Raw genomic sequence first — 111,578 nt, 5'->3', positions numbered from 1 at the left:
TGCCCAGCCTGCGCCGCGAATGCGCGCGCTTGGCGGTGCGCCCCTGGGACCTGGCGATGATCACCTGGCTGCCGCTGCTGGCCTGCCTGCTGATGGGCTGGATCTTCTCGGCGGGCCTGCCCCAGCGCCTGGCCATCGGTGTGCTCGACCAGGACCACTCCGCGCTGTCGCGCCAGGTAGTGCGCTTTCTGGACGCTTCGCCCGGACTGCACGTGATCGAGCGCTATGCCGACCCGCTGCAGATGGACCGCGCCCTGACCAACGGGCGCATCCATGCCGCCGTGCAGCTGCCGCCCGGGTTGGCCGCCCAGGTCAAGCGCGGCGGCGCGGCCACCGTGGTCTTGCTGCACAACGCCCAGCTGGGCACGCACTCCGGGTTGATCCAGCGCGACGTGCGCACCGCCGTCGGCACTGTCTCGGCCGGCATCGAGCTGGCGGCGCGCAACAAGCGGGGCGAACCCATGGCCCAGGCACGCGCCCGCATGGAACCGCTGCGCACGGCGCTGCTGACGCTGTTCAACACCGCCAGCAACTACGAGCAGTTCCTCACCCTGGCGCTCATTCCCGCGCTGCTGCACATCATGGCCATGGCCGCCGGCGCCTGGGCCGTGGGCAGCGAGCTGCGCGAGCGCAGCCTGGGCGACTGGTTGGGGCCACGCCCCAGCGTCCGCCAAGTCGCCGGCGCGCTGTTGGGCAAGCTGGTGCCGGCCTTCGTCGGCCTGGGTGCGGTCGGCACGGTGGCCCTGCTGTGGCTGGCCCTGGGGCGCGGCTGGCGCCCCGCCGGCTCGCTGACGCTGACGCTGGCGGCCAACCTGGTCTTCCTGGCCCTGTCGCTGGCCATGGGCGCCGCGGCCGCCGCGATCACCCGCTCGCTGCGTACCGCGCTGTCGGCCACCGGCTTCATCACCGCACCGGCCTTTGCCTTTGGCGGCATGGGCTTTCCGTTGCTGTCCATGCCCGCGCTGGCGCGCGCCTGGGCGCTGGCCCTGCCCTACACCCACTATGCCCGTGTGCAGACCGAGCAGCTGCTGATGGGCGCGCCCGTGGCCGAGTCGCTGGGCCCGTCCGCTGGCATGGCGCTGGCCGCCGCCCTGCTGCTGGCCGTCAGCGCCGCCCTGCTGGCGCGCACGGCCACCCAGCCCGGCACCTGGGGCGCGCGATGAGCGGACCGCCCCGAGCCGCCGAATCGCACCGGGCCCGCCGGCGGTTTCTGGCCGCCTGGCTCGCCACCTTGGGCGACGTGCTGCGCGACCGCGGGGTGCTGCTGGTGCTGCTGGCCGCGCCGCTGGTGTATGGGTTTTTCTATCCCTGGCCGTACAGCAGCCAGGCCGTCACGCGCGTTCCGGTGGCGCTGGTCGACCAGGACGGCAGCAGCCTGTCGCGCCAGATCGCGCGCTTTGCGGCAGCCAGCCCGCGCCTGCAGCTGGTGCTGGTCACACCCGATGAGCGCCAGGCCCGGCAGCTGCTGTGGCGCGGCCAGATCGAGGGCTATGCGCTGCTGCCGGCCGACCTGAAGCGCCACGTGCTGAGGGGCGACCCGGTGGTGGTGCCGGTGGCCGGCAACGGGGCCTACGCCCTGCTCAACAAGGCCGTGCTCTCGGGCTTTGGCGAAGCCGTGGGCACCGTGTCGGCCGGCATCGAGATCCGCACGCTGCAAGCGCACGGCATGGCGCCCGGGCAGGCCGCCGCGGCCCGCAGCCCGCTGAACCTGCAGGCGGTGGCGCTGTTCAACCCCACCGAGGGCTACGGCAGTTACGTGGTACCGGCGGTGGCGCTATTGATCCTGCAGCAGACGCTGCTGATGGGCGCCGCCATGCTGGTGGGCGGCTGGGCCGAAGCGCACCGGCTGCGCGCCACCCCCGCGGCCTGGCTGGGCCGGGTGGCGGGGCTGTCGTGCATCGGCCTGGCCAGTGGGGCGTTCTATTTCGGCTGGGTGTTCTTTCTGCAGGACTATCCGCGGGGCGGCAACCCGGCCGCCGCCGCGCTGCTCCTGCTGGTGTACGTGCCGGCGGTGTGCGCGCTGGGCCTGGTCATCGGCCTGCTGGTGCGCGACCGCGAGCGTGCCCTGCAGGTGCTGCTGTTCACCGCCCTGCCGATGTTCTTTCTCTCGGGCGTGCCCTGGCCCGACGAAGCTCTGCCCACCCTGCTGCAGGCCCTGCGCTGGCTGATCCCCAGCACCCTGGGCATCCAGGCCTCGCTGCGCGTCAACCAGATGGGCGCGCCGCTGGCCGACGTCTGGATGTATCTGGCCGCACTGGTGCTGCAGTGCGCCGTCAGCGTGGGGGTGCTCGTCGTCCTGGCACGGCGCACCGCACCCAGGCCACCAGGCCCAGCAGCGCCAGCGCGCTGAAGGCGGCGCCCGCGCCAAAGGTCCATGCCGGGCCCAGCCACTCCCACAGCAGGCCCGCGACCACGCTGGCGGCCAGCATGGCGCCGCCGCTCAGCAGGTTGAAAAAGCCGAAGGCCGTGCCGCGCAGGTCCCCCGGCGCGCTGGCTGCCACCATCGCCGCCAGCACGCCCTGCGTCATGCCCATGTGCAGGCCCCACAGCGCCACGCCCAGCAGCAGGCCGCTCCAATGCGTACTGGTTGCCAGCGCCACGTCGGCGGCGATCAGCACCGCCAGGCCGCCCGCCAACAGCGCGCGCGGCGGCACGCGATCGGCCAGCTTGCCGAAGGGGTAGGCCGCCGCGGCATACACCGCGTTCATCGCCACCATCACCAGCGGCACCAGGGCCAGCGCTCCCCCCACCTGCTGCGCACGCAGCACCAGAAAGGCCTCGGAAAAGCGCGCCAGCGTGAACACCGCGCCCACGCCCACCACCCACCAGTAGGTCGCGGGCAGGCGCCGCAGGCTGGCCCTGGAAATCGGGTTGACGCGGCGTGCGCCGCGCGGTAACTCGGGCTCCTGCACGCCCAGCGCCAGCAGCAGCACGCACAGCAGCGCCGGGACGAGCGCCACCACGAACACGGCGCGAAAGTTGTCGGCCCACAGCAGCATCAGCGCGGTGGCCAGCAGGGGGCCCAGGAACGCGCCCACCGTGTCCAGCGCCTGGCGCAAGCCAAAGGCAGCCCCACGCTGCGCCGGTGGCGCCAGGTCGGCCACCAGGGCGTCGCGCGGCGCACCGCGAATGCCCTTGCCCACCCGGTCCAGCAGCCGCGCCGTGAACACCAGCGCCGGCCCGGTGGCCAGGGCAAACAGCGGCTTGCACGCCGCGCTCAGGCCGTAGCCCAGCAGCGCCAGTGGTTTGCGTCGGCCGAACCAGTCGCTGATGACGCCGGAGAACACCTTCAGCAGCAGTGCGGTGGCCTCGGCCAGGCCTTCCAGCAACCCGACCAGCGCCACGCTCATGCCCAGCGCATCGACCATGAACAGCGGCAGCAGCGCATGGATCATCTCGGACGACACGTCCATCAGCAGGCTGACAAAGCCCAGCGCCCAGATGGCGGTGGGCAGTCGGGCGATGGGCGGCTTGGACATGGCGAGCGGCGGGAGCAGCAGCGCCTCATTCTGGCGCGACGGCCCCATGGCGTGCGCGGCTGGCAGCGCACCAACGCCAGTGCCGCGTGCCGCACAATGCCGGCATGCAACTGAACTTCATCGCCAACCGCCCGGTCGCGTCCGCCACCGGTCAGACCCTGCCGGTGCTCGACCCCTCGGACGGCCAGCCCTTCGACGCCATCCAGCGCAGCGACGCGCGCGACATCGACGCCGCCGTGCAAGCGGCGCGCGCCTGCTTCGACGGCCCCTGGAGCGCCCTGGGCGCCGCCGAGCGCGGGCGCCTGCTGATGAAGCTGTCCAACGCCGTGACCGCGCACGCGGGCGAGCTGGCCGCGCTGGAGCAGCGCGACTGCGGCAAGCCCACCAAGCAGGCCGCCGCCGACGCTGCGGCGCTGGCGCGCTACTTCGAGTTCTACGCCGGCGCCTGTGACAAGCTGCACGGCGAGACCCTGCCCTACCAAAGCGGCTACAGCGTGCTGACCTGGCGCGAACCGCACGGCGTGACGGGCCACATCATTCCCTGGAACTACCCGATGCAGATCTTCGGGCGCAGCGTGGGCGGCGCGCTGGCGGCGGGCAATTGCTGCGTGGTCAAGCCGGCCGAGGACGCCTGCCTGTCGCTGATCCGCGTGGCCGAGCTGGCGGCCGAGGCGGGCTTTCCGCCCGGCGCCATCAACATCGTCACCGGCTATGGGCACGAGGTGGGCGACGCGCTGGCGCGCCACCCCGGCGTGGACCACATCAGCTTCACCGGCAGCCCCAGGGTGGGCACTCTCATCCATCAGGTGGCCGCCGAGCGCCACTGTCCGGTCACGCTGGAGCTGGGCGGCAAGAGCCCGCAAATCATCTTTGCCGACGCCGACCTGGATGCCGCCATCCCGGTGGTCATCAACGCCATCGTGCAGAACGCCGGGCAAACCTGCTCGGCCGGCTCGCGCGTGCTGATCGAGCAGGCCATTTACCCCGCAATGCTGGAGCGCCTGGGCGCCGCCTTCGAGGCCTTGCGCGTGGGCCCGGCGGCGCTGGATCTGGACGTGGGCCCGCTAATCCGCGCCAGCCAGCAGCAGCGCGTGTGGGACTTCCTGAGCGACGCGCAGGCCGCCGGCATCGCCACGGTGGCCCAGGGCCGCGTGGTCGATGAGGCGCCTGAGACCGGCTTTTACCAGGCACCCGTGCTGCTGGCCGACGTGCCGGTGGCGCACCGCGTGGCGCAGGAGGAGGTCTTTGGCCCCGTGCTGTCGGCCATGCCGTTCCGGGACGAAGACCATGCGGTCGAGCTGGCCAATGCCACCGCCTTCGGCCTGGTGGCTGGCGTGTGGACGCGCGATGGCGCGCGGCAGTTCCGCATGGCCCGGCGCGTGAAAAGCGGCCAGGTCTTCATCAACAACTACGGCGCCGGTGGGGGCGTGGAGCTGCCCTTTGGCGGCTACAAGGCCAGCGGCTACGGGCGCGAGAAGGGCTTTGAGGCGCTGTACGGCTTTACCGTGCTGAAGACGGTGGCGGTGCGGCACGGATAGGCGTTTCCATGGGCGGGAGAGTTGGCCCGCAAAAAGATTGCAATGAGATTCATTCTCATTTAAGATTGGGGCTCGCTGATTGATTTTGTGAACCCCGCCATGATCGTCTGTGTCTGCAACCGCGTCTCCGACCGCGAGATCACCCGCCATGTCCGTGCCGGCATGAGCTTTGACGACATCCAGCTCGAGCTGGGCGTGGCCACCTGCTGCGGCTCGTGCGAAAGCTGCGCCCGCGAACTGGTTGACCAGTGCAATGCCGCCCAGCCGGTGGCGGCGCTGACCCAGGCCCAGAGCCAGGACGGTACGGCCTGGGTGCGTCCCTGAGCTTCTTGATCCAGAGCAAGCCGCCAGCATGTCCCTCTCGGCCATCATGCCCACCCTGGGCGCCCTGATCCTCGTGGTGGGTGCGCTGGCTTGGGTACTGCGCCGCTGACCCTTTCCCCCGCAGCCCAAGCGACCTCCCGGCCCAGCCAGGCCGGGCCTCGACGATTTCTTTCTCACCTTGACTGCCCTCGCCGCTCCCGCCATGCCCACTCTGCCCGCCCTCGGCCGCAACGCCGTGATCGTGGGGGCCGTGATTGCCTTGCACGGCGCGGCGCTGTGGGCCCTGCAGGCCGGCCTGCTGCAGCGCCCCCCCGAGGAAGTGGTGGTGCCCGCACAGTTGCTGGCCGAATTCGTGGCGCCTGCGCCTGCGCCGGCTCCAGCGCCCGAGCCCGTCGTCGCGCCGCCGCCCACACCCGTGCCCCCGCCGCCCAAGCCGCGCCCGGTGGTCAAGCCCGCGCCGCGCCAGGTGCAGCGCGCGCCCACCCCCGCACCCCAGCCACTGGCCGTGGCCGAGGCCGCGCCCACCGCACCGGTGGTGGCCGTGGCGCCCGCCCCCGCCCCGGTGGCCGAACCGGCGCCCGCCCCGCCCCCGTCCGCGGCCCCCGTGGCCGCACCGGCGCCCCCGGTAGTGGTGCAGCCCTCGTCCAGGGCGGCCTATCTGAACAACCCGGCCCCGGCCTACCCCGCCATGAGTCGCCGCCTGGGCGAATCGGGCCGCGTGGTGGTGCGCGTGCTGATCGGCACCAACGGGCGCGCGCAAGAGGCGCGCATCCAGCAGTCCAGTGGCTATGACCGGCTGGACCAGGTGGCGCTGGAGACCGCACGCGACCGCTGGCGCTACGTGCCCGGCACGCGCGGCGGCGTGCCCGAGGCCATGTGGTTCAACGTCCCCATCAATTTCGTTCTGGAGTAAGTTGCAATGGATTCCCAATTCGGTCTGATTCACGTCTGGAGCCAGGGCGACACGGTCACGCGCGCCGTGTTCGCGGTGCTGGTGTTCATGTCGCTGGCCTCGTGGGTGGTCATCCTCATCAAGGCGCTCGACGTGGTGCGTGCCAAGCGCCAGGCGGCGCGGGTGGAGGGTTTCTGGCACTCCAGCGACATGGCCGAGGGCCTGTCCAAGCTGGGCCTGGGCGAGGCCAATCCGTTTCGCCAGCTCGCGCTGGAAGGACGCGAGGCGGCGGCGCACCACCGCGCCACGGCCGCACAGCTGCACGATTCGCTGGACGCCAGCGACTGGATTTCGCGCGCGCTGCGCAACAGCATCGACAGCACCACGGCCAAGCTGCAGGCCGGCCTGGCCGTCCTGGCCTCGGTCGGCTCGACCGCGCCCTTCGTCGGCCTGTTCGGCACCGTGTGGGGCATCTATCACGCGCTGATGCGCATCAGCGGCGCCGGCCAGGCCAGCATCGACCAGGTGGCCGGCCCCATTGGCGAGGCGCTGATCATGACCGCGCTGGGCCTGGCCGTCGCCATCCCGGCCGTGCTGGGCTACAACGCGCTGGTGCGCGGCAACAAGCACATCCAGGTCAAGCTGGGGCGCTTTGCGCACGACCTGCACGCCTACTACGTGACGGGCGCGCGCGTGACGGTGGGCGCCGGCGAAAGCAACATCGTCCCGATGAAGAAGGCTTGAGGAGCGCGTCATGGCCGGATTCATCGCCGACGACAACGAAGAGGTGATGAGCGAGATCAACATGATCCCGTTCATCGACGTGATGCTGGTGCTGCTGATCGTCTTCATCATCACCGTGCCGGTGATGAAGCACGCGGTGAACATCGAGCTGCCGCGCGCCAGCAGCGAGCCCGAGCTGATCCAGCCGCAGACTCTGCGGCTGACGGTGAAGGCCGACGGCAGCTACTGGCTGGACGATGAGCGCCTGAGCGACGAGCAGCTGGCCGCGCGCCTGCAGGCCGCGGGCCAGCAGCAGCCGCAGCCCGAGCTGCACCTGCGCGGCGACCGCGACGTGCGCTACGAGCGCGTGGCCCAGGCCATGGCCGCGGCGCAGCAGGCCGGCATCCAGAAAATCGGCTTCATCACCGAGCCACCCCGGCCTTGAGACGCTGCGCGTGACCAGCCCTCCAGCGCCACCTCCACCTCCGCCCGCATCACCGCCGGTGGCCGCGCGCCGCGCCGACGGCAGCACGCCGCTGCCCAGCGAGGCCTTGCTGCAGGGCCGGCGCACGATCGAGATCAGCCACAACGGCGCGGTGTACCGCCTGCAGGCCACCAAGCTGGGCAAGCTGATCCTGACCAAGTGAATCCGGGCATGCAAGATACGGCTCGGCCTCAGCCGACCTCGTCCCTGCGATTCAAATGAAATTGGCTTGTAGCGCCTACCAATCAAGCGCAACCAGCTATCATTTGAATAGCATTTGACCGCCCGGAGATCAGTAGGTCTCCAGGTGCAGCCGCCCTTCCTTCTTCAGGCGCTCGCTCAGCTCGGCCCAGTCCAGGCCGGCGTCCTGCGCCACCTCGCGCAGCGCCTGCATGACGCCGTTTTCCATCGCCTTGAGGCCGCAGACGTAGAAGTAGCAGTTGGCGTCTTGCAGCAGCGGCGCCAGGTCGGCGGCGCGCTCGCGCAGGCGGTCCTGCACGTAGGTCTTGGGCTGGCCGGGCGTGCGGCTGAAGGCGAAGTTCAGGTCGATGAAGTCGCGCGGCAGGCTCAGCAAGGGGCCGAAGTAGGGCAGCTCCTCCTTGGAGCGTGCGCCGAAGAACAGCAGCAGGCGCCCGCCGTCGAACTTGCCGCTCTTGCGCAGGCGCCGGCGCCACTCGGTCATAGCGCGCATGGGCGCGCTGCCGGTGCCGGTGCAGATCATCACGATGTGGCTCTTCGGGTGATTGGGCATCAGGAAGGTGGAGCCGAAGGGGCCGATGACCTCGACCTTGTCGCCCACCTTCAGGTCGCACATGAAGTTGCTGGCCACGCCGCGCACCGGGTTGCCTTCGTAGTCCTCCAGCACGCGCTTGATGGTGAGCGAGACGTTGTTGTAGCCCGGCCGCTCGCCGTTGCGCGCGCTGGCCACCGAATATTGCCGCGCGAAGTGCGGCTGGCCACGCGCGTCCAGCCCCGGCGCGATGACGCCGATGGACTGACCCTCCAACACCGGGAAGGGCATGGCGCCGAAGTCCAGGATGATGTGGTGGGTGTCGTACTGCTTGCCGACCTCAGTGACGCGCACGTTGCCCACGCAGGTGGCGGTCACCGTCTTGTGCGCCGCGCGCGCGCCATACAGGTTGACGTAGGCGTGCGCGGCCGACCAGGGTGGCGTGCGGGCGGTGTAGCCGCCGGCGGGGCTGGCGGGGGCGGAGTCGCCCGACGCCGGCTCGACGGCCAGCGCGGCCTCGGCCTGGGCCAGCGTCTGCGGCGCCTCATCGGCCGCCGCGGCCTCGTCCGGCAGCTCGGCGCCGAACTCGGCCAGCTGCGCCGGCGTCAGCTCCTCGGGCAGCTCGAACCAGCCGAACTGCTCGTCCAGCGCATAGGCGCGCGCGGTGGGCACCATGCGCCAGTTGTCGATGGCGCCGGTGGGGCAGACCGGGATGCAGGCCAGGCACTTCTCGCAGATGGACGGATCGACGACGTAGTTGTTGGCGTCGTGCGAGATCGCCTGAATAGGGCACGCCGCCTCGCAGGCGCCGCAGCGGATGCAGATGGCCGGGTCGATCAGGTGCTGCTTGAGCAGCGTGGTGTTGGTTCGGGTGTCCATGGTTCTTCAACCCCTGCGGTTCAGGCGCGGGACGCGGGCCACAGCGCACCCGCGCCCTGCGCGTCCTCAATTAAAACGCACGTACTCGAAGTCCACCGGCTGGCGGTTGATGCCCATCACCGGCGGGGCGATCCAGCCGGCGAACTTGCCGGGCTCGACCACGCGGCCCATCAGGCTGGTGACGTAGGCACGGTCTTCGGCGGTGGGCAGCCAGTCCTTCACCTTGGCGTTCCACTCGGCCTCGCTCACCACCTGGCCCTCGGGGCTGACGCGCACGCCGGCCAGCGCGCCGATGCGGCGGTTGAAGGCCTTGTGCGGCACCGTCAGGCGGAACGGGATGCCGGCCTTCTCGATCACGCGGTTCCAGCGCGTCACGCCGCCCACCGAGTCCTTGATGTAGTCGTCGCGCAGCACCTCGTTCAGGGCGTTGAGCATGGGCACGTCTTTGTCGACCAGCTTGCCGTCCACCACGTTCAGCACCTTGTAGTGCTGGCCCTTCAGGATGTGGTCGTCGGCGCGCTTGCCTTCCTCGAAGCGGCCCTTCAGGCCCGTGCTGTAGAAAGTGGCGGCGTTGCTCGACTCGTCGGCGCCGAACAGGTCGATCGTGACGCTGAAGTGGAAGTTCAGGTAGCGCTGCAGCGTGGGCAGGTCGATCACGCCGGCGTTGCGCAGCTTCTGCACATCGTCGGTCTTGAGCTGGTTCATCATGTCCACCGTGCGCTGGATGACGCGGCTGACGCCCGACTCGCCGACGAACATGTGGTGCGCTTCTTCGGTCAGCATGAACTTGGTGGTGCGGGCCAGCGGATCGAAGCTGCTTTCGGCCAGCGCGCACAGCTGGAACTTGCCGTCGCGGTCGGTGAAGTAGGTGAACATGAAGAAGGACAGCCAGTCGGGCGTCTTCTCGTTGAAGGCCTGCAGGATGCGCGGGTTGTCCTCCTGGCCGCTGCGGCGCTCCAGCAGCGCCTCGCCCTCTTCGCGGCCGTCGCGGCCAAAATATTTGTGCAGCAGGTAGACCATGGCCCACAGGTGGCGGCCTTCCTCGACGTTGACCTGGAACAGGTTGCGCAGGTCGTACATGCTGGGCGCCGTCAGGCCCAGGTGGCGCTGCTGCTCGACGCTGGCCGGCTCGGTGTCGCCCTGGGTGACGATGATGCGGCGCAGGTTGGCGCGGTGCTCGCCGGGCACGTCCTGCCAGGCGGCCTCGCCCAGGTGGTCGCCGAAGTGGATCTTGCGGTCCTGCTCGGCCGGGTTGAGGAAGATGCCCCAGCGGTACTCGGGCATCTTGACGTAGTCGAAGTGCGCCCAGCCCTGCGGGTCGACGCTGGTGGCGGTGCGCAGGTAGACGTCGAAGCCGTGCGAGCCGTCGGGGCCCATGTCCTGCCACCACTTCAGGTAGTCGGGCTGCCAGCTTTCCAGCGCGCGCTGCAGCGTGCGGTCTTCGGACAGGTTGACGTTGTTGGGAATCTTCTGGCTGTAGTCGATGCTGCTCATGAGGGTCTCCTGATGGAATCGAAAGATGGACCGAAAACTATCAAATCAATAGCTGCTCGCGCTTGATTGGCGGTCGCTGCAGCCTCTTTTTGCTTGAAACCGGCGTGGCGCGCGCCGTCAGACGCGGTTCCAGTCGAACTGGGCCTTGTCGCCCTTGCCGTAGACCTTGAGCGCACCGTGCTCGCCGACGGCGTTGGGGCGCTGGAAGATCCAGTTTTGCCAGGCGGTCAGGCGGCCGAAGATGCGGGTCAGCATGTTCTCTTTCTGGGCGAAGCGCAAGTTGGCCTCCAGGCCCGTGAGGGCATCGGGGCTCATGGCGGCGCGCTCTTCCAGCGCGATGCGCACCTCGTCGTCCCAGTCGATGTCGTCGGGCGCGGCGGTGATCAGGCCCAGCTGGTCGGCCGCTTCGCCATCCAGCGGCTGGCCGATGGCGGCGCGGGCGGCGGCCAGCGGCGCTTCTTCTTCATAGAAGCGGCGCGCCAGGCGCGACTGGCCGTTGACCATGGGATAGGCGCCGAAGTTCAGCTCGTTCAACTGCAGCCGGGGCGCCTTGGCCGGCTCGTCGGGCAGCACCAGCATGTAGGCGCGGTCGGCGCAGAAGGCCAGCTCGGCCAGGGTGCCGGCAAAGCACGAGCCCGGCTCGACCAGCGCGAACAGGCTGCGCGAGGACACGTCCAGCCGCGCCAGGGTGCGGCGCAGCATGCCCAGCGTCTCGCGCACGAACCAGTGCTGTTGGTTGGCCTGCATCAGCGCGTCGTTGGCCAGCACGGCCGCCGCGTCGCCCTCGGTCTTGAGTAGCCAGGTGCCGATGTCCAGCTCGTTGGTGCGCAGGTGCAGGATGGCGTCATCCAACTCGCGCGCCATGGCCAGCGGCCACCAGGCGGCGCCGGCGGCCTCGATGCCGGCCACATCGCCCGGCTGCGCGCCCGTCGGCGCCTTGACCGTCAGCGTGGCCACGCGCCGCGCGCGGTCGATGGCGACGTTGACGTGCTGGTAGGCGATGCCGTCGGCCGTCTCGGTGCGCTGCACTTTCGGCAGCGGCACACCCTTGCCCGACGCCGGCCGGTCGCTCTTTTCACCCAGCTTGGCGGCGCGCTCGGCGACGAAACCCGCGAACTGCGCCGGCTTGGCGATGGCGTCGACCAGGCGCCAGTCGACCGCCTTCTGGCCGCGCACGCCTTCGCTGGTGGTGCAGAAGATGTCGGCCAGGTCGTGGCGCACATGGCGCTTGTCGGTCACGCGCGTCAGGCCGCCGGTGCCGGGCAGCACGCCCAGCAGCGGCACCTCGGGCAGGCTGACGCTGCTGCTGCGGTCGTCGACCAGCACGATGTCGTCGCAGGCCAGCGCCAGCTCGTAGCCGCCGCCGGCGCAGGCGCCGTTGAGCGCGGCGATGAACTTCAGCCCGCTGTGCCGGCTGCTGTCCTCGATGCCGTTGCGCGTCTCGTTGGTGAACTTGCAGAAGTTGACCTTCCAGGCGTGGCTGGACAGGCCCAGCATGAAGATGTTGGCGCCCGAGCAGAACACGCGGTCCTTGCCGCTGGTGACGACCACGCTGCGCACCTCGGGGTGCTCGAAGCGCACGCGCTGCAGCGCGTCGTGCAATTCGATGTCGACCCCCAAGTCGTAGCTGTTGAGCTTGAGCTTGTAGCCGGGGCGGATGCCCGCGTCCTCGTCGATGTCGATCGCCAGCGTGGCGACGGCGCCGTCGAAGGACAGCTTGACGTGGTGGTACTGGCTGGGGTCGGTGCGGTAGTCGACCTTGGGGTTGGGCAGGGGGGCGTTCACGGCGAGGGCTCCTGGATGAAGTGGGACTGCGGCCTTGGAAAACCCGGGCCTGGCCGATGGGCCCCTACCCGAGCAATACATGCATCATATTGCATGTTTTGGTTCGAGTCAATGCAATTTAATGCATCTTTTCAAACCGGCTGGCCAATGGCCTCGCGCGTCAGGCGGCGCAGGCGGGCAAAGGCCTCGTCCTCGCTGCCTTGGCTGGTGTCCAGGCGCAGGTCGGCCTTGGCGTAGAAGGCCGAGCGCCCGGCCAGGATGCGCTTGAGGTCTTCCATCGCCTCGGTGCTGGCCGCCATCGGGCGCAGGTCGCCCTGCGCCGCCACGCGCGCCATGTGGTCGGTCGGCGAGGCCTGCAGCCAAATCGTCAGGCAATGCTCCAGCAGCAGGTTGAAGTTGGCCGCGTCGGACACCAGGCCGCCCGGGGTGGCGATGACCACCTCGGGGTAGATCTGCAGGGCCTCTTCCAGCGCGCGGCGCTCGTAGCGGCGATAGGCGTGGGTGCCGTACAGGTTGTGGATCTCGTGGATGCCGCAGCCGGCGAACTGCTCGATCTCGCGGCTCAGCTCGATGAAGGCGTAGCCCAGGTCCTCGGCCAGGCGCCGCCCCAGCGTGGACTTGCCGGCCCCGCGCAGGCCGATCAGCGCGATGCGCGTGCCGCGCGCGCGCCGCGACGCGCCCGGGTCCTGGAACAGGTGGCCCAGCGCCTCGCGCGCCTGGCGCAGCTCGGCCTCGCCGCGGCCGGCCAGCAGCTCGCGGATCAGCAGCCACTCGGGCGAAGAGGTGGTGACGTCGCCCAGCAGCTCGCTCAGCTCGCACTGCAAGGCCCGCGCCACCTGCAGCAGAACCAGGATGGAGGCATTGCCCATGCCGTATTCGAGGTTGGCCAGGTGGCGCTCGGACACGTCGGCCGCCAGCGCCACCGCCTTGCGCGTCATGCCTCGGCGCGCGCGCTGCTCGCGCACGCGCTCGCCCAGCGCCAGCAGGAAGGGGTGGCGGGTCTCGGGCTCGGGCGCGGTGGCAACCGCGAGTTCGGTCGTCGTCGTGGTGTTCATGCGAGATTCCCGGGGCAGGTTGGCGGCAGGTCGAATCTTGACATGCATTTTATTGCATGTAAGATAATCAGCACAATAATTCATTGTGCACCGCGGGCCAGCCGTCGTCGGCCCCGCCCGGAGACCCTTTCATGACCACCCCCACCGTCGCCGCGCCGCCCGAGCGCTTCAATTTTGCCGCCCATCTGCTGGCCGCCAACACCCAGCGCCCCGACAAGGCCGCCTTCGTCGACGACAGCGGCAGCCTGAGCTACGGCCAGCTCGACGAGCGCGTGCGCGGCCTGGCCGCCGGCCTGCTGGGCCTGCTGCTGCGCCGCGAGGAGCGCGTGCTGCTGCTGATGCACGACGGGCTGGACTGGCCGGTGGCCTTTTTGGGCAGCCTGTACGCCGGGCTGGTGCCGGTGGCCGTCAACACCCTGCTCACGGCCGACGACTACGCCTACATGCTGGAGCATTCGCGCGCCCAGGCGGTGCTGGTGTCGGGCGCGCTGCTGCCCACGCTGACAGCCGCCATGGTCAAGAGCGACCACGAGGTGCAGCGCGTGATCGTCTCGCACCCGCTGGCGCCGCTGCAGCCCGGGCAGATCGATTTTTCGGCCTTTGTCGCCGCGCACGCACCGCTGGCCAAGCCGGCCGCCACCCAGGCCGACGACCCGGGCTTCTGGCTGTATTCCAGCGGCTCCACCGGCCGGCCCAAGGGCACGGTGCACTCGCACGCCAACCCCTACTGGACCTGCGAGTTGTACGGCAAGGGCGTGCTGCGGCTGCGCGAGGACGACGTCGGCTTTTCGGCCGCCAAGCTGTTCTTTGCCTACGGCCTGGGCAACGGCCTGAGCTTTCCGATGAGCGTGGGCGCCACCACCCTGCTGATGGCCGAGCGCGCCACGCCCGCGGCCACCTTCAAGCGCCTGACCGGCGGCGTGTGCGGCCTCAAGCCGACGGTGTTCTACGGCGCCCCCACCGGCTTTGCCGGCATGCTGGCCGACCCCGCCCTGCCGGCGCGCGATCGGGTGGCGCTGCGCCTGGTGTCGTCCGCCGGCGAGGCGCTGCCAGCCGAGCTGGGCGAGCGCTTCAAGGCGCATTTCGGCGTCGACATCGTCGACGGCATCGGCTCCACCGAGATGCTGCACATCTTCCTGTCCAACCGGCCCGATCGGGTGCGCTACGGCAGCACCGGCTGGCCGGTGCCAGGCTACACGGTCGAGCTGCGCGACGACCACGGCCAGCCGGTGCCCGACGGCGAGCCGGGCGACTTGTACATCCAGGGTCCCAGCGCGGCCATGATGTACTGGGGCAACCGCGCCAAGACGCGCGAAACCTTCCAGGGCGGCTGGACCAAGAGCGGCGACAAGTACGTGCGCAACGAAGACGGCAGCTACACCTACGGCGGGCGCAGCGACGACATGCTGAAGGTGAGCGGCGTGTACGTCAGCCCGTTCGAGGTCGAGGCCACGCTGGTGCAGCACCCGGCCGTGCTGGAGGCCGCCGTGATCGGCGTGGCCGACGCCGAGGGCCTGATCAAGACCAAGGCCTTCGTCACGCTCAAGCCCGGCGCGACGGCGACCGAGGAGGAACTGAAGGCCTTCGTCAAGACGCGGCTGGCGCCCTACAAGTACCCGCGCCAGATCGAGTTCGTCAGCGAATTGCCCAAGACCGCCACCGGCAAGATCCAGCGCTTTCGGCTGCGCGAGCGCGAGCAGGCCGCGCACTGAGCGCGCAGATAGCTACAAAATCAAGAGCGCTTGCGCACCGTCTGCCACGGGTCTTCCTGGTTGGCGGGCGCCAGGCCCGCCAGGTCGGTCAGGCTCATCACGCCCGAGGGCACACCGGCCGCACGTGGCGGCTGCGAGCCCTCGAAGCCCGAAGGCGTGAAGCCCGACGGGGCAAAGCCCGAGGCGTCGCCGCCGCGTGAAAAGCCGGAGCTGGCATAGCCGCTGGCGCCAAAGCCCGACGACGGCGTGGGCCGCGCCGCGGCCAGCACGCGCTCGCGCAGCACCTCGGGCAGCGGCCAGCTCGACAGCGCCCCCTTGAAGCGGATCAGGCGGATGCCGGCCGTGCGCAGCGCGTGGTTTTTTTCGGCCAGGCGGCGCTGGGCCAGCGGGTCGTCGCGCGTGCGCAGCAGGTCGACCTCGAAGGCGTATTGCGGCCGGCCCTCTTCGTCGCACAACAAAAAATCCACCTGCGCGTGGTCCAGCCAGCGGCGCACCGACTGGCGATCACGGCCGCTGCGCACCGTCAGGAAGCGCCCCAGCGGCGGGCGAAACAGCACCGCCCCCTCGGGAAAGGCATCGTGCAGATAGCGCAGCAGCGCCACCTGTTCCTCGTCGATGGGCGCCATGGCGGCAAAGCGCGCCGACGAGCTGACGCTCTGCTCGGCAGCGGGCCGGCTCTTGCGCGGCCACCACAGCCAAGCCAGCGCCAGCAGCAGGACCGCCAGCGCGGCCGCCACGACGGCGCCGTTCACCATCACCGGGCCGGTCCAGTCCGCAAGCGATCGGAGGTCGAGCGAGTTCATGGCGCGAGGCTTTTGTGCAAGGCATCTACCCTACGACAAAACACCCACGCAAACAATTACACTTTGGCACTAATCCTGACGACCGACGGCGGCCCATCGCCTGCGTTTTCCCGGTGCCCTGGCCGCCCGTCACACGAAATGCATGGCCGAGAACGATCAGGTGTCGCGCGAAAGCGTGATCGTGGGCAGCTTGCCCGTCGCGTTGCGCGTGCGCCGCGCCAGTTCGATGGCCATCTGGCGCGCCATCTGCCGGTAGGTGGCGGCGACCTCGCCATCGGGCTCGGCCGCCACGGTGGGCGTGCCCGAATCGGCCTGCTCGCGGATGGACAGCGCCAGCGGCAGCGCGCCCAGGTAGTCCAGCCCCTTCTCGGCGGCGTAGCGCTTGCCGCCATCGGCGCCGAAGATGTGCTCGGCGTGACCGCAGTGGGAACACACGTGCACGGCCATGTTCTCGACCAGGCCCAGGATGGGCACGCCCACCTTCTCGAACATGGTCACCGCCTTGCGCGCGTCGGCCAGCGCGATGTCCTGCGGCGTGGTGACGATGACCGCACCCGACAGCGGCACGCGCTGGCTCAGGCTGAGCTGAATGTCGCCCGTGCCCGGCGGCATGTCGACCATCAGGTAGTCCAGGTCGTGCCAGTGGGTCTGGCGCAGCAGCTGGTCGAGCGCCTGCGTGGCCATGGGCCCGCGCCAGACCATGGCCTGGTCGGGGTCGACCAGAAAGCCGATCGAGATCACCTGCAGGCCGTGGCCGTTCATGGGCTCCATGCTCTTGCCGTCGCGGCTTTCGGGCCGGCCGTGGATGCCCAGCATGATGGGCTGGCTGGGGCCGTAGATGTCGGCGTCCAGCACACCGACGCGCGCGCCCTCGGCGGCCAGCGCCAGCGCCAGGTTGGCGGTGGTGGTGCTCTTGCCCACGCCGCCCTTGCCCGAGGCCACGGCCACGATGTTCTTGACCTGCGGCAGCAGCGGCAGCCCGCGCTGCGCGGCGTGCGCGTCCACCCGGGTGGCGATGTGCACCGACACGTTGCCCGCGCCCGGCAGCGCGCGCACGGCGGCCACCAGCGCCTGGCGCAGCGCCGCGTGCCGGCTTTGCGCCGGATAGGCCAGCTCGATGTCGAACGACACGTCGGCGCCGTCGACCCGCAGGTTCTTCATCTGCGCCAGCTCCAGCAGGCCCTGTCCGGTGGTCGGATCGATCACGGCCTGCACCGCCTGCTGCACGTCTTGTTGCTGAATGCTCATGGATTGACCTTTTTTGAAAGCCGTAGTCTATTTGCCGGCACGCCCCGATCGTTCGGTCCGCGCCCTTGACCCCATGCCCACCATGAATATGCCCCAGCCCGCCGCCCGGCCCTGCACCGCCCTGTTGCTGACCGGCGGCGGCGCGCGCGCGGCCTACCAGGTGGGGGTGCTGCAAGCCATCGCGGCGCTGCGCCGGCGCAGCCATCCCGGCCAGCACGGCCTGCCCTTCGACATCGTGGTCGGCACCTCGGCGGGCGCCATCAACGCCATGGCGCTGGCCTGCGCGGCCGACCGCTTTCATCACGGCGTGGCGCAGCTGGCGCGGGTGTGGGGCCACATGGGCTCGCACCAAGTCTACCGGGTGGACGCGCGCGACGCCTTGCGCGGCGGCCTGCACTGGCTGGGCCTGTTCCTGGCGGGCTGGTGGTCGGGCCGGCAGGGGCGAACACTGCAGCCGCGCTCGCTGCTGGACAACGCCCCGCTGCGCGAGCTGCTGCACGAGCAGCTGCCGCTGCAGCGCCTGCCCGGCCTGCTGGCGGGCGGCCACCTGCGCGCCGTGGCGCTCACCAGCTCGTGCTACAGCAGCGACGAGCACATCACCTTCTACGATGCCGCCGAGACCCAGCGGGACTGGAGCCGCGTGCGCCGGCGCGCGCTGCGCACCGCCATCACGGTGGACCACGTGATGGCCTCGGCCGCCATCCCCTTCCTGTTTCCGGCCGCGCGGGTGGAAGTCGAGGGGCGCACCGGCTACTACGGCGACGGCTCGATGCGCCAGCTGATGCCCATTGCGCCGGCGATCCATCTGGGCGCGCAGCGCGTGCTGGCCATCGGCGTGGGCGGCGCGCGCGAGGCCGAGGGCAACGGCGCGGCAAGCGACCCGGGCTACCCCTCGCTGGCCCAGGTCGCCAGCCACGCGCTGTCCAGCGTGTTTCTGGACACCCTGGCCGGCGACGCCGAACACCTTGCGCGGCTCAACCACGTGCTGTCGCTGGTCGAGCCCGAGCGCCGCGCCCGGACCGGGCTGCAGCCGATCGACCTGCTGGTCATCACGCCCTCGCGCCGGCTGGACGATCTGGCCACGCAGCACCTGGACGAGCTGCCGCGCTCGGCGCGCGCGCTGCTGGCCATGCTGGGCATGCACCGCGGCGCGGGCGGCGCGCACGGCGCGGGCCTGGCCACCTACCTGCTGTTCGAGGCCGCCTTCACGCAGGAGCTGATGCGCCTGGGCCGCGCCGACGCGATGGCGCAGAGCCAGGCGATCTGCCGCTTCTTCGACTGGCCCGAGCGGCGCCGCTGAGCCCCGCACCGCGCAACACCGGGCGCGGCGGCCCGCACCCTAAAATGCCCGGTTTTGCCGCGCACTCCTTGCCCGCCGCCATGTCCGCTCCCCGCCAGCTCTTCGTCACCACCGCCCTGCCGTACGCCAACGGCAAGTTCCACATCGGCCACATCATGGAATACATCCAGGCCGACATCTGGGTGCGGCACCAGAGAATGCAGGGCAATGCGGTCAACTTCGTGGGCGCCGACGACGCCCACGGCGCGCCGATCATGATCGCGGCCGAGAAGGCGGGCCTGACGCCCGAGCAGTTCGTGGCCGGCATCGCCGCCGGGCGCAAGCAGTACCTGGACGGCTTTCTGATCGGCTTCGACAACTGGCACAGCACGCACAGCCGCGAGAACGCCGAGATCTCGCAGGCCATCTACCGCGACCTGAAGGCCGCCGGCCTGATCGAGACGCGCACCATCGAGCAGTTCTACGACCCGCAAAAGGGCATGTTCCTGCCCGACCGCTTCATCAAGGGCGAGTGCCCCAACTGCCACGCCAAGGACCAGTACGGCGACAACTGCGAGGTGTGCGGCGCGGTGTACGCGCCCACCGAGCTGATCGAGCCCTACTCGGCCCTGACCGGCGCGCGGCCCGAGCTGAAGACCAGCGAGCACTTCTTCTTCAAGCTGTCGGACGCGCGCTGCATCGCCTTTTTGCAGCAGTGGACGCAGCGCCTGCAGCCCGAGGTGGCCAACAAGGTGCGCGAGTGGATCGAGCCGGGCGAGGACGGCGCCTTCAAGATGGGCGACTGGGACATCTCGCGCGACGCGCCCTACTTCGGCATCGAGATCCCCGACGCGCCGGGCAAGTATTTCTACGTCTGGCTGGACGCCCCCATCGGCTACCTGGCCAGCCTGAAAAACCTGCTGGGCAAGCGCGGCCAGGACTACGACGCCTATCTGGCGCAGCCCGGCCTGGAGCAGTACCACTTCATCGGCAAGGACATCATCACCTTCCACACGCTGTTCTGGCCGGCCATGCTCAAGTTCAGCGGCCGCAAGGTGCCCGACAACGTGTTCGTGCACGGCTTTCTCACCGTCAACAACGGCGAGAAGATGAGCAAGAGCCGCGGCACCGGGCTGGATCCGCTCAAGTACCTGGAGCTGGGCATGAACCCCGAGTGGCTGCGCTACTACCTGGCGGCCAAGCTGTCGGGGCGCAACGAGGACATCGACTTCAACGCCGACGACTTCATGGCGCGCGTCAACGCCGACCTGATCGGCAAGTACGTCAACATCGCCAGCCGTGCCGCCGGCTTCATCGGCAAGCGCTTCGGCGGCCGGCTGGGCACGGTGTCCGGCGACGGCCAGGCGCTGCTGCAGGCGCTGCAGGGCGCGCGGGACGACATCGCCAGCCTGTACGAGCAGCGCGACTACGGCAAGGCCGTGCGCGAGGTGATGGCGCTGTGCGACCGCGTCAACGCCTACGTGGACGCCAACAAGCCCTGGGAGCTGGCCAAGAAGCCCGAGCAGGCCGAGCGCCTGCACGACGTGTGCAGCACCTGCATCGAGGCCTTCCGCGTGCTCACGATCTACCTGGCGCCCATCCTGCCGCGCCTGGCCGCCGAGGTGGCGCAGTTCTTGATGGAGCCGCCCGCGCGCCTGGCCGACGCGACCAAGCCGCTGGGCGCCGGCTGGCAGATCGGCGAGTACAAGCACCTGATGCAGCGCGTGGACATCAAGCAGCTCGATGCCTTGTTCGAGCCTCCAGCGCCCGCACAGCAAGCGCCGGCAGCTACGAATTCAGAAGCAACGACGCCCGGTGGCGAAGCACTGGCGCCCACCATCAGCATCGACGACTTCGCCAAAATCGACCTGCGCATCGCCCGCATCGTCGACTGCCAGGCGGTCGAAGGCTCGACCAAGCTGCTGCGCCTGACCCTGGACGCCGGCGAAGGCCGCATGCGCAACGTGTTCAGCGGCATCGCCAGCGCCTACAAACCCGAAGACCTGAAAGGCAAGCTCACGGTGTTGGTGGCCAACCTGGCGCCGCGCAAGATGAAGTTCGGCGTCAGCGAAGGCATGGTGCTGGCCGCCAGCCACGGTGATGAAAAGGCGCAGCCGGGCATTTACGTGCTGGAGCCGACTGCTGGGGCGCAGCCGGGGATGCGGGTGCGCTGACGCGCGGCCCGTTCGTCCTCGCCCCGGTTTTGCTCCCTCGCCCCTTTGGGGCGAGGGAGCAAAAACGCCTACCTCGGAACGGATCGGCGGCTACCCGGCGCCTGCTGGGGCAGACTTTGATCGGCCTGCGGTATCAAAGGCGCCGGCAAGCTCGCCACCTCTTGGCGTGCGCGCTGCAGCAGCGGCGCGGCATCGGGCAGCGCGGGCCAGCCGAGACTGGACTCGCGAAAGCGGAACGCCGACGTGAGGTCGCCAAAGGTGCGGCGGCGCCAGTCCGTGATGTTGGGTTCGCGCACGCCGGTGACGCGCTCCAGAAACTGCAGCACCGAGGTGTGGTCGAAGGGCTGGCTGCACACCCAGCCGCCCGCCGTCCAGGGCGAGATCAGGATGCAGGGCACGCGAAAGCCGCCGCCAATCGGCAGGCCGCCGACGAACTCGCCCGGCGTGCCGGCCGGCGGCACGGGCGGCGGCACGTGGTCGAACAGGCCGTCGTTCTCGTCGTAGTTCAGGATGAGGGCAGTCCTGGCCCAGACCCGCGGGTTGGCCGCCAGCGCATCGAGCTTGCGGGCGATGAAGTTGGCGCCGGCGGCCGGCATGGCGTCGGGGTGCTCGGAGGCGGCAAACGGCGGCAACAGCCAGGACACGGCGGGCAGCCGGTCGTGGCGCACGTCCCACTCGAATTCGTCCTCGCTGGGTGCGGGCAGGCCCCGGGCGCGCAGCGGCGCGCCGGCGGGCGCATCGCGAAAGCGCGCGAACAGCTTGAGCATGTTGAAGGGCCGGCCCTTGGGCGAGTGCTCGTACACGCGCCAGGGCACGCCGGCCTGCTGCAGCCGCTCGGCGTAGGTGCCCCAGCGCAGGCCATCGGCGGGCGCCTGGTTGCGGATCATCGGGCCGCCGTCCATGCCCTCGGCGTCGATCGTGCCGGTCATGGCATAGAGCCGGTTGGGCCAGGTGGGGCCCATGACCGAGGCGTGATAGGCGTCGCACAGGGTGAAGGCCTCGGCCAGCGCGTGGTGAAACGGGATGTCGGCGCGCTCGAAGTAGCCCATGGTGTAGGGCCCGCGCGCGCCGTCGGCCTGGCGGTGGGCGCTCACCCACTGGTCCATGCGCCCACCGTTCCAGGCCTGGTGCTGCACCGCCCAGGCATGGCTGGTCGAAGGCAGTTTTTGCGCGCTGCTGGTCGCGGTGTCCAGGTGAAAGGGCAGCAGGTAGCCCAGCGGATTGACCGCGTCGGGCTGATGAAACACGCTGCGCCCTTCGGCCAGCCGCAGCGCGTTCGGATCGCCGAAGCCGCGCACGCCGGCCAAGGTGCCGAAGTAATGGTCGAAGGAGCGGTTTTCCTGCATCAGCAGCACCACGTGCCGGATGTCGGCCAGCGTGCCCGCACGCGTCGGCGCCTGCGCCAGCGCCCGCTGCAGGTGGGGCGGCAGCAGCGCCATGGTGCTGGCGCGCAGGGCGCCGCGCAGCAGACGGCGGCGGGTGAACCAGGCGGATGAAGGCATGGGGCGGCGCGCGACACTGGCCGCGCCACCGAAGAATACCGAATCGGTCCGTCGCGCTCCGCCACCCGCACCGAACGCACGCCAATCCCTGGGCATACACTGCGGGCGAACACCGCCTTCCGCGTCCATGCTCATCGCACCGCCACTGACACGCCGCCGCCGCTTCATCACGCGGCTGCGGCACTGTGGGCCTCCGGCGCAGCGGCACCTTCCGTGTGTCCGTCGTTCTCGTCCCATCGTCCGGAGCAGTGGCCGTGTTCTTCAGCTTTCACCCTCGAATCATCGACGCCCTTGCGGGCTATAACCGTGCGCGCCTGATGGCCGACATCGGGGCCGGCCTGACGGTGGCCGTGGTGGCGCTGCCGCTGGCCATGGCCTTCGCCATCGCCTCGGGCCTGCCGCCGCAGGCGGGCATCTTCACGGCCATCATCGCGGGCTTTCTGATCTCGGCGCTGGGCGGCTGCCGGGTGCAGATCGGTGGGCCGGCCGGGGCCTTCATCGTCATCGTCTACGGCATCGTGCAGCGCTACGGCGTGGCCAACCTGATCATCGCCACCCTGCTGTCGGGCGTGCTGCTGTTTCTGATGGGCCTGTTCAGGCTGGGCACGCTGGTGCGCTTCATCCCAATCGCGGTGATCATCGGCTTCACCAACGGCATCGCGGTGCTGATCGGGCTGTCGCAGGTGAAGGACTTCCTGGGCCTCGCCATTCCCAAGATGCCGGGCGACTTCTTCGGCATCCTGGGCGCGCTGTGGGGGCATGTGCACACCCTCAACCCGTGGGCGCTGGGCGTGGCGGCGCTGTCGCTGGTGATCATCGTCGCCTGGCAGCACGCCATGCCGGCGCTGGCGCCGCGCGTGCCCTTCAGCGGCAAGCTGAGCCGGGTGCCGGGCTCGATCGTGGCGCTGGTCGTGGCCACGGCGGCGGTGGGGCTGCTCAAGCTGCCGGTGGAGACCATCGGCTCGCGCTTCGGCGGCATCCCGGCGGCGCTGCCGGCGTTCGCGCTGCCCGAGTTCAGCTGGGAGACGGCGCGCTTTCTGCTGCTGCCGGCCATCACGCTGGCGCTGCTGGGCGCCATCGAATCGCTGCTGTGCGCGCGCGTGACCGACGGCATGATCGGCGAGCGGCACGACCCCAACCAGGAGTTGATGGCGCAGGGTATCGCCAACGTGGCGGCGCCACTGTTCGGCGGCATGCCGGCCACCGGCACCATCGCGCGCACCGTCACCAACGTCAAGAGCGGCGCCACCAGCCCCATTGCCGGCATCGTGCATGCGCTGGTGCTGCTGGCGGTCATTCTGGTGGCGGCGCCGCTGGCGGCCTCGATCCCGCTGGCCACGCTGGCGGCCATCCTGATGTTCGTGGCCTGGAACATGGGCGAATGGCGCGCCTTCGCGCACCTGCGCGCGCTCACGCTGCCCTATCGCATCACGCTGCTGTCGGTGTTCTTGCTGACGGTGATCTTCGATCTGACGGTGGCGGTGCAACTGGGCATCCTGGCCGCCTGCGTGACCTTCATCGTGCGCATCGCCCGGCTGTCGCGCGCCGACGTGCTGGCGCCGCCCGAGCTGGCGGCGGAAGCCGGGCAGGTGCAGGTGCGGCGCCTGTCGGGCGCGCTGTTCTTCGGCTCGGCCCCGCTGGTGGAAGACCTGCAGGATGAGTTGCCCGCGCGGGTGCTGGTGCTGGACTTCGAGCGCGTGATGTACCTGGACTCGACCGGCGCCGACGCCCTGCTGAGCCTGGCGCGCAGCTGCCAGGCCCGGGGCGTGCGGCTGATCGCCAGCGGCCTGGCCGCCCAGCCGCTGGACATGGCACGCCGCTGCGGCCTGCTGCCCCTGATCCAGGCCGACCTGCAACCCGACCTGGCGCACGCGGTGGCGGCGGCCGACGCCATCGCGGCATCGCCGCGCGGCGCCACGACGCCCGCCCGCGCCGAGCCGCATCCATGAAAGCACGGTGGCGCCGGCCAGCGAGCTTGCTAGACTGGCCCCGCCACCGCCCACGCCCCGGCGTGCGCCGACGTGGCCACGGCGCGCCGCCCCCGGCGTGCGCGCCGACATCAACGCACACACAAGGAGCCAGCATGTCCCCCATGGATCGACGTCGCGTTCTTCAACTGGCGGGCGCCGCCGGCCTGGCCGGCGCCCTGCCCGCCGCGCAGGCGCAGGGCGGCGCCGACCTGGCCAAGGCCAAGGCCGAAGGCACGGCCGTGTTCTACGCCAACATCACGGCGGTCAAGCCGATCATGGAGGCGTTCGACCAGGACACCGGCATCAAGGGCGAGTACACGCGCATCTCCAGCTCCAAGTTCGTCTCCACCGTGGCCACCGAGGCGCGCGCCGGCAAGCTGCTGGCCGACGTGGTGCAGGCGCCGCAGCCGGTGCTGGAACTGCTCAAGGCCAACGGCATGCTGGCCCCCTACCGCTCGCCGGCGGCGGCCGACTACCCCGATTGGACGCGGCCCGACGACACCATCCAGCTGTTCGGCGTCGAATACGTCTCCTACCTCTACAACACCCAGCACGTGCAGGCGGCCGACGCGCCCAAGCGCTACGAGGACCTGGCCGACCCCAAGTGGGCCAACCGCATCGTCATGGCCAACCCGGCCAGCCACTCATCGACCATCTCCTGGCTGATCGGCCTGAAGGAAAAGGTGTTCGCGTCCGAAGGTGCGTGGATGGACTTCGTCAAGGGCTTGGCGGCCAACCGGCCGATGTTCGTGGCCAGCTTCGGGCCGACGCCGGCGCCGGTGGAAAGCGGCGAGAAGGCCATCGCCATCTCGATGCCCAAGTACATCGTCACCAAGGCCCCCGCGCCGCTGGCCTGGGGGCCGCGCGGCGGCCAGCCGCTGCTGGGCACGCCGCGCGCCATGGCGCTCACGGCCAAGGCACCGCACCCGGCGGCCGGGCGCGCCTTCATGGATTACTGGCTGTCCAAGAAGGCCGCCGGCATGCTGGCCAAGGACGTGGGCGAATACGTGGCGGCGCCGGGCGTGTACCCGCCGATCGAAGGCATCGCCCAGGTCAAGGTGCTGGCGATCCGCGACCTGCCCGACGCCGAGATCCAGAAGTGGGGCGCGCAGTTCAAGCAGATCTTCAAGGGTTGACGCAGCCGACCGACTCAGCACCATGGAAATCCGCGTCGAAGGCCTGAGCAAGCACTACGTCTCCGAAGGCCGCAGCGTCAAGGCACTGGACCAGGTCGATCTGGTGATTCCGGCCAACCAGATCTTCACCCTGCTGGGCCCCAGCGGCTGCGGCAAGACCACCCTGCTGCGCTGCATCGTCGGGCTGGAGACACCCGACGAGGGCGAAATCCGCATCGGCGATCAGGTCGTGTGGTCGCGCCGCCAGGGCATCGCCGTGCCGACCGAAAAGCGCGGTCTGGGCATGGTGTTCCAGACCTACGCCATCTGGCCGCACATGAGCGTGTTCGACAACGTGGCCTACCCGCTGCAGGTGCGGGGCATGGGGCGCGATGCGGTCCAGGCCAGGGTGGGCGAGGCGCTGCGCTTCGTGCAGCTAGAGGGGCTGGAGCGGCGCTCGGCCACGCGCCTGTCGGGCGGGCAGCAGCAGCGCGTGGCGCTGGCGCGCGCGCTGGTGGCCGAGCCCAAGGTGATCCTGTTCGACGAGCCGCTGTCCAACCTGGACGCCAAGCTGCGCGAGGAAACGCGCAAGGAGCTACGGCGCTTTCTGGGCCAGCTCGACATCACCGCCCTCTACGTCACGCACGACCGCGTCGAGGCGCTGGCGCTGTCCGACTCGATCGCCGTCATGCGCGCCGGGCGCATCGTGGAGATCGGCTCGCCGCGCAAGATCTACTTTCAGGCCGACCACCGCTTCGTGGCCGACTTCATCGGCCGCGCCAACCTGATCGACGCCACCGTGCGCGACGATGCCAATGGCCTCACGCAGGTCGACTGCGCGCTGGGCCCGATCGACTGCGCGCCGGCCGCCCACGCCGCCGGCAGCGCCGTGACCCTGTGCCTGCGCCCCGAGTTCCTGCACGTGCAGCCCGGCACCCTGCCCGATGGCCGCAACGTGCTGCACGGTCGCATCGAGTCGCTGGAGTTCGTGGGCGAGGTGCTGGACACCGAGGTGCGCGTGGGCAACACCGTGCTGCTGGCGCGCTCCGAGCCCGACAGCCGCCTGGCGGTGGGCGACACCGTGAGCCTGGCGGTGCGGCCCGAGCACTGCCTGCTGGTCAGCGCCTAGCCGCGATGAACGCGCAACGCCGCGGGCTGACGCTGGCCCTGGTCCTCATCGTCGGCGTGCTGACCGTCGCGCCGGTGGCCATGCTGGCGCTGGGCAGCGTCACCCAGGGGCTGGACGCCTTCGGCCACTTCACGCTCGGCAAGTACGCCGCCGCCTACACCGACCCGGCGCTGTGGGGCGTGCTGTGGGACACGGTGGTCTTCGTCGTCGGCTCGACCGCGCTGGCCACGCTGCTGGCGCTGTTGCTGGCCTATCTGAACACTCGCACCGACATTCCGTTCAAGTTCCTGTTCGGCGTGCTGGCCATCGTGCCGATGATGATTCCGCACGTGCTGTTCTCGGTCAGCTGGGCGCTGCTGGCCAACCCGTCCAACGGCCTGATCAACCTGGCGCTGATGGACGCGCTGGGGCTGAAGTCGGCGCCGTTCAACATCTATTCGCTGCCCGGCATGATCCTGGTCGAGGGGCTCTTGAACATGCCCATCGCCTACCTGATCATCGCGCCGGCCATGGCCTCGTTCGACGTTTCGCTGGAGGAGTCCTCGCGCGTATTCGGCGCCGGCAGCTGGCGCACCCTGCTGCGCATCACGCTGCCGGTGCTGCGCCCGGCCATCCTGGCCGCCTTCGTGCTGGGCATCGTGCGCAGCCTGGCCTCGTACGCCGTGCCGCGCGTGCTGGGCACGCCGGGCCAGGTGGACGTGCTGGCCACCTACCTGTACGAGATGATCTCGGTCGGCTTTGCGCCCGACTACGGCCGCGCGGCGGCGCTGGGCATGAGCGCGCTGCTGGTGGCCATCGGGCTGATCTGGGTGTACCGGCGCCTGACGGGCGAGGGCAGCCGCTTCGTCACCATCTCCAGCCGCGGTTGGCGGCCGAGCGTGGTGCCGCTGGGGCGCTGGCGCTGGCCGCTGTTCGCCGGGGTGGCGCTGCTGTCCTTCGTCGTCATCGTGCTGCCGGTGGCGGTGCTGCTGTACACCTCCTTCGTGCCCTACGTCATGGTGCCTGGCCGCGCCGCCTTCGCGCAGATGAGCTGGCAGCACTGGGCCGAGGTGCTGAGCGACGCCACCGCCCTGCTGGCCTTGCGCAACAGCCTGTTCCTGGCCGTGGTCGGCGCCAGCATCGGGGTGCTGCTGTCGATCTTCATCGCCTACGTCATCGTCAAGCTGCGCACCCCGGGCGCGGCGCTGCTGGAGACGCTCACCTACCTGTCGTTCTCGTTTCCGGGCATCGTCATCGGCATCGGCTTCATGTGGTTCTTCGTGCAGACGCCGCTGTACGCCACCGTGACCGCGCTGCTGATCGGCTACATCGCCACCTACCTGCCCTATGGCGTGCGGCCGCTGGCCAGCGCCTTCGTGCAGGTGCACAGCCACCTGGAAGAATCCTCGCTGGTGTGCGGCGCCAGCCAGCTGACCACGCTGCGCCGCATCATCGCGCCGCTGCTGGTGCCGGGCATCGTGTTGGCGTGGATCCTGATGGCCACCATGTTCCTGCGCGAACTGACCCTGTCGGTGGTGCTCTCGCGCCCTGGGAGCGAGGTGCTGGCGGTCAAGGTGCTGGCCTTTGCCGACGACGGCCTATGGGGCCAGCTGTTGGCGCTGGGCATCGTGATGATCGCGATCTCGACCCTGCTGGTGGTCGCCGCGTACGCGGTGGGCGCGCGCTGGAGCGCCAGCCGGGTGCAGGCCTAGCGTTGGCGCGCCGGCGCGCAACCCAGGCGCTGCGCCAGCTTGTGCAGGTTGCTCGGGTCCAGGCCCAGCTCGCGCGCGGCGCCGGCCCAGCGCCCCCGGTGCGCGGCCAGGGCCTGCTCGATGGCGGCGCGCTGGCAGGCTTCGACGCGCTCGCGCAGGGTGCCCGCGCCGTCGGCCGCCGTGCCGGCCGCCGCGTGGCCGGCCGACGGGGCGGGAGCGGCCGCCGGCGCGGCGTCCAGGTCCAGCAGCTCGGCGCCGAGGGTGACGATCTCGGTGCGGGTAGCGCCGCGGCTCACGGCCTTGAGCGCGGCGCGGCCGATCACCTGCTCCAGCTCGCGCACGTTGCCCGGCCAGGCATAGCGGCGCAGCGCCTGCTTGGCCTCGGGTGACAGGCGCAGGCTGCGCAGGCCCAGGCGCGCGCGGTTGACTTCGAGCAGGCGCCCGGCCAGCAGCAGCACGTCGCGGCCGCGCTCGCGCAGCGGCGGAATGGTGATGGGGTAGACCGACAGGCGGTGGTACAGGTCGGCGCGAAACGCCCCGCCCTGCACCTGCTCGCGCAGGCTGCGGTTGGTGGTGGCGATCACCCGCACGTCGACCGCGCGCGCCTTTGCCGCGCCCTGGCGCCGCACGGTGCCGCCTTGCAGCGTGCGCAGCAGCTGGGCCTGCACGGCCAGCGGCAGCGCGCCCACCTCCTCCAGCAGCAGGGTGCCGCCGTCGGCGGCCTCGAAGCGACCGGCGCGGTCTTCCACCGCGCCGGCAAAGGCGCCGCGCACGTGGCCGAACAGCTCGCTCTCGGCCAGCGCCTCGGGCAGCGCGGCGCAGTTGATGTGCACCAACGGCTGCGCGCGCCGGCGCGACAGCGCGTGCAGCCGATGCGCGAACAGCTCCTTGCCGACCCCGGTCTCGCCCAGCAGCAGCACCGGCAGCTCGGTGTCGGCGACGATGCCCAGCTCGTGCAGCAGTTGCTGCATGGGCGGGCTGTCGCCCAGCAGGCCGCGGTCTTCGTCCACCGGCGGCACGCCCGTCACCGGCACGCCCGCCGACTGGCTGGCCACGCGCAGCGCGCCCTCCAGCCGGCCCACCCGCACCACGGCCTCGATCAGCGGCAGCAGTTGCGCCAGCCGATGCTGGGCCGGCTCGTCGAAGGTGCCGACGTCCAGCGCATCCAGCGTCAGCACGCCCCAGGGCCGGCCCTCGACGGCCAGGGCGATGCCCATGCAGTCGTGCACGTGCAGCGGCTCGCCCGGCCGCTCGATGACCAGGCCGTCGTACGGGTCGGGCAGGCCGCTGTCGTGATGAAAGCGCGTGACCCCAGTGCGCCGCAGGATGGCCGCCAGGCGCGGGTGCTCCATCAGCGCAAAGCGGCGCCCCAGGGCGTCGGGCGTGAGGCCGTCCACCGCCTCGGGCCGCAGGCTGTCGCCGCCGGCATCCAGCGCCAGCAGGGCCACGGCGCCGCAGCGAAAGTGCGTGCGCAGCAACTCCGCCAGCCGCTGCTGGCGCACGGCGGCAGGCAGCTCGACCGCCAGGTCGGACAGCAGTTCGGCGTAGACGGTCGATACGGTCATATTTACCTCGATCAGGTTATTTTAACCGTTGATGGATCGGGTATTTTGAACCGTTGCTTTCCCGCTTTTTTGAACATGGATCAATTTTTCTCCGGTGCGGCGCAGGCATAAACAAAGGGTAAACCCTAGGCACCAAGCAAGACAGGAAATGACCCATGACAAAACCCGAGGCCCCTCCCATCGCGCGCCACGCGCCGCCGCGCGCCCGCATGCCCGACCTTGACCGCCAACCCGGCGTCCGCCCCTGGCGCGCCGGACCCCGCGCCTGACCCCGACAACCCTCTCGAAAGACCCGACCATCATGGGACGCTACAAGAAACACTGGTTCAGCCTGATCGGCCTTTGCATCGTGATGTTTTCACTGCTGGGCTATTTCGGCGCCGACATCTACCGCTCGGCGCCGCCCGTTCCCACCCAGGTGGTGACGGACAGCGGCAAGCCGCTGTTCACCGGCGAGGACATCCTCGACGGCCAGACCGCCTGGCAGTCGGTGGGCGGCATGCAGCTGGGCTCCATCTGGGGCCACGGCGCCTACCAGGCGCCCGACTGGACGGCCGACTGGCTGCACCGCGAGCTGACCGCGTGGCTCGACCTGGCCGCCAAGTCGCAGTTCGGCAAGCCCTATGCCGAGCTGGGCGCCGGCCCGCAGGGCGCGCTGCGCGCCGAGCTGAAGGCCGAATACCGCGGCGACGGCGTGGACGCGCAAAACCGGCTGGTGGTGAGCGAGCGCCGCGCCGAGGCCATGGCGCAGACGGCCGATTACTACCAGCGCCTGTTCTCGGCCGACCCCTCGCTGCAAAAAAGCCGCGAGCACTTCGCCATGAAGGAAGACACGCTGCCCTCCGCCCAGCGCCGCCAGCAGCTATCGCACTTCTTCTTCTGGACCGCCTGGGCCGCATCGGCCGAGCGCCCGGACAGCCACATCACCTACACCAACAATTGGCCGCACGAGCCGCTGATCGACAACGTGCCGAGCAGCGAGAACGTGGTGTGGTCGGTGGTCAGCCTGGTGGTGCTGCTGGCCGGCGTGGGCTTTCTGGTGTGGGGCTGGTCCTTTTTGGGCAAGCACGACGAGTCCGACCCCGTCGCCCCGGCGCGCGACCCCCTGACGCGCTTTGCACTCACGCCCTCGCAGCGCGCGCTGGGCAAGTACCTGTTCCTGGTGGTGGGCCTGTTCGTCTTCCAGGTGTTCATCGGCGGCTTCACCGCGCACTACACGGTGGAAGGCCAGCGTTTCTACGGCATCGACGTGTCGCAGTGGTTCCCCTACGCGCTCACGCGCACCTGGCACATCCAGGCGGCGCTGTTCTGGATCGCCACCGGCTTTCTGGCCGTCGGCCTGTTCCTGGCGCCCATCATCAACGGCGGCCAGGACCCCAAGTATCAGAAGCTGGGCGTGGATGTCCTGTTCTGGGCGCTGGTCGTCGTCTGCGTCGGCTCCTTCATCGGCAACTACCTGGCCATCGCGCACAAGCTGCCGGCCGAGTGGAGCTTCTGGCTGGGCCACCAGGGCTATGAGTTCGTCGACCTGGGCCGCCTGTGGCAAATCCTCAAGTGGGTCGGCATCCTGTTCTGGCTGGTGCTGATGCTGCGCGGCGTGACGCCCGCGCTGTTCAAGAAGTCCGGCGAGGACAAGAACCTGCTGGCGCTGCTCACGGCCTCGGTGGGCGCCATCGGCCTGTTCTACGGCGCCGGCCTGTTCTACGGCGAGCGCACCAACCTGTCGATCATGGAGTACTGGCGCTGGTGGGTGGTGCACCTGTGGGTCGAGGGCTTCTTCGAGGTGTTCGCCACCACGGCGCTGGCCTTCGTCTTCAGCAGCATGGGCCTGGTCTCGCGCTCCATGGCCACCTCGGCGAGTCTCGCCTCGGCGTCGCTGTTCATGCTGGGCGGCATCCCCGGCACCTTCCACCACCTGTACTTCGCCGGCACCACCACGCCCGTGATGGCCGTCGGCGCCGCCTTCAGCGCGCTCGAAGTGGTGCCGCTGATCGTGCTGGGCCACGAGGCCTGGTCGCAGTGGCGCCTGAAGAGCCGCGCGCCCTGGATGGAAAACCTCAAGTGGCCGCTGGTGGCGTTTGTCACCGTCGCGTTCTGGAACATGCTGGGCGCCGGCGTGTTCGGCTTCATGATCAACCCGCCGATCTCGCTGTATTACATCCAGGGCCTCAACACCACGCCGGTGCACGCCCATGCCGCGCTGTTTGGCGTCTACGGCTTCCTGGCGCTGGGCTTCACCCTGCTGGTGCTGCGCTACATCCGCCCGAACCTGGTGTTCAGCGAACGGCTGATGAAGACCGCCTTCTGTGGCCTGAACGGTGGCCTGGTGCTGATGATTGTCACCAGCCTGCTGCCCATCGGCCTGATCCAGTTCGGCGCCAGCGTGAGCGAGGGCCTGTGGTGGGCGCGCAGCGAGGAGTTCATGCAGCAGCCCCTGCTGCAAACCCTGCGCTGGGTGCGCACCTACGGCGACGTGGTGTTCATCGTCGGCGCCCTGGCTATGGCGGGGCAGGTGGTGCTGGGCGTGTTCCAGCGCGACGCGTTGGATGCGCCGCAGGGCCGGCTGCAGGGCGCGACGTCCTGACCCGCCTACCGTGGCGCGCCCAAACGGCGTGCCGCTGACCTCACCGGCCCGCCCGGCGCCCGGCCCCGATCTTCGAAGCCGTGGCGCCGGGCCTTTTTTTGCTCTTGAATCCGCGCCATTTGCCCTTATGATTAGCACTCGTTGGAGTTGAGTGCTAACAAACCGGCATCTTCCCCATCCGATCGTTGCGGCCTGCCGCGCACGCGCCGGGCCGAGCAAGCGAAATTTCCTTTCATACCATCCACTTAGGAGCATCCATGAAACTGCGTCCCCTCGCCGATCGCGTGATCGTCAAGCGCCTGGAGAACGAAACCAAGACCGCTTCGGGCATCGTCATTCCCGACAACGCCGCCGAAAAGCCCGACCAGGGCGAAGTGCTGGCCGTGGGCCCGGGCCGCATGGACGAAGACGGCGACCGCATCAAGATGGATGTGAAGGTCGGCGACCGCGTGCTGTTCGGCAAGTACAGCGGCCAGACCGTCAAGGTCGACGGCGACGAGCTGCTGGTGATGAAGGAAGACGACCTGTTCGCCGTCGTCGAAGCCAAGTGATTTGCGGGACAGACCAGACGTTCGCGCAGCGAGCGGCTGCTCTGTCCCCAACCGATCAGATTCTCATATTTTCATAGCTGCTCGCGCTTGATCCACCTGCGTTAGAGCCTTTATTCATTCATATTTTTTCGGAGCCAACAACATGGCAGCAAAAGACGTAGTTTTCGGCGGTGAAGCCCGCGCCCGCATGGTCGAAGGCGTGAACATCCTGGCCAATGCGGTCAAGACCACCCTGGGCCCCAAGGGCCGCAACGTGGTGCTGGAGCGCAGCTTCGGCGCCCCCACGGTGACCAAGGACGGCGTGTCGGTCGCCAAGGAAATCGAGCTGAAGGACAAGCTGCAGAACATGGGCGCGCAGATGGTCAAGGAAGTCGCTTCCAAGACCAGCGACAACGCCGGTGACGGCACCACCACCGCCACCGTGCTGGCCCAGGCCATCGTGCGCGAAGGCATGAAGTACGTGGCCGCCGGCATGAACCCGATGGACCTGAAGCGCGGCATCGACAAGGCCGTGGCGGCCCTGATCGAGCAGCTGAAGAAGGCCAGCAAGGCCACCACCACCAGCAAGGAAATCGCCCAGGTCGGCTCGATTTCGGCCAACAGCGACGAGTCGATCGGCAAGATCATCGCCGACGCCATGGACAAGGTCGGCAAGGAAGGCGTGATCACCGTCGAGGACGGCAAGAGCCTGGACAACGAGCTGGACGTGGTCGAAGGCATGCAGTTCGACCGCGGCTACCTGTCGCCCTACTTCATCAACAACCCCGAGAAGCAGGCCGCGCTGCTGGACAACCCCTACGTGCTGCTGTTCGACAAGAAGATCAGCAACATCCGTGACCTGCTGCCCACGCTGGAAGCCGTGGCCAAGGCCGGCCGTCCGCTGCTGATCGTGGCCGAAGAGGTCGAGGGCGAAGCCCTGGCCACGCTGGTGGTCAACACCATCCGCGGCATCCTGAAGGTGGTGGCCGTCAAGGCGCCGGGCTTCGGCGACCGCCGCAAGGCCATGCTGGAAGACATCGCCATCCTGACCGGTGGCAAGGTGATCGCCGAGGAAGTCGGCCTGTCGCTGGAGAAGGTGACCCTGGCCGACCTGGGCCAGGCCAAGACCATCGAAGTGGGCAAGGAAAACACCACCATCATCGACGGCGCCGGCAAGGCCGCCGACATCGAGGCGCGCGTCAAGCAGATCCGCGTGCAGATCGAGGAAGCCACCAGCGACTACGACCGTGAGAAGCTGCAAGAACGCGTGGCCAAGCTGGCCGGCGGCGTGGCCGTGATCAAGGTCGGTGCCGCCACCGAGGTCGAGATGAAGGAAAAGAAGGCCCGCGTCGAAGACGCCCTGCACGCCACCCGCGCTGCGGTGGAAGAAGGCATCGTCGCCGGTGGCGGCGTGGCCCTGCTGCGTGCCCGCCAGGCCGCCGGCACCATCAAGGGTGCCAACGCCGACCAGGACGCCGGCGTCAAGCTGGTGCTGAAAGCCATCGAATCGCCCCTGCGCGAGATCGTCTACAACGCCGGCGACGAAGCCAGCGTGGTGGTCAACAAGGTGCTGGATGGCAAGGGCAACTTCGGCTACAACGCCGCCAACGGCGAGTACGGCGACATGATCGAGATGGGCATCCTGGATCCCACCAAGGTCACGCGCACCGCGCTGCAGAACGCCGCCTCCGTGGCCGGCCTGATGCTGACCACCGAAGCCATGGTGGCCGAGGCGCCGAAGGACGACGCTCCCGCCGCCGGCGGCATGCCGGGCGGCATGGGTGGCATGGGCGGCATGGACGGGATGATGTAATCCCCCCGCGCTGCACCGCGTGCGCTGCCGGCTGAAGCCGGCGGCCGCCGGCCCCAGCCCCACAACCCCCGCCGGCCTCAGGCCCGCGGGGGTTTTTCTTGCGCCGCGAACAGCACGCGCACGCGCAGGCCATGCGCCTCACCGGGGTGGGCCTGCAGCGTCACGGTGGCGCCGCAGCCGCGCGCCACCTCGCGCACAATGGCCAGGCCCAGGCCGGTGCCTTCGCTGCCTTCGGCCAGCCGATAGAAGCGGTCGAACACGCGCTCCAGCGCCTCGGCCGGGATGCCGGGGCCGTTGTCGTCCACCGTCAGCGCCACCTGCGCGCCGGCGCGGTGCACGCCCACCGTCACGCGCCCGCCCTCGGGCGTGTAGCGCAGCGCGTTGTCCAGCAGGTTGGCGATCAGGGCGTCGAGCAGCGCCGGCTCGGCCAGCACCCAGGCGGTGCCGGCTTCGGGCGCGTCCAGCCCCAGGTCGATGCGGCGGCGGTCGGCCAGCGCGGCCAGCTGCTCGGTGCAGTGCAGCGCCGCCGCGCCCAGGTCCACCGGCACCAGCCGCGTCTGGGCGTCGGCGTGCTCGGCCTGCGCCAGCAGCAGCAGCTGGTTGGTGACGGCGACCAGCCGCCGGTTGCTGGCCTGCATCTCGCGCCAGATCTCGTCCATGTCGGCGCGGCGGTTGTCCCAGTCGGTGCGGTGCTCGCGCGCATAGCGCACGAACTCGATCTGCGAGGCCTGCAGCGCCAGCGGCGTGCGCAGCTGGTGCGCGGCGTCGGCAATGAAGCGCCGCTGCGCCTGGGCGTGCGCCTTGAGCTCGCGCACGAACTGGTTGATGGTCTCGCCCACCGGCCGCAGCTCGCTGTGCAGGCTGCGCGCGTCGACGGCGAAGTCCAGGTGCAGCGGGTCGCGCCGCGCCAGCTGGCGCCCCAGGCGCATCACGGGGCGCAGCTCCCAAGTCAGCGCCAGCGGCGTCAGCACCAGCGCCAGCGCCAGCGCCGCCAGCAGGTATTCCAGCGTCGGCCACCACAGCGTGCGCACCATGGCGTCGCGGCTGCCGGTGGTCTTGGCCACGGAAATGGTGATGGCGCGCGCGCCAGCCACGTCGTACATGGCGCGCTCGGTGATGACGGCGCGCACCGCCCGGCCCTCGATTTGCGCGTCGTACCACTGCGCGCGATCGGGCCCCTGCAGTTGGCGGCGCGCGGGCAGCGGAAAGCCGGGCATGCCGGCCAGCGGCCGGCCGTCGGCGGCCGTCACGCTCAGGAACACCTGGTCGTGCGCGGGCGAGGCAAACAGGGCCAACGCCGCCGGCGGCACGCTGGCCTCGACCGCGTCGCCGTCCCAGATCAGGCGGTCGGACAGCACCTTGGCCGAGGCCAGCAGGTCGTGGTCTTGCACGTAGTCGGCCACGGCCGCCGCGTTGCGCCAGCTGAAGTACGCGCTGACGGCCACGAACAGCGACAGCGGCAGCAGCAGCCAAGCCGCCAGGCGAAGGCGCAGGCTGGAGAACATGCCCATCGTCCGGGCTCAGACGCCCTCGCGCAGGCGCAGCAGATAGCCCACGCCGCGCAGGGTGATGATGGTGGCCTGGCTGGCGTCCAGCTTCTTGCGCAGGCGGTGCACGTACAGCTCCAGCGCGTCCACGCCGGCCTCGTCATCCAGGTCGAACAGGCCGTCCAGCAGGGTCTGCTTGGACACCGTGCTGCCCTGCTTGAGCATCAGCGTCTCCAGCAGCGCGCGCTCGCGCGGCGGCAGCGGCAGCGGCGCGCCGGCCAGGCTGAACTGGCGCGTCTGCAGGTCGTAGCCCAGGTCGCCGCACAACAGGGTGTTGGCGCGCCCCGGCACCTGGCGGCGCACCAGCGCCTTGATGCGCGCCACCAGCTCGCGCCCCTCGATCGGCTTGACCATGTAGTCGTCGGCGCCGATCTCCAGACACAGCACCTTCTGGTCCAGCGAGGCGCTGGCCGTCAGGATCAGTACCGGCACGCCGTCGCCGCGCTCGCGCAGGCGCCGCAGCACGCCCTTGCCCGACAGCTGCGGCAGGTTCAGGTCCAGCAGCACCACGTCGTAGCGCTGCTGGCGCAGCAGCTGGTCGGCCGCCTCGCCGTCGGCCACGCAGTCGACCACGAAGTCCTGCTCGCGCAGCAGCTGGGCCAGCCAGTGCGCCAGCGATGCGTTGTCCTCGATCAGCAGCAGCTTCATGACGGAGAAATTCTAGAGATTCGGCGGCGGCGCGGTACAGGCGTCCGGGGCAGCCCGGTCACCGCGAGATCAGGGAAAACCCCAGTCATTGCGCACCTGCGGCGAAAGCTGGATGAAGGAAGGCGGTTTCTACAGTGGGCGATGTCCTCACTTGAACCGACAGGAGACCATGTCATGAAAACCCCGCTTCTTCGCCTCAGCCTGATCGCCGCCGCCCTGGCCCTGGGCGGCACCCTGCCCGCGCAGGCGGCCGACGCCAACACCGTCACCATCATGGTGGGCGGCATCAACAAGATCATCTACCTGCCCGCCAAGCTGACCGAGGCGCTGGGCTACTTCAAGGACGAAGGTTTGAATGTCGAGCTGCAGTCGCAGCCCGCCGGCGTCGATGCCGAGAACCAGCTCATTGCCGGCGCCGTGCAGGGCGTGGTGGGCTTTTACGACCACACCATCGACCTGCAGGCCAAGGGCAAGGAGGTGGAGGCCATCGCCGTGTTCGGCAAGGTGCCGGGCGAGGTGGAAATGGTGTCGACCAAGGCCGCGCCCACCTTCAAGAGCATGGCCGATGCCAAGGGCAAGACGCTGGGCGTGACCGGCCTGGGCTCGTCCACCGACTTTCTGACGCGCTACCTGGCGCTGCGCCAGGGGGTGGAGTCCAAGGAGTATTCGCTGCTGCCGGTGGGCGCGGGCAACAGCTTCATCGCCGCCATCAAGCAGGACCGCATCCAGGCCGGCATGACCACCGAGCCCACGGTGTCGCAGCTGCTCAAGACGGGTGATGCCCAGGTGCTGGTGGACATGCGCACCGAAGAGGGCACCAAGGCGGCGCTGGGCGGCCTGTACCCGGCGCCCAGCCTGTACGTGTCCAACGCCTGGGCCGAATCGCACAAGGAGCAGGCCACCAAGCTGGCCCACGCCTTTGCCAAGACCATGCAGTACCTCCACACGCACAGCGCCGAGGAGATCGCCGACAAGATGCCGCGCGACTACTACGGCAACGACAAGGCCATGTACGTGGCCGCCATCAAGTCCTCGCTGCCCATGTTCACCACCGACGGCCGCATGCCCGAGGGCGGGCCGGAGACGGTGCTGAAGGTGCTGTCCACCTTCAAGCCTCAGGTCAAGGCCAAGAACATCGACCTGTCCAAGACCTACACCAACGCCTATCTGCCGGCCGCCAAGTGACCATGAGCCCCACCGAAGTGTCCGCCGGCGCCGCGCCGGCCATCGAGTTCGACGACGTGTCGCTGCGCTTCATCTCGGGCGACGGCACCGCCACCGTGACGCTGCGCAACTTCACGATGGCGGTGGCGCGCGGCGAGTTCGTCGCCATCGTCGGGCCCACGGGCTGCGGCAAGTCGACCACGCTGAACATGATCACCGGCCTGCTGCAGCCCACCGTGGGCGCGGTGCAGGTGATGGGCCAGCCAGTGAGCGGAATCGACCCACGCATCGGCTTCGTGTTTCAGGCCGACGCGGTCTTTCCGTGGCGCAACGTGATGGACAACGTGTCGGCCGGCCCGCTGTTTCGCGGCATGCCGCGCGCGCAGGCGCACGAGCTGGCGTCGCAGTGGATCAACCGCGTGGGCCTGCAGGGGTTCGACCAGCACTACCCGCACCAGCTGTCGGGCGGCATGCGCAAGCGCGTGGCGCTGGCGCAGACCTTCATCAACCGCCCCGAGATCCTGCTGATGGACGAGCCCTTCTCGGCGCTGGACATGCAGACGCGCACCCTGATGCAGGACGAGCTGCTCAAGCTGTGGGGCGGCACCGGCGGCTCGGTGGTCTTCGTCACGCACGACATCGAGGAGGCCATCGCCCTGGCCGACCGCGTGTTCGTGCTGTCGGCGCGCCCGGCCACCCTGAAGCGCGTCTACACCATCGACCTGCCGCGCCCGCGCGTGATGGCCGAGGTGCGCTACCACCCCAACTTCATCGAGCTGTCCAAGCGCATCTGGGCCGACCTGCGCGAAGAAGTCTCCATCCACTGACCGAGCATTCGTCATGTCTACCGCTGTCCTAGCCCATCCGACCGGCGCGGCCGCCGTGCCCGCCTCGCTCAGCGACGAAGCGCTGGCGCGCGAATCGCTGCGCGCCCAGGCCGCCCTGCGCCGCCGCAAGTGGGTCATCATCGGCCTGCGCCTGCTGTTCCTGTTCGTCGTGCTGGGCGGCTGGGAGCTGGCCGCCAGCCGCAAATGGATCGACCCCTTCTTCTATTCGCAGCCCTCGCTGATCTGGCAGCAGATCGTCGAGTGGGTGCGCGACGGCACCTCGCAGGGCCCGCTGTGGGTGCAGATCGCCGTGACGCTGGAAGAAACCATCATCGGCTTTCTGATCGGCGGCATCGGCGGCATCGTGTTCGGCATCCTGCTGGGGCGCAACAAGCTGCTGGCCGACGTGTTCAGCATCTACATCAAGATCGCCAACTCGATCCCGCGCGTGGTGCTGGGCTCGGTGTTCGTCATCGCCCTGGGCCTGGGCATGGCCTCCAAGGTGGCGCTGGCCGTGGTCATGGTGTTTTTCGTCGTGTTCGGCAACGCCTTCCAGGGCGTGATCGAGGCCGACAAGTACCTGATCGCCAACGCGCGCATCCTGGGTGCCTCGCCGCGCCAGGTGACGGCCGCGGTCGTCATTCCGTCGGCGATGTCCTGGATCCTGGCCAGCCTGCACGTCAGCTTCGGCTTTGCCCTGGTCGGCGCGGTGGTCGGCGAATTTTTGGGCGCCAAGCAGGGCATGGGCCTGCTGATCTCCACCGCGCAGGGCGCCTTCAATGCCAGCGGCGTGTTTGCCGCCATGATCCTGCTGGCAGCCGTCGCCCTGGTGGCCGACTTCATTCTGACGCGGCTCGAAAAGCGCCTGCTCAAGTGGCGGCCCGCGGCGTTCTGATGCCGTTTCGCATTCGATACGATAAAACATGCCGGCCCCGCGGGGCGGGATCAGGCCGTCGGGGCGCCCGGCTCCGTTCATGTCCCCCACCGGCCTGCGGCCGGCTCCGCCTTGACTTCACTGCGCCGGGCGCCCCAACGGCCTGATCCGTGGCATCGCGCGCCGAGCGAGCCGCCTGATGCGTGACCGCCGCCTCCCGCCAAGGGGCTTGGGCGGGCAGCGCAGCGAGGTCAAGGTGGAGATGGCCGTCGCAGACGGACAGCGGGGGACAGGAGCGAAGCTGCCCACCCAAGCCCCTTGGCGCGCGTCACCACCCGCCCAGCGTTCTCAACGCGCTGATGGCAACTGGGTGTGAGTCGCGCCGATCAGGGCTGGCGCAGCCGCGCCAGGAGGCCCGCCGTCGAGGCATCGAGCGTGCTGCCTTCGGTGTGGGCCTGCAGCGCCGCCTCGATCGCGCCGGCGTGGCGCTTGCCCAGCTCCACGCCCCACTGGTCGAAGCTGTTGAGGCCCCACAGCGAGCCCAGCACGAAGGTGCGATGCTCATAAAGCGAGAGCAGCGCGCCCAGGCTGTGTGGCGACAGGTCGGGCAGCAGCAGCACGGTCGACGGCCGGTTGCCCGGAAAGTGGCGCTCCGGCGCGTCGCCCGCCTGGCCGCACATCAGCGCACGCGCCTGCGCCAGGGCGTTGGCCAGCAGCTTGTCGTGGTGGCCGGGCAGGCCGTGGGCATCGTCGCGCACCAGCACGAACTCGACCGGTATCACGTCGCTGCCCTGGTGCAGCATCTGAAAAAACGCATGCTGGCCGTTGCTGCCGGCCTGGCCCCAGGTGACGGGCGCGCTGGCAAAGCCCAGCGGCCGCCCGCGCGCGTCCACGCCCTTGCCGTTGCTTTCCATCTCCAGCTGCTGCAGCCAGGCCGGCAGGCCGCGCAGGCCGTGGTGGTACGGTGCCACGCAGCGGCTGGCCAGCCCGTGAAAGTTGCGATACCACAGGTCGAGCAGCGCCAGCTGCACCGGCAGGTTGCGCTCCAGGGGTGCGCCGGCGAAGTGTTCGTCCAGCGCGCGCGCGCCGGCCAGCAGCTGCTCGAAGCCGGCGCGGCCGATGGCGATGGCGATCGGCAGGCCGATGGGCGACCACAGCGAAAAGCGCCCGCCCACGCCTTCGTCGAAGCCCAGGCACCGGCCGGCGCCGAAGGCCGCCGCCGCCGCGCGGTTGGCGCTGACGGCGACGAAGTGGCGCGCCACCTCGCCCCCGCCCTGCGCCACGAACCAGTCGCGCGCGGACTGCGCGTTGCGCAGGGTCTCGGCCGTGCCGAAGGTCTTGGAGGCCACGATGAACAGGGTGCGCGCGGCCTGCAGCGGCGCCAGCACGGCGGCCAGCTCATGGCCGTCCATGTTGGCGACGAAGTGCAGGCGCGGCCCGCTGACGCAGCCGCTGGCGCGCAGCGCCTGCACCACCACGCGCGGCCCCAGGTCGGAGCCGCCGATGCCGATGTGCACCACGTCGCTGATGCCCGCGTCCGCGCGCACGGCCTCGGCCAGCTCCAGCATGGCGTGGCGGCTGGCTTGCACGTCCGGTGGCACGTCAACTATGCTTTTGATAGCTGATTGCGCTTGATCTGTACCGGTTACAGGCCGATTTGACTCAGAACGCCACTGCACATGGGTCACCGGGCGGTCTTCGCTGGTGTTGATGCGCTCGCCGCGCAGCATGGCGTCGCGGTGGGCCTCGACGCCGCACTCGCGCGCCAGCTCGGTCAGCAGGCGCTGCGCCGTGCGATCGATCAGGTTCTTGGACAGGTCGGCGAACAGCGACGGCGCGTCGAGGCCGAAGGCGGCAAAGCGCCCCGCGTCCTGCTCGAAGGCGCGCCGCAGGTCGAACGCTTGCGGCCCGGTAAAAGCCTGCTGGAAGTGCGATCTCAAAAGCGCCCACGCCGGCGCCTCGTCGCAGCGCGGGCGCTCATGCCAGACCCCCATGGCTTCAGCGCGCCTCGATCAGCGCCTCGAGCTTGCGGGCGTCGGCAATGAACACGCGGATGCCCTCGGCCAGCTTCTCGGTGGCCATGGCGTCCTGGTTGAGCGCCAGGCGAAAGCCCGCCTCGTCGTAGCGCACCGGCTCCAGATCGAGCGCGCGAGCGGTCTGCGGGTCGAGCGCGCGGGTGAGCGGCGCGCTGCTGGCCGCCAGCTGGGCCATCAGCTCGGGCGCGATGGTGAGCAGGTCGCAGCCGGCCAGCGCGGTGATCTGGCCGACATTGCGAAAGCTGGCGCCCATCACCTCGGTGGCGATGCCGAAGTGCTTGTAATGGTCATAAATGCGGCGCACCGACTGCACGCCCGGGTCGTTGGCGCCGGCCATCGCCGCCTCGTCCCACGCGGCGCCCGCGGCCTTCTTGTACCAGTCGTAGATGCGGCCGACAAAGGGCGAGATCAGCTGCGCCTTGGCCTGGCCACTGGCCACCGCCTGGCAAAACGAGAACAGCAGCGTCATGTTGCAGCGGATGCCGCGCTGCTGCAGCCGCTCGGCGGCGCGAATGCCCTCCCAGGTGCTGGCCACCTTGATCAGCACGCGCTCGGGCGGGATGCCTTCGGCCTTGTACAGGGCCAGGATGCGCTCGGCGCGCGCCACGCTGGCATCGGCGTCGAAGGACAGGCGGGCATCCACCTCGGTGGACACGCGCCCCGGAATGATGGACAGGATTTCGCACCCGAAGCGCACCAGCAGCCGGTCCATCTGCTCATCCACCGGCCGGCCGGCATGCGCGGACACGGTCTGCGCCAGCAGCGGCGCGTACTCGGGCTTTTGCACCGCCTTGAGGATCAGCGAGGGGTTGGTGGTGGCGTCGCGCGGCTGAAACTGGGCGAACTGCCGGAAGTCGCCGGTGTCGGCCACCACGGTGGTCCATTGCTTGAGGGCATCGAGCTGGTTCATGGCCCGATTATCCCCAGCCGGCGGCAGGCTCCGCCGGCCCAGGGCGCCGCGCTCAGCGCCCGTAGGTGGCCGTGAACGAGGCCTTGGCCAGCGTGTTGGCGTTGACCATGAAGCCCGCCAGCGCCGCCGGCGCGTCGTCGGGCACGTCGATGCGCGGCACCGACAGCGCGTGCACGGTGAAGATGTAGCGGTGCGGCTTGTCGCCCGGCGGCGGGCACATGCCGCCCCAGGCGTAGATGCCGTAGTCGTTGCGGATCTGCCGCGCCCCCTTGGGCAAATGGGCGCCGCCCTTGGCGCCGGCGTCGGCCGCCAGCTCGTGCACGCCGGCCGGCAGGTCGATCAGCACCCAGTGCCAGAAGCCCGAGCCCGTGGGCGCGTCGGGGTCGTACACATTGAGCGCGAAGCCCTGGGTGCCGGCGGGCTCGCCGCTCCAGCGCAGCACCGGCGACTGGTTGGCGCCCGAGCAGCCGAAGCTGTCGAACTCGAAACGCTGGGCGATGGTGCTGCCGGCGGCGATGTCAGGGCTGCTGAGGGTGAAGGGCATGGTGGTCTCCTTGAAGATGGCTCCCGTATGCCTCCTTTATATCCGCCCTTCCTCCACCGCGTGGCAAGCCACCTGAACCCCATCGACGCCGAGCAGCCTGGGCCGCTCGGTCTTGCAGCGCGCGTTGGCCAGCGGGCAGCGCGGGTGAAAGGTGCAGCCGGGCGGCGGGTTGAGCGGGTTGGGCACCTCGCCCTGCACCGGCGTGCGCGCGCGGCCGGTGTCGTGCATCTTGGGGATGGCGTCCAGCAGCATGCGCGTGTAGGGGTGGCGCGGCGTGCTGAACAGCGCCTTCTTGGGCGCCAGCTCGACGATGCGGCCCAGGTACATCACGCCGACGTGGTCGCTCACGTGGCGCACCACGGCCAGGTTGTGGCTGATGAAGAGGTAGGTCAGCTGCCGCTCGCGCTGCAGGTTCTTCATGATGTTGAGCACCTGCGCCTGCACGCTCACGTCCAGCGCGCTGGTGGGCTCGTCGCAGACCAGAAACTCGGGCTGGGTGGCCAGTGCGCGCGCGATCGAGATGCGCTGGCGCTGCCCGCCCGAGAACTGGTGCGGAAACTTGGCCATGTCCACCGCCGCCAGGCCCACCGACTGCAGCAGCGCGGCCACGCGCTCCTCGCCCTCGGCCTTGGTCTGCACCAGGCCGTGCTCGCGCAGCGGCTCGGCGATGATGTCGGCCACCTTCCAGCGCGGGTTGAGGCTGGCGTAGGGGTCCTGAAAGATCATCTGGATGCCGCGCCGCAGCTCGCGCCCGCCCTTGGCCAGGGTGGTGTGCACGTCCTGGTCCTTGAAGAAGAAGCGTCCGCGCGTGGGCTGGTACAGGCCCACCAGCACCCGCGCCACGGTGCTCTTGCCGCAGCCGGACTCGCCCACCAGCGCCAGGGTCTCGCCCTTGCGGATGGTGAAGCTGGCCTCGTCCACCGCGTGCAGCAGCTGGCGCGGCTTGCGCTCGAGCACGCGGTTGAGCCAGGGCGGCGAGACGTCGAAGGTCTTGGCCAGGCCCTCGGCGCGCACCAGCGGCTGACTGGCCCCCTCCCCCGCTGGGGGCGGGTTGGAGTGGGGAGCGGCGGCGCCTGCCTCGATCAGGGCGGCCCCCATCCCGGCCTGCCCCCAGCGGGGGAGGGAGAAAATTCCGCGACGCTCCTCGCTCATGCCGCCACCTCCTGCCGCGCATGCAGCCAGCACGCGGCCTGGGTGGCGCCGGCGGGCATCAGCTCGGGCCGCTCGACGCGGCAGCGCTCGAACACCCGCGGACAGCGCGGGTTGAAGGCGCAGCCGCGCGGAATGGCGTTCAGGCGCGGCATGGCGCCGTCGATCTGGTTGAGCTGCTCGCGGTCCTGCTCCATGTCGGGGATCGAGGCCATCAGGCCCGTGGTGTAGGGGTGCGCGGGCTGGTTGATGACGTGATGCACCGGGCCGATCTCGGCGATGCGCCCGGCGTACATCACGGCCACGCGGTCGCAGGTTTCGGCGATCACGCCCATGTCGTGCGTGATCAGCATCACCGCCGCGCCACGCTCGCGGCACACCTTTTTCAGCAGCTGGATGATCTGCGCCTGGATCGACACGTCCAGCGCGGTGGTGGGCTCGTCGGCGACGATCAGCTTGGGCTCGGCCGCCAGCGCCAGCGCGATGACGACGCGCTGGCGCATGCCGCCCGAGAACTGGTGCGGGTAGTGGTCGATGCGCTGCTCGGCCGCCGGAATGCCGGTGTCCTTCAGCAGCTGGATGGCCCGCTCGCGCGCCTGGGCGGCCGTGACGGGCAGGTGCGTCTGGATGGTCTCGACCAGCTGGCGGCCCACGCTGTACAGCGGGTTGAGCGAGGTCAGCGGGTCTTGAAAGATGGCGCCGATCTGCCGGCCGCGGACGTGGCGCATCTGCTCGGGCGGCAAGTTGTCGATGCGCCGGCCCTCCAGCAGGATCTGGCCGCTGGCCACGCGGCCCGGCGGCTCCAGCAGGCCGATGATGGACGCGCCGGTGAGCGACTTGCCGGCGCCCGACTCGCCCACCACGCCCAGGATTTCACCCGGCGCGATGTCGAACGAAATGCGGTCGAGCGCGCGCAGCGTGCCGCGCCGGTTGGGAAATTCGACCACGAGGTCCTGGACTTGCAGCAGGGACATGAAGGACGTTTACTATATTTTTAATAGCTATCGGCGCTTGTTGTACGGGCGCCAGGGGCATATTTCTTTCAAATTCAGGGATCAGCGCAACCTCGGGTTCAACGCGTCGCGCAGCCAGTCGCCCAGCAGGTTGACCGACAGCGCGATCAGCACCAGCATGGCGCCGGGGAAGATGGTGATCCACCACTCGCCCGAAAACAGGTAGTCGTTGCCGACGCGGATCAGGGTGCCCAGCGAGGGCGAGGTGGGCGGCACGCCCACGCCCAGAAAGGACAGCGTGGCCTCGGTGATGATGGCCGTGGCCACCTGGATGGTGGCCAGCACCAGCACCGGCCCCATCACGTTGGGCAGCACGTGGCGCGTCATGATGCGCCAGGACGACACGCCGGTGACGCGCGCGGCCTGCACGTATTCCTTGCCGCGCTCGACCATGGTGGAGCCGCGCACGGTGCGCGCGTACTGCACCCAGCCGGTGAGCGAGATGGCGATGATCAGCACGCCGAAGGCCACCGACTCGTGCGCGTTGGGAAACAGCGCGCGCCCGACGCCGGCGATCAAGAGCGCCACCAGGATGGCCGGAAACGACAGCATGACGTCGCACAGGCGCATCAAAAAGGTGTCGATCCAGCCGCCCTTGAAGCCCGCCAGCAGCCCCAGCGCCACGCCCGCCAGCACCGACAGGATGACCGACACGACGCCCACCACCAGCGAGATGCGTGCGCCGTAGATCAGCGCCGACAGGATGTCGCGGCCCTGATCGTCGGTGCCCAGCAGGTAGGTGGACTTGCCCGCCTCGTACCAGGCCGGCGGCAGGCGCGCGTCGCTCAGCTCCAGCGTGGTCAAGTCGAACGGGTTGTGCGGCGACACCCAGCCGGCAAACACCGAGCAGAAGATGCAGACGAAGGCGATCGCCGCCGCCACGATCGCCATCGGCGAGTGGCGAAAGCTGTAGCCGACGTCGCTGTCGAGCCAGCGGGCAAGGGTTTTGCTCATTTACTTATAGCTATCGGCGCTTGATCGGCGGGCGCCACAGGCCTATTTGGCTTGAAACCTGGCTTGCCATCAGCCCATGGCCCCGGCGCCCGCCGCATCATGGCTTGATGGTGATCCACTTGAAGGGCATGTAGTTGTCGGCCAGTTGCACCAGGTCGACCTTCTTGCTCACGCCCCAGGCCAGCATCTGCTGGTGCAACGGCAGGTGGCCCACGTCGTCGATGTGCATCTGGAACGCCTCCTTGATCATCGCGTTGCGCTTGGCCTGGTCGGTCTCGGCGCCGATCTTGGCGGTCAGCTCGTCCAGCTTGGGGTTGCAGTAGCTGCCCAGGTTGAACTGGCCGGCCCCGGTCTTGTCGTCCGGGCAGTGCATGATGGCGTTCAGCACGTTGTGCGCGTCGTAGGTCGAGGGCGTCCAGCCGAGCAGATAGAAGCTCGTGTCGCGGCGCAGGATCTTGGGAAAGTAGGTGCCCTTGGTCTCGGCCTGCAGGTTGATCTTGACCCCGATCTTGGACAGGTTGGCCGCCACCGTCTGGCAAATCTGCCCGTCGTTGACGTAGCGGTCGTTGGGGCAGTTCATGGTCACCTCGAAGCCATCGGGATAGCCGGCCTCGACCAGCAGCTTCTTGGCCGCCGCGACGTCGTACGGAAAGCGCTTGTCCTGCGCCTCGGTCCAGCCGTTGATGCCGGGGCCCACCATCAGCGCGGTGGGGCGCGACTGGCCGCGCATCACCGTCTTCTTGATGCCCTCGATGTCGATCGCCTGGTAGAAGGCCTTGCGCACGCGCACGTCCTTGAACGGGTTCTTGCCCTTGACGCTGGAGAACTGCAGCTCGTCACGCTTCTGGTCCATGCCCAGGAAGATGGTGCGCAGCTCGGGCCCGGCGATGACGCGCGTGCCGGCGTTGGCGTTGACGCGGGCGATGTCCTGCACCGGCACCGGCTCCATCACGTCGATCTCGCCCGACAGCAGCGCCGCCACGCGCGTGGCCGGGTTGGCGATGGGCGTGAAGATGACTTCCTGCGCGTTGCCTTCGATCTTGCCCCAGTAGCGCGGGTTGCGCACGAACACCGTGCGCACGCCCGGCTGGCGCTCGCGCACGTGGTAGGGGCCGGTGCCGTTGGTCTTGAACGAGGCGGTGTTCTCCACCCCCTTGCGCCGGTCCACCGGCTTGACGGCGTCGTTGGCCTCGCACCACTTCTTGCTCATGATGTAGACCTGCGAGAGGATCTGCGGCAGGATGGGCTGCGGCGACTTGGTCTCGATCTCGATCGTGTGATCGTCGATCTTGCGCGTTTCCTTCACGTCGGTGCCATAGCTTTTCATGTCCGAGCCGTCGGCCATGATGCGGCCCATGGTGAACACCACGTCGTCGGCCGTGAACGGCGTGCCGTCGTAGAACTGCACGCCCTTGCGCAGCTCGAAGCGCCACACCGTGGGCGAGGTCTGCTTCCACGACGTGGCCAGGCGCGGCTCCATCTCCAGCTTCTTGTTCCAGCCCACCAGCGCCTCGTAGGCATTGCTGTCGACCGACAGCTGCAGCGACTCGTTGAGCGAATGCGGGTCGAGCGACAGCGCGTCGCCCTGGTTGGCGATGCGCACCGTCTGCGCCGAGGCGGCGCCGGCCAGCGCCAGCAGGGCGGCGCCCACCAGCAGCGACAGGCCTTGGGTCTTCGGGTTCATGCGGGTCTCCTTGGTTTGGTTGGAATGTGAAGCGAAAAACTCAATGCCCGCCCGCCTGGCCCACGCTCAGGCGCGGGTCGACCACCACGTATAGCAGGTCGACGACCAGGTTGATGACGACGAAGATCAGCGCGATCAGGCACAGGTAGGCGGCCATCACCGGCACGTCGGCAAAGGTGACGGCCTGGATGAACAGCAGGCCCATGCCGGGCCACTGGAACACCGTCTCGGTGATGATGGCAAACGCGATCAGGCCACCCAGCTGCAGGCCGGTGATGGTCATCACCGGCACCAGCGTGTTCTTGAGCGCGTGGCCGAAGTGGATGGCGCGGTCGGTGAGGCCGCGCGCGCGCGCGAACTTGATGTAGTCGGTGCGCAGCACTTCCAGCATCTCGGCGCGCACCAGGCGCATGATCAGGGTCAGCTGGAAGATCGCCAGCGTGATGGCGGGCAGCACGATGTGCACCCAGCCATCCCGGGTCAAGAGGCCCGTGCTCCACCAGCCGAGCTGCACCGTGTCGCCGCGCCCGAAGCTGGGCATCCAGCCCAGCATGACCGAGAAGATCAGGATCAGCAGAATGCCGATCAGGAAGGTGGGCAGCGACACCCCCAGCAGGGACACCGTCATGAACACCTGGCTCATGAAGCTGCCGCGCCTAAGCGCCGCGTACACGCCCATGGGAATGCCCACCAGCAGCGCCAGCGCGGCGGCGACGATGGACAGCTCGAAGGTGGCCGGAAAGCGCTCGGCCAGCAGGCGCGAGACCTTTTGCCCCTGGCGCAGGCTGAGGCCGAACTCGCCCTGCACCGCGTTGACCAGGAAATGCCAGAACTGCACGAAGAAGGGCTGGTCCAGCCCCAGGTCGGCGCGCAGCTGGCGAATCTGCTCGGGCTTGGCGTCCTGCCCCAGCAGGAACACCACCGGATCGCCCACGTACTGAAACAGCAGGAAGGCCACGAACGCCACCGACACCATCACCACAACGGCCTGGATCAGGCGACGAAAAATGAATGCACCCATGCCTCGCTCGATAAGTCTGCGCGCATGCTAACAGAGGGGCCTGCGCAGGCGGCACAGGGATTGCGAGGATGGAACAGGCCTCGATTCGATGCTTCTCGTGCGCATCGAGCGCCCAACAAAAAACCGCCCGAAGGCGGCTTTTTGCTGATCGAAACTTGCCCCGAGGGGCAGGTCACGCGCCCAAAGGGCGCGGGCGATCAGAAGTTGTGGCGCAGACCAATACCGTAGTTGTTGGTGCTGTCCAGACGCAGGTAAGCGGCGTAGACGAAGGTGCGCTTGGACAGGGCGTACTTGCCTTCCAGAACGCCGTTGGTGTACTTCTTGCCACCGAAGTCGTTCTTGGTGTCGCGGGTCAGGTCCAGCGTCACGGCGAAGGCGCCCAGGTTGGCGGTGCCGCCCAGGCTGAAGCCACGACGCTTCAGGTCGGAACCGGCGGCGTACACGTTGTGGTACGAAGCCGCAACCTTGAAGTTGCCGAAGTTGTAGTTGCCACCCAGCGCGTAGTTGGTCTTGCTGTCCTTTTCCTTGTTGACACCCAGGCCGACGCCGATCGGGCCGTTGGCGTACATCACGCCCAAGTCCCACTTGGCCTTGCCAGCGTTGTCGTCCTTCAGGACGTAGCCCAGCTCGGCGCTGAAGCCGCCCAGGTTGGGGGTCTTGTAGCTGAACTGGTTGCTGGTACGAGAACCTTCGCCGGTGAAGCCGTAGGTGTTGTCGACTGCGGAGTAGTTGGCGGTGCTGGTCAGTTCCCAGGTGGCCAGGGCGTAGAACGACGGGTTCAGCGTGCGGCCCATCTTGAAGGTACCCCAGTTGCCACCGATCCACAGGTTGGCAGCACGGCTCCACATCTGGCCGCCGCTCAGGTTGCCGGCACCGTTGCCCAGGCTCAGGCCGTGCTCGAAGTTGAAGCCGACCTTCAGGCCACCGCCCAGGTCTTCGACGCCACGCACGCCCAGACGGCTGGTGCCGTTGTTCATGGTGCCCGAAGCGGCCATGCCAGTCTTGCTGGTCTTGTCGCCGGTGACCGGGTCACGGGTTTGCGTACGAGCGATACCCGCATCGGCCACGCCGTACAGGGTCACGGAAGATTGAGCCATCGCGGCACCGGTGAAGCCCAGCACGGCCAGGGCGATCAGAGATTTTTTCATTGCAAGTTCTCCAAGGTTAAACATAGGGCTCCGGTGCGAAGGGTCCGTCTGCGATTCCCGCCGGTTCCCCGGGCCAACCTCCCCGATTGGGAAGTTGTTGTTATTGCACCAGACCTGCCCGGAACATGCAAAGACTTCCGTGCCAAAACGGCCCCGGACCCCCGGATTTGTTGCGAATCGGCGACACCCCGCCACGTGGCGTTGGCTTGCTGCAACAGGCCGCGTCCGGCACGGCGAGCGCGGCCTGGCGTACCATGCCGGCATGTTGTCACTGACCGATCGCCTGCTGGGCGCCGCCGACAGTGCCCTGCGCACCCTGCTGGCCCAGCCCCAGCCCGCACGCCCCAGCCCGGCCGCCGGCCTGGCGGCCGCCGACGCCCTGGACGAATCCGACCGGCGCCTGTCGGGCGCCCTGATGCGGGTCAACCATGTGGGCGAGGTCTGCGCCCAGGCTTTGTATCAGGCCCAGGCGCTCACCAGCCGCAGCGAGGCCCTGCGCCAGCAGCTGGACGCTGCCGCGCGCGAGGAAACCGACCACCTGGCCTGGACGCGCGAACGCCTGCAGCAACTGGGCAGCCGGCCGTCCTGGCTCAACCCGCTGTGGTACGCCGGCGCCTTCGGCATCGGCGTGCTGGCCGGCAAGCTGGGCGGCGACCGGGTGAACCTGGGCTTCGTGGTCGAGACCGAGCGCCAGGTCGAGGCGCACCTGGCCCGGCACATGGAGCGCCTGCCCGCCGCCGACGCCGCCTCGCGCGCCGTGGTGGCGCAGATGAAGCAGGACGAGGCCCGCCACGCCGACGGGGCCCTGGCCGCCGGCGGCGCCGAGCTGCCCCTGCCCGTGCGCGCCCTGATGCGCGCCGCCGCGCGGGTGATGACGGGCACCGCGCACTACATCTGACTCACCGCACCCGACGGATCACGTCAGCTCGACAACGTCGAACGAGGTCGTGATCGCGGCCGTCTTGCCGAGCATGATCGAGGCCGAGCAGTATTTTTCATGACTCAGCGCAATGGCGCGCTCCACCGCGGCCACCGGCACCGCCTTGCCGGTGACGGTGAAATGCATGTGGATGCGCGTGAACACCTTGGGGTCTTGCGCCGCGCGCTCGCTGGTCAGGCGCACGCTGCAACCGCGCACGTCGTGGCGGCCGCGCTGCAGGATCAGCACCACGTCGTAGGCGGTGCAGCCGCCGGCGCCGGCCAGCACGGTTTCCATCGGGCGCGGCGCCAAGTTCTGGCCACCCTGCCCGGGGTGGGCCGCATCGGGCGCGCCGTCCATGGCGATGATGTGGCCCGAGCCGGTCTCGGCCACGAAGCCCATGCCCGAGCGCGCGCCCGCCGCGCCGGTCCAGGTGACTTGGCATTCCACGTTGATGCACCTTGTTGAAAGTCGGGCCCTCAGTGTAGCGGGATGGCCCCTCGGCCGCGTTTGATGCTGCAGCGCAACATGATTCGCGCACGATCGTGCTTTTCGTGTAGACTACGCCCATGCCAGCGCGAAATCGCTGGCGCCGATTGTCTCCTCCACCCCTTCAAACGGTGGATTAAGCCCTGAGCCTCGCGGTTCGGGGCTTTTTTTTGCCACCCGACCGCCGCAAGGCAAAACGCCCCTTGGGGGCAGCGCACCACGCGCAGCGGGGGCACACAGGGGAATATTTTGCTGCTATGCAGCATGAGCGGCGGGCGGGTTTGCGGCGCGCTCCTTATGATGGCGGGTTCGCTTTTTCGCCCGTCCGCACCATGCCTGCTGCCCCTTCCGCCGCCTCTGCCACCCCGCTGTCCCACACCGACTACCTCAAGCAGGTGCTGACGGCGCGCGTGTACGACGTGGCCATCGAGTCCGACCTGACGCCCGCCAAGGTGCTCAGCCGCCGGCTGCACAACAAGGTGCTGCTCAAGCGCGAGGACCAGCAGCCGGTGTTCAGCTTCAAGCTGCGCGGCGCCTACAACAAGATGGCGCACCTGACACCCGAGCAGCTCAAGGCCGGCGTGATCTGCGCCAGCGCCGGCAACCACGCCCAGGGCGTGGCGCTGGCGGCGCACAAGCTGGGCGCGCGCGCCGTAATCGTGATGCCCGTCACCACGCCGCAGGTCAAGGTCGACGCCGTGCGCGCGCTGGGCGGCGAGGTGGTGCTGGTGGGCGACAGCTATTCCGACGCCTATGAGCACTCGGTCAAGCTGCAGGCCGAGCAGGGCCTGACCTTCGTGCACCCCTTCGACGACCCGCTGGTGATTGCCGGCCAGGGCACCATCGGCATGGAGATCCTGCGCCAGCACCAGGGGCCGCTGGATGCCGTGTTCGTGGCCATCGGCGGCGGCGGGCTGATCAGCGGCGTGGCCGGCTACATCAAGGCGGTACGGCCCGAGGTCAGGATCATCGGCGTGCAGATGAGCGACTCGGACGCCATGGCGCAGTCGGTGGCCAGCGGCCAGCGCGTGGCGTTGCCCGACGTGGGGCTGTTTGCCGACGGCACCGCCGTCAAGCAGGTGGGCGCCGAGACCTTCCGCATCGCGCGCACGCTGGTGGACGAGTTCATCCGCGTCGACATCGACGCCGTGTGCGCGGCCATTCGCGATGTCTTCATCGACACGCGCAGCATCGTCGAGCCCTCGGGCGCCATGGCGGTGGCCGCCGTCAAGCAGTACGTGGCCACGCACAAGAGCAAGGGCGAGACCTACGCCGCCATCCTGTCGGGCGCCAACATGAACTTCGACCGCCTGCGCTTCGTCGCCGACCGCGCCGAGGTGGGCGAGGAGCGCGAGGCCCTGCTGGCCGTCACCATCCCGGAGGAGCGCGGCAGCTTTCGCCGCCTGTGCGAGCTGATCGGCCAGCTGCCCGGCGGGCCGCGCAACGTGACCGAGTTCAGCTACCGCATCACCAACGCCGCACAGGGCGGCAAGGCCCACGTGTTCGTCGGCCTGACCACGGTGGCCAAGGGCGAGTCGCCCAAGATCGCCAGCACGTTGCAGCGCGCGGGCTTCGACGCGCTCGACCTGACGCACGACGAGCTGGCCAAGGAGCACGTGCGCTACATGATCGGCGGGCGCTCGCCGCTGGCGCGCGACGAGCGGCTGCTGCGCTTTTTGTTTCCCGAGCGGCCGGGGGCGCTGTTCAAGTTCCTGAGCGGGATGAAGCCGAGCTGGAACATCTCGCTCTTTCACTACCGCCACCAGGGCGCCGACTACGGCCAGATCCTGGTCGGCCTGCAGGTGCCCGCCGCCAACAACGCGGCCTTCACGCGCTTCCTGGCCGAGCTGGGCTATCCGTGGGTGGAAGAAACGGCCAATCCGGCCTACCGCCTGTTCCTGCAGGCCTGACGCTTCGAGCCGATCAGCGCTGCGGCAGGTTCACGCCCATGCCCGGATAGGGCGTTGCAACGCTCGGCGCCACCACCGGCCGCGGCACGGGCGTCGCCACCGGGCGCGGCAAGGGTGCCGCCGTCGACCGCGGGCGCTCGTCGGGCAGCGGCAGCTCCAGCCGCAGCTCGCGCCCCTTGGCCGCCAGCACGGCGGCGGACGGCGTGACCGAGCGCAGCGTCCAGCCGCCTTCCAGCCCGTCCAGCGTGGCGCCCACGCGCAGCGGCCTGGCCGGCTGGCCGTCCAGCGCGATCAGGGCCGCGCCGCCCGCGCCGTGCGTCAGCACGCCGCGCAGCGCCAGCCGCCCGGCCAGGTCGGGGTCGGCCGGCGCGGCGGCGCTGGGCTGCGCGCCCAGCGCGCGCGCCACCGCCGCCACGTCCAGCGCCGGCGCGGCGGCGGGTGCGGTGCCGGCCACGGGCACGTCCACCGGCCGCTGCGCCCCGCCCCACTGCAGCGCCCACCCCGCGGCGCTGCCGGCGGCCAGCGCCCACAGCACCGTCGTGACCAGGGCCACCGGCAGGCGGGGTGCAAGGCGAGACGAGGACATGGCGGCGATTATCATTGAAGCCACCTTCGCCATTCGCGCTTGCGCCTGCCTTCCATGACCGTTGCCCCCCTCGCCACCCGCTGGCGCCGCGCCGCCGGCTTCACGCTGATCGAGCTGATGGTGGTGCTGGTCATCATCGGCGTGCTGGCGGCGCTGATCGTGCCCAACGTGCTGGACCGCACCGACGACGCGCGCGCCACCGCCGCGCGCACCGACGTCAACAACCTGATGCAGGCGCTCAAGCTGTACAAGCTGGACAACCACGCCTTTCCCACTGCCGAGCAGGGCCTGCAGGCGCTGGTGACCAAGCCGACCACGCCGCCGGTGCCGCCCAACTGGCGCCCCTACCTCGACAAACTGCCCAACGACCCCTGGGGCCGGCCCTACCAGTACCTCAACCCCGGCATCAAGGGCGAGGTCGACGTGATGAGCTTCGGCGCCGACGGCGTGAGCGGCGGCGAGGGCAAGAACGCCGACATCGGCAGCTGGCAGTAGGCGCCGCCGCTGCGCCCGCGCGTGCCAGGGCTTGAGCGGATTACTATGTTTTTGATAGCTGATCGCGCTTGTTCCATAAGCGCTACAGGCCGATTTTGCTTGCAATGCCGGCGCGGCTTTACCCTGATCGAGCTGATGGTGGTGCTCGCCATCGTCGCGCTCGGCACGGCCCTGGTCAGCCTGGCCCTGCCCGACGGCGACCGCAACGTCCTGGCACGCGACGGCGCGCGGCTGGCCGCGCTGCTCGAATCGGCCCGCGCCCAGTCGCGCGTAGCCGGCGTGCCGGTGCAGTGGCGCCCCACGGCCAGCGGCTTCGCCTTCGACGGCCTGCCCGCCACCGCGCCGCCCCTGCCCAGCGGCTGGCTGGACGCGCGCACCCGGGCCGTCGGCAACGCCCCGGTCACGCTGGGCCCCGACCCCATCATCCCCGCGCAGGCCATCGTGCTGCAGCTGACCGGCAGCGCCACGCCGCCGCTGCGCGTGGCCACGGACGGGCTGCGGCCGTTCGAGGTGGAGGACGTTCCACCATGAAGCTGCAGCTTGCACGTGGTTTTACCCTGGTCGAAGTGATGGTGGCCCTGGCCATCACCGCCATCGCCTTGGTGGCTGGCCTGAAGGCCACCGCCGCGCTGACCGACAACGCCCAGCGCCAGGACGCGCTGCTGCTGGCGCGCATCTGCGCCGACAACCAGCTCATCGCCCTGCGCCTGGCGCGCCAGCTGCCCGGCGTGGGCGACAGCGCCAGCGCCTGCCAGCAGGGCGGCCGCGCGTTCCAGGTGCAGCAGCAGGTGCGGCCCACGCCCAACCCGAACTTCCGGCGCGTGGAGGCGGCAGTCAGTGAAGGCAGCCTCGTGATCCTGCGCATCTCGACCATCGTGGGGCGGAATTGACTGGCCCCAACGCTCCCCCGCTGCACGTGGTGCGCTGGCCTTGCAGGCCGCGGAGCCGACAGAGCCGGCTCCTCTTCGGGCTGTCCAGGCCTGCGCAGGCAGGCCCGGAGCCGCAGCCCTTAGCCCCGAGGGGGCCTCGCCCGCCTTGGGGCGGCCCGGCGGCGGGCGGCTCCACTCTGCCCGCGTTGTTGAAGCGGCGCACGTTGCGTGGCTTTACCTTGGTCGAAGTGCTGGTCGCCCTGGCCATCCTGGCCGTGATGGCGGCGCTGACCTGGCGCGGCATCGACGGCATGGCGCGCGCGCAGCAGGCCACCGGGCGCCACACCGACGAGGTGCTGACGCTGCAGGCCGGCCTGGCGCAGTGGCGCGCCGACCTGGACGCCATGATGATCTGGCCCACCGCCACGCCCGCGCCCACCGTCACCCCCGGCGCCACGCCCGCCGCCGCCCCAACCGCGCCGCAGCGCAGCCTGGCCTGGGACGGGCGCGTGCTGCGCATCACCCGCACCGGCGCCGACGCCGCCGCCGGCCTGCGCGTGGTGGCCTGGGCGCGCCGCGCCGACGACGGCCAGTGGCTGCGCTGGCAGTCAGCGCCGGTGCAGTCGCTGCGCGCCTGGCAGGCGGCGTGGGACGCCGCCGCGCGCTGGGCCGAGGCCGGCGCCGCGGCCGACCCCGGCAACCCCAACGCCAGCGTCGCCGCCGTGGCGTCCACGCTGAACTGGCAGCTGCACTACTTTCGCGGCAACGCCTGGACCAACCCCCTGTCCAGCCCCGACCCCGGCGCCGCCCAGGCCCTGCCCGACGCCGTGCGCCTGCTGCTGGTGCTGGCGCCCGGCCAGGCGGTGACGGGTCCCGTCTCCTTGGACTGGGTGCGGCTCGATTTCGGAGGCAATTCATGAGGCCCCCACGCTCCCCTGCTGCGGGTGCGCCGCCCTCCGAGGAGGCCCGCATCGCCTGTCGCCAATCCGGGGCAGCTTTATTGATGGCCATGATCACCGTCGCCCTGGTCGCCACGCTGGCGGCCGGCGCGCTGTGGCGCCAGTGGCGCGGGGTGGAGGTGGAGCGCGCCGAGCGCGCGCGCGCGCAGTCCGACTGGATCCTGACCGGCGCGCTGGACTGGGGGCGCCTGATCCTGCAGGGCGACCTGAACGAGGACAGCCGCAAGAACCAGCTGGTCGACGACCTGACCGAGCCCTGGGCCGTGCCGCTGGCCGAGGCGCGCCTGTCCACCTTCCTGGCCGCCGGCGAGGCCAGCGCGGCGGTCGACCGCGAGGCCTTCGTCTCGGGCCAGATCAGCGACCTGCAGGCGCGCCTGAACGTGATGAACCTGGTGGCCGGCAATGGCGAGCAGCAGCTGGCCGCGCTGGCGCGCTTCACCCGCCTGTTCGAGCAACTGGGCCTGCCCAGCCAGGAGCTGGGCGGCCTGCAGCGCGCGCTGGCGCGGGCCCAGCAGGCAGCGGCCGGCACGCCGGCGGACGGCGCCGACGCACCCCTGCTGCCCGCGCGCTTCGAGCAGCTGGCCTGGCTGGGGCTCGCTCCCCGCACGCTGGCGCTGCTGCGCCCCTACGTCACGGTGCTGCCGCTGGCGGGCAACCAGGCCACGCCGGTCAACCTCAACACCGCCCCGGCCGAGGTGATCTACGCCGCCGTGCCCGAGCTCGACCGCGCGCAGGCCGAGCGCCTGGTCGCCCTGCGCACGCAAAACCGCCTGACCACGCCGGGCCAGGCCGCCACCGACCTGGGCGTGACCATGGGCCAGCTGAGCCTGGACTGGACCTCGGTCAACTCCAGCTTCTTCGAGATCCGCGGCCGCCTGCGGCTGGACGACGTGGCGCTGGAAGAAGTCGCCGTGGTGCAGCGCGCCACCGACGTGCGCGGCCGCCAGGTGCGCACGCTGTGGCGCGCGCGCAGCGCCCTGACGGTGCCGGCCGCCGGCCAGTGACTGCAAAAACAATAGCTGTCGGCGCTTGTCCATCCTGGCTTTCAAAGACAAACTGATTCAAACGCCAAGGATGATGCGCGCCAGCCGCTCCGATTTTTGCATCACCCAGACGGCCCATGGACGGGCTTCCAAGCCCACCCCCACCCTACAATCGACCATCCCGCCATGAGCCTGCTGATCCTCGCCCTGCCGCCCGGCCCCGCCTCGCCCTACGCCTGGGCGACGTCGGCCGACGGCCAGCAGCTGAGCGCGCACGGCACGGCGTCGGCCGAGCTGCTGCCCGCCGCCGGGCGCGGCGTCGAGGTGGTGGCGGTGCTGCCCGCCGCCCAGCTGTCCTGGCACCGCGTGCAGCTGCCGCGCGGCGTGGGCCCGCGCTCGCCGCGGCTGCGCGCCACCCTGGTCGGCCTGCTCGAAGACCAGCTGCTGGACGAGCCCGAGCAACTGCACTTCGCGCTCGGCCCCGACGCCGGCGCCGGCGGCCAAACCTGGGTCGCCGTGTGCCGGCGCGACGGTCTGCTCGCGCACCTGCGTGCGCTGGACGCCGCCGGCCGGCCGGTGGCGCGCATCGTGCCCGAGCGCAGCCCCGAGCCGGGCGCGCTGCAGCTCGACTTCATCGGCGAGCCCGAGCGCGCGCAACTGCTGGTCGCCGGTGGCCCCGACGGCGGCGCCCAGGCCCTGCCCTGGAGCGCCGGCACGCTGGCGCTGCTGCAGGCGCGCGGGGGCGACGCGCTGGCCACGGCCCAGGTGCAGGCCGAGCCGGCCGTGGCCGCCCTGGCCGAGCAGGTGGCGGGCCGCCCGCCCACGTTGCAAACCCCGGCCCAGCGCCTGCTGCAGGCCAGCGCCACGCGCTGGGATTTGGCGCAGGGCGAGCTGGCGCGCACCGGCGCCGCCCGCGCCTCGCGCCAGGCGGGGGCCGCCTGGCGCACGTTCTGGCACGCGAGCGCCTGGCGCGCGGCGCGCTGGGGCCTGGGGCTGCTGCTGCTGGTGCAGATCGTGGGCCTGAACGTCGCCGCCTGGCAGACCCGCGGCGAGCTGGCCGCGCGCCGCACGCAGATCGACGCCGCGCTGACGCAGAGCTTCCCGCAGGTCAAGGTGGTGGTCGACGCGCCGGTGCAGATGGCACGCGAGCTGGCCAGCCTGCGGCGCGACACCGGCGCCGCCTCGCCGCGCGACCTGGGCCCCATGCTGGGCGCTTGGGCGCAGCACGCGGGCGCCGACGCCGTGCCCACCGCCTTCGAATACGCGCCGGGCGAGCTGCGCGTGCGCGGCGTGCAGCTGTCGGCCAGCGCGCTGGAGCAGGCGCGCCGCCAGCTGCGCCCGCTGGGCTACCGGCTGGACACCGACGCGCAAGGCGCCGTGCTGCGCGAAGGGGCCGCGCCATGAGCGACACCACGAATCCCGACCAGCCCGCCGCCCGCCTGGCCGCCGCCTGGGCCGCCCTGCAGCCGCGCGAGCGCCGTGGCCTCGCGCTGGCCGCCGCCGTGCTCGGCCTGGCGCTGCTGTGGTGGCTGGCGCTGGCGCCGGCGCTGGCCACGCTGCGCGCCGCGCCCGCCCAGCGCGCCGAGCTGCAGGCCCAGGCCCAGCAGATGCAGCGCTGGCAGCGCGAGGCCGAGGCGCTGAAGGCGCAGCCGCGGCTGGCGCGCGACACCGCCGTCGCCGCGCTGGAGGCCGCCACGCACCAGCGCCTGGGCAACACGGCCCAGCTCAGCCTGGCCGGCGAGCGCGCGCAGGTCACGCTCACGCAGGCGCCGGCGCAAGACCTGGCCGACTGGCTGGCCGACGTGCGCGCCAGCGCCCGCGCCGTGCCGCTGGACGCCCGCTTGACGCGCAGCGGCGACGCCGCGCCGGGCGCCGCCGTGCACTGGAGCGGCACGCTGTCGCTCAGCCTGCCCTCATGAGCCCCCGCCCGCCCGCCCGCGCCGAAGGGGGCTCGCGCCGTCGTGCGAAGCACGGAGGTTCATCGGTGACGCCACGCCGCGCGCCGGCAGCCGCCACGGCTTGGCGCTGGGCCGCGCTGGGCGCCGTGCTGGGCCTGCTGCTGACGATCACCGTGGCTGCGCCGGCGCGCTGGCTGGCCGCCGCCGTGGCCCAGGCCAGCAGCGGCCATCTGCAGCTGCTGGAGCCCACCGGGCGCGTGTGGGCCGGCTCGGCCCGGCTGGCGCTGGCCGGCGGCGCCAACAGCCGCGACCGCGCCGCCCTGCCCGGCCAGCTGCACTGGCGCCTGGCGCCCACCTGGAGCGGCGCGCAGGCGCGCCTGACGCTGGACTGCTGCACGGCCCCCGACGGCCTGCTGCTGCGCGTCAGCCCGCGCTGGGGCGGCGTGCAACTGCAGGTGGCCGACGGCGCCTCGCACTGGCCGGCCGCCGTGCTGGCGGGCCTGGGCACGCCCTTCAACACCATCGCGCCCGAGGGCGAACTCGACCTGGTCACGCAGGGCCTGGTGGCCCGCTGGCTGGCCGGCCGGCTGCAGCTGGACGGCGGCGCCACGCTGACGGCGCGCGCGCTGTCCTCGCGCCTGTCCACGCTGCGGCCCATGGGCTCGTACCAGCTGGTGCTGCGCGGCGGCAGCGACATCGGCGTCAACCTGTCGACGCTGGACGGCGGCCTGCGCCTGTCCGGCAGCGGCCGCTGGGTCGGCCAGCGCCTGAGCTTTCAGGGCGAGGCCAGCGCCGCGCCCGGCCTGCAGGGGCAGCTGGCCAACCTGCTCAACATCCTGGGCCGGCGCGAAGGCGACCGCGCGATCCTCTCGTTCAGCTAGACCCCATTTGCTACAGTGCCCCCTGCTCACCGAACCGCCCCGCCCATGGCCCGCTCCACCGCTCGATTTTCGCTGCACCCGCTGCTGGCCGGCCTGCTGCTGGCGCTGGCCGCGGGCGCGCACGCCGCCGGCCCGGCGCCTGCCCGCGCGGCGGCCAGCACCGAGGGCGCCAAGGCCGCCGCGGGCGGCCGCGTCACGCTGGACTTCGTCGACGCCGAGATCGACGCCGTGGCGCGCACCATGGCCACGCTGACCGGGCGCAACGTGGTGGTGGACCCGCGCGTCAAGGGCACCATCACGCTCAGCAGCACGGTGCCGGTGACGGCCGCGCAGGCGCTGGAGCTGTTTGCCGCGCAGCTGCGCATCCAGGGCTTTGCGCTGGTGCAGCACGACGGCATGGCGCTGGTGCTGCCCGAGGCCGAGGCCAAGCTGCAGGCCGCCAGCGTGTCGGCCGGCACCGTCAAGGGCGGCGGGCAGATCCAGACGCAGATCTTTCGCCTGACGCACGAGAACGCCAACAACCTGGTGCCGGTGCTGCGCCCGCTGATCAGCCCCAACAACACCATCAACGTCAACCCCGGCACCAACGCGCTGGTGATCACCGACTACGGCGACAACCTGCAGCGCATCGCGCGCATCATCGCCGCGCTGGACGTGGCGCACGCCACCGGGGTGGAGGTGGTGCCCCTCAAGCACGCCGTGGCCTCCGACCTGGCGCCGCTGGTGGCGCGCCTGCTGGAGACCGGCGGCGGCGCGGCGCTGGCGCCCAGCGCCGCGCCCGGCCAGCCCGTCGCCGCCGTGCGCACCGCCGCCGGCGGCGGCGACGCCGGCGGCTACCCCACGGCGGTGCTGCCCGAACCACGCAGCAACGCCATCATCCTGCGCGCGGCCAACCCGGCGCGGCTGGCGCTGGCGCGCTCGCTGATCGAGCAGCTCGACCAGCCGCCCGCGCGCAGCGCCGCCGGCGACGGCAGCAACATCCACGTCGTCTACCTGAAGAACGCCGACGCCGCCAAGCTGGCCGTGACCCTGCGCGCCGCCCTGGCCGCGCTGCCGGGCCAAAACGCCAACGCCGGTGGTGGTGCGACCGCCAGCGGTGGCGGCGGCGGCGCCAGCGCGTCGCCGCGGCCCAGCGGCGGCAACAACCTGATGGCCACCGGCGCCAACGCCGGCAACGGCCTGGCCAGCGGCCCCAGCATCGACGCCGAGGGCAACAACCAGCCGTCCACCGGCGGGCAAATCCAGGCCGACCCGGCTACCAACTCGCTCATCATCAGCGCGCCCGAGCCGGTGTACCGCGAGCTGCGCGCCGTCATCGACAAGCTGGACCAGCGCCGCGCCCAGGTGTTCATCGAAAGCCTGATCGCCGAGGTGCGCACCGACAAGGCGGCCGAGTTCGGCTTTCAGTGGCAAGCGCTGCTGGGCCGGCGCGACGGCAGCAACGTCGGCATCATCGGCACCAACTATGGGCAGGGTGGCGACAACCTCGTCAACCTGATCGGCCAGTTCGCCAACGGCAAGCCGTCGACGCAGAACATGCTGCTGCCGCCGCAAGGCCTGAACCTGGGGCTGGGGCATCGCATCAACGGCCTGTTCACGCTGGGCGCGCTGGCCAACTTCCTGCAGAGCACGGGCACCGGCAACGTGCTGTCCACGCCCACCCTGCTGACGCTGGACAACGAGGAGGCCAAGATCATTGTCGGCCGCAACGTGCCCCTCGTCACCGGCAGCTTCACCAACACCGGCGCCAGTGGCGGCACCGTCAACCCGTTTCAGACCTTCGAGCGCAAGGACGTCGGCCTGACGCTGCGCGTGCGCCCGCAGATCAGCGAGAACGGCACCGTCAAGATGGTGATCTACCAGGAGGCCTCCGACGTCGACCCCACCTCGGTGGGCTCGCAACAGGGCATCATCACCAACAAGCGCGCCATCGAGTCCAGCGTGCTGGTGGACGACGGCGCCATCGTGGTGCTGGGCGGGCTGATGGAAGACCAATATACCGAGGGCGAGAACAAGGTGCCCGGCCTGGGCGACATCCCGGTGCTGGGCAACCTGTTCAAGAGCCGCAACCGCAGCATCACCAAGAGCAACCTGATGGTCTTCTTGCGCCCGGTGGTGGTGCGCGACGCGGTGGACAGCGAGGCGTTCTCGCTCAGCCGCTACGACCTGATGCGCGCCGCCCAGGGCCGCACCCAGCCCGAGCCCAGCAGCGTGCTGCAGATCAACCAGGCGCCGGTGCTGCCGGCCGTGGCGCCGACGCAGGCGGGCCAGGGCTGGAGCCGGCCCGCCCCGCCGCCGCCGCTGATCCAGATGCCCGCCAGCGGCGAAACCAGCGACCCCGGCGCCAGCCTGACGCGCACCACGCCGTAGCCATGCGCTACCCCCTGCCCTATGCCTTTGCCCGCACGGCGCGCCTGCTGCTGCAGGACGATGGCGGGCAGCTGACGCTGTGGCACGACGGCGCGCCCGAGCCCGCCCACCTGGGCGAGGTGCTGCGCCAGCACGGCGCCGACGCCGCCGCGCTGCAACTGCAGCAGCTCGACGCGCCGACGCTGGCGCAGCGCATCAGCAGCGCCTATTCGCAGGCCGAATCCAGCGCCGCCGCCGTGGTGAGCGAGGTCGAGAGCGATGCCGACCTCTCGCGCATCATGCAGGAGCTGCCGGCCGTCGAGGATTTGCTGGAAGCCGCCGACGACGCCCCCATCATCCGCATGCTGAACGCCCTGCTGACGCAGGCGGCACGCGACGGCGCCAGCGACATCCACATCGAGCCCTACGAGCGCCACAGCAGCGTGCGCTTTCGCGTCGACGGCGCGCTGCGCGAGGTGGTGCAGCCCAACCGCGCGCTGCACGCGGCGCTGATCAGCCGCCTGAAGATCATGGCCGACCTGGACATCGCCGAAAAGCGCCTGCCGCAGGACGGCCGCATCAGCCTGCGCCTGGGCACGCGCGCCATCGACGTGCGCGTGTCCACCCTCCCCAGCGCGCACGGCGAGCGCGCGGTGCTGCGCCTGCTCGACAAATCCGAGAGCCGGATCAGCCTGGAGTCGGTCGGCATGCAGGGCGACGTGCTACAAAAATTCGAGCACTTGATCGCCCAGCCGCACGGCATCATCCTGGTCACCGGCCCCACCGGCAGCGGCAAGACCACCACGCTGTACGCCAGCCTGGCGCGGCTGGACGCGGCGCACAACAACATCATGACGGTGGAAGACCCGATCGAGTACGAGCTGCCCGGCGTCGGCCAGACCCAGGTCAACCCGCGCATCGAGCTGAGCTTCGCCCGTGCGCTGCGCGCCATCCTGCGCCAGGACCCCGACATCGTGATGATCGGCGAGATCCGCGACATCGAGACCGCGCAAATCGCCATCCAGGCCAGCCTGACCGGCCACCTGGTGCTGGCCACCCTGCACACCAACGACGCCGCCAGCGCCGTCACGCGCCTGACCGACATGGGCGTCGAGCCCTTTTTGCTCTCGTCGTCCCTGCTGGGCGTGCTGGCGCAGCGGCTGGTGCGCAAATATTGCAGCGGCTGCGGCGGCAAAGGCTGCGACGCCTGCGGCCACACCGGCTACCAAGGCCGCACCGGCGTGTTCGAGCTGCTGGTGGTCGACGACGCCATCCGCGCCCAAATCCACGGCCAGGCCGCCGAGGCCGACATCCGCAGCGCCGCGCTGGCCAAGGGCATGCAGTTGATGCGCGAGGACGGCGAGCGCCTGATCGCGCAAGGCATCACCAGCCGCGAGGAAGTGCTGCGGGTGACGCGGGATTGAGGTTTTGAATCAGATCGGGCTCTGGCGCCCGTCCAGAAAGCGCTGTCAGCTATAAAAATCAAAGCGTCCACCTGTTTCAGGGCACGCCCTGGTTTATCCAGCTGCCCAAGCCGCCGCCTGCAACACCGCCGGCAACTCATGCGCCAGCGCCATCTCCTCGCGCTGGTGATGGTGCTCCAGCAGGTGACGCAAGGAGTGGGCGGCGTCCAGCAGGTCCAGCACGGCCTGCCGGCGGGCCTGCCTGCCTTGCGGTGCGCACGCGGCCGCAGCCTGCACGCGCGCGGCGTATTCATCGGCCAGCAGGGCGATGCGATCGTGCTCCAGCTGGTAGACGCGCGCATCCCAGCGCGCGCCTGCGGGCACGTGGGGCAGCAGGCGGGTTTGCTCGATCTCGATGTGGCCGTTCAGCGCCTGGCGCCAGCGGGCGAGCCGGCGGCGCGCGCCCTTGAAGTCGCCGCCGACCACGTCCAGCAGGTGGGCGTGCAGCAGGGCATCGATGCGCTGGTGCTCGCGCTCGAAGAGATTGGGCAGTGACGCATTCATGGCCCGAGTGTCGGGCAACTGGCGGCCCGCGCGATGCGCCCGGCGCGGATGGCCCCAGGGCGCACCGTGCCGCTGCGGCCGGCGCTGGCGACGATGGCCCGGCCCGACTTGTTCTTGGCGATGCGGGCGCGCGGCTGGACGACTGCTGCGCTGGACTTGAGCCCGCCGGCCTACTTCCTGAGTTGCGGCTGGTCGAGATAGCGCGCGTCCCGGACCGGCAGCGGCGCCGGATTGACGGACTGGTTGATGACTTGGTAGCCCTTGCCCATCCAGTAGACCAGCTCGGGAAAGCCGCCGGCCTCCGCCACCGTGACAAAGCCGTGCATGTCCTCGGCCTGAAAGCCGGCCGCCTTCATGGCGTTGCTGCACATCCTGAACTCCACGCCCTCCTTCGCCAGGCCGGCCATGCGGTCGACGATGTCCTGGTATTCGAGGTAGTTCTCCTTGGCGAAGGCGCGCAGCTCGGGGCCGCGGGTGAGCACCACCACCCTGCCCTTGGCGGCCTTCTGCATGTTCTTGACGTAGTTGTACAGGCCATGCAGCTGTTGCGGCTCGGCGTAGTTGACGTCGAACACCACGTCGGCCGTCAGTGTCTCGCGCCGATCGGCCTTGGCGGATCCATAGGGGGCGAATTCCTCGGCGAGCGCGGGGGGCGCGGCAGTCGCAACGACGACAACAGCGAGACCGATGCAGGACAGAGACCGTTTCATCCGTGTTCTCCTCACGTCACTTTCAGTGGGCGTAGGCTGGGTTAGCCGAAGGCGTAACCCAGCGTCGGCACCGGGTCGTGCGAAGCTGGGTTTCGCTGCGCTCTACCCAGCCTACGAGAATTCAAGCTGAATAGGGCTCAAGCGCTCGCCCATAAAGCGCTGGCAGCTATCGAATCAGAAGCATCGACTCTACCCCGCGTAGCCCGGATTGGGCAGCCCGCCCGTCAGCTTGGGCGCGTTGGCCTGGCGCGGCGAGACCTTGCCGCCGCGCGCCTTCAGCCACTGCTCGATCAAGTCCCACACCATGGGGTTGCCGGCCTTGGCGGCGTCTTCGGCCACGGGCGCCCAGCCGGCCACCTTGTAGGTCTTGGCGGGGTCGATCGGCTGGCCCTTCAGGCGCATGTCGCTGATGCGCCGGCCCATGTCGGCCAGCGGGTCGCAGGCGTAGCTGAGGCCGCCCACGCGCACCATGTCGCCGCCCTGCTGGTAGTAGGGGTCGGGGTTGAACAGGTTGTCGGCCACGTCTTCCAGCACGGTCTTGAGCATCTCGCCCTTCATGTCGGTGAGGGTGGCGTAGCTGTAGGTGGTGGCGGTCATGTCGAGCAGCCATTCGCGCGTGATGGGCTGGCCGGGCAGCAACGAGGTGCCCCAGCGAAAGCCGGGCGAGAACGCGATCTCGGCGCCCTGCACGTCCATCAGGGCATCGACGATCAGCTGGTCGCCGGTGCCGTTGAAGTTGCCGCGGCGGTACAGCAGGCCTTCGGTAACGGCCAGCTGCTCGGCCAGCTTGGCCTCGTAGGGCGCGCGGATCTGGGTGATCAGCGCGTCCATCGCCTTGTCGGCCGGCAGCATGTTGGCGAACACCGGCAGCAGCTTGTAGCGGAAGTCGCTCACCTTGCCGTTCTTGACGTCGAAGTCCAGCACGCCCAAGAACTTGCCGTTGCTGCCGGCGTTGGTGACGATGGTCTGGCCCGACTTGTTCTTGACGATGCTGGCCACCGGCATGCCGTCGTGCGTGTGGCCGCCGAGGATGGCGTCCACGCCCGTGACGCGGCTGGCCATCTTCAGGTCGACATCCATGCCGTTGTGGCTCAGCACCACGACCACCTGCGCGCCCTTGCCGCGCGCCTCGTCGACCATCTTCTGCAGGTTCTCGTCCTGGATGCCGAATTCCCAGTCGGCCACCATGTAGCGCGGGTTGGCGATGGGCGTGTACGGAAAGGCCTGGCCGATGATGGCCACGGGCACGCCATTGATGGGCTTGACGACGTAGGGCTTGAACACCGGGTCGCCGAAGTCGGTGGTCTTGACGTTTTGCGCCACGAAGTCGACCTTGCCGGCAAAGTCTTTCTCGATGATTTCCTTCACGCGCTCCATGCCCAGGGTGAACTCCCAGTGGCCGGTCATCACGTCCACGCCCAGCAGCTTGCAGGCGTCCACCATGTCCTGGCCCTTGGTCCACAGCGCCGTGCCCGAGCCCTGCCAGGTGTCGCCGCCGTCCAGCAGCAGCGCGCCGGGGCGGCTGGCGCGCAGGCGCTGCACCAGGGTGGCCAGGTGCGCAAAGCCGCCCACCTTGCCGTAGCGCTGCGCGGCCTGGTCGAAGTCGAGGTAGGTCAGCGCGTGCGCGGTGGGCGTGCCGGCCTTGACGCCGACGGCCTTCAGCAGGTCTTCACCCACCCGGTGCGGCAGGCGGCCCTTCATGTCGCCCACGCCCAGGTTCACGCTGGGTTCGCGAAAGTAGATGGGCCTCAGCTGAGCATGGCAGTCGGTCATGTGCAGCAGCGACACGTTGCCGAACTTCGGCAGGTCGTACAGCCCCTCGGCCGCCGTCTGCGCGCTGGCGTCGGCAAAGCGGCCCAGGCCCAGGCCGGCGGCGCTGGCGGCGCCCAGCACCTGCATGAATTCGCGTTTGGTGAGATTCATATATCAGCACTCACTGAAGTATCAAAATGAAAAAGACCCGGTGGGAAGCCGATCAAGCAAGGCCGCGGCCCGCTCGACAGGCCCGCACCGGGCCGTGTACTGACTTTACTGGTTGACGGGCGACTTGGGGTCCATCAGCAGCGCCACGATGTCGCGCACCTGCGCCTCGGTCAGGGTGCCCTTGGTGCCGGCGCGCGGCATGTTGGAGCAGGCGTTGTAGGCCTTGCTGTTCCAGATCTTGCCCCAGGTGTACTTGACCATTTCCTGGGCCTGCGGGCTGCCCGGGTCGGTCACGCCGTGCAGCTTGTTGTAGTGGTACAGGCTGGGGCCGATGGTGCCGAAGGAGATTTCTTCCTTGGTGATCTGGTGGCAGTTGTAGCAGTTGCCGCCGTTGACCGTGTCGGCCTTGTCGGTCCAGGTGCGGCCGCGACCGCTCTGGGCGATTTTCTCGCCCGACTTCCAGTCGCCAAGGTACTTGCCGTCGGCGGGCCACTGGATGGTCTTCATGTTGAGCGCTTCGATCTCCTTGGCGCGCTCGGGCGACAGCGGGTGGCCCGCCACGTCGGCGGCGTTGCAGGCGTCCAGCGTCGGGTCGCTGGCCAGCGCCTGGCTGACCTTGACGATGCCCTTGTCGTGAAAGGAGTTCTGCACGATCTGGTGCGTCAGCGCGTCCAGCTGCGCCGGGTTCATGTCGGCGCCCGAGGAGGCGCCGCCGGCGCACGCAGCCAGCAGGGTTGCGGCACCCGCCGCCACGGCGGCCAGCTTGATGGAGGTCTTGATGTTCATCGCTAGGGGCTCCCGATTCAGCGCTTGATGGTGGGCACGGCGGACTTGTCGCCCTTGGCGTTCACGCCCAGGTACACGCCCAGGGCCACGGTGGCGTCGCTGGCGTAGGTCGGCTCGGGAAAGCGCTGCTGGCGGTAGCAGTCGTTCAGGCGGTGCTGCATGGTCCACATCTGGCCGTTGGACACGCGGTAGGCCGGCCAGGCGGCAAAGCCCACGCCGTCGCCCGCCTTGCCGCTCAGGTGCGGCAAGTCCTGCAGGCGGATGCGCTTGCCCTCCTCGCCGTGGCAGGACGCGCAGGCGAAGTCATGCGAGCCGCCGCGCTGGAAGAACAGGCGCTTGCCCACCTGGTACATCTCGCGCTCCTGCGCGTGCGACTGCGGCAGGTTGAAGGGCATGCCCTTGGACTGCGCGCCGACCCAGGTGGCCAACGCCGTGACGTTGGCGCGCTCGCCCTTGCCCCACTGGCCGTTGATGACTTCCTTCGGGTCGATGCCCTGCAGCGTGCTCATGCACGTCACCAGGCGCGACTCCAGGTCCTGCACCTTGCCGGTGTCGGCAAAGTAGCGCGGCAGCTCGACGAACGCACCCTTGACCACGCCCGGCCCCTTGCCCAGATCGCACTGTTGCAGCGAGGCGTTCTTGGGGCCGCGCTTCTTGCTCCACAGTTCCTCGCCCTTCATCTCGAACAGCTCGGACGGGTTGCCGTCCTGCAGCATCTCGCGATATTCCTCGATGGCCTGGGTGGACGTCTTCTGGGCCAGGGCCGGGGCGCCGAGGGCCAGCGCCCCCAGCACGGCCAGCACGGCCAGGCAAAGCGATCGTGCGTGCATCGTCAAGTGTCTCCTGTGTGTCGATGTCGTCGGTGAAAAGAGCGGGCGGCGCGTGCCGCCCCGGGCCCGCGCCCGGTCTGGCTCAGGAAACGGTGGCCTCGTCGGTGCGGGTGTCGCCCTTGGTGTCTTTCCAGGTGACGGCCACCTTGTCGCCGGCCTTGCCGCCCTTGATGGTGAACTGCAGGAAGGGGTTCTTGGAAACCGCCGGCCCCCACTCGCACGAGAAGACTTGCTTGCCGTTGAGCGTGGCCGTCACGTCGGTGATGTGCCAGGCCGGGATCAGCTTGCCCGAAGAATCCTTGCGTTGGCCGGATTCCATTTCGTGCGCCATCAGCACGCGCACCGTGGTCTTGTCGTCCTTCGCCTGGGCGCGAATGCGCATCGGATCACCCATGTCAATACTCCTGATTCAATGTTCGTTCAATGTTTCGATGAAGGGGCGGGGGCGTGCGCTCAGCCGCCGCAGCCGCCCAGGGTCACCTTGACTTCCTTCTTGGCGTACAGCGCCTTGCCGTCGGTGGTGACGGCGATGGCGTAGACGTCGGAGGACTGGCCCATCTTGGAGCGGGTGGCGAAGTTGGCCTCGACCTCGGGGCTGACGGTGAACATCGCCACCAGGGGAGCGGGGTTCTTCTCGACCATCAGCAGCATTTCCTTGACGTTGGGCAGCGTGGTGGCCACGGTCATGGGCACCACGGCGCCGTTCTCGGCGATGTCGGGCGCGGTGAGCGTGACGTCCTTGCTTTCGGCCAGCGGGCTGTTCACGCCCAGGCCCTTGAGCGCATCGGCCATCTGCTTGCTGTCGAACGCGGCCTTGTTGAAGGCCAGCGCCGGCTGCGACAGCAGGCTGCCCGCGGCCAGCACGCCAGTCACCAGCGCGCCTTGGCGCAGGGTATCGCGACGAGTCTGCATGAATCGATCTCCTTGATCCAAATTAAACAATTGGGTTGATGTTAACGGAAGTACCTGCACTCCCCTGCGCGGGATATCCCCCACGAAGTACGGCCCGCCCCCCTCAGGGAGCCTTGGCCCCCGCGGCCAGCCAGCTGGCGATGGCCTTGGCATCGTCGGGCGAGAGGGTTTGCGCGGGCATGGGCACATTGCCCCACACGCCCTCGCCGCCCGAGACGATCTTGCCCGCCAGGTAGTCGGCCTGGCCGGCGTGCTTCTTGGCCACCTCGGCAAAGCCGGGGCCGACCAGCTTGGCCGTCATGCCGTGGCAGGCCACGCAGCCGTGCTTTTGCGTCAGGGCCACGGCGGCGGCGGCCAGCGGGTCGGCGGCGGACGGCTTGGCGGCGCCGCTCTTGGCGTCGTCGACGGTGACCTCGCCGCGCTGCGGCCCCACCAGACGGTTCTGGTCGCGCAGATTGCCCCAGGCATCGGCCGCGTGCGCGGGCAGGCGCGAGGACACGTCGACCGGCACCTCGCAGTTGCTCATGCAGGCCTTGGCCTGGGTGTCGGGTTTGGTCTTGCCGGCGCTGAACTCGTTGCCCGGCCACATGGCGTGCTGGGTGGTCATGCCGTTGCGGTTGGGCATGAGCTTTTGCACCTCGGCGATGTTCTTGTCCGACAGCGTGAAGTCCGCCGGCAGGACGTCGCCCAGGTTCAGCAGGTAGGCCGTGACGGCGTACACCTCGTCGGGCTTGAGCGACTTGGGCGCGTTCCAGGGCATGGCGCGGTTGATGTAGTCCCACAGCGTGGACACCGTGGGCACCTTCATCAGCGTGGTGCGGCCGGGGTAGTCGGTGCGCTTGAGGGTGGCGACGTGGCCGGTCTTGACGTCGTCCTTGGTGGTGCCGCCCACCAGCGGGTTGAACACCGAGTTGGACTCGCCGAACACGCCGTGGCAGCTGGCGCACTTGGATTCCCAGATTTCCTGGCCCTCGTCGACGCTGCCCGAGCCGCTGGGCAGGCCCTTGAAGTCGGGGCGCACGTCGATGTCCCAGGCCTTGACCTCGGCCGGCGTGGCCGCGCGGCCGATGCCGGGAAACTTGTCCTGCGCCCACGCCGGCAGCACGCAGGCGGCGGCCAGCAGCGCGGCGATGGCGTTACGACAGCTGGACATTCTTCACCTCGCCGCTTTCCTGCACCAGCCAGGACTGGATGGCGTTGTTGTGATAGATGGAGCGCGTGCCGCGCACGGCGCGCAGCTGCCGGTAGTTGGGCTGCACGAAGCCGGTGTCGTCCATGGCCCGGCTTTGCACGATGGCGGGCTTGCCGTCCCACACCCAGTCGATGTTGAAGCGCGTGAGGCACTTGTCGAGCACCGGGGTTTCGAGCCGCGCGGTGCGCCAGTTGCGCCCGCCGTCCACCGACACGTCCACGCGCTTGATCTTGCCGCGCCCCGACCAGGCCAGGCCGCTGACGTTGTAGAAGCCCTTGTCCAGCAGCACCTGGCCGCCGGAGGGCGTGGTGACCACGCTCTTGCATTCCTGGATGCTGCTGTACTGGCGGTGCTGGCCGTCGGGCATCAGGTCGATGTAGTGCACCGACTCGTCCTTGGTGTTCCAGGGCTCGTCGCCCACTTCCACGCGGCGCAGGTATTTCACCCAGCTGACGCCCTGCACGCCGGGCACCACCAGGCGCAGCGGGTAGCCGTTTTCGGGGCGCAGCATCTCGCCGTTCTGCCCATAGGCCACCAGCACCTGGCCGCTGGTGACGAGTTCCATCGGGATGGTGCGCGTCATCGAGGAGCCGTCGGCGCCCTCGGCCAGCACGAACTTGCCCTTCTTGAGGTCGGCGCCGGCCATCTGCAGCAGCGTGATCAGCGGCACGCCGGTGAATTCGCTGCACGACAGCATGCCGTGCGAGTACTGCACCGTGGGCACGGCCACGTTGCCCCACTCCATGCCGGTGTTGGCGCCGCACTCGATGAAGTGAAAGCGCGACACGCTGGGCAGCCGCATGATCTCGTCCATGGTGAAGACGCGCGGCGACTTGACCAGGCCGTTGATCATGAAGCGGTGCTTGGACGGATCGACGTCCCACCAGCCCTGGTGGTGGCGCTCGAAGTGCAGGCCGCTGGGCGTGACGATGCCGAACAGCGACTGCAGCGGCGCGAAGGACACCGAGGCCTGCGTGGTTTGCGTCAGGCCGGGGCTGGGGCGACGCTGCACGTTGGTTTCGTACTGGGACGGCTTGCCGTAGCCGTCGGTCACCACCGGCTGGCCCAGGCCGGTGGACCAGGGCGGCAGGTTCAGGATGTTGGGGTCGCCCCCCTCGGCCGGCACCGGGTTGGCCTGCGCGCCGGCCTGGGCCGCGGCCGTGCCGGCCAGCGCGGCGGCAAAGGCGCCGCGGATGAAGTCGCGCCGGCCCTTGCGGCCTTCGGCGAACACGGTCTGGATGCCGGCGCGGTCGATAAAGCCCTCGGGCGCCTTGCGCAGGCGGCCGTGCGGCGCGCCGCTGGCCGCGTCCGATGTGTGAGGAAAAGTCATATTCATATCAATACATGCGCAATTGCTTATATTAATGCAAGACAACCCCGCTGACCATGGGGTTTGTCCGAGGTCAAACGCCGGGCGCGCGGCCCCGCGCTACTTGGAAAAGTGGTAGTGCTCGCGGTTGAGGACGGCGGCGATGGCGGCCACGTCCTCCGGGAACAGGCCCAGGCCCAGGTCGGTGTTGCAGGCCTCGACCATGGTCATGAGGGCGCTGGAGCTGTTGATGCGCCCCTTGGGCCGGTAGATGTCCAGGCCGTCGCGGCCCCACTTCTGGGCGTGGCACTGGTTGCACTTGTGCTCGACCATCAGGCGCTCGCCGAGCTTCAGATCGGCGCCCTGGAAGGCGGCCGGAATCTCGGCCTGGGCCCAGCCGGCCAGCAGGATCAGGGCGCTCAGGGCGATGGCACGTTGCATGACGGTCTCCGCGGGATGGGTCCAAGGCCACCATCGTGCCCAAGCGTCGCAGCGGACGCAAGCCGTGCGCCGAATCAGCCGGCCAGCGCGCGTCGCGCCTGCTCCAGGCGCTGGTCGAGGTAGCCGCTGTAGAAGTCGGGCGAGCCGCCCTCCAGGCGCTCGGCCAGCTCACGCCCGCCGGCGCCCAGGAACAGCACGGTGGGCGCCAGCTTGACCTTCCAGGCACGCGCCAGCTCGCCGTGGGTGATGGGCGCGCCGTCCACCGTCTGCGTGGCCAGCGCGCTGCCCCAGTCGACCTGCACCACGTGCAGGCCCTCCTCGGCGTGCATGGGCGCCAGGTAATGCTCGCGCACCACCTGGCACCAGGGGCAGCCGTGCAAGCTGACCATCACCACCAGCGGCTGGCGCGCGGCCAGCGCCTGCGCCAGCTCGGCCGGCAGCGCGCGCGAAGGCGGCAGGGTCTTGGCGGCGGCGCGCGCCGGCGCGGCCAGCCCCAGCGTCGCCAGCGCGCCCAAGCCGGCCAGCAGGCGGCGGCGCTTGAGCGGCGGCACAGGCATCGGCGTCATTTGGTTTCGTGCTCCATCAGCAGGTAGGTGTTGTAGGCGTTCATGCGGTTGGCCGGGCCGAACAGGGGCAGATTTTCCCACTGGCTCCAGTCGGTTGCCTGGTAGGCCTCGTCGAAGGGCGTCATGTCGCGCGCGGCGGCGCCCATGGTCTTGCGCAGGTAGACCAGGTAGTCGCGCGTGAGCTGCATGTCCTTGCGGGCGTCGGTGGAGATCGGCCCGTGGCCGGGCACGATGACCTCGGCGCCGAAGGCCAGCAGCTGGTCCAGCGACTGGATCCAGTGGCCGCTGTCGGCCTCGCCGACAAAGGGTATGCGGTTGCGAAACACCAGATCGCCCGCGTACAACAGCTTGCGCGCCGGCACGTAGATCACCAGGTCGTCCGGCGTGTGCGCGGGGCCCACGGGCTGCAGGATCAGCTGGGTGTCGCCCACCGTCAGCTCGGTGCGGCCGTCGATCCACTGGGTGGCCGGCACCAGCCGGGTCTGGCCGTCGATCCAGGGCGCCAGGTCCTTGCGCGAGACCTCCAGCCGCTGGCGCGCGGTCTCCGAGTTCAGGTACTCGCGCCCGTTTTGCTGCGCGATGATCTTGGCGCCGGCGTCGGCAAACACCTGCAGGCCGTAGACGTGGTCGGCGTGGTAGTGCGTGAGGATGACGTGCGTCACCTTCTGCGGCGTGACCTTGCGGATTTCGCCCAGCAGGCGCTCGGCCAGCGCGGGCGAGCCCAGCGCGTCGATCACCACCACGCCCGCCGAGGTGACGATGAAGCCGGCGTTGGAGATGAAGTTCTGGTTGGCCGGCGAGCCCAGCGCCGACTGGCCCTGCACGTACCAGCAGCCAGGCGCCGCCTCCTCGGCCTTCATCTCGGGCACGGCCGGCGCGTCGGCCGCCTCGGCGTAGCGCGACCAGGCGCCGGCAAAACCAGCGGTGAAGGCCGCACAGGCGCAGCGCGCGAGAAGTTGACGTCGGTCAAGGGCAGCTTGCATGCAGCCTCCTATATTCATCATTTAATAAGCAACCACTGATGTAATTATCGGGAATGGCCATGGACTTGACAAGCCTCATGGACCGGCACGGCAGCGGCCCCGTGCTGGCGGCGGGCGGCGCCGTCATCGGACTGCTGTTCGGCTTCTTCGCCCAGCGCTCGCGCTTTTGCCTGCGCGCGGCGGTCATCGAGTTCTGGCACGGCAAGTTCGCCGAGAAGCTGTCGGTGTGGCTGCTGGCCTTCGCCAGCGCGGTGGTCGCGGTGCAGGCGCTGATCCTGCTGGGCGCGCTGGACGTGAGCGGCGCGCGCCAGCTGGCCAACCGCGGCAGCCTGTCGGGGGCGCTGGTGGGGGGCCTTTTGTTCGGCGCCGGCATGATCATGACGCGCGGCTGCGCCAGCCGGCTGCTGGTGCTGTCGGCCAACGGCAACCTGCGCGCCCTGCTGTCGGGGCTGGTGTTCGCCGTCACCGCGCAGGCCACGCTGGCGGGCCGCCTGGCGCCGCTCAGGGCCGGGATCTCGGCCTGGTGGACGATCGACGGCGGCGCCGCGCGGCACCTGCTGGAGCGCCTGGGCGGCGGCGCGGTCGACGGCCTGGTGCTGGGCCTGCTGTGGCTGGTGGTGGCGGTGATCTTCTCGCTGCGCTCGGGCAACCGGCCCTGGATGTGGATCGGCGGCGTCGGCACCGGGCTGGCGGTGGCGGCGGCCTGGTGGTTCAGCCACCAGGTGGCCAAAAGCAGCTTCGATCCGGTGCAGATCCAGGGCCTGACCTTCAGCGGCCCCTCGGCCGAGTGGCTGATGCGCGTGCTGACCAGCCCGGCGCCGGCCATCGGCTTCGACGCCGGCATGCTGCCGGGCGTGTTCGTCGGCTCGGCGCTGGGCGCCTGGGTGGGACGCGAGTTCAAGATCGAGGGCTTCAAGAACGGCTACAGCATGGCGCGCTACATCGCGGGCGCCATGCTGATGGGCTTCGGCAGCATGCTGGCCGGCGGCTGCGCTGTAGGCGCGGGCATGACCGGCGGCGCCATCTTCGCCCTCACCGCCTGGCTGGCGCTGGCCGGCATGTGGGCCGGCGGCGGCCTCATGGAGCGCTGGCTGGCCGAGCCGGTGCACACCACGCAGCCGGCCACGCAGCGGGCGCCGGTGGTGGTGCCGGTGGCGCCTTGAACGCGAATTCGAAAACCGGACGCAGAGGACGCAAAGAAATCGCAGAGGACGCAGAAAGGAATTTTATTGATTAGCTATTAAATGCATAGCTGTTTGCGCTTGCTACATGGGCGCAAATTGGCTATTTGATCAAATTTCTTGAATTTTTTGCGCCCTCTGCGAGCCCTTTGCGCCCTCTGCGTTCGGCTGTTCATAGGCCCGTCACCTCAGCAGCACATCCTTGACCAGCGTGCTCTTGCCGAACAGGCTTTCCACCAGGTCCACCACCAGCTCGGCGGTCTGGTTGTGCACGTCCAGCGCGGGGTTCAGCTCGACGATGTCCAGCGAGCCCAGGCGCCCGGTGTCGGCGATCATTTCCATGCACAGCTGGGCCTCGCGGTAGGTGGGGCCGCCGCGCACCGTGGTGCCGGTGCCGGGGGCGATCTCGGGGTCCAGAAAGTCGACATCGAAGCTGACGTGCAGGTGCACGTCGGCGCCCACCGATGCCAGCGCGCGCGCCATCACCTCGCGCATGCCCAGCTCGTCGACGGCGCGCATGTCGTAGACCTCGATGGCGTGCTGCTTGATGAGGTGCTTCTCCTGGTCATCGACGCTGCGCAGGCCGATCTGGCACAGCTGGCCCGCCGCCAGCGCGGGCGCAAAGCCGGCCAGCCGCGCCAGCTCGGGCGGCCCCAGGCCGCACAGGCTGGCCACCGGCGTGCCGTGGGCATTGCCGCTGGGCGAGGTGGCGGGGGTATTGAAGTCGGCATGGGCGTCCAGCCACAGCACGCGCAGGCGCTGGCCGGTGGCCCGGCAGTGGCGCGCCACGGCGCTGATGGAGCCGACGGCCAGGCTGTGGTCGCCCCCCAGCAGCAGCGGCAATTGCTGCGCCTGCAGTGCCTGGAGCACGGCGTCGTGCGTGGTGCGGCACCAGGCCAGCACCTCGGCGAAGTGGCGCAGCCCAGTGGCGGCATCGCGCGGGCCGCCCGGATTGGGCGGGCCGGCCAGGTTGCCGCGGTCGCGCACCGTGCCGCCCTGGCGCTGCAGCGCCGGGCCGAGCTGGGCCACGCGCAGCGCGTCCGGCCCCATGCCGGCGCCCAGGCGGCTGGCGCCGATGTCGGTGGGCGCGCCGATGAGGGTGAGGGCGAGCGGCGCGGTCATGTGCGATCGCCATCGCCGCCGGCGCCCGCCTCGCGCACCAGGCTGTAGAGGTCCTTGGGATCGCGCAGCGCGGGCAGCAGCGCCAGGCTCTCCAGCAGGCCGTGGGCGCGGCCCAGCGTCTGCAGGCAGCGCATGACCGAATAGTCCTCGAGCGCGAAGCCGACCGAGTCGAACAGCGTGATCTCGGCCGCGTCGCGCCGGCCCGGCGCCTGGCCGGCCAGCACGCGCCACAGCTCGGTGACGGCGAATTCGGGCGCCATGTGCTGCAACTCGCCTTCGATGCGCGTCTGCGGCTCGAACTCGACGAACACCCGCGCGCGCCGCAGGATGGCCGCGTCCAGCTCGGTCTTGCCCGGGCAGTCGCCGCCCACGGCATTGATGTGCATGCCGGGGCGCAGCCACTCGCCGCGCAAGATGGTGGCGCGCGTCTTGTCGGCCGTGAGCGTGGTGACGATGTCGGCGCCCTGCACCGCTTCGGCCACGCTGTCGCAGGGCACGAGCTCGACCTCGACGTCGGCCAGGTTGGCCATCAGCTTGCGCGTGGCCGCGGCGTCCACGTCGTACAGACGCAGGCTGCGGATGCCCAGCAGGCCGACGAAGCCCAGCGCCTGGAACTCGCTCTGGCTGCCATTGCCGATCAGCGCCATCACGCGGCTGTCGGGCCGCGCCAGCAGGCGTGCCGCCATGACCGAGGTGGCGGCGGTGCGCAGCGCGGTGCTCAGGGTCAGCTCGCTCAAGAAAATGGGCGCGCCGGTGTCGACGCGCGCGATGGCGCCGAAGGCCATCACGGTGGGCAGGCCCAGGCGGGTGTTGCGCGGATGGCCGTTGACGTACTTGAAGGCGTAGTGCCGCGCGTCGGCCACCGGCATCAGCTCGATCACGCCGTCCGGCGTGGGCTGCGCCAGCCGGGCGGTCTTGCTGAACTCGGGCCAGCGCCGAAAGTCGGCCTCGATCGCCTGCTCGACGCCGCGCAGGCACTCGACGACGCCCACGCGCGCGATCAGGCACGCGGCGGCCGGCAGGCTGAGGTAGTCCAGCGCGCCGGCGGGGGCGGTCGATTCAGCGGCGGGCGGCATCAGCAGGGTTCCTCATGACGACGACGGGTTCGAGTCCAGTGTCGCGCAATCGGCGGCCGCGCGCAGCGGCGCGGGGGCCGCAGGGTCATCGCCGCGCTCAGCGGCCGCTCAGGTACTCGGCCACCGCCGCCATTTCCAGCGGCGTCAGCTTCTCGACCACCGCATGCATCACGGCGTTGTCGTTGTTGCGCGCGCGCTTGCTGAACTGCTTGAGCTGATTGTCCAGATAGGCCGCGTGCTGGCCGGCCAGGCGCGGCAGCGCGTTGCTGCCGGCGCCGTCGGCGCCATGGCAGGTGGCGCAGGCCGGCACGCCGCTGAAGCGGTTGCCGACCTGGTAGATGTACTGGCCCACGGCCGCCAGCGGCGCGTCCTTGGCGGCCTCCTGGTGCGGCGGGCGGCTGGCGTAAAAGCGCCCCAGCGCCGCCATGTCCTCGGGCGTGAGCTTTTCGACCATGGGCGCCATGGCCGTGCTCTGGCGCTTGCCGCTCTTGAAGTTCTCGAGCTGCTTGGCGATGTACTCGGCGTTCTGGCCGGCCAGGCGCGGAAACACCTCGCTGGCCGATTCGCCCTCGGCGCCATGGCACAGAAAGCACGAGCCGCCGATGATCTGGCGCGCCCGCGCCTCGTCGTCCTGCGCCAGCGCGGCGCCCGCCAGCGCCAGCGCGCCAGCGGCAAGCCACAGCCGCTTCATGCCAGGGTATCGGCCCAGATGTTGCGCGCCCAGGCCATGGCGTAGCGGCCCTCCAGCTCGCTGGCGGCGGGCGACACCCCGCCCGAGCCGGGCACCGGCAGCATGGTCTTCTTGTCGGCGTCGTAGCGGTGCACGCTGGCCACGTGCACGACGTCGGTGTCGCTCACGAAGCTGTAGCAGGTGTTGTTGTACAGCGGCAGCGCATTGGGCGCGCGGCCCGCCAGCAGCGCCACGATGGCGGCGGCCGCCACCTTGCCGTGCTGGTTGGCCATGTGGCCCGACTTGGGCATGGCCGGGGCGATCTGCACCGAGTCGCCCAGCACGTGGATGTTCTTGGCGGCGATGGACTCCATGGTCAGCCAGTCGACCTCGCACCAGCGCTTGTTGGCGGTGGTCAGGCCCGCCTCGTGCGCCACCGTGCCGGCGCGCATGGGCGGCAGCACGTTCAGCACCTGCGCCTTGAGGTCGTCGTTGAAGTCGAACTTGAGCGTGCGCGTGGCCACATCGACGTCGACCAGCTTGTGGTTGGGGCGGTATTCGACGATGCCCTTGTAGCGGTCAGCCCAGGCCTTCTTGAACAGCGGGCCCTTGGAGGTGACGTCCTCGTTGGCGTCGAGGATCAGCACCTTGGACCTGGGCTTGGCCTGCTTGAAGTAGTGCGCCACCTGGCAGGCGCGCTCATACGGGCCGGGCGGGCAGCGGTAGGGCTGCAGCGGGATGCTGATGGCGAACACGCCGCCGTCGGGCATGGCCTCCAGCTGCTGGCGCAGCGCCAGGGTCTGCGGACCGGCCTTCCAGGCGTGCAGCACCTGGTCCTGCGCGCCGGGCGCGTTCAGGCCGGGCACCTGGTCCCACATGAAGTCGACGCCGGGCGACAGCACCAGCCGGTCGTAGGGCAGCACGCCGCCACTGGCCAGGCGCACCTGGCGCTTGTCGGCGTCGATGGCGGCCGCGCGATCCTTGACGATCTTCACGCCGTGGCGCCTGGCCAGGTTGTCGTAGGGCGTGGTGATGTCGGCCATCTGCTTGCTGCCGCCCAGCACCAGGTTGGAGATGGGGCAGGAGACGAAGGCGGCGTTGGGCTCGACCAGGGTCACCTCGACCTGGCCGTCGGACCACATGCGGATGTACTTGGCGGCGGTGGCGCCGCCGTAGCCGGCGCCGACGACGACCACCTTGCCGCCCGCGCCAGCGCCCACCGAGGCGCAGCCGGCGCTGGCGCCCAGAACCGAGGCCGCCGATGCGGCCTGCACGAATTGACGACGATCCATGACGGGGCCCTCCTTCACTTCTTCTGTGCCGCGAACCACGCGGTGATGGCGGCCAGCTGTTCGTCCGAATAGCCCTTGGCCAGCTGGTTCATGATGGTGGCGGGCTTGGCGCCGCTCTTGAAGTCCATCAGCTTTTTCAGCATCTCGTCCTTGTTGGCGCCGGCCAGCGACTCGTTGCCGGGCTGGGCGTGGCCGCCGGTGCCGTGGCAGTTGGCGCAGGCGGCAGCCCAGCTGCGCACCTGCAGGGCATCGACCTGGGCCTGGGCGGCGCCGGCGGCGGCCAGCAGGCCGGCCGTCAGCGCGGCGGTCAGTAGGGGTTTCATCTCGAGCACTCCTTGTGAGGGGGGTTCGGGCCGGCGGCGAAATATGCACCGGTGCTTATATAGCGCACCGATGATACGGGGCGTTGCGGCACGCGGGCACCGGGGGTTAACCCGCGTCGGCGGCTGCGATGATATCGAAAATATAGCGCCTCGCGCTTGGCTGGCAAGGGCCAGCGCCCGATTTTTCTTGAATCGGGCGGCGCGGATGCGTCAGTGCGCGCTGTCGATGGCGATCTGCGTGCACACCGTGCGGCAGATGGTGGCCACGCGCTCGTCGGCAATGTGATAGTAGATTTGCACGCCCTCGCGCCGCCGGCCGACCACGCCGGCCTTGTACAGCGTGTTCAGGTGCTGGCTCATGTTGGGCTGGGTGGTGGGCACCTCGTGCAGCAGCTCGCCCACGTTCTTCTCGGTCTGGCACAGCGCGCTGATGATCTTCAGCCGCATCGGCGCCGACATCAGGCGAAACAGCTCGGCCGCGCGCTCGAACACCTGCTCCGGCTGGGGCTCGTCCTCGGGCGTCAGCGCGGTGGCTTGCAGCAGGTCGATCGGCGAGATGGGCATCGTGCAAATATAAGCGAAGCGCCCGCGGCGCGGGTGTCAAGCGTGGGTCGGGCGCTCGCTGCGCAGCGCGCGGCTGAGCAGCATGACCGGCACCAGCCCCACCAGCACCAGCGCCAGCGAGGGCAGCGCCGCCTCGCCCAGGCGCTCGTCGCGCGCCAGCTGGTCGGCCACCACGGCCAGGGTGTCGGTGTTGAAGGGACGCAACACCACGGTGGCAGGCAGCTCCTTCATCACGTCGACGAACACCAGCAGGCCAGCCGCCAGGCTGGCGCGGCGCAGCAGCGGCCAGTGCACGCGCGCGGCCAGGCCCAGGCCGCCGGCGCCCAGCAGGGCGGCCGACTCGTCCAGGCTGCGCGGCACGCGTGCGTAGCCGGCCTGCATGGACTGCAGCGCCACCGCCACGAAGCGCACCAGATACGCCCACACCAGGCCCAGCACCGTGGCCGTCACCCAGCCGCCCACGCCGGCGTCGGGCCAGCGCTGCTGCAGCCAGCCCACCGGCAGCAGCAGGCCCACCACCACCACCGCGCCGGGCACGGCGTAGCCCAGGGCCACCACCTGCACCGCCGCGCGCCGCAGCCAGTCGGGGCGCCGGCGCAGGCTGAAGGCCAGAAACCACGCCGCGCCCACCGCCAGCACGGCGGTGATGGCACCCAGGCGGATGCTGTTCCAGGCCCAGCCCAGAAAGCGGTCCCAGGGCAGCACCGACCAGTCGGCCGACAGCGGCCGCAGCATGAACAGCACCGGCAGCGCAAAGCCCATCAGCATCGGCAGCAGGCACAGCAGCCAGGCCAGCGCACGCGGCCAGCCTTGCAGCACGATGGGGCGCGCATCGCCCGAGCCGGCGTGCGAGCTGCCGCCACCGACGAAACGCAGGCGCCGCTGGGCGCGCTGCTCGCCCCACAGCAGCACGACCACCAGCGCCAGCAGCACGGTCGCCAGCTCGGCCGCGGCAACGCGGTTGTCCATCGCCAGCCAGGCCTTGTAGATGCCGGCGGTGAAGGTCTGGATGCCGAAGTACACCGACACGCCGTAGTCGGCCAGCACCTCCATCAGCGCCAGCGCCGTGCCCGCCGCCACCGCCGGACGCGCCATCGGCAGCGCCACCTCGCGCAGGCGCCGGCCCAGGCCCGCGCCCAGCAGGCGCGCGGCCTCCATCAGCTGCGGCGCGCGCTCGGCCAGCGCGGTGCGCGCCAGCAGGTAGACGTAGGGGTAGAGCGAAAACGAGAACACCCAGGCCGCGCCCCACACGCTGCGCACCTCGGGCAGCAGGCGCCCCTGCAGCCCGAACGTGGCGCGCAGCCAGTTCTGCAGCGGGCCGGCGAACTGCAGGAAGTCGGTGTACGCATAGGCCGTGACGTAGGCCGGCATGGCCAGCGGCAGCAGCAGCAGCCATTCGAAGCTGCGCCGGCCCGGAAAGTCGAACACCGTCACCAGCACCGCCGCCGGCACGCCGACGGCGACCACGCCCACGCCCACCATCAATGCCAGCCCCACCGTGGTGCCCAGGTACTGCGGCAGCACGGTGCGCGTCATCTCGCCCAGGATCTGCGCCGTGGCCGTATCCCACTGCGTCCAGGCGCCGAGCAGCGCCAGCACCGGCAGCGCCAGCACGGCGGCGACCAGGGCCAGGATCAGGGTCGGGATGGCGCGCAAGATGGCGGGGACGTTACTATTAAATCGGAAGCTGCTTGCGCAGACTGGACGCTGGCTGCAAGCGGATTTTTATCTTGAACCACCGGCGGGCGGCAGCAAATGAGAATTGTACGCATCTAGAATCGGGCCCCATGTTCCTCCAGATCGATCAGGTCGACGTGCGCTACGCCGGCCAGGCGCGCGCCGCCGTGCAGGGCGCCACGCTGGGACTGCGCGCGGGCGAGATCGGCGTGTTGATCGGCCCCTCGGGCTGCGGCAAGACCACGCTGCTGCGCGCCGTGGCGGGGCTGGAGCACGTCAGCGCGGGCCAGATCCGGCTGGACGGCCAGGTCGTCAGCAGCGCCCAGGTGCACGTGGCACCCGAGGCGCGGCGCATCGGCATGGTGTTTCAGGATTACGCACTCTTTCCGCACCTGGACGTGGGGCGCAACGTGGCCTTCGGCCTCAAGCACCTGCCCGCCACCGAGCGCCGCCAGCGCGTGGCCGAGGCGCTGGCGCTGGTCGACCTGCCGGGCAGCGAGGCGCGCTATCCGCACGAGTTGTCGGGCGGCCAGCAGCAGCGCGTGGCCCTGGCCCGCGCCATGGCGCCGAGCCCGCGCCTGCTGCTGCTGGACGAGCCCTTTTCCAACCTCGACGTCGATTTGCGCGAGCGCCTGGCGCACGAGCTGCGCGGCATCCTGAAAAACGCCGGCGCCACCGCCCTGTTCGTCACCCACGACCAGTTCGAGGCCTTCGCCATCGGCGACCAGATCGGCGTCATGCACGACGGCCGCCTGCACCAGTGGGACGACGCCTACACCCTGTACCACCGCCCGGCCACGCGCTTCGTCGCCAACTTCATCGGCCACGGCGTGTTCGTGCCGGCGCGCATCGTGCACGACGCTGACGGTACGCACGTGCAGACGCCGCTGGGCGAGCTGCGCGATCACGCCGAATGCCCGCTGCCCGAAGCCTATCCCGATGGGCGCTGCGATTTGCTGCTGCGCGCCGACGACATCGTGCACGACGACCACGCGCCGGTGCAGGCGCGCATCGTGCGCAAGGCGTTTCGCGGCTCGGAGTTTCTCTACACCCTGCAACTGGCCAGTGGCGAAACGGTGCTGGCGCACGTGCCCAGCCACCACGACCACCGCGTGGGCGAGTGGATCGGCATCCAGCCCGAGGTGGACCACGTGGTGGTGTTCGCGCCCGAAACGGCGGCCTGACCGGGCACGGTGCCCGACCATGTTCCAATAGCGCCGCTCATGTCCACGCTCCAGCGCCTCCGTCGCCACGGCGCCGGCCTGCTCGGCCGCGTGCTGCTGCTGTGGTTCGCGCTGTCGCTGGGCGCCGCGATCGCCGCGCCGATCGTCAGGCCGGTGGCGCTGGAGCTGGTGTGCACCAGCAGCGGCGCCATGAAGTTCGTCGTGACGGGCGACGAGGGCCTGCCGACCGCCGGCGCGGCCCACCTGGACTGTCCGCTGTGCATGCCGGCCGGCGCACCGCCGCCGGTGGTGGCGGGCGCTCTGCCCGCGCTGCCGCAGGCGCCAAGGCACGTGGCGCCCCTTGCGGCGACGGCGCATCGCATGCTCGCCACCGCGCCGCCGCTGCCGGCGCGCGGCCCGCCGGCCGCCTGATTCGCCCCTGAATTCGAAGCACGCTGCGCTTGTTCTGCGCGCGGCGTGGCCGCTTCGCTTGATATTCCACGTCCCGCCTGCGGGACTGCCACCGTGCCGTCATGAACCGCTCGGCACCTTGCGTCACCCCCTTTCAACCCATCGAGTAATCCCATGTCCCTCCATTCCAGACTTCTTGTCGCCGGCCTGTTGAGCGCCGGCAGCGCCCTCGCCTTCGCCCACGTCGCCCTGCCGCCGGGCCCGGCCGTGGCCGGCAGCGCCTACGAGGCGGTGTTTCGCGTCGGCCACGCCTGCAAGGATGCCCGCGCCACCACCGCGCTGACCGTGCGCCTGCCGCGCGGCTTTGCGCTGCAGGAGGTGCCGGCGCACGCCGGCTGGACCAGCACCATCGACCGCAGCGGCGACGGCACGGTGCGCTGGACGGCCGACCGCGCCGACCAGGCCCTGCCCGGCGAGCAGAAGGGCGCGTTCGTGCTGCGCGGCCAGCTGCCGGCCGAGGCCGGGACCTTGTATTTCAAAGTGCTGCAGACCTGCGACGTCGGCAGCGCCGACTGGTCGCAAGTGCCGTCCAGCGGTTCAGCGGGAGCGCCGGGCGAGCAGCTTGCCTTTCCGGCCGCACGCCTGCAGGTGGTGGCGCCGGGCACCGCCCCGGTGGCGGCCAGCGAGGCCTGGGTGCGCGCGGCGGCGCCGGGCCAGGGCGTGACCGGCGGCTTCATGAAGCTGGCGGCCGGCGTGCCGCTGCGGCTGGTGGGCGTCAGCACGCCGGCCGCGGGCGTGGCCGAAGTGCATGAAATGAAGATGGAGGGCGACGTGATGAAGATGCGCCCCATCGCCGCGCTCGACTTGCCGGCGCATCAAAGCGTCGAGCTCAAGCCGGGCGGATTCCATGTGATGCTGATGGACCTGAAACAGCCGCTCGCCGCCGGCCAGCAGGTGCCGCTGACGCTGACCTTCGAGGATGCGCAGGGCGCCAAAAGCACGCTGCAAGTGCAGGCGCCGGTGATGCAGGCGCCCGCCGTCGGCGCGCACGCGCCGGCCCACCGGCATTGAGCTGGGTCAGCTTACTCGCCGTGCGCCCAGTAGCCGCCCACCAGGGTGCAGCGCACGCGGCCCGTCAGCTCGCGCCCCTCGAAGGGCGTGTGCTTGCCCTGGCTGCGCAGCGCGGCGGGGGTAACGCGCCAGCGCGCGTTGGGGTCGAACACGCACAGGTCGGCCACGCCACCTTCGACCAGGCGCCCGCAGCTGGCCTGCAGGGTGCCCAGCGCGCCGCCCAGCACCTGGGCCGGGCCGTGGGTGACGGCGGCCAGCGCGCGCATCGGGCCGGCGCCGCCCTGCCCCCATTGCAGCGCCAGCGGCAGCAGCAGCTCCAGCGCGGTGGCGCCAGGCTCGGCTTCGGCAAACGGCAACTGCTTGGCGTCGGCATCGACCGGGGTGTGGTCGGACACCAGCGCGTCGAGGGTGCCGTCGGCCAGCGCGGCGGCCAGGGCGTCGCGGTCGCGCGCCTGGCGCAGCGGCGGGTTCAGGCGCGCGTGGGGGTCGAAGTGGCCGATGTCCTCGTCGGTCAGCAGCAGCGAGTGGATGCTGACGTCGGCCGTCACGCGCAGGCCCTCGGCCTTGGCCTGGCGCAGCAGGGCCACGCCGGCGGCGCTGGACAGGCGGCACAAGTGCACGCGCGGCGCGCCGGCCATGCTGCGCAGCAGCTCGAACACGGTGTGCAGGGCGATGGTTTCGGCCATCACCGGCACGCCGGCCAGGCCCATGCGCATGGCCAGCGGTCCGCTGGCGGCCACGCCGCCGCCCAGCCAGGGGTCGAGCGGGCGCAGCCAGATGGCGTAGTCGAAGGTGCTGGCGTACTGCAGCGCGCGCTGCAGCACCTGGGTGTTGACGATGGGCGCGTCGGCCTGGCCGAAGGCGATGCAGCCGGCGGCCGTCAGCAGGCCCATTTCGGTCAGCACCTCGCCCTGGAGCGCGCGCGTGAGCGCGCCCTGCGGAAACACGCGCGCCTGGTGCAACTTTTCGGCGCGCATGCGCAGCATCTCGACCAGGCCGGGCTCGTCCAGCACCGGGTCGGTGTCGGGCGGGCACACCAGGCTGGTGACGCCGCCGGCCACCGCGGCCGCCATTTCGCTTTCGAGCATGTGGGCGTGCTCGTGGCCCGGCTCGCGCAGGCGCGCGCACAAATCGAGCAGGCCGGGCAGCACCCAGCAGCCGGCGGCGTCGATGGTGCGGCTGGGCGTGAAGCCGGGGGCCGCGCGCCCGATGCTGAGGATGCGGCCGGCGGCAATGGCCACGTCGGCCACCTCGTCGCGCCCGCTGGCCGGATCGATCACGCGGCCGTGCTGGATCAGGATTTTCATGGTTTATGAATCAAATCGGGCTATGGCCCGCATGCAGCAAGCGCGAACAGCTATGGTTTTGATATTTTTCGTCATGCCTCGTTGCCCGCCACGATGCTCATCACCGCCATGCGCACCGCGACGCCGAAGGTCACCTGCGGCAGGATCACGCTCTGGCCGCCGTCGACCACCTGCGAGTCGATCTCGACCCCGCGGTTGATGGGGCCGGGGTGCATGACGATGGCGTCGGGCTTGGCCCAGGCCAGCTTCTCGGGCGTGAGGCCGAAGCTGTTGAAATATTCCTGGCTGGAGGGCAGCAGCGCGCCGCTCATGCGCTCGTTTTGCAGCCGCAGCATGATGACCACGTCGGCGTCCCGAATGCCCTCCTGCAGCGTGTGGCACACGCGCACGCCCATGGGCGCCAGGTCGCCCGGCACCAGGGTCTTGGGGCCGACCACGCGCACCTCGGCGGCGCCCAGCGTGTTCAGCGCGTGGATGTCGCTGCGCGCCACGCGCGAGTGCAGGATGTCGCCGACGATGGCCACCACCAGGTTCGAAAAGTCCTTCTTGTAGTGGCGGATGGTGTACATGTCCAGCAGGCCCTGCGTGGGGTGCGCGTGGCGCCCGTCGCCGGCGTTGATGACGTGCACGTGCGGCGCCACGTGCTGCGCCAGCAGGTAGGGCGCGCCGCTTTCGCTGTGGCGCACGACGAAGATGTCGGCCGCCATGGCGCTCAGGTTGGCCACGGTGTCCAGCAGCGACTCGCCCTTGGCGGTGGACGAGCGCGCGATGTCCAGCGTGTAGACGTCGGCCGACAGGCGCGTGGCGGCGATGTCGAAGGTGGTGCGCGTGCGCGTGCTGTTTTCGAAGAACAGGTTGAACACGCTCTTGCCGCGGAGCAGCGGCACCTTCTTGACCTCGCGGTCGCTCACGCTGACGAACTGCGCGGCGGTGTCCAGGATGTGGGTGAGCAGCTCGCGGCCGAGGCCCTCGGTGGACAGCAGGTGGATCAGCTCGCCGTGCGTATTGAGTTGGGGGTTGGTGCGGCCCAGCATGCTCAGCTCCGTGCCTCGATGCGGAAGCTGAAGGCGCCGTCGCCCTCGCGCGCCAGCTCCAGCGATTGGGTGGCCGGCAGCGTCACCCGCGCGGCGGCGAACTCGGCCGCCACCGGCAGCTCGCGCCCGCCGCGGTCGACCAGCACCGCCAGCCGCACGCGCGCCGGCCGGCCGTAGTCGAACAGCTCGTTGATCACCGCGCGGATGGTGCGGCCGGTGAACAGCACGTCGTCCAGCAGCAGGATGTCGGCGCCGTCGACCTCGAAGGGCAGCGTGGTCTGCCCGTTGCCGGCCAGGCCGCGCTTGGCGAAATCGTCGCGGTGCAGGGCCGAGGACAGCGCCCCCGGCGCGCCCGCGCGCCCCAGCTCGCGCTGCAGGCGCTCGGCCAGCCACCAGCCACCCGAGACCACGCCCGCCAACTGCGTGTCGGCCCCCAGCAGGCCGCGCACGCCGCGCGCCAGCTCGCCGTACAGCGCCTCGGCATCCAGCGCCAGTGAACTCATGCAAGACTCCTCAAGAACTGCTCCAGGATGATGGCCGCCGCCGCCGCGTCGGCGTCGCGCGCGCCGGCCGCCAGCGCCTCGGTGGTGCTGTAGCGCTCGTCCACCTCGTACACCGGCAGGCCGAAGCGCGCGCGCAGCTGGCGCGCAAAGCGCTGGGCGCGGCGGGTGTTGTCGTGCGCGGCGCCGTCGGGGTGGCGCGGCACGCCCACCACCAGCGCGTCGGGCTGCCACTCTGTCACCCGCGCGGCGATCGGCGCCCAGCGCGCCTCGCCCTCGGCATGAATGCTGCCCTGCGGCGTGGCGCTGTGCGTGATGCGATTGCCGCTGGCCACCCCCGTGCGCTTGAGGCCGAAATCGAAGGCCAGGAACTGGCTCAGGTGCGCGGGAACGTCGTCGGCCATGGCCCCGCGGGCGTCCATCAGGCGTGACCCGCTTCGGGCGCCAGGCGCCAGGCCTGCAGGCCCAGCAAGGCCAGCGCGCGCTCGTAGCGCTGCTCGATGGGGGTGTCGAAGATCAGCTCGGCGTCGGCATCGACCGTGAGCCAGCTGTTGCCAGCAATTTCGGATTCGAGCTGCCCGCCGTCCCAGGCCGAATAGCCCAGGGTAACCAGCACCCGGCGCGGCCCGCCGCCGCTGGACAGGGCCTCCAGCACGTCCTTGGAGGTGGTCATCTCCAGCCCGCCGGGCACCGCCAGGGTGGACGCGTACAGCGATTCATCCGGCGACAGGCCCTCGGCCACCACCGGCTCGTGCAGCACGAAACCGCGCTCGGTCTGCACCGGGCCACCCTGGAACACGGGCTGCCCGCCCAGCTCGGCGCGCGCCAGCGGCAGGTCGACCTTGTGGAACAGGTCGGCCATGCTGATGTCGCCCGGCTTGTTGATGATCAGGCCCAGCGCGCCGTGCTCGCTGTGCTCGCACACGTAGACCACGCTGCGGGCAAAGGTACGATCCTCCATGCCCGGCATGGCGATCAGGAAGTGATTCGTCAGGTTGATGGACGGGGCGGCGTCGGCCATGCGCGCATTTTAGCGAGCGCGGGCTCTCTGCGCCGCCCCGAGGGTCACGATCGGCCTGCGCGCGTCAGGCCACCGGCTGCGCCGCCACCGCCCGCGCGTGGCCGCGGATCAGGCCCAGCAGCTCGTCCTCGGAGTACGGCTTGCCCAGGTAGTGGTTGGCGCCCAGCTGGCGCGCGTGGTCCTGGTGCTTTTCGGCCGTGCGCGAGGTGATCATGACCACCGGCAGCTCGCGCCATTCGGCGTTGGCGCGGATGTTGCGCAGGAAGTCGAAGCCGTCCATGCGCGGCATCTCGATGTCCGACAGCACCAGCGCCGGGCGCTCCTGCTGCAGGCGCTCCAGGCCCTGCAGGCCGTCGGCCGCCAGGGCCACGCGATAGCCCTCACGCTGCAGCAGGCGCTGCGTGACGCGGCGCACGGTGATCGAGTCGTCGACCACCAGCACCAGCGGGATGTCCGAATGCCCGACCGGCCGCGGCTGGCTGGTGGCCGGCCCGGCGGGCGCCGTGGCGGCCGGCGCCGCCTGTTCGGCCCAGGCGCGAATCTGCGCGCCATGCACCGCGGCCAGCGCCACGGGGTTGTAGATCAGGGTCACCGCGCCCGAGGCCAGGGCGGTGATGGCCACCAGGCCCGGCAGGCGCGACAGCTGCGGGCCCAGCGCCTTGATCACCACGTCCTGGTTGCCCAGCACCTCGTCCACGTGCAGCGCCAGCCGCTGCGCGGCCGAACGCAGCAGCAGTACCGGCGTGGTCTTGCCGCGCGCCTCGCCGCTGCGCACCGACTGCTGCAGCACGGCGCCGCCCCAGAAAAAGGGCACGCGCTCGTCGCCCAGGGCCAGCGCGCCCTCGGCATAGGCCCGATCCAGCTCGGCCGCGGGGCTGCGGTGCACGCGCTCGACCAGGCTGGCGGGCACACCCACCACCAGCGCGCCGACGCGGATCATCACCACGTGCGTCACGGCGGTGGTCAGCGGCAGCACCAGCCGGAACGTCATGCCCTGGCCGACGCGATCGGCCAGCTCGATGCTGCCGCCCAGTGCCTGCACCTCGGAGCGCACCACGTCCAGGCCGACGCCGCGCCCGGCCAGGCCGGTCACCGCGCTGGCGGTCGAAAAGCCCGGCGTGAACACCAGCTGCGCGATTTCGCCGTCGTCCAGCGCCTGGTCGGCGCGAATCAGCCCGCGCTCGATGCCCTGCTGGCGCACCCGCTCGCGGTTCAGCCCGCGGCCATCGTCGCGCACCTCGACCGACACCTCGTTGCCGGCCTGCTGCACGTCGATGGTGATCACCCCGCTGGGGTCCTTGCCGGCGGCGCGCCGCTCGTCGGGGCTCTCGATGCCGTGCACCACGCTGTTGCGCAGCAGGTGCTCGAACACCGGCGTCATGCGTTCGAGAATGCCGCGGTCGATCTCGATGCCGCCGCCGACGATGTCCAGCCGCACCGGCTTGCCGGCCTCCTTGCCGGCCTGGCGCACCAGGCGGTACAGGCGCTCGGACGCGCCGTCGAACTCGACCATGCGCGTGCGCAGCAGGTCGCGCTGCAACTCGCGCGACTGGCGCGTCTGCGCGACCAGTTCGTCCTCGCTGGCCTCGATGGCGCGCTGCAGGTTGCGCTGCACGGTGGCCACGTCGTTGACCGATTCGGCCATCATGCGCGTCAGCTCCTGCATGCGCGTGAAGCGGTCGAACTCCAGCGGGTCGAAGCTCTGCTGCGCGTCGCGCGACTGTGCCAGGCGCGACTGCATCTGCGTCTCGGCCTGCAGCTCGACGTCGCGCAGCTGCGCGCGCAGGCGCTCGACGTTGCCGGTCAGCTCGGCCAGCGCCGCGCGCAGCTGGTTGACGTCGTTGTCCAGGCGAGCGCGCGAGGTCATCACCTCGCCCGCCTGCGCCATCAGGCGGTCGAGCAGTTGCGAGCGCACCCGCACCGTCTGCCGGGCGCTGGCGCGCGCGGCGACGAAGGAGAAGGGTGTGGGTCCGGCCACCTCGCTGCGCTCGGCGGGCGCGGCCGGCGTATCGGGCAAGTCCATGGCCTCGACCACGGGCGTGCTGACCGGCGCGGACTCGGCAACAACCGGCGCCGCCGGCGACACGCGCGCATCGGACACGGCATGCGCCGGGGCCTCGCCGCCGGCGGGCTGGCGCAGTTGCTGGAAGTCGGCCTGGATGCGGTCCAGGTGCTCCAGCAGGGGCTCGAGGTCGGCGCTGACCAGGTTCTCGGTGCCGATGGTCTCGATCGCCGACTCGGTGCGGTGCGCCATCTCGCCCAGGCGCAGCGCGCCGGCCAGGCGGGCGCTGCCCTTGAGCGTGTGCAGCACGCGCAGCGCCTGCGCCCGCGCCGCCGCGTCGTGCGGCTGCTCGACCCAGCGGCGCAGCGCGGCGCTGAGCTGAGGCAGCAATTCGTCCGCCTCTTCGGCAAAGATTTCAAACAAGTCGGCGTCCACCGCATCGACCGCGTCGATGTCGTCTTCGACCAGCGATCGCGCGGGCGCCGCCTCCACCGGCGCGCCGGCCACCGCCTCGCGGTCGGCCGCGGCCCAGGGCAGCGGCACGAAGCCGGTCGTCGGCGCCGACGCCGAGCCCGTCTCACCGGGCTCCAGCGCGCGCACGGCGGCCAGCAGCTGCTCGTCCGGCTGCTTGAGCAGCCCGGCGGCAAACTGGTGCAGCAGGCTGCGGATTTCGTCGGCCGCCTGCGCCAGGACCTGATGCTGATGCGCCGTGCCGCCGGCCTGCCCCTGCAGGCGGTCGAGCGCGTGCTCCACCGCCCGCGCCAGCTCCGACAGCGCGGCAAAGCCGACGGTGGCCGAGCTGCCGGCCAGCGAATGCGCGCGCGCCATGGCGCGTTCGGGAATGGCCCCATCCAGGTGCCGACCCCAGTCGGCCAGATCGGTCACCAGCTGGTCCGACCACTGGTCGGCCTCGCTCAAATAAACGTTGAACAGCGGCGTGCTGATGCGCAGCGGCCCGACCCAAGTCACCGCCGCCTCGACGGGGGGCGCCGGCTCGGCATCCGCGGCCTCGGTTGGCAGCGCTTCAGCCGGCGGCTCGAACGCGTCCGCGTCGGCGGGTGCCATGACAAGGGGCGGCTCGACGGGGTCGTCCGCCGGCGTGGCGGCAGCGAGCACGTCTTCCGGCACCGAGGCGATCGGCTCGGGCCACTCGACCGAAACCTCCGGCTCGGGCGCTCCGGGTTGCGACGGCACGGCCATCGAACCCATGGCGGGTGGCAACTCGAATTCGAAATCCAGCGCCTGCAGCGGCGCCAGTGCTTCTGGCGGCACGACGGGGTCGGCGGTGTCACGGGCCAGCGTGAACGCATCCGCATCGAGTTGCAGCTCGGCCAGATCGGGCACGTCGGCCACCGGCTCGTCGGCTCTTTGGATCACGAGATCGTCGGGCGTCGGCGCCGTCAGTTCGATGGGTTCGGACAGCTCCAGATCGGGCAGGTCGAAGGCCTGCAACAGACGCTCGCGCGGGTCGCCGGATGGTGCCAGATCGGATGCCGGCTCCTGGCCGAGGTTCAGCTCGTCGGCCGGGACCTCCATCGACAGCGCCTCGAGAGGCGGTTGGTCGACGTCCTGCGCGGGCGATGTGAGGCGCTCGACGTCGATATCCAACAGAGCATCTTCGGGCAGCAAGCCCGCCGCGGGCTGTGGCGCCACCCCCGACGGCGCGCCGACCTGCATCGCCCCCGCTGCCAGATCCCTGCGCTCGCCACGCAGGCGCAAGGCATCGGCCATGGCCTCGAACGGCGCGGCCGACCAGTCGCCGGCCCGCTGGCCCGCGATCGCCTCGACCCAGTTCGAGAACGCCTGCAACGCCTCAGCGGCCACGCCGCGCAAGGCGTCGTCGGCGGGCTTGTGCTCGGCCAGCCAGGCGTTGAGCAGTTGCTCCAGCGACCAGGCGGCGGCGCCGAATTCGCCCAGCCCCACCATGCGCGAGCTGCCCTTGAGCGTGTGGAAGGCGCGCCGCAGCGTGGTCAGCTGCTCGCCGTCCTCCGGATCGTGCTGCAGTGCGCCCAGCGCCGCCTGGCCCGCGCCCACCACTTCACGGGCCTCGTCCAGGAAGATGCCCAGCAGGTCATCGTCGTCGTCTTCTGAAGTGGTGGCGGCGGCGGGCAGCTCCAGCGGCGCGGGACGGCTCGCGGCCTCCACGGCCTGCAGCCGCTGCAGCGCCGTGTCCAGCGATGCGGGGTCGTCGTGCCGCGCTGCCTCGGCCGCCTGGCTGGCGGCCTGCGCCAGCGCCGGGCGCTCGTCCAGCGCCGCCAGGGCGGCCACCTGATCGAGTTGTGCCGGCGTGTGCGGCGGCTCGGACGTCACGCTGGCGGCGTCGCTGATGCCGCCAGCATCGGCCGGCGCCGCAGGCACGGCCGGCGTGCCGGCACCCACGCGCCCGCCCACGAAGCGGAATTCGTCCTGCGCTTCGTCGTAGACGAACAGCTTGCGCGCCAGGGCCGGCTGGTAGCCCAGGGTGTCGATCAGAAAACCCAGGGCGCCGAGGCTGGCGCCCAGTCGTTCGAACGTGCCGTCGGATGCCGGCGCCGGCACGGCGGCCTCGTCGCGCAAGGCATCGACGCGCTCGCGCATGCGCGCGACCGCCAGCGCCGCCTGGTCGAGCCCGAGCACCGACAGCACGCCGCGCATCTGGGCCAGCTGCTCGGGCACCGCATCGAGCCCGCTGCGGTCGTCCGGCTGGCGGAAAAACTGGTCCAGCCGCTGCTCCACCTCGGCCAGCGTGACACGCAGCTCGCCCACCACGGTGCCCATGGTCTGGCGGTCGCTCACGCGCCGGTACAGCTCTTCCATCCAGGGCTGCAGGCTGGCCACGGGACGCCCGTCGGCCGCGGCGTCCAGCCGTGCGGCCAGCTCCTGCTGCCGGGCGGCGAAGGCCTCGTCCTGCGGCTGAAACTCGGCAAACGACGCCTCCAGAAACAGCACGGCAGTGGCCACTTCCATCGCCTGCTCGGCCGAGGGCTCGCGGCCCGAACGCCGGACCTGCTGCGCCACCTTGTCCAGCGCGCGCGCCAGCGGCTGGCTGCCGGGGTGCAGGCGCTCCAGCGATTCGACCACCAGGCCCAGTTGGTCCACGCTGGGCTTCAGGCGCGCCAAATCGCCGCCAGCCAGGGCCGACCAGTTCTCCTTGACCGACTCGACGCGCCGCCGCGCCTGCGCCAGCACGGCCGGGTCGTACAGGCCGAAGGCCGGCTGCTCGTAGTCGACCGGCGCGTGTCCCTGCAGGCCCCAGGCGTGGCGCACGGCGGCCAGGGCCGGCGTCGCTGCGGCCGGGTCGGGGCGCGCCTGCGCGCAGAAGAACAGCAGGTCGTGCGCCAGGCGTTCGGACAGCGTCGTGTCGCCACGCGCCAGGCTGGTGTATTGCAGCAGCACGCGGGACGCCGCGCGCTTGACATACAGGTCGACCGGCACCAGGCGGGCCGCGACGGCCTCGAAAAAGCCCGCCGACAGATGCCAGAAGCTGGCGACCTGCCCCGCCGATCCGCTGGCCAGCTGGCTGCTGACGGCCGCCAGGTCGGCGGCAGCGCGCGGCTCGGCATGGCGCATCAGGCGCAGCACGCCCTGGTCGAGCCGGCTGCGCGCGCCGGTGCTGGGGGCCAGGGGTTCGGCCGCCGGCATCCCCTGCGGCTCGGCCCAGCGCCAGGGGACGGCCCAGAGGTCGGCCGGATGGATGCGGTCGGCGCCGGCCAGCTCCTGCACCTGCCGATAGTGGGAAAACAGGCCCAGCGCGCTGCGCGGGCGCTCGGACAGCTGGCTTTCGACGAACTCGATCAGCGCGAAGCCGCTCTTCTCGAGCGCGGCCGCGGCGGCCTCGGTGCAGCTTTCGGGGTGGGCGATGAAGCGCTGCGCAGCCGCCTCCATGCCGCGCACCATTTGCGCGGCCACGGCCTGCCCGACCATCTCGAGCGCGCCGGCCACCTGGTGCAGCTGCTGGCGCGCGACCCGCAGCTGGCTGGCATCGACCGAGGCCAGGTCGACCCCGCGCGCGTGCTCGGCCTCGTGGGCAAAGCGCCGCAGGGCCTTGGTGGCCGTCTGGACGGTCTTGCGCGTCTCGTCCAGCACCCAGGCCAGGGGCCCCAGATCGCCGACGGGAACGCTCGGCTCGGCGGAGGATTCGGAGGAAGGGCCGATGAACATGAGGGGATGCGCTCCAAAACCTTGTACTCAGGCCGATGTGCGGCGGGGCGCGCACATCGGCGGGTGCTCCGTCCGCCGTCAGGCGATCTTGAACCGCGCCACCGACTGCCGCAGCTCGTCGGCCATGCGGGCCAGATCGCGCACCTGCTGCGCGGTCGAGCGCGTGCTCTCGCCGGTGTGCTCGGTGGTCGCGAAGATGTGCTGGATGTTGCCCGCCACCTCGTTGGCCTGGCCGGCTTCGTTGGATGCGGAAACCGAGATCTGCTCGATCAGCTGCGCCAGGCGGCGCGAGACGCTGTCGATCTCGGTCAGCGCGGTGCCGGCGCGGTCGGACAGCTGGGCGCCCTCCACCACGCCCTGGGTGGACCGCTCCATGGCGGCCACGGCGTCCTGGGTGTCGGTCTGGATGGTCTTGACCAGCGTGGCGATCTGCCGCGTGGCGTCGGCCGAACGCTCGGCCAGACGCTGCACTTCTTCGGCCACCACCGAGAAGCCGCGCCCCGCGTCGCCGGCGGACGCCGCCTGGATGGCCGCGTTGAGCGCCAGCACGTTGGTCTGCTCGGTGATGTCCGAGATCAGTTCGGTGATTTCGCCGATCTCCTGCGAGGATTCGCCCAGCCGCTTGATGCGCTTGGAGGTTTCCTGGATCTGGTCGCGGATCGAGTTCATGCCGCCGATGGCGTTCTGCACGGCGCTCAGGCCCGACTCGGCGGCCTGCAGCGACTGGCGCGCCACCGTGGCCGATTGCTGCGCCTGCTCGGACACCGCGTTGATGCGCGTGGCCATGTCCAGCACCGACTGGCCGGTCTGGCGGATTTCATGCAGCTGTTCGGTCGAGGTCGCGAGCAGCTCGGACGAGGTGCTTTCCACCCGCGACGTGGTCTGCGCCACCCGGGTCGCCGTGCTTTGCACGCTGCCCACCAGCGAGCGCAGCTCTTCCACCGTGTAGTTCACCGAGTCGGCGATGGCGCCGGTGATGTCCTCGGTCACCGTGGCTTCCTGCGTCAGGTCGCCCTCGGCCACCGTCTGCAATTCGTTCATCAGGCGCAAGATGGCGGCCTGGTTGGCGTCGTTGACGCGCTTGGCGTCCAGCTCCTGCTGCTCGGCGCTCTGGCGCTGCAGTTCGGCCAGCGACTGGCGCTGGCGGCTTTCACGCAGCCACGTGTAGACCAGGCCCGCGATGGCCAGGGCCAGCACCGCCAGCACCCCGGCCATCAGCAGCCAGCTGCCGGCGCCCACGCCCGACTCGTCGGCCAGGCGCGCCTGCAGGCCTTCCAGGTCCTTGCGCAGCGGTTCGCTGTCGGTCGCGATGGTGTTTTGCGCATCGCGCACCGCCGCCAGGTTCTGCACGTTGCCCAGGATGCCGGCCGCCTGCGCGCGCATTTCTTCGAACACCTTGAGCATGTCGGTCAGCGCGTCGCGCGTTTGCGCGTCGCGCGCCGGCGCCAGCCGCAGTTCGCTGCTGCCGTCCAGCAGACCACGGCCCAGTTCCTGGAAGGAGTTGAGGTCCTTGCCCAGCAGGAAGATGGCCTCGGGGCTCACGCCCTCGACCGTCAGCAGTTCGCTGGCCGACTTGCCGATGCGCTGCGACATCATCACCAGCTGGCCGGAGGCGGCCAGCTCGGCGGGCGCAGCGCCATGCTGCAGCTTGAGCGCGGAGACCGTCTCGGCCGCCTCGGACAGGTCGGCCGACTTGCGGCTCACGAAGCGCAGCCCGGTGCCGACCTGGGTCATGACCTTTTCCTGCGCCAGCACCGTGGCCGCGCTCTTTTGCGCACGCTCGACCATGGGCATGATCCGGCCCAGCTCGCTGCCGTAGGCACCACCCAGCGCCGCCATGCCGGGGCGGCCGTCGCGCAGGCCGTCGACGTTGTCGACCAGCGCACCGGCGCTGTCCTTCACCTCGGCGAACGCCGCCGGGTTGCCCAGCAGGGCCTGCGACACCGACTTGGCCAGGCGCTGCGACTGCATCAGGGCCTGGCCGGTGGCGCCCACCTGCTGCGCCACGCGGTCGGCACTGGACACCATCCAGAACACCACGATCGCCAGCGCGATCAGCGCCGCCGCCAGCACGATGGACAGCAGGCGCTGATGCTGCGCGGCGGTGCGTGTGCCCAGGCCGGCGATCGGAAAGGCATCGTCGGCCACGCGCGCCGGCGCGTCGTTGGCGGCCACCAAGGGTGCCACGCTTTCCGGCTCGATCGACTCGTACTCGGAACTGGTGCTCGGCAACTCGTGCACCACCATCGTGTCGCCCTGATCCAGGCCGTCGCCGGCGGGGGCGGGCTTCTTGAACATCATCGACAAATTGCCAATCAGTGCCATGGTCTTACCTTGATGAAGGGGCTTACGCGCCTATTTCGAGAAACGCCGCTTGCTGCGCGAGGGCTTGGAGGTTGAGTTCACGCCAGGAGTCGCCCTGCGCGTCGGCATAGGTGTGACCGAAGTGCTCGGGGTCGGACGCGGCGCGCGCGCTGGAGTGCATGAAGGCCTGGGTGGTGCGCATGCCCAGCAGTTCGTCGACCAGCAGCGCGCAACTGGCATCCAGCAGCGCATTGAAGCCGATCAGCCGGCACTGGCCCAGCGCCAGCGCCGAGCGCGGCGCGCTGGCCCGGCCTTGCAGGAAGGCGGCCAGGTCGACCACGCCGCTCAGGTTGCCGCGCAGGTTGGCCACGCCCATGAACCAGGGCTGGACATAGGGCACGCGCTGCACGTCGGTCCAGGAAAAGATCTCGGCCGCGTGGCTCAGCGGCACCAGCAGGCGCTCGTCGCCCGCACGCACCGCCAGCCACGACGCGGCCACGCCCTGCGAGCGCGCGGCCTGCAGCCGCTCGGCCAGCCGGGTCTGAAACTCGCGCAGCGCCTGCTTGCCGGCCATGATCAGCCCAGCTGCTTGATCTTGCCGAGCAGATCGACGCGATCGACCGGCTTGACGATGTAGTCGCGCGCGCCCTGGCGCATGCCCCAGACGCGATCGGTTTCCTGGTTCTTGCTGGTGCACAGGATGACCGGCACGTCGGCAAAGCGCGGATCGCGCGTGATCGCGCGGGTCAGCTGAAAGCCGTTCTTGCCCGGCATCACCACGTCCATCAGGATCAGGTCCGGCTTGTGGCGCTCCAGCTGGGCCAGCGCGTCCTCGGCGTTCTCGGCCGTGGTCACCGCAAAGCCCTCGCCCTTGAGCATTTCGCTCAGGGACATCAGCTCGGTTTTCGAATCGTCGACGATCAATACACTGCGAATGGGCATTCAAGCCTCTCCTTGGCTGGCGCCGTACTGCTTGACGGCGTGCAGCAACTGGTCTTTGGTAAAGGGTTTGGTCAGGTAGTCCTGCGAGCCGACCATGCGCCCGCGCGCCTTGTCGAACACGCCGTCCTTGGACGACAGCATCACCACGGGCGTGGCGGCGAACTTTTCGTTGCGCTTGATGATGGCGCAGGTTTGGTAGCCGTCCAGGCGCGGCATCAGAATGTCGCAGAAGATCAGGTCGGGCAGGCTGTCGCCCACCTTGGACAGGGCATCGAAGCCGTCCTCGGCCAGCGTCACCTCATGGCCGCCCTGCTTGAGAAAGATCTCCGCGCTGCGCCGGATGGTGTTGCTGTCGTCGATGACCAGAACTTTCATGGATAGCGTCGAATTCAAGCGTTTCTCCCGGTCTGACATCTGCCCGGCGCCCATCGGCGCGCCTGCTGCTCAAGACCTTGCCCGGCGCGCCCGATGGCCGCAACGCGATACCATGGCCGAACCGGCCGATGGATGCGCGGGTGTGCATTCCATGCGACGCCAAGGCCGATCGCGTCACGTTGCCTAATACTAAAGTGCGACCACATCAAATGCAATCGATTGTATCTACGGAAGCCGCGTCACAGGGCCTGCCCTGTGGCAAAAATCACGCTTCGGGCGGCCCATGTCGGGTTTGACCTCCCCCGAGACGTCGCACGAGCGCGACAGTTCGGACGACCGGAGCGAGTCGGACGGCGCGCCGGTGTGCGTGCTCGGCTTCAACGCCAACGACCCCACCGGCGCCGGTGGCCTGAGCGGCGACGCGCTGGTGATGGGCTCGGTGGGCGCGCATCTGCTGCCGGTGATGACCGGCAGTTACCTGCGCGACAGCCGCGAGACGGTCGACCACGCGGCGCTGGACGCCGCCGCCATTGCCCAGCAGGCCCAGCTGCTGGCCGAGGACATGCCGCTGCAGGCGGTGAAGGTGGGCTTTGTCGGCAGCGCCGAGGCGGTGGCGGCGGTGGCCGCCTTCGTGTCGGACTATCCCGAACTGCCGGTGATCACCTACATGCCCGACCTGTCGTGGTGGGACGAGCAGCAGATCGACAACTACCAGGACGCGCTGCGCGAGCTGCTGCTGCCGCAGACGGCGGTGCTGGTGGGCCACAACACCACGCTGCGCCACTGGCTGCTGCCCGAGACCGCCTCGCGCCGGCACACCGACGCCACCGACCTGGCGCGCGCCGCCGCCGAGCTGGGCGTGTCCTACGTGCTGGTGACGGGCCTGGTGCGGCCGGGCGACCGCATCGGCAGCGTGCTGGCCTCGCCCCAGGCCGAGCTGTGCCAGCAGGAGTTCGAGCGCATCGAGGCCGACTTCATGGGCGCGGGCGACACCTTGTCGGCCGCGCTGACGGGCCTGCTGGCCATGGGCTCGGACCTGACCGAGGCCACGGTCGAGGCCCTGCAATACCTCGACCAGGCGCTGGACCACGGCTTTTGCCCCGGCATGGGCCGCGCCCTGCCCGACCGGCTGTTCTGGGCCGAGGCCGATGAACCTCCCGCGACGGGCGCTGCCGATGACGCGCAGGCGCCCGCCGACCTGACCCAAGTGATCCATGACACCAAACACTGACCGCAACGACTGGCTGATGGAACGCGCGCGCCGCGTGATTCCCGGCGGCGTCAACTCGCCCGTGCGCGCCTTTCGCGCCGTCGGCGGCACGCCGCGCTTCGTGCAGCGCGCGCAGGGCCCCTACTTCTGGGACGCCAACGGCACGCGCTACATCGACTACATCGGCTCCTGGGGCCCGATGATCTTGGGCCATGGCCACCCGGCCGTGCTGGAGGCCGTGCAAAAAGCCGCCACCGAGGGCTTTTCCTTCGGCGCGCCGACCGAGCGCGAGATCGAGCTGGCCGAGGCCATCCTCGCGCTGCGCCCCGGCACGGAGATGCTGCGCCTGGTCAGCAGCGGCACCGAGGCCGGCATGACCGCCATCCGCCTGGCGCGCGGCGCCACCGGGCGCAGCCGCATCATCAAGTTCGAGGGCTGCTACCACGGCCACGCCGACGCGCTGCTGGTCAAGGCCGGCTCGGGCCTGGCCACCTTCGGCAACCCCACCAGCGCCGGCGTGCCGCCCGAGGTGGTGCAGCACACCCTGGTGCTCGAATACAACAACCTGGCGCAGCTGGAGCAGGCCTTTGCCGAGCACGGCCCGCACATCGCCGGCCTGATCATGGAGCCGATTGCCGGCAACATGAACTTCGTGCGCGCCAGCGTCGACTTCACCCGCCGCTGCCGCGAGCTGTGCACCCAGCATGGCGCGCTCTTGATCTACGACGAGGTGATGACCGGCTTTCGCGTCGCGCTGGGTGGCGCGCAAAGCGTGTACGCGCGCTCGATCCCGGGCTTCGAGCCCGACATCACGGTGCTGGGCAAGGTGATCGGCGGCGGCATGCCGCTGGCGGCCTTCGGCGGCAAGCGCGCGGTGATGGAGCAGCTGGCGCCGCTGGGCCCGGTCTACCAGGCCGGCACGCTCTCCGGCAACCCGGTGGCCACGGCCTGCGGCCTGGCCACGCTGCGCGAGATCACCAAGCCCGGCTTTTTCGACGCCCTCACGGCCAAGACGCACCGCCTGGTCGACGGCCTGAAGGCGGCCGCGCTGAAGGCCGGCGTGCCCTTTGCCGCCGACAGCGAGGGCGGCATGTTCGGCTTCTTCCTGCTGCGCGAGCTGCCGCGCAACTACGGCGAGGTGATGCAGAGCGACGGCGCGCGCTTCAACACGCTCTTTCATGGCCTGCTCGATCGCGGCGTGTACATCGCGCCGGCGCTGTACGAAGCGGGTTTTGTCAGCGCCGCGCACGGCGAGGCCGACATAGCCGCCACCATCGACGCCGCGGCCGAGGTGTTTCGCTTACTATGATTTTAGTAGCTGCTTGCGCTTGATGGAAAAGCGCTGGCAGCCAATTTTGCGGTTGAATCGGGCTCGTACGGCTTCGCATTCGAAAAGGCAAAACTTGCCAGCTGTGGGGCGGGATCCCGCCGTCGGGGCGCCCGGCTCCGTTCATGTCCCCCGCCGGCCTGCGGCCGGCTCCGCCTTCACTTCACTGCGCCGGGCACCCCGACGACGGGATCCGAGGCGTCGCTGACTGAACGTGCCACCGGGTGTGTGACCGCCGCTGCCTGCCAAGGGGCTTGGGTGGGCAGCGCAGCAGGGTCAAGGTGGAGATGGCCGTCGCAGACGGACAGCGGGGGACAGGAGCGGAGCTGCCCACCCACGCCCCTTGGCGCGCCACCGCCCGTCGTGGGCTCTCGACACGTTGATCGCGACTGGGAATCAGTGCCGGAAATGCCGCACGCCGCTGAACACCATCGCCACGCCGCGCTCGTCGGCGGCGGCGATGACCTCGGCGTCGCGCATCGAGCCGCCGGGCTGGATGACGCAGGCGGCGCCGTGGTCGATCACCACGTCCAGCCCATCGCGGAACGGGAAGAAGGCATCGCTGGCCACCGCCGAGCCCTGCAGTGACAGGCCGGCCGCCTCGGCCTTGATGCTGGCGATGCGCGCCGAGTCGAGCCGGCTCATCTGCCCCGCGCCCACGCCCAGGGTCATGCCCTTGCCGCAGAAGACGATGGCATTGCTCTTGACGTACTGCGCCACCCGCCAGGCAAACAGCAGGTCCTGCAGCTGCTCGGGCGTGGGCTGCTTCTTCGTCACCACCTTCAGCTCGCTGGCCTGCAGCTCGTGAAAGTCGGCGGTCTGCATCAGCAGGCCCGAGCCGACGCGCTTGACCTCCACCGCGTTGTGGCCGCGCGCCCAGGCGCTGGCGCCGTCGCGCTGCACGCCGTCGAGCGCGATCTGCAGCACCCGCACATTGGCCTTGGCCTGCAGCACCGCCAGCGCCTCGGACGTGAAGGCCGGCGCCAGCAGCACCTCGACGAACTGCTTGCCCAGCGCCTCGGCCGCCGCGCCGTCCACCGGCACGTTGAAGGCGATGATGCCGCCGAAGGCGCTGGTGGGGTCGGTCTGGAAGGCTTTCTGATAGGCCTGCAGCGCCGTGCCGCCCAGCGCCACGCCGCAGGGGTTGGCGTGCTTGACGATGACGCAGGCCGGCGTGCTCCACTGCTTGACGCATTCCCAGGCCGCGTCGGCGTCGGCGATGTTGTTGTAGGACAGCTCCTTGCCCTGCAGCTGCCGCGCCGTCACCAGCGAGCCGGGCGCGGGGTAAAGGTCGCGGTAGAAGGCGGCCTGCTGGTGCGGGTTCTCGCCGTAGCGCAAATCCTGCAGCTTGACGAAGCGGCCGTTGCTGTGCGCAGGAAAAAGGCCTCTGGCCGGCACTGCATCGGCGCCGGCAGCATCGAACTCGATAGCAGACAGGTAGTCGCTGATGGCGCCGTCGTAGTCGCTCACGCGGTTGAAGGCGGCCACCGACAGGGCGAATTTGGTCTTCAGGCTGATGGCGCCGGCCTGCAACTCGGCCAGCACGCCGGCGTATTGCGACGCGTCGGTCAGCACCGCCACGTCGCGCCAGTTCTTGGCCGCGCTGCGCACCATGGCCGGGCCACCGATGTCGATGTTCTCGATCGCGTCGGCCAGCGTGCAGCCGGGCTTGGCCACCGTGGCCTCGAAGGGGTAGAGGTTGACCACCAGCAGGTCGATGGTGTCGATGCCATGCTGCAGCAGCGCCGCCACGTGCTCGGGCAGGTCGCGCCGCGCCAGCAGGCCGCCGTGGATCTTGGGGTGCAGCGTCTTCACGCGGCCGTCCAGCATCTCGGGAAAACCGGTGTGCTCGGCCACCTCGGTGACGGGCAGGCCGGCGCCCTGCAGCAGCTTGGCGGTGCCGCCGGTGGACAGCAGGCGCACGCCCAGCGCGTGCAGGGCCTGGGCGAATTCAAGCACGCCGGTCTTGTCGGAAACGGATATCAGCGCAGTGGTCATGGGCAGCGAAATTTCAAGTCAAAAACGGGTCTGGCCCGCATGCAGCAAGTGCGAGCAGCTATGGATTCAGGATTTTTCGAGGGTCACCAGGCGGTGCTCGATGAGCTTCTTGCGCAGGGTGTTGCGGTTCATCCCCAACCATTCGGCGGCGCGGCTCTGGTTGTGGCCGGCGTGATGCATCACCACGTCCAGCAGGGGCTTTTCGACGGCCCGGATCAGCATGTCGTACAGGCCGTCGGGCTCGGTGCCGTCCAGGTCGCGGAAGTAGGCTTCCAGGCTGGCGCGCACGCTGTGCTCGATGGGACTGGCATTCTTGTTCATGGTTGCAACGGGGCCTCCACCGCCCCCTGGCCGGCGCATGCGCCGGCGCCGGCCTGCGGCAGGCGTTCGTGCGCCGCCGCCAGCTGGTCGAAAAAATCCGCCACGGCCTGCCACTGCTCGGCCGCGGTCTCGATGGCGTTCATGCGGGCGCGAAAGGCTTCGCCGCCCGGCAGCGCCCGAACATACCAGCCAATGTGCTTGCGCGCCGAGCGCACGCCGCTGAATTCGCCATACAGCGCGTAGTGGTCCTGCAGATGGCCCAGCAGGGCGCGGCGCACCTCCAGCACCAGCGGCGGCGCCAGCGGCTCGCCGGTGGCCAGAAAGTGCGCCACCTCGCGGAAGATCCAGGGCCGGCCTTGGGCGGCGCGGCCGATCATCAGCGCGTCGGCACCGGTGGCGGCCAGCACCGCGCGCGCCTTGGCGGGCGAATCGACGTCGCCGTTGGCCACCACCGGAATGCGCAGCGCGGCCTTGACGGCGGCAATGGTCTCGTATTCGGCCTCGCCGCGATAGCCCTGCTCGCGTGTGCGGCCGTGCACCGTCAACATCTGCACGCCGGCCTGCTCGGCCGCGCGGGCGATGGCCAGCGCGTTCTTCACCTGCGCGCACCAGCCGGTGCGCATCTTCAGCGTCACCGGCACGCCGTGCGGGGCGCAGGCGGCCACCACCGCTTCGACGATGGACAGCGCCAGCGGCTCGTCGCGCATCAGCGCGCTGCCGGCCCACTTGTCGCACACCTTCTTGGCCGGGCAGCCCATGTTGATATCGATGATCTGCGCGCCGCGCTCGATGTTGTAGCGCGCGGCCTCGGCCAGCATGGCGGCGTCGGTGCCGGCGATCTGCACCGCGATCGGCCCCGGCTCGCCGGCGTGGTCGGCGCGGCGCGAGGTCTTGAGCGTGTGCCACAAATCCTTGCGCGAGGTCACCATCTCGCTCACCGCATAGCCGGCGCCGAAGGCGCGGCACAGCTGGCGAAACGGCCGGTCCGTCACCCCCGCCATGGGGGCGACGAACAAGGCGTTGGGGAGGGTGTAAGGGCCGATCTGCATCGCGGGGGCGCGCTGCCGGCGCAGGCTGCGGCAGTGGGAGGCAGAATTCTAGCTGCTCATATTTTCAGCAATCGAAACGTGACATCGCTCCGGCCCCTGCGCCTACACTTGCCGCCCTGATGGACGCCTGGTTTCACTCCCTGCTGCAGGCGCTGGCGCTGCCCCAGTACGGCCTGTCGACGGTGTTCGTGGTCGCCTTCGTGTCGGCCACGCTGCTGCCGCTGGGCTCGGAGCCGGCGGTGTTCGGCCTGATCAAGCTCAGCCCGCAGCTGTTCTGGCCCGCCATCGGCGTGGCCACGCTGGGCAACACCCTGGGCGGCATGCTGACCTGGTGGATGGGCCTGGGCGCACACCACGTGGTGGACAAATACCGCCACTCGACCACCCACCTGCGCGCGCTCGACTGGCTGCAGCGCATCGGCCCGCCGGCCTGCTTTCTGTCCTTCTTGCCCGTCATCGGCGATCCGCTGTGCGCCGTGGCCGGCTGGCTGCGCCTGCCGCCGGGCCCCTGCGCGGCCTGGATGCTGGCGGGCAAGTTCGCGCGCTACCTGGTGATGACGGTGGTCTTGCTGCGGGTCTGGCCCGGTTGAGGCGATTTACTATTTTATTGATAGCTGCTCGCGCTTTCTACATCTGCGCAAAAGCCCTGTTTGACTTGAATTTTCGCTTTTCGGGGGCGCCAGGCCGGCCGACGCCGGCCAAGCGGCACAACAGCGGCCCAAGTGTCTACTGGCGCACACAATCGGCCGATTTGGACCGTTTTGGCCCGGCCGGAACGTTTACATTCGTTCACGCTTGCCCGATGATCGTTAAGATTGGATTTGTTCCAGCCCTGCTTCGATGGCCGTCACCGACTCGCACCTCAAAGACACCCTGACCCCCGCCCTGCCCGGCGTGGGCCGGGTGCTGGTCATGGCCGGCAAGTTCAGCCAGAAGCTGGCCGAGGAGGCGCATCGCAAGGCGCAGACGGCGGGCCGGCCCTACATTGCCGAGCTGATCGAGTCGGGCGCCGTGTCGGCCAGCGAGCTGGCCCACACCCTGGCGCACGCCTTTTCGGCGCCGCTGATCGACGTCGACGCGCTCGACCCGCAGCGCCTGCCGACCGACCTGATCGACGTCAAGCTGTCGCTCAAATACCGCCTGCTGGCGCTCAGCAAGCGCGGCGGGCGCCTGATCGTGGTCACGGCCGACCCGTCCGACCACGAGGCGGCCGAAAAGCTCAAGTTCGTCAGCCAGTCGGGCGTCGAGTGGGTGATCGGCGAATACGACAAGCTGGCGCGCCTGGTCGAAAAGCACGGCAAGACCGTGGCCGATTCGATGGACAGCATCGTCGGCAAGGACTTCGAGTTCGACGAGGCCGCGCTCGGCTCCGACATCCCGGCGGCCGAGGCCGACGACCCGCAGGCCGAGGTCGACGACGCGCCGGTGGTCAAGTTTCTGCACAAGGTGCTGATCGACGCCATCAACCTGGGCGCCTCCGACCTGCACTTCGAGCCCTACGAGCACAACTACCGCGTGCGCTTTCGCGTCGACGGCGAGCTGCAGGAAATCGTCTCGCCGCCGGTGGCCATCAAGGACAAGCTGGCCTCGCGCATCAAGGTCATTTCGCGCCTGGACATTGCCGAAAAGCGCATCCCGCAGGACGGCCGCATGAAGCTCAAGGTGGGGCCCGAGCGCGTGATCGACTTTCGCGTCAGCACCCTGCCCACGCTGTTCGGCGAAAAGATCGTCATCCGCATCCTGGACCCCAGCAGCGCCCGCATGGGCATCGACGCCCTGGGCTACGAGCCGGAGGAAAAGGCGCGCCTGATGCACGCCATCGAGCGGCCCTACGGCATGATCCTGGTCACCGGCCCCACCGGCTCGGGCAAGACGGTGTCGCTCTACACCTGCCTGAACCTGCTGAACAAGCCGGGCGTCAACATCGCCACCGCCGAAGACCCGTCCGAAATCAACCTGCCGGGCGTCAACCAGGTCAACGTCAACGAAAAGGCCGGCCTGACCTTCGCCGTCGCCCTGCGCGCCTTCCTGCGGCAGGACCCGGACATCATCATGGTGGGCGAAATCCGCGACCTGGAGACCGCCGACATCGCCATCAAGGCCGCGCAGACCGGCCACCTGGTGCTGTCCACGCTGCACACCAACGACGCGCCCACCACGCTCACGCGCATGCGCAACATGGGCATCGCGCCGTTCAACATCGCGTCCAGCGTGATCCTGATCACCGCCCAGCGCCTGGCGCGCCGGCTGTGTGCCAAGTGCAAGCAGCCGGCCGACATCCCGCACGAGGCGCTGATCGACGCCGGCTTTGCCGAAAGCGCGGTGGATGGCAGCTGGACGCCCTACCGCCCGGTGGGCTGCAACGCCTGCAACAACGGCTACAAGGGGCGCGTGGGCATCTACGAGGTGATGCCGATCACCGAGGAACTGCAGCGCATCATCCTGGCCGACGGCAGCGCGCTGGAGATCGCCGAGCAGGCGCGCAGCGAAGGCGTGCGCTCGCTGCGCGAGGCCGGCCTGCACAAGGTTCAGCTGGGCGTCACCTCGCTCGAGGAAGTGCTGGCGGTCACCAACCAATAAGCCGCGCGCGGCAACACGAGAGACATTCCTTCATGGCAACACGCACCGCTCCCACCGCCGCCGCCCGCGGCTCGGCCCGCACGCCCGTCAACCGCAGCGGCGTCAAGGAAGCCGTCTACGAATGGGAAGGCAAGGACCGCAACGGCAAGGTGGTGCGCGGCGAGCTGCGTGCCGGCGGCGAAAACCAGGTCAACGCCACGCTGCGCCGCCAGGGCATCGTGGTCACCAAGATCAAGAAGCGCCGCATGCGCTCGGGCAAGAAGATCAAGCCCAGGGACATCGCCATCTTCACCCGCCAGCTGGCCACCATGATGAAGGCCGGCGTGCCGCTGCTGCAGGCCTTCGACATCGTCGGGCGCGGCAACCCCAACCCCAGCGTCACCAAGCTGCTCAACGACATCCGCACCGACGTCGAGACCGGCACCTCGCTGTCGGCGGCGTTTCGCAAGTACCCGATCTATTTCAACAGCCTGTACTGCAACCTGGTCGAGGCCGGCGAGGCGGCCGGCATTCTGGACAGCCTGCTCGACCGCCTGGCCACCTACATGGAGAAGACCGAGGCGATCAAGTCCAAGATCAAGTTGGCGCTGATGTACCCGGTGGCGGTGATGGTGGTGGCCTTCGTGGTGGTCTCGATCATCATGATCTTCGTCATCCCGGCCTTCAAGGAGGTGTTCAGCTCCTTCGGCGCCGACCTGCCCACCCCCACGCTGATGGTGATCGCCATGAGCGAGTTCTTCGTCAAGTGGTGGTGGCTGATCTTCGGCGGCCTGGGCTTCGGCTTCTACTTCTTCATGCAGGCCTGGAAGCGCAACGAGAAGATGCAGATGTTCATGGACCGCCTGCTGCTCAAGCTGCCGATCTTCGGCGAGCTGATCGAAAAATCCGTCATCGCGCGCTGGACGCGCACGCTGTCGACCATGTTCGCCGCCGGCGTGCCGCTGGTCGAGGCGCTCGACTCGGTCGGTGGCGCCTCGGGCAACTCGGTCTACAAGCTGGCCACCGACAAGATCCAGCAGGAGGTGTCCACCGGCACCAGCCTGACCACCGCCATGACCAACGCCAACGTGTTTCCCAGCATGGTGCTGCAGATGAGCGCCATCGGCGAGGAGTCGGGCTCGCTGGACCACATGCTGGGCAAGGCGGCCGACTTCTACGAGTCCGAGGTCGACGAGATGGTGGCCGGCCTGTCCAGCCTGATGGAGCCCATCATCATCGTGGTGCTGGGCACCGTCATCGGTGGCATCGTGATCTCGATGTACCTGCCCATCTTCAAGCTCGGTCAGGTGGTTTGATGCTGGAGCCGCTGTGGTTGCAGGCCGCGGTCGGTGGCGTGCTGGGCCTGCTCATCGGCAGCTTTCTCAACGTCGTCATCCACCGGCTGCCCCAGATGATGGAGCGCCAGTGGGCCGAGCAATGCGCCGAGCTGCATGGCCAGCCGGCCCCCGAGCAGGCGGCGCTCAACCTGGTCACGCCGCGCTCGCGCTGCCCGCACTGCGGCCACGCGATCGCGTGGTACGAGAACATCCCGGTGCTGAGCTGGCTGGCGCTGCGCGGGCGCTGCTCCCAGTGCCACGCCCGCATCGGCGCGCGCTATCCGCTGGTCGAGCTGGCCACCGGCGCGCTGTTTGCCTGGTGCGCCTGGCGCTGGGGCATCACGCCCACGGCGGCGGCCTGGTGTTTTTTCGCTGCCGTGCTGGTGGCCCTGACCCTGATCGACTGGGACACCACCCTGCTGCCCGACGACCTGACGCTGCCGCTGCTGTGGGCCGGCCTGATGGCCGCCGCCCTGGGCTGGACGGGCGTGCCGCTGGCCCAGTCGCTGTGGGGCGCGGTGGCGGGCTACCTGTCGCTGTGGGCGGTGTACTGGGCCTTCAAGCTGGCCACCGGCAAGGAAGGCATGGGCTACGGCGACTTCAAGCTGTTTGCCGCGCTGGGCGCCTGGTTCGGCTGGCCGGCGCTGGTGCCCATCATCCTGATGGCCTCGGTCATCGGCGCGCTGATCGGCATCGCCATGAAGATGACGCGCTCGCTGCGCGAAGGCGGCGTGGTGCCCTTCGGCCCCTTCCTGGCCTTGGCCGGCCTGACGGCCATGATCTTCGGGCCCGCGAGCATCCTGCGCGCGATCGGCTTGTAGGGCCATGGCCGCGCGCACCCCGCTGCATCTGGGCCTGACCGGCGGCATCGGCAGCGGCAAGAGCACCGTGGCGGCGCTGCTGGCGGCGCGCGGCGCGGCGGTGATCGACGCCGACGCCATCTCGCGCGCCACCACGGCCGCCGATGGCGCGGCCCTGCCGGCCATCGCCGCCGCGTTCGGCCCCCGGCTGATCGGCGCCGACGGCGCGCTGGACCGCGCCGCCATGCGGGCGCTGGTGTACGGCAACCCGGGCGCGCGCCAGCAGTTGGAGGCCATCGTCCACCCGCTGGTGGCCCAGGAAATCGAGCAGCAGACCCGCGCCGCCCATCGGGCCGGCCACGCCTGGCTGGTATTCGACATTCCGCTGCTGGCCGAGGGCGGCGCGCGCTGGCGTGCGCGGCTGGACCGCGTGCTGGTGCTGGACTGCCCGCCCGCCGTGCAGATCGAGCGCGTGATGGCGCGCAGCGGCCTGCCGCGCGAGCAGGTGCAGGCCATCCTCGACGCCCAGGCCGGGCGCGTGCAGCGCCGGGCCGCGGCCGACTGGGTGCTGTTCAACGGCGAAGGTGTCACAGTGGGTGACCTTCAGGCGCAAATCGGCGTTCTGGCCCAGGGCTTCGGGCTATGATGCGCGCCAAAGGCGAGGCTCTATAAAGTTTACGCAGTGCGGCGTGCGCGAAGGCTGGTGCAGCGCGGCCCCAACTGCGGTTTCGATGGTGAAAGCCGGCGCGTGATCCTGTACGAGTACCCCTTCAACGAACGCATTCGCACCTACCTCCGGCTGGAACACCTGTTCGGCCGCCTGGGCCAGTTGCTGCAGCGCGAAAGCGCGCTCGATCACCACTTCGCCCTCTTGACCCTGTTCGAGGTCATGGACGTGACCAGCCGCGCCGACCTGAAGTCGGACGTGCTGAAGGACCTGGAAAAGCAAAAGGGCCTGATGGCGGCCTACCGTGGCAACCCCGCCATTTCCGAGGCGTCGCTGGACGCGCTGCTGACGCAGTTGGAGCGTGCCTTCGCCCAATTGAGCAGCCAGCTGGGCAAGCCCGGCCACGACCTGACCGAGCACGAATGGCTGATGGCCGTGCGCAGCCGCGCGGCCATGCCCGGCGGCACCTGCGGCTTCGACCTGCCGGCCTACCACACCTGGCAGCACGGCCAGGCCGCCAACCGGCGCGCCGACCTGAACCGCTGGGTCGCCTCGCTGGAGCCGATGGCGCAGGCCATCGCACTGCTGCTGCAAATTTTGCGCACCAGTGGCAAGCCCCGCATGATGACGGCGACCGCCGGCCAGTACCAGATGGGGCTGCCCCAGGGCCGCACGGTCCAGTTGCTGCGCCTGCGGCTGGATGAATCGATGGGCCTGGTGCCCGAGATCAGCGGCAACCGCCTGGCGGTGTCGGTGCGGCTGATGCGCATGCAGCCCGACGGCAAGCTGCAGGCCGAGCGGGTCGACGCGCCGTTTGAACTGGCCCTCTGCGCATGAGCGATGATGTAACGCCCCGCGCAAGCACCGTGCGCTGCCCGGCCTGCGGCGGCCCCAGCCGCTACGCCGCGGACAACCCCTGGCGGCCGTTTTGCAGCCAGCGCTGCAAGCTGCACGACCTGGGCGACTGGGCCAACGAGCGCTTTCGCGTCGAGGCGCAGGACGCCGACGATCCATCGCCCGCGCCGCCAGTGCCGCACGTCCCGCCGCACTGAAGTCGCGCTCAGGGCCTGAAGAAGACGGTCACGTCGGCGGCTTGTCGCAGGCCGCTTCCTCGCCCAGCCACTGCAGCACCGGCAGCGTGCCCGCCAGCACCGGCTGCACGCGCACCGGCAGGCGCTCCCACGCCGCCTGCTGGCCCTCGCGCATCTGCAGCGCGCCCTGCCAGGCAGTGACGCGGCAAAAATGCAGGCGCACCAGGGCGTGCGGATAGTCCACCAATTGCTCGCGCCAGCGGCTGACGGACGCCGGCTCGATGCGCAGGCCCAGTTCTTCGTGCAGCTCGCGCGCCAGCGCCTGCGCCACGCTCTCGCCCGGCTCCAGCTTGCCGCCCGGAAACTCCCAGTAGCCGGCGTAGACCTTGCCCGGCGGACGCGAGGTCAGCAGAAAGCGCCCATCGGGCTGCAGCAGGATGCCGACCGCCACCTCGACCACCGGGCGCGCGCCGCCTGCGGCCGTGCCCTGGCGCGGCAGGTGGGCGTCGGCGCGGATGGTGGTGTCGCTCACGCCGCGCCGCGACCCATGAAGTCGCGCGCGAACTGCCAGGCCACGCGGCCCGAGCGCGAGCCGCGCTCCAGCGCCCACACCAGGGCCTCGGGACGGGCCGCCTCGATCTGCGCGGCGCTGGCGCCCAGGGCGCTCAGCCACTGGGCCGCGATGGCCAGGTATTCGGCCTGGGTGAAGGGGTAGAAGCTGACCCACAGGCCGAAGCGCTCGGACAGCGAGATCTTTTCCTCGACCACCTCGCCGGGGTGCACCTCGCCATCCTCGGTGTGGGTGTAGCTGAGGTTTTCCTTCATGTACTCGGGCAGCAGGTGGCGCCGGTTGCTGGTGGCGTACACCAGCACATTGGGCGTGCTGGCCGCCACGCTGCCGTCGAGGATGCTTTTCAGCGCCTTGTAGCCGGGCTCGCCCTCGTCGAAGCTGAGGTCGTCGCAGTAGACGATGAATTTCTCGGGCCGCTCGCTCACCACCTCGACGATGTCGGGCAGGTCCACCAGGTCGGCCTTGTCCACCTCGATCAGGCGCAGGCCCTGCGGCGCAAAGGCATTCAGGCAGGCCTTGATGAGCGAGGACTTGCCGGTGCCGCGCGCGCCCGTCAGCA

Annotated in this window: 102 protein-coding genes (2 of these 102 only partly in view); 46 read left to right on the top strand and 56 right to left on the bottom strand. The window is 70.1% G+C overall.

Going from position 1 to position 111,578, the window contains the following annotated elements; genetic code table 11:
- A protein-coding gene (locus ACWHMB_RS04485) for an ABC transporter permease (RefSeq protein ID WP_377482643.1) crosses the window boundary here: on the top strand, window positions 1-1,163 show its 3' portion. It extends 22 nt beyond the left edge of the window; the window shows 1,163 of its 1,185 coding nt (coding positions 23-1,185); the start codon falls outside the window, past its left edge; the stop codon is at window positions 1,161-1,163.
- Window positions 1,160-2,350 (top strand): ABC transporter permease, encoded by a 1,191-nt coding sequence (locus ACWHMB_RS04480; RefSeq protein WP_377482641.1) that lies wholly within the window; start codon window positions 1,160-1,162, stop codon window positions 2,348-2,350. Before ACWHMB_RS04485 ends, ACWHMB_RS04480 begins: the two co-directional genes overlap by 4 nt.
- Here the strand turns inward: ACWHMB_RS04480 and ACWHMB_RS04475 are convergent.
- Window positions 2,274-3,479: an MFS transporter gene (locus tag ACWHMB_RS04475; RefSeq protein WP_377482639.1), complete on the bottom strand. Its 1,206-nt coding sequence runs from the start codon at window positions 3,477-3,479 to the stop codon at window positions 2,274-2,276. The two genes, ACWHMB_RS04480 and ACWHMB_RS04475, sit on opposite strands and share 77 nt — an antisense overlap.
- Window positions 3,480-3,583: 104 nt before the next feature.
- Between ACWHMB_RS04475 and ACWHMB_RS04470 the strand changes: the two genes are divergently transcribed.
- The 6 genes from ACWHMB_RS04470 (at window position 3,584) to hemP (ending at window position 7,603) form a co-directional block, all read left to right on the top strand.
- Entirely contained in the window at window positions 3,584-5,017 is a 1,434-nt protein-coding gene (locus ACWHMB_RS04470) for an aldehyde dehydrogenase family protein (protein ID WP_377482637.1), read from the top strand.
- A gap of 99 nt (window positions 5,018-5,116) precedes the next feature.
- Window positions 5,117-5,341 (top strand): (2Fe-2S)-binding protein, encoded by a 225-nt coding sequence (locus tag ACWHMB_RS04465; RefSeq protein ID WP_377482959.1) that lies wholly within the window; start codon window positions 5,117-5,119, stop codon window positions 5,339-5,341.
- Between the two features lie 202 nt (window positions 5,342-5,543).
- The gene (locus ACWHMB_RS04460; protein WP_377482635.1) at window positions 5,544-6,254 is read left to right on the top strand and encodes an energy transducer TonB; all 711 of its coding nucleotides are present in this window, start codon (window positions 5,544-5,546) and stop codon (window positions 6,252-6,254) included.
- A gap of 6 nt (window positions 6,255-6,260) precedes the next feature.
- On the top strand, window positions 6,261-6,977 hold the full coding sequence (locus ACWHMB_RS04455) for a MotA/TolQ/ExbB proton channel family protein (protein WP_377482633.1): 717 nt from the start codon (window positions 6,261-6,263) through the stop codon (window positions 6,975-6,977).
- A gap of 10 nt (window positions 6,978-6,987) precedes the next feature.
- Window positions 6,988-7,401: an ExbD/TolR family protein gene (locus tag ACWHMB_RS04450; protein ID WP_377482631.1), complete on the top strand. Its 414-nt coding sequence runs from the start codon at window positions 6,988-6,990 to the stop codon at window positions 7,399-7,401.
- Window positions 7,402-7,459: 58 nt separating this feature from the next.
- Window positions 7,460-7,603 (top strand): hemin uptake protein HemP, encoded by a 144-nt coding sequence (gene hemP / locus ACWHMB_RS04445; protein WP_377553387.1) that lies wholly within the window; start codon window positions 7,460-7,462, stop codon window positions 7,601-7,603.
- 129 nt (window positions 7,604-7,732) lie between these two features.
- Here hemP and boxA read toward each other — a convergent pair whose 3' ends face one another.
- The 4 genes from boxA to ACWHMB_RS04425 form a co-directional block, all read right to left on the bottom strand.
- Window positions 7,733-9,049, bottom strand: coding sequence for a benzoyl-CoA 2,3-epoxidase subunit BoxA (gene boxA / locus ACWHMB_RS04440; RefSeq protein WP_377482627.1), 1,317 nt, complete (start codon window positions 9,047-9,049; stop codon window positions 7,733-7,735).
- 66 nt (window positions 9,050-9,115) lie between these two features.
- Window positions 9,116-10,543, bottom strand: coding sequence for a benzoyl-CoA 2,3-epoxidase subunit BoxB (boxB, locus tag ACWHMB_RS04435; RefSeq protein WP_377482625.1), 1,428 nt, complete (start codon window positions 10,541-10,543; stop codon window positions 9,116-9,118).
- Window positions 10,544-10,660: 117 nt separating this feature from the next.
- Window positions 10,661-12,409, bottom strand: coding sequence for a 2,3-epoxybenzoyl-CoA dihydrolase (gene boxC / locus ACWHMB_RS04430; protein WP_377482623.1), 1,749 nt, complete (start codon window positions 12,407-12,409; stop codon window positions 10,661-10,663).
- A 50-nt stretch (window positions 12,410-12,459) separates the two neighbouring features.
- The gene (locus tag ACWHMB_RS04425; RefSeq protein WP_293226235.1) at window positions 12,460-13,383 is read right to left on the bottom strand and encodes a helix-turn-helix transcriptional regulator; all 924 of its coding nucleotides are present in this window, start codon (window positions 13,381-13,383) and stop codon (window positions 12,460-12,462) included.
- A 131-nt stretch (window positions 13,384-13,514) separates the two neighbouring features.
- Here ACWHMB_RS04425 and ACWHMB_RS04420 point away from each other — a divergent pair, with 131 nt between their 5' ends.
- Entirely contained in the window at window positions 13,515-15,095 is a 1,581-nt protein-coding gene (locus ACWHMB_RS04420; RefSeq protein ID WP_377482621.1) for a benzoate-CoA ligase family protein, read from the top strand.
- 20 nt (window positions 15,096-15,115) lie between these two features.
- Here ACWHMB_RS04420 and ACWHMB_RS04415 read toward each other — a convergent pair whose 3' ends face one another.
- The gene (locus ACWHMB_RS04415; RefSeq protein ID WP_377482619.1) at window positions 15,116-15,898 is read right to left on the bottom strand and encodes a DUF2726 domain-containing protein; all 783 of its coding nucleotides are present in this window, start codon (window positions 15,896-15,898) and stop codon (window positions 15,116-15,118) included.
- Between the two features lie 156 nt (window positions 15,899-16,054).
- Window positions 16,055-17,146, bottom strand: coding sequence for an iron-sulfur cluster carrier protein ApbC (apbC, locus tag ACWHMB_RS04410; RefSeq protein WP_377482617.1), 1,092 nt, complete (start codon window positions 17,144-17,146; stop codon window positions 16,055-16,057).
- 82 nt (window positions 17,147-17,228) lie between these two features.
- Here apbC and ACWHMB_RS04405 point away from each other — a divergent pair, with 82 nt between their 5' ends.
- The gene (locus ACWHMB_RS04405; protein ID WP_377482615.1) at window positions 17,229-18,446 is read left to right on the top strand and encodes a patatin-like phospholipase family protein; all 1,218 of its coding nucleotides are present in this window, start codon (window positions 17,229-17,231) and stop codon (window positions 18,444-18,446) included.
- Window positions 18,447-18,526: 80 nt separating this feature from the next.
- A complete protein-coding gene (metG, locus tag ACWHMB_RS04400; RefSeq protein WP_377482613.1) occupies window positions 18,527-20,599 on the top strand; it encodes a methionine--tRNA ligase in 2,073 nt (690 codons plus the stop codon).
- Between the two features lie 68 nt (window positions 20,600-20,667).
- Here metG and ACWHMB_RS04395 read toward each other — a convergent pair whose 3' ends face one another.
- Complete coding sequence (locus ACWHMB_RS04395; protein WP_447648448.1) at window positions 20,668-22,101, bottom strand: alkaline phosphatase family protein; 1,434 nt, start codon at window positions 22,099-22,101, stop codon at window positions 20,668-20,670.
- A gap of 317 nt (window positions 22,102-22,418) precedes the next feature.
- Between ACWHMB_RS04395 and ACWHMB_RS04390 the strand changes: the two genes are divergently transcribed.
- The 4 genes from ACWHMB_RS04390 (at window position 22,419) to ACWHMB_RS04375 (ending at window position 28,006) form a co-directional block, all read left to right on the top strand.
- The gene (locus ACWHMB_RS04390; RefSeq protein WP_377482609.1) at window positions 22,419-24,050 is read left to right on the top strand and encodes a SulP family inorganic anion transporter; all 1,632 of its coding nucleotides are present in this window, start codon (window positions 22,419-22,421) and stop codon (window positions 24,048-24,050) included.
- A gap of 143 nt (window positions 24,051-24,193) precedes the next feature.
- A complete protein-coding gene (locus ACWHMB_RS04385; RefSeq protein WP_293225480.1) occupies window positions 24,194-25,207 on the top strand; it encodes an ABC transporter substrate-binding protein in 1,014 nt (337 codons plus the stop codon).
- Between the two features lie 22 nt (window positions 25,208-25,229).
- Window positions 25,230-26,315 (top strand): ABC transporter ATP-binding protein, encoded by a 1,086-nt coding sequence (locus tag ACWHMB_RS04380; RefSeq protein WP_377482607.1) that lies wholly within the window; start codon window positions 25,230-25,232, stop codon window positions 26,313-26,315.
- Window positions 26,316-26,320: 5 nt separating this feature from the next.
- Entirely contained in the window at window positions 26,321-28,006 is a 1,686-nt protein-coding gene (locus tag ACWHMB_RS04375; RefSeq protein ID WP_447648447.1) for an ABC transporter permease, read from the top strand.
- Here the strand turns inward: ACWHMB_RS04375 and norR are convergent.
- Entirely contained in the window at window positions 28,003-29,571 is a 1,569-nt protein-coding gene (gene norR, locus ACWHMB_RS04370; RefSeq protein ID WP_377482603.1) for a nitric oxide reductase transcriptional regulator NorR, read from the bottom strand. The genes ACWHMB_RS04375 and norR overlap by 4 nt on opposite strands.
- Before the next feature lie 301 nt (window positions 29,572-29,872).
- Here norR and ACWHMB_RS04365 point away from each other — a divergent pair, with 301 nt between their 5' ends.
- From ACWHMB_RS04365 to groL, 3 genes are all read left to right on the top strand, one after another.
- The gene (locus ACWHMB_RS04365) at window positions 29,873-32,155 is read left to right on the top strand and encodes a nitric-oxide reductase large subunit (protein ID WP_447648446.1); all 2,283 of its coding nucleotides are present in this window, start codon (window positions 29,873-29,875) and stop codon (window positions 32,153-32,155) included.
- 257 nt (window positions 32,156-32,412) lie between these two features.
- The gene (gene groES / locus ACWHMB_RS04360; RefSeq protein ID WP_377482599.1) at window positions 32,413-32,706 is read left to right on the top strand and encodes a co-chaperone GroES; all 294 of its coding nucleotides are present in this window, start codon (window positions 32,413-32,415) and stop codon (window positions 32,704-32,706) included.
- A 142-nt stretch (window positions 32,707-32,848) separates the two neighbouring features.
- Complete coding sequence (gene groL / locus ACWHMB_RS04355) at window positions 32,849-34,498, top strand: chaperonin GroEL (protein WP_377482597.1); 1,650 nt, start codon at window positions 32,849-32,851, stop codon at window positions 34,496-34,498.
- Window positions 34,499-34,575: 77 nt separating this feature from the next.
- Here the strand turns inward: groL and ACWHMB_RS04350 are convergent, their stop codons facing one another.
- Both ACWHMB_RS04350 and ACWHMB_RS04345 read right to left on the bottom strand, forming a co-directional pair.
- On the bottom strand, window positions 34,576-36,003 hold the full coding sequence (locus ACWHMB_RS04350; protein ID WP_377482595.1) for a sensor histidine kinase: 1,428 nt from the start codon (window positions 36,001-36,003) through the stop codon (window positions 34,576-34,578).
- 15 nt (window positions 36,004-36,018) lie between these two features.
- Window positions 36,019-36,693, bottom strand: coding sequence for a response regulator (locus ACWHMB_RS04345; protein WP_377482593.1), 675 nt, complete (start codon window positions 36,691-36,693; stop codon window positions 36,019-36,021).
- A 174-nt stretch (window positions 36,694-36,867) separates the two neighbouring features.
- Here ACWHMB_RS04345 and ACWHMB_RS04340 point away from each other — a divergent pair, with 174 nt between their 5' ends.
- From ACWHMB_RS04340 to ACWHMB_RS04330, 3 genes are read left to right on the top strand one after another with little or no spacing between them, the layout of a single operon-like run.
- Window positions 36,868-37,878, top strand: a complete 1,011-nt coding sequence (locus ACWHMB_RS04340) for an ABC transporter substrate-binding protein (protein WP_377482591.1) — start codon at window positions 36,868-36,870, stop codon at window positions 37,876-37,878.
- 2 nt (window positions 37,879-37,880) lie between these two features.
- Window positions 37,881-38,684 carry an ABC transporter ATP-binding protein gene (locus ACWHMB_RS04335; protein ID WP_293225096.1) on the top strand — a complete coding sequence of 268 codons (804 nt, stop codon included), beginning with the start codon at window positions 37,881-37,883 and terminating at the stop codon, window positions 38,682-38,684.
- A 13-nt stretch (window positions 38,685-38,697) separates the two neighbouring features.
- Entirely contained in the window at window positions 38,698-39,579 is an 882-nt protein-coding gene (locus tag ACWHMB_RS04330) for an ABC transporter permease (protein ID WP_377482589.1), read from the top strand.
- A 365-nt stretch (window positions 39,580-39,944) separates the two neighbouring features.
- Here the strand turns inward: ACWHMB_RS04330 and pgi are convergent, their stop codons facing one another.
- The 9 genes from pgi to ACWHMB_RS04285 form a co-directional block, all read right to left on the bottom strand.
- On the bottom strand, window positions 39,945-41,552 hold the full coding sequence (gene pgi, locus ACWHMB_RS04325; protein ID WP_377482587.1) for a glucose-6-phosphate isomerase: 1,608 nt from the start codon (window positions 41,550-41,552) through the stop codon (window positions 39,945-39,947).
- Between the two features lie 4 nt (window positions 41,553-41,556).
- On the bottom strand, window positions 41,557-42,504 hold the full coding sequence (gene tal, locus ACWHMB_RS04320) for a transaldolase (protein WP_377482585.1): 948 nt from the start codon (window positions 42,502-42,504) through the stop codon (window positions 41,557-41,559).
- Window positions 42,505-42,556: 52 nt separating this feature from the next.
- The gene (locus ACWHMB_RS04315) at window positions 42,557-43,048 is read right to left on the bottom strand and encodes a YbhB/YbcL family Raf kinase inhibitor-like protein (protein WP_377482583.1); all 492 of its coding nucleotides are present in this window, start codon (window positions 43,046-43,048) and stop codon (window positions 42,557-42,559) included.
- Window positions 43,049-43,084: 36 nt separating this feature from the next.
- Window positions 43,085-44,146 (bottom strand): ABC transporter ATP-binding protein, encoded by a 1,062-nt coding sequence (locus ACWHMB_RS04310; RefSeq protein WP_377482581.1) that lies wholly within the window; start codon window positions 44,144-44,146, stop codon window positions 43,085-43,087.
- A 50-nt stretch (window positions 44,147-44,196) separates the two neighbouring features.
- Entirely contained in the window at window positions 44,197-45,171 is a 975-nt protein-coding gene (locus ACWHMB_RS04305; RefSeq protein WP_377482579.1) for an ABC transporter ATP-binding protein, read from the bottom strand.
- An 81-nt stretch (window positions 45,172-45,252) separates the two neighbouring features.
- Entirely contained in the window at window positions 45,253-46,164 is a 912-nt protein-coding gene (locus ACWHMB_RS04300; RefSeq protein ID WP_377482577.1) for an ABC transporter permease, read from the bottom strand.
- 97 nt (window positions 46,165-46,261) lie between these two features.
- Window positions 46,262-47,848, bottom strand: a complete 1,587-nt coding sequence (locus ACWHMB_RS04295) for an ABC transporter substrate-binding protein (protein ID WP_377482575.1) — start codon at window positions 47,846-47,848, stop codon at window positions 46,262-46,264.
- A 40-nt stretch (window positions 47,849-47,888) separates the two neighbouring features.
- Window positions 47,889-48,869 (bottom strand): ABC transporter permease, encoded by a 981-nt coding sequence (locus ACWHMB_RS04290; protein WP_377482573.1) that lies wholly within the window; start codon window positions 48,867-48,869, stop codon window positions 47,889-47,891.
- A 197-nt stretch (window positions 48,870-49,066) separates the two neighbouring features.
- Window positions 49,067-50,017, bottom strand: coding sequence for a porin (locus ACWHMB_RS04285; RefSeq protein WP_377482571.1), 951 nt, complete (start codon window positions 50,015-50,017; stop codon window positions 49,067-49,069).
- Window positions 50,018-50,279: 262 nt separating this feature from the next.
- On the opposite strand from ACWHMB_RS04285, the gene coq7 reads away from it, so the two are divergent.
- The gene (gene coq7, locus ACWHMB_RS04280) at window positions 50,280-50,915 is read left to right on the top strand and encodes a 2-polyprenyl-3-methyl-6-methoxy-1,4-benzoquinone monooxygenase (RefSeq protein ID WP_377482569.1); all 636 of its coding nucleotides are present in this window, start codon (window positions 50,280-50,282) and stop codon (window positions 50,913-50,915) included.
- Window positions 50,916-50,933: 18 nt separating this feature from the next.
- On the opposite strand, the gene ACWHMB_RS04275 is transcribed toward coq7, so the two are convergent.
- A complete protein-coding gene (locus ACWHMB_RS04275) occupies window positions 50,934-51,386 on the bottom strand; it encodes an OsmC family protein (RefSeq protein WP_377482567.1) in 453 nt (150 codons plus the stop codon).
- Between the two features lie 371 nt (window positions 51,387-51,757).
- Between ACWHMB_RS04275 and ilvA the strand changes: the two genes are divergently transcribed.
- Window positions 51,758-53,335, top strand: coding sequence for a threonine ammonia-lyase, biosynthetic (gene ilvA / locus ACWHMB_RS04270; RefSeq protein WP_447648445.1), 1,578 nt, complete (start codon window positions 51,758-51,760; stop codon window positions 53,333-53,335).
- Between the two features lie 13 nt (window positions 53,336-53,348).
- On the opposite strand, the gene ACWHMB_RS04265 is transcribed toward ilvA, so the two are convergent.
- Window positions 53,349-53,921: a type II secretion system protein N gene (locus ACWHMB_RS04265; RefSeq protein WP_377482563.1), complete on the bottom strand. Its 573-nt coding sequence runs from the start codon at window positions 53,919-53,921 to the stop codon at window positions 53,349-53,351.
- 54 nt (window positions 53,922-53,975) lie between these two features.
- On the opposite strand from ACWHMB_RS04265, the gene gspG reads away from it, so the two are divergent.
- The 10 genes from gspG to ACWHMB_RS04215 all read left to right on the top strand — a co-directional run bounded on the left by gspG (window position 53,976) and on the right by ACWHMB_RS04215 (window position 63,779).
- A complete protein-coding gene (gspG, locus tag ACWHMB_RS04260) occupies window positions 53,976-54,416 on the top strand; it encodes a type II secretion system major pseudopilin GspG (RefSeq protein ID WP_377482561.1) in 441 nt (146 codons plus the stop codon).
- A gap of 99 nt (window positions 54,417-54,515) precedes the next feature.
- Window positions 54,516-54,947, top strand: coding sequence for a prepilin-type N-terminal cleavage/methylation domain-containing protein (locus tag ACWHMB_RS04255; RefSeq protein WP_377482559.1), 432 nt, complete (start codon window positions 54,516-54,518; stop codon window positions 54,945-54,947).
- Complete coding sequence (gene gspI / locus ACWHMB_RS04250; protein ID WP_293222350.1) at window positions 54,944-55,306, top strand: type II secretion system minor pseudopilin GspI; 363 nt, start codon at window positions 54,944-54,946, stop codon at window positions 55,304-55,306. The genes ACWHMB_RS04255 and gspI overlap by 4 nt, the downstream gene beginning before the upstream one ends.
- Before the next feature lie 185 nt (window positions 55,307-55,491).
- Entirely contained in the window at window positions 55,492-56,205 is a 714-nt protein-coding gene (locus ACWHMB_RS04245) for a PulJ/GspJ family protein (protein ID WP_377482557.1), read from the top strand.
- Entirely contained in the window at window positions 56,202-57,248 is a 1,047-nt protein-coding gene (gene gspK / locus ACWHMB_RS04240) for a type II secretion system minor pseudopilin GspK (RefSeq protein ID WP_377482556.1), read from the top strand. The genes ACWHMB_RS04245 and gspK overlap by 4 nt, the downstream gene beginning before the upstream one ends.
- 165 nt (window positions 57,249-57,413) lie before the next feature.
- Complete coding sequence (gene gspL, locus ACWHMB_RS04235; protein WP_377482555.1) at window positions 57,414-58,631, top strand: type II secretion system protein GspL; 1,218 nt, start codon at window positions 57,414-57,416, stop codon at window positions 58,629-58,631.
- Complete coding sequence (gspM, locus tag ACWHMB_RS04230; protein ID WP_377482554.1) at window positions 58,628-59,146, top strand: type II secretion system protein GspM; 519 nt, start codon at window positions 58,628-58,630, stop codon at window positions 59,144-59,146. Before gspL ends, gspM begins: the two co-directional genes overlap by 4 nt.
- Entirely contained in the window at window positions 59,143-60,006 is an 864-nt protein-coding gene (gspN, locus tag ACWHMB_RS04225) for a type II secretion system protein N (RefSeq protein ID WP_447648444.1), read from the top strand. Before gspM ends, gspN begins: the two co-directional genes overlap by 4 nt.
- 45 nt (window positions 60,007-60,051) lie before the next feature.
- Window positions 60,052-62,376, top strand: a complete 2,325-nt coding sequence (gene gspD / locus ACWHMB_RS04220; protein ID WP_377482550.1) for a type II secretion system secretin GspD — start codon at window positions 60,052-60,054, stop codon at window positions 62,374-62,376.
- Window positions 62,377-62,378: 2 nt separating this feature from the next.
- Window positions 62,379-63,779 (top strand): GspE/PulE family protein, encoded by a 1,401-nt coding sequence (locus ACWHMB_RS04215; protein ID WP_377482548.1) that lies wholly within the window; start codon window positions 62,379-62,381, stop codon window positions 63,777-63,779.
- A gap of 93 nt (window positions 63,780-63,872) precedes the next feature.
- On the opposite strand, the gene ACWHMB_RS04210 is transcribed toward ACWHMB_RS04215, so the two are convergent.
- The 12 genes from ACWHMB_RS04210 to ACWHMB_RS04155 all read right to left on the bottom strand — a co-directional run bounded on the left by ACWHMB_RS04210 (window position 63,873) and on the right by ACWHMB_RS04155 (window position 73,974).
- Window positions 63,873-64,322, bottom strand: coding sequence for a hypothetical protein (locus ACWHMB_RS04210; protein WP_377482546.1), 450 nt, complete (start codon window positions 64,320-64,322; stop codon window positions 63,873-63,875).
- Between the two features lie 170 nt (window positions 64,323-64,492).
- The gene (locus tag ACWHMB_RS04205) at window positions 64,493-65,032 is read right to left on the bottom strand and encodes a DsrE family protein (protein WP_377482544.1); all 540 of its coding nucleotides are present in this window, start codon (window positions 65,030-65,032) and stop codon (window positions 64,493-64,495) included.
- A gap of 189 nt (window positions 65,033-65,221) precedes the next feature.
- Window positions 65,222-66,955, bottom strand: a complete 1,734-nt coding sequence (gene soxB, locus ACWHMB_RS04200) for a thiosulfohydrolase SoxB (RefSeq protein ID WP_377482542.1) — start codon at window positions 66,953-66,955, stop codon at window positions 65,222-65,224.
- A 105-nt stretch (window positions 66,956-67,060) separates the two neighbouring features.
- A complete protein-coding gene (gene soxX / locus ACWHMB_RS04195; RefSeq protein ID WP_293224816.1) occupies window positions 67,061-67,741 on the bottom strand; it encodes a sulfur oxidation c-type cytochrome SoxX in 681 nt (226 codons plus the stop codon).
- Between the two features lie 17 nt (window positions 67,742-67,758).
- Window positions 67,759-68,571 (bottom strand): sulfur oxidation c-type cytochrome SoxA, encoded by an 813-nt coding sequence (gene soxA / locus ACWHMB_RS04190; protein WP_293224814.1) that lies wholly within the window; start codon window positions 68,569-68,571, stop codon window positions 67,759-67,761.
- An 82-nt stretch (window positions 68,572-68,653) separates the two neighbouring features.
- A complete protein-coding gene (soxZ, locus tag ACWHMB_RS04185; protein ID WP_293224813.1) occupies window positions 68,654-68,965 on the bottom strand; it encodes a thiosulfate oxidation carrier complex protein SoxZ in 312 nt (103 codons plus the stop codon).
- A 59-nt stretch (window positions 68,966-69,024) separates the two neighbouring features.
- Entirely contained in the window at window positions 69,025-69,483 is a 459-nt protein-coding gene (soxY, locus tag ACWHMB_RS04180; protein WP_293223717.1) for a thiosulfate oxidation carrier protein SoxY, read from the bottom strand.
- Window positions 69,484-69,586: 103 nt separating this feature from the next.
- Entirely contained in the window at window positions 69,587-70,636 is a 1,050-nt protein-coding gene (locus ACWHMB_RS04175; RefSeq protein ID WP_377482539.1) for a c-type cytochrome, read from the bottom strand.
- Complete coding sequence (soxC, locus tag ACWHMB_RS04170) at window positions 70,620-72,005, bottom strand: sulfite dehydrogenase (RefSeq protein WP_377482537.1); 1,386 nt, start codon at window positions 72,003-72,005, stop codon at window positions 70,620-70,622. The genes ACWHMB_RS04175 and soxC overlap by 17 nt, the downstream gene beginning before the upstream one ends.
- A 99-nt stretch (window positions 72,006-72,104) precedes the next feature.
- Complete coding sequence (locus ACWHMB_RS04165; RefSeq protein WP_293223726.1) at window positions 72,105-72,425, bottom strand: hypothetical protein; 321 nt, start codon at window positions 72,423-72,425, stop codon at window positions 72,105-72,107.
- A 74-nt stretch (window positions 72,426-72,499) separates the two neighbouring features.
- Window positions 72,500-72,991, bottom strand: a complete 492-nt coding sequence (locus ACWHMB_RS04160) for a hypothetical protein (RefSeq protein WP_377482535.1) — start codon at window positions 72,989-72,991, stop codon at window positions 72,500-72,502.
- Window positions 72,988-73,974: an MBL fold metallo-hydrolase gene (locus ACWHMB_RS04155; protein ID WP_377482533.1), complete on the bottom strand. Its 987-nt coding sequence runs from the start codon at window positions 73,972-73,974 to the stop codon at window positions 72,988-72,990. The genes ACWHMB_RS04160 and ACWHMB_RS04155 overlap by 4 nt, the downstream gene beginning before the upstream one ends.
- A 59-nt stretch (window positions 73,975-74,033) precedes the next feature.
- On the opposite strand from ACWHMB_RS04155, the gene ACWHMB_RS04150 reads away from it, so the two are divergent.
- Window positions 74,034-75,137, top strand: a complete 1,104-nt coding sequence (locus ACWHMB_RS04150; RefSeq protein WP_377482531.1) for a YeeE/YedE family protein — start codon at window positions 74,034-74,036, stop codon at window positions 75,135-75,137.
- Window positions 75,138-75,338: 201 nt separating this feature from the next.
- Here ACWHMB_RS04150 and rocF read toward each other — a convergent pair whose 3' ends face one another.
- From rocF to ACWHMB_RS04115, 7 genes are all read right to left on the bottom strand, one after another.
- Window positions 75,339-76,277, bottom strand: coding sequence for an arginase (gene rocF, locus ACWHMB_RS04145; RefSeq protein ID WP_377482529.1), 939 nt, complete (start codon window positions 76,275-76,277; stop codon window positions 75,339-75,341).
- On the bottom strand, window positions 76,274-77,353 hold the full coding sequence (locus ACWHMB_RS04140) for an ornithine cyclodeaminase (protein ID WP_377482527.1): 1,080 nt from the start codon (window positions 77,351-77,353) through the stop codon (window positions 76,274-76,276). Before ACWHMB_RS04140 ends, rocF begins: the two co-directional genes overlap by 4 nt.
- A 97-nt stretch (window positions 77,354-77,450) precedes the next feature.
- Window positions 77,451-78,044 carry a c-type cytochrome gene (locus ACWHMB_RS04135; RefSeq protein WP_377482525.1) on the bottom strand — a complete coding sequence of 198 codons (594 nt, stop codon included), beginning with the start codon at window positions 78,042-78,044 and terminating at the stop codon, window positions 77,451-77,453.
- Entirely contained in the window at window positions 78,041-79,315 is a 1,275-nt protein-coding gene (locus tag ACWHMB_RS04130) for an FCSD flavin-binding domain-containing protein (protein ID WP_377482523.1), read from the bottom strand. Before ACWHMB_RS04130 ends, ACWHMB_RS04135 begins: the two co-directional genes overlap by 4 nt.
- 14 nt (window positions 79,316-79,329) lie before the next feature.
- On the bottom strand, window positions 79,330-79,638 hold the full coding sequence (locus tag ACWHMB_RS04125) for a c-type cytochrome (RefSeq protein WP_293223038.1): 309 nt from the start codon (window positions 79,636-79,638) through the stop codon (window positions 79,330-79,332).
- A gap of 210 nt (window positions 79,639-79,848) precedes the next feature.
- A complete protein-coding gene (locus ACWHMB_RS04120) occupies window positions 79,849-80,202 on the bottom strand; it encodes an ArsR/SmtB family transcription factor (protein ID WP_447648443.1) in 354 nt (117 codons plus the stop codon).
- 36 nt (window positions 80,203-80,238) lie between these two features.
- Window positions 80,239-81,858 carry an ABC transporter permease gene (locus ACWHMB_RS04115; protein ID WP_377482519.1) on the bottom strand — a complete coding sequence of 540 codons (1,620 nt, stop codon included), beginning with the start codon at window positions 81,856-81,858 and terminating at the stop codon, window positions 80,239-80,241.
- 131 nt (window positions 81,859-81,989) lie between these two features.
- On the opposite strand from ACWHMB_RS04115, the gene ACWHMB_RS04110 reads away from it, so the two are divergent.
- From ACWHMB_RS04110 to ACWHMB_RS04100, 3 genes are all read left to right on the top strand, one after another.
- Entirely contained in the window at window positions 81,990-83,063 is a 1,074-nt protein-coding gene (locus ACWHMB_RS04110) for an ABC transporter ATP-binding protein (RefSeq protein ID WP_447648442.1), read from the top strand.
- Window positions 83,064-83,102: 39 nt separating this feature from the next.
- Window positions 83,103-83,474, top strand: coding sequence for a hypothetical protein (locus tag ACWHMB_RS04105; protein WP_377482515.1), 372 nt, complete (start codon window positions 83,103-83,105; stop codon window positions 83,472-83,474).
- 153 nt (window positions 83,475-83,627) lie between these two features.
- The gene (locus tag ACWHMB_RS04100; RefSeq protein ID WP_377482513.1) at window positions 83,628-84,524 is read left to right on the top strand and encodes a copper chaperone PCu(A)C; all 897 of its coding nucleotides are present in this window, start codon (window positions 83,628-83,630) and stop codon (window positions 84,522-84,524) included.
- Window positions 84,525-84,535: 11 nt separating this feature from the next.
- Here ACWHMB_RS04100 and ACWHMB_RS04095 read toward each other — a convergent pair whose 3' ends face one another.
- The 10 genes from ACWHMB_RS04095 to ACWHMB_RS04050 form a co-directional block, all read right to left on the bottom strand.
- The gene (locus ACWHMB_RS04095; RefSeq protein ID WP_377482510.1) at window positions 84,536-85,831 is read right to left on the bottom strand and encodes a dihydroorotase; all 1,296 of its coding nucleotides are present in this window, start codon (window positions 85,829-85,831) and stop codon (window positions 84,536-84,538) included.
- A gap of 71 nt (window positions 85,832-85,902) precedes the next feature.
- Window positions 85,903-86,865 (bottom strand): aspartate carbamoyltransferase catalytic subunit, encoded by a 963-nt coding sequence (locus tag ACWHMB_RS04090; RefSeq protein WP_377482508.1) that lies wholly within the window; start codon window positions 86,863-86,865, stop codon window positions 85,903-85,905.
- Between the two features lie 2 nt (window positions 86,866-86,867).
- Complete coding sequence (gene pyrR / locus ACWHMB_RS04085) at window positions 86,868-87,368, bottom strand: bifunctional pyr operon transcriptional regulator/uracil phosphoribosyltransferase PyrR (RefSeq protein WP_293223022.1); 501 nt, start codon at window positions 87,366-87,368, stop codon at window positions 86,868-86,870.
- The gene (ruvX, locus tag ACWHMB_RS04080) at window positions 87,365-87,769 is read right to left on the bottom strand and encodes a Holliday junction resolvase RuvX (RefSeq protein WP_377482505.1); all 405 of its coding nucleotides are present in this window, start codon (window positions 87,767-87,769) and stop codon (window positions 87,365-87,367) included. Before ruvX ends, pyrR begins: the two co-directional genes overlap by 4 nt.
- A 17-nt stretch (window positions 87,770-87,786) precedes the next feature.
- Window positions 87,787-88,386, bottom strand: coding sequence for a YqgE/AlgH family protein (locus tag ACWHMB_RS04075; protein WP_293223018.1), 600 nt, complete (start codon window positions 88,384-88,386; stop codon window positions 87,787-87,789).
- A 64-nt stretch (window positions 88,387-88,450) separates the two neighbouring features.
- Window positions 88,451-94,528, bottom strand: coding sequence for a hybrid sensor histidine kinase/response regulator (locus ACWHMB_RS04070; protein ID WP_377482502.1), 6,078 nt, complete (start codon window positions 94,526-94,528; stop codon window positions 88,451-88,453).
- Between the two features lie 78 nt (window positions 94,529-94,606).
- A complete protein-coding gene (locus ACWHMB_RS04065; RefSeq protein ID WP_377482500.1) occupies window positions 94,607-96,853 on the bottom strand; it encodes a methyl-accepting chemotaxis protein in 2,247 nt (748 codons plus the stop codon).
- Between the two features lie 22 nt (window positions 96,854-96,875).
- Window positions 96,876-97,406, bottom strand: a complete 531-nt coding sequence (locus tag ACWHMB_RS04060; protein ID WP_377482498.1) for a chemotaxis protein CheW — start codon at window positions 97,404-97,406, stop codon at window positions 96,876-96,878.
- Between the two features lie 2 nt (window positions 97,407-97,408).
- Window positions 97,409-97,774 carry a response regulator gene (locus ACWHMB_RS04055; RefSeq protein ID WP_377482496.1) on the bottom strand — a complete coding sequence of 122 codons (366 nt, stop codon included), beginning with the start codon at window positions 97,772-97,774 and terminating at the stop codon, window positions 97,409-97,411.
- Entirely contained in the window at window positions 97,775-98,149 is a 375-nt protein-coding gene (locus ACWHMB_RS04050) for a response regulator (protein ID WP_293223008.1), read from the bottom strand.
- A gap of 283 nt (window positions 98,150-98,432) precedes the next feature.
- Here ACWHMB_RS04050 and thiD point away from each other — a divergent pair, with 283 nt between their 5' ends.
- Both thiD and hemL read left to right on the top strand, forming a co-directional pair.
- The gene (gene thiD / locus ACWHMB_RS04045) at window positions 98,433-99,380 is read left to right on the top strand and encodes a bifunctional hydroxymethylpyrimidine kinase/phosphomethylpyrimidine kinase (RefSeq protein ID WP_377482494.1); all 948 of its coding nucleotides are present in this window, start codon (window positions 98,433-98,435) and stop codon (window positions 99,378-99,380) included.
- A complete protein-coding gene (gene hemL / locus ACWHMB_RS04040) occupies window positions 99,364-100,668 on the top strand; it encodes a glutamate-1-semialdehyde 2,1-aminomutase (protein WP_377482492.1) in 1,305 nt (434 codons plus the stop codon). The genes thiD and hemL overlap by 17 nt, the downstream gene beginning before the upstream one ends.
- Window positions 100,669-101,082: 414 nt before the next feature.
- Here hemL and purH read toward each other — a convergent pair whose 3' ends face one another.
- The 3 genes from purH to dusB form a co-directional block, all read right to left on the bottom strand.
- Window positions 101,083-102,684 (bottom strand): bifunctional phosphoribosylaminoimidazolecarboxamide formyltransferase/IMP cyclohydrolase, encoded by a 1,602-nt coding sequence (gene purH, locus ACWHMB_RS04035; protein WP_377482490.1) that lies wholly within the window; start codon window positions 102,682-102,684, stop codon window positions 101,083-101,085.
- Between the two features lie 66 nt (window positions 102,685-102,750).
- Window positions 102,751-103,005, bottom strand: coding sequence for a helix-turn-helix domain-containing protein (locus ACWHMB_RS04030; RefSeq protein WP_377482488.1), 255 nt, complete (start codon window positions 103,003-103,005; stop codon window positions 102,751-102,753).
- On the bottom strand, window positions 103,002-104,054 hold the full coding sequence (gene dusB, locus ACWHMB_RS04025; protein ID WP_377482486.1) for a tRNA dihydrouridine synthase DusB: 1,053 nt from the start codon (window positions 104,052-104,054) through the stop codon (window positions 103,002-103,004). Before dusB ends, ACWHMB_RS04030 begins: the two co-directional genes overlap by 4 nt.
- A gap of 119 nt (window positions 104,055-104,173) precedes the next feature.
- On the opposite strand from dusB, the gene ACWHMB_RS04020 reads away from it, so the two are divergent.
- The 7 genes from ACWHMB_RS04020 to ACWHMB_RS03990 all read left to right on the top strand — a co-directional run bounded on the left by ACWHMB_RS04020 (window position 104,174) and on the right by ACWHMB_RS03990 (window position 110,469).
- Entirely contained in the window at window positions 104,174-104,644 is a 471-nt protein-coding gene (locus tag ACWHMB_RS04020; protein WP_377482484.1) for a YqaA family protein, read from the top strand.
- A 250-nt stretch (window positions 104,645-104,894) separates the two neighbouring features.
- On the top strand, window positions 104,895-106,634 hold the full coding sequence (gene pilB, locus ACWHMB_RS04015; protein ID WP_293222994.1) for a type IV-A pilus assembly ATPase PilB: 1,740 nt from the start codon (window positions 104,895-104,897) through the stop codon (window positions 106,632-106,634).
- Window positions 106,635-106,666: 32 nt separating this feature from the next.
- The gene (locus tag ACWHMB_RS04010; protein ID WP_447648441.1) at window positions 106,667-107,929 is read left to right on the top strand and encodes a type II secretion system F family protein; all 1,263 of its coding nucleotides are present in this window, start codon (window positions 106,667-106,669) and stop codon (window positions 107,927-107,929) included.
- A complete protein-coding gene (locus tag ACWHMB_RS04005) occupies window positions 107,929-108,771 on the top strand; it encodes a prepilin peptidase (RefSeq protein ID WP_377482480.1) in 843 nt (280 codons plus the stop codon). Before ACWHMB_RS04010 ends, ACWHMB_RS04005 begins: the two co-directional genes overlap by 1 nt.
- A 4-nt stretch (window positions 108,772-108,775) precedes the next feature.
- Window positions 108,776-109,396 (top strand): dephospho-CoA kinase, encoded by a 621-nt coding sequence (gene coaE / locus ACWHMB_RS04000; RefSeq protein WP_377482478.1) that lies wholly within the window; start codon window positions 108,776-108,778, stop codon window positions 109,394-109,396.
- A gap of 102 nt (window positions 109,397-109,498) precedes the next feature.
- On the top strand, window positions 109,499-110,254 hold the full coding sequence (zapD, locus tag ACWHMB_RS03995; RefSeq protein WP_377482957.1) for a cell division protein ZapD: 756 nt from the start codon (window positions 109,499-109,501) through the stop codon (window positions 110,252-110,254).
- On the top strand, window positions 110,251-110,469 hold the full coding sequence (locus tag ACWHMB_RS03990) for a DNA gyrase inhibitor YacG (protein ID WP_377482476.1): 219 nt from the start codon (window positions 110,251-110,253) through the stop codon (window positions 110,467-110,469). The genes zapD and ACWHMB_RS03990 overlap by 4 nt, the downstream gene beginning before the upstream one ends.
- 28 nt (window positions 110,470-110,497) lie before the next feature.
- Here the strand turns inward: ACWHMB_RS03990 and ACWHMB_RS03985 are convergent, their stop codons facing one another.
- Together ACWHMB_RS03985 and ACWHMB_RS03980 are read right to left on the bottom strand one after the other, a co-directional pair.
- On the bottom strand, window positions 110,498-110,980 hold the full coding sequence (locus ACWHMB_RS03985; RefSeq protein ID WP_377482474.1) for an NUDIX domain-containing protein: 483 nt from the start codon (window positions 110,978-110,980) through the stop codon (window positions 110,498-110,500).
- Window positions 110,977-111,578, bottom strand: partial view of an ATP-binding protein gene (locus ACWHMB_RS03980; protein ID WP_377482472.1) — the 3' portion only. It continues 271 nt past the right edge of the window; 602 of the gene's 873 nt are visible here — the last part of the coding sequence; its start codon lies off the right edge, out of view; the stop codon is at window positions 110,977-110,979. Before ACWHMB_RS03980 ends, ACWHMB_RS03985 begins: the two co-directional genes overlap by 4 nt.

Source organism: Ottowia pentelensis (assembly GCF_964341695.1).
The sequence above is the reverse complement of the archived record's forward strand: the minus strand, read 5'-3'. Positions and strand labels throughout refer to the sequence as shown.

Excerpts from the sequence above, each read along its gene's own strand:
- ACWHMB_RS04480 (WP_377482641.1), top strand. The coding sequence starts at position 1,160 with ATGAGCGGACCGCCCCGAGCCGCCGAATCGCACCGGGCCCGCCGGCGG.
- ACWHMB_RS04475 (WP_377482639.1), bottom strand. The coding sequence starts at position 3,479 with ATGTCCAAGCCGCCCATCGCCCGACTGCCCACCGCCATCTGGGCGCTG.
- ACWHMB_RS04470 (WP_377482637.1), top strand. The coding sequence starts at position 3,584 with ATGCAACTGAACTTCATCGCCAACCGCCCGGTCGCGTCCGCCACCGGT.
- ACWHMB_RS04465 (WP_377482959.1), top strand. The coding sequence starts at position 5,117 with ATGATCGTCTGTGTCTGCAACCGCGTCTCCGACCGCGAGATCACCCGC.
- ACWHMB_RS04460 (WP_377482635.1), top strand. The coding sequence starts at position 5,544 with ATGCCCACTCTGCCCGCCCTCGGCCGCAACGCCGTGATCGTGGGGGCC.
- ACWHMB_RS04455 (WP_377482633.1), top strand. The coding sequence starts at position 6,261 with ATGGATTCCCAATTCGGTCTGATTCACGTCTGGAGCCAGGGCGACACG.
- ACWHMB_RS04450 (WP_377482631.1), top strand. The coding sequence starts at position 6,988 with ATGGCCGGATTCATCGCCGACGACAACGAAGAGGTGATGAGCGAGATC.
- boxA (WP_377482627.1), bottom strand. The coding sequence starts at position 9,049 with ATGGACACCCGAACCAACACCACGCTGCTCAAGCAGCACCTGATCGAC.
- boxB (WP_377482625.1), bottom strand. The coding sequence starts at position 10,543 with ATGAGCAGCATCGACTACAGCCAGAAGATTCCCAACAACGTCAACCTG.
- boxC (WP_377482623.1), bottom strand. The coding sequence starts at position 12,409 with ATGTATTGCTCGGGTAGGGGCCCATCGGCCAGGCCCGGGTTTTCCAAG.
- ACWHMB_RS04425 (WP_293226235.1), bottom strand. The coding sequence starts at position 13,383 with ATGAACACCACGACGACGACCGAACTCGCGGTTGCCACCGCGCCCGAG.
- ACWHMB_RS04420 (WP_377482621.1), top strand. The coding sequence starts at position 13,515 with ATGACCACCCCCACCGTCGCCGCGCCGCCCGAGCGCTTCAATTTTGCC.
- ACWHMB_RS04415 (WP_377482619.1), bottom strand. The coding sequence starts at position 15,898 with ATGAACTCGCTCGACCTCCGATCGCTTGCGGACTGGACCGGCCCGGTG.
- apbC (WP_377482617.1), bottom strand. The coding sequence starts at position 17,146 with ATGAGCATTCAGCAACAAGACGTGCAGCAGGCGGTGCAGGCCGTGATC.
- ACWHMB_RS04405 (WP_377482615.1), top strand. The coding sequence starts at position 17,229 with ATGAATATGCCCCAGCCCGCCGCCCGGCCCTGCACCGCCCTGTTGCTG.
- metG (WP_377482613.1), top strand. The coding sequence starts at position 18,527 with ATGTCCGCTCCCCGCCAGCTCTTCGTCACCACCGCCCTGCCGTACGCC.
- ACWHMB_RS04395 (WP_447648448.1), bottom strand. The coding sequence starts at position 22,101 with ATGCCTTCATCCGCCTGGTTCACCCGCCGCCGTCTGCTGCGCGGCGCC.
- ACWHMB_RS04390 (WP_377482609.1), top strand. The coding sequence starts at position 22,419 with ATGGCCGACATCGGGGCCGGCCTGACGGTGGCCGTGGTGGCGCTGCCG.
- ACWHMB_RS04385 (WP_293225480.1), top strand. The coding sequence starts at position 24,194 with ATGGATCGACGTCGCGTTCTTCAACTGGCGGGCGCCGCCGGCCTGGCC.
- ACWHMB_RS04380 (WP_377482607.1), top strand. The coding sequence starts at position 25,230 with ATGGAAATCCGCGTCGAAGGCCTGAGCAAGCACTACGTCTCCGAAGGC.
- ACWHMB_RS04375 (WP_447648447.1), top strand. The coding sequence starts at position 26,321 with ATGAACGCGCAACGCCGCGGGCTGACGCTGGCCCTGGTCCTCATCGTC.
- norR (WP_377482603.1), bottom strand. The coding sequence starts at position 29,571 with ATGACCGTATCGACCGTCTACGCCGAACTGCTGTCCGACCTGGCGGTC.
- ACWHMB_RS04365 (WP_447648446.1), top strand. The coding sequence starts at position 29,873 with ATGGGACGCTACAAGAAACACTGGTTCAGCCTGATCGGCCTTTGCATC.
- groES (WP_377482599.1), top strand. The coding sequence starts at position 32,413 with ATGAAACTGCGTCCCCTCGCCGATCGCGTGATCGTCAAGCGCCTGGAG.
- groL (WP_377482597.1), top strand. The coding sequence starts at position 32,849 with ATGGCAGCAAAAGACGTAGTTTTCGGCGGTGAAGCCCGCGCCCGCATG.
- ACWHMB_RS04350 (WP_377482595.1), bottom strand. The coding sequence starts at position 36,003 with ATGTTCTCCAGCCTGCGCCTTCGCCTGGCGGCTTGGCTGCTGCTGCCG.
- ACWHMB_RS04345 (WP_377482593.1), bottom strand. The coding sequence starts at position 36,693 with ATGAAGCTGCTGCTGATCGAGGACAACGCATCGCTGGCGCACTGGCTG.
- ACWHMB_RS04340 (WP_377482591.1), top strand. The coding sequence starts at position 36,868 with ATGAAAACCCCGCTTCTTCGCCTCAGCCTGATCGCCGCCGCCCTGGCC.
- ACWHMB_RS04335 (WP_293225096.1), top strand. The coding sequence starts at position 37,881 with ATGAGCCCCACCGAAGTGTCCGCCGGCGCCGCGCCGGCCATCGAGTTC.
- ACWHMB_RS04330 (WP_377482589.1), top strand. The coding sequence starts at position 38,698 with ATGTCTACCGCTGTCCTAGCCCATCCGACCGGCGCGGCCGCCGTGCCC.
- pgi (WP_377482587.1), bottom strand. The coding sequence starts at position 41,552 with ATGGGGGTCTGGCATGAGCGCCCGCGCTGCGACGAGGCGCCGGCGTGG.
- tal (WP_377482585.1), bottom strand. The coding sequence starts at position 42,504 with ATGAACCAGCTCGATGCCCTCAAGCAATGGACCACCGTGGTGGCCGAC.
- ACWHMB_RS04315 (WP_377482583.1), bottom strand. The coding sequence starts at position 43,048 with ATGCCCTTCACCCTCAGCAGCCCTGACATCGCCGCCGGCAGCACCATC.
- ACWHMB_RS04310 (WP_377482581.1), bottom strand. The coding sequence starts at position 44,146 with ATGGGGGCCGCCCTGATCGAGGCAGGCGCCGCCGCTCCCCACTCCAAC.
- ACWHMB_RS04305 (WP_377482579.1), bottom strand. The coding sequence starts at position 45,171 with ATGTCCCTGCTGCAAGTCCAGGACCTCGTGGTCGAATTTCCCAACCGG.
- ACWHMB_RS04300 (WP_377482577.1), bottom strand. The coding sequence starts at position 46,164 with ATGAGCAAAACCCTTGCCCGCTGGCTCGACAGCGACGTCGGCTACAGC.
- ACWHMB_RS04295 (WP_377482575.1), bottom strand. The coding sequence starts at position 47,848 with ATGAACCCGAAGACCCAAGGCCTGTCGCTGCTGGTGGGCGCCGCCCTG.
- ACWHMB_RS04290 (WP_377482573.1), bottom strand. The coding sequence starts at position 48,869 with ATGGGTGCATTCATTTTTCGTCGCCTGATCCAGGCCGTTGTGGTGATG.
- ACWHMB_RS04285 (WP_377482571.1), bottom strand. The coding sequence starts at position 50,017 with ATGAAAAAATCTCTGATCGCCCTGGCCGTGCTGGGCTTCACCGGTGCC.
- coq7 (WP_377482569.1), top strand. The coding sequence starts at position 50,280 with ATGTTGTCACTGACCGATCGCCTGCTGGGCGCCGCCGACAGTGCCCTG.
- ilvA (WP_447648445.1), top strand. The coding sequence starts at position 51,758 with ATGCCTGCTGCCCCTTCCGCCGCCTCTGCCACCCCGCTGTCCCACACC.
- ACWHMB_RS04265 (WP_377482563.1), bottom strand. The coding sequence starts at position 53,921 with ATGTCCTCGTCTCGCCTTGCACCCCGCCTGCCGGTGGCCCTGGTCACG.
- gspG (WP_377482561.1), top strand. The coding sequence starts at position 53,976 with ATGACCGTTGCCCCCCTCGCCACCCGCTGGCGCCGCGCCGCCGGCTTC.
- gspI (WP_293222350.1), top strand. The coding sequence starts at position 54,944 with ATGAAGCTGCAGCTTGCACGTGGTTTTACCCTGGTCGAAGTGATGGTG.
- gspK (WP_377482556.1), top strand. The coding sequence starts at position 56,202 with ATGAGGCCCCCACGCTCCCCTGCTGCGGGTGCGCCGCCCTCCGAGGAG.
- gspL (WP_377482555.1), top strand. The coding sequence starts at position 57,414 with ATGAGCCTGCTGATCCTCGCCCTGCCGCCCGGCCCCGCCTCGCCCTAC.
- gspM (WP_377482554.1), top strand. The coding sequence starts at position 58,628 with ATGAGCGACACCACGAATCCCGACCAGCCCGCCGCCCGCCTGGCCGCC.
- gspN (WP_447648444.1), top strand. The coding sequence starts at position 59,143 with ATGAGCCCCCGCCCGCCCGCCCGCGCCGAAGGGGGCTCGCGCCGTCGT.
- gspD (WP_377482550.1), top strand. The coding sequence starts at position 60,052 with ATGGCCCGCTCCACCGCTCGATTTTCGCTGCACCCGCTGCTGGCCGGC.
- ACWHMB_RS04215 (WP_377482548.1), top strand. The coding sequence starts at position 62,379 with ATGCGCTACCCCCTGCCCTATGCCTTTGCCCGCACGGCGCGCCTGCTG.
- ACWHMB_RS04210 (WP_377482546.1), bottom strand. The coding sequence starts at position 64,322 with ATGAATGCGTCACTGCCCAATCTCTTCGAGCGCGAGCACCAGCGCATC.
- ACWHMB_RS04205 (WP_377482544.1), bottom strand. The coding sequence starts at position 65,032 with ATGAAACGGTCTCTGTCCTGCATCGGTCTCGCTGTTGTCGTCGTTGCG.
- soxB (WP_377482542.1), bottom strand. The coding sequence starts at position 66,955 with ATGAATCTCACCAAACGCGAATTCATGCAGGTGCTGGGCGCCGCCAGC.
- soxX (WP_293224816.1), bottom strand. The coding sequence starts at position 67,741 with ATGAACATCAAGACCTCCATCAAGCTGGCCGCCGTGGCGGCGGGTGCC.
- soxA (WP_293224814.1), bottom strand. The coding sequence starts at position 68,571 with ATGCACGCACGATCGCTTTGCCTGGCCGTGCTGGCCGTGCTGGGGGCG.
- soxZ (WP_293224813.1), bottom strand. The coding sequence starts at position 68,965 with ATGGGTGATCCGATGCGCATTCGCGCCCAGGCGAAGGACGACAAGACC.
- soxY (WP_293223717.1), bottom strand. The coding sequence starts at position 69,483 with ATGCAGACTCGTCGCGATACCCTGCGCCAAGGCGCGCTGGTGACTGGC.
- ACWHMB_RS04175 (WP_377482539.1), bottom strand. The coding sequence starts at position 70,636 with ATGTCCAGCTGTCGTAACGCCATCGCCGCGCTGCTGGCCGCCGCCTGC.
- soxC (WP_377482537.1), bottom strand. The coding sequence starts at position 72,005 with ATGACTTTTCCTCACACATCGGACGCGGCCAGCGGCGCGCCGCACGGC.
- ACWHMB_RS04165 (WP_293223726.1), bottom strand. The coding sequence starts at position 72,425 with ATGCAACGTGCCATCGCCCTGAGCGCCCTGATCCTGCTGGCCGGCTGG.
- ACWHMB_RS04160 (WP_377482535.1), bottom strand. The coding sequence starts at position 72,991 with ATGACGCCGATGCCTGTGCCGCCGCTCAAGCGCCGCCGCCTGCTGGCC.
- ACWHMB_RS04155 (WP_377482533.1), bottom strand. The coding sequence starts at position 73,974 with ATGCAAGCTGCCCTTGACCGACGTCAACTTCTCGCGCGCTGCGCCTGT.
- ACWHMB_RS04150 (WP_377482531.1), top strand. The coding sequence starts at position 74,034 with ATGGACTTGACAAGCCTCATGGACCGGCACGGCAGCGGCCCCGTGCTG.
- rocF (WP_377482529.1), bottom strand. The coding sequence starts at position 76,277 with ATGACCGCGCCGCTCGCCCTCACCCTCATCGGCGCGCCCACCGACATC.
- ACWHMB_RS04140 (WP_377482527.1), bottom strand. The coding sequence starts at position 77,353 with ATGCCGCCCGCCGCTGAATCGACCGCCCCCGCCGGCGCGCTGGACTAC.
- ACWHMB_RS04135 (WP_377482525.1), bottom strand. The coding sequence starts at position 78,044 with ATGAAGCGGCTGTGGCTTGCCGCTGGCGCGCTGGCGCTGGCGGGCGCC.
- ACWHMB_RS04130 (WP_377482523.1), bottom strand. The coding sequence starts at position 79,315 with ATGGATCGTCGTCAATTCGTGCAGGCCGCATCGGCGGCCTCGGTTCTG.
- ACWHMB_RS04125 (WP_293223038.1), bottom strand. The coding sequence starts at position 79,638 with ATGAAACCCCTACTGACCGCCGCGCTGACGGCCGGCCTGCTGGCCGCC.
- ACWHMB_RS04120 (WP_447648443.1), bottom strand. The coding sequence starts at position 80,202 with ATGCCCATCTCGCCGATCGACCTGCTGCAAGCCACCGCGCTGACGCCC.
- ACWHMB_RS04110 (WP_447648442.1), top strand. The coding sequence starts at position 81,990 with ATGTTCCTCCAGATCGATCAGGTCGACGTGCGCTACGCCGGCCAGGCG.
- ACWHMB_RS04105 (WP_377482515.1), top strand. The coding sequence starts at position 83,103 with ATGTCCACGCTCCAGCGCCTCCGTCGCCACGGCGCCGGCCTGCTCGGC.
- ACWHMB_RS04100 (WP_377482513.1), top strand. The coding sequence starts at position 83,628 with ATGTCCCTCCATTCCAGACTTCTTGTCGCCGGCCTGTTGAGCGCCGGC.
- ACWHMB_RS04095 (WP_377482510.1), bottom strand. The coding sequence starts at position 85,831 with ATGAAAATCCTGATCCAGCACGGCCGCGTGATCGATCCGGCCAGCGGG.
- ACWHMB_RS04090 (WP_377482508.1), bottom strand. The coding sequence starts at position 86,865 with ATGCTGGGCCGCACCAACCCCCAACTCAATACGCACGGCGAGCTGATC.
- pyrR (WP_293223022.1), bottom strand. The coding sequence starts at position 87,368 with ATGAGTTCACTGGCGCTGGATGCCGAGGCGCTGTACGGCGAGCTGGCG.
- ruvX (WP_377482505.1), bottom strand. The coding sequence starts at position 87,769 with ATGGCCGACGACGTTCCCGCGCACCTGAGCCAGTTCCTGGCCTTCGAT.
- ACWHMB_RS04075 (WP_293223018.1), bottom strand. The coding sequence starts at position 88,386 with ATGGCCGACGCCGCCCCGTCCATCAACCTGACGAATCACTTCCTGATC.
- ACWHMB_RS04070 (WP_377482502.1), bottom strand. The coding sequence starts at position 94,528 with ATGTTCATCGGCCCTTCCTCCGAATCCTCCGCCGAGCCGAGCGTTCCC.
- ACWHMB_RS04065 (WP_377482500.1), bottom strand. The coding sequence starts at position 96,853 with ATGGCACTGATTGGCAATTTGTCGATGATGTTCAAGAAGCCCGCCCCC.
- ACWHMB_RS04060 (WP_377482498.1), bottom strand. The coding sequence starts at position 97,406 with ATGGCCGGCAAGCAGGCGCTGCGCGAGTTTCAGACCCGGCTGGCCGAG.
- ACWHMB_RS04055 (WP_377482496.1), bottom strand. The coding sequence starts at position 97,774 with ATGCCCATTCGCAGTGTATTGATCGTCGACGATTCGAAAACCGAGCTG.
- ACWHMB_RS04050 (WP_293223008.1), bottom strand. The coding sequence starts at position 98,149 with ATGAAAGTTCTGGTCATCGACGACAGCAACACCATCCGGCGCAGCGCG.
- thiD (WP_377482494.1), top strand. The coding sequence starts at position 98,433 with ATGTCGGGTTTGACCTCCCCCGAGACGTCGCACGAGCGCGACAGTTCG.
- hemL (WP_377482492.1), top strand. The coding sequence starts at position 99,364 with ATGACACCAAACACTGACCGCAACGACTGGCTGATGGAACGCGCGCGC.
- purH (WP_377482490.1), bottom strand. The coding sequence starts at position 102,684 with ATGACCACTGCGCTGATATCCGTTTCCGACAAGACCGGCGTGCTTGAA.
- ACWHMB_RS04030 (WP_377482488.1), bottom strand. The coding sequence starts at position 103,005 with ATGAACAAGAATGCCAGTCCCATCGAGCACAGCGTGCGCGCCAGCCTG.
- dusB (WP_377482486.1), bottom strand. The coding sequence starts at position 104,054 with ATGCAGATCGGCCCTTACACCCTCCCCAACGCCTTGTTCGTCGCCCCC.
- ACWHMB_RS04020 (WP_377482484.1), top strand. The coding sequence starts at position 104,174 with ATGGACGCCTGGTTTCACTCCCTGCTGCAGGCGCTGGCGCTGCCCCAG.
- pilB (WP_293222994.1), top strand. The coding sequence starts at position 104,895 with ATGGCCGTCACCGACTCGCACCTCAAAGACACCCTGACCCCCGCCCTG.
- ACWHMB_RS04010 (WP_447648441.1), top strand. The coding sequence starts at position 106,667 with ATGGCAACACGCACCGCTCCCACCGCCGCCGCCCGCGGCTCGGCCCGC.
- ACWHMB_RS04005 (WP_377482480.1), top strand. The coding sequence starts at position 107,929 with ATGCTGGAGCCGCTGTGGTTGCAGGCCGCGGTCGGTGGCGTGCTGGGC.
- coaE (WP_377482478.1), top strand. The coding sequence starts at position 108,776 with ATGGCCGCGCGCACCCCGCTGCATCTGGGCCTGACCGGCGGCATCGGC.
- ACWHMB_RS03990 (WP_377482476.1), top strand. The coding sequence starts at position 110,251 with ATGAGCGATGATGTAACGCCCCGCGCAAGCACCGTGCGCTGCCCGGCC.